The organism is Brevibacillus dissolubilis, from assembly GCF_006170445.1.
In the GTDB taxonomy this organism is placed as follows: Bacteria; Bacillota; Bacilli; order Brevibacillales; family Brevibacillaceae; genus Brevibacillus_B; species Brevibacillus_B dissolubilis.
The window spans coordinates 1-115343 of sequence record NZ_VCNA01000013.1; the positions used below are offsets into that span (position 1 = coordinate 1).

At 50.4% G+C, this 115343-nt stretch carries 106 protein-coding genes and 4 tRNA genes (1 of these 110 running past the window's edge); 29 read left to right on the plus strand and 81 right to left on the minus strand.

The annotated features are described in order from the left end of the window. Positions 1-339: 339 nt before the first annotated feature. From FGI41_RS20195 to FGI41_RS20245, 11 genes are all read right to left on the minus strand, one after another. Positions 340-416, minus strand: a tRNA-Arg gene (locus tag FGI41_RS20195). A 15-nt stretch (positions 417-431) separates the two neighbouring features. After that, positions 432-507, minus strand: a tRNA-Gly gene (locus FGI41_RS20200). Between the two features lie 18 nt (positions 508-525). After that, a tRNA-Ala gene (locus tag FGI41_RS20205) sits at positions 526-601 on the minus strand. 30 nt (positions 602-631) lie between these two features. Next, positions 632-708 (minus strand) — tRNA-Ile (locus tag FGI41_RS20210). A 92-nt stretch (positions 709-800) separates the two neighbouring features. Next, entirely contained in the window at positions 801-1595 is a 795-nt protein-coding gene (gene motB / locus FGI41_RS20215; RefSeq protein ID WP_139492126.1) for a flagellar motor protein MotB, read from the minus strand. Then, positions 1588-2391, minus strand: a complete 804-nt coding sequence (gene motA, locus FGI41_RS20220; protein ID WP_139492127.1) for a flagellar motor stator protein MotA — start codon at positions 2389-2391, stop codon at positions 1588-1590. The genes motB and motA overlap by 8 nt, the downstream gene beginning before the upstream one ends. A 146-nt stretch (positions 2392-2537) precedes the next feature. Beyond that, complete coding sequence (locus FGI41_RS20225) at positions 2538-3269, minus strand: ZIP family metal transporter (RefSeq protein ID WP_139492128.1); 732 nt, start codon at positions 3267-3269, stop codon at positions 2538-2540. Positions 3270-3283: 14 nt separating this feature from the next. Beyond that, positions 3284-3601, minus strand: a complete 318-nt coding sequence (locus tag FGI41_RS20230) for a DUF962 domain-containing protein (RefSeq protein WP_255298560.1) — start codon at positions 3599-3601, stop codon at positions 3284-3286. Positions 3602-3684: 83 nt separating this feature from the next. Further along, a complete protein-coding gene (locus FGI41_RS20235; protein ID WP_368656800.1) occupies positions 3685-5772 on the minus strand; it encodes an exo-beta-N-acetylmuramidase NamZ domain-containing protein in 2088 nt (695 codons plus the stop codon). A 96-nt stretch (positions 5773-5868) separates the two neighbouring features. Continuing rightward, positions 5869-6018 (minus strand): VOC family protein, encoded by a 150-nt coding sequence (locus FGI41_RS20240; protein WP_218015248.1) that lies wholly within the window; start codon positions 6016-6018, stop codon positions 5869-5871. A 701-nt stretch (positions 6019-6719) separates the two neighbouring features. Beyond that, entirely contained in the window at positions 6720-6890 is a 171-nt protein-coding gene (locus tag FGI41_RS20245) for an aspartyl-phosphate phosphatase Spo0E family protein (protein ID WP_139492131.1), read from the minus strand. Between the two features lie 357 nt (positions 6891-7247). Here FGI41_RS20245 and FGI41_RS20250 point away from each other — a divergent pair, with 357 nt between their 5' ends. From FGI41_RS20250 to FGI41_RS20260, 3 genes are read left to right on the plus strand one after another with little or no spacing between them, the layout of a single operon-like run. Then, the gene (locus FGI41_RS20250; protein WP_139492132.1) at positions 7248-7958 is read left to right on the plus strand and encodes an ABC transporter ATP-binding protein; all 711 of its coding nucleotides are present in this window, start codon (positions 7248-7250) and stop codon (positions 7956-7958) included. Between the two features lie 15 nt (positions 7959-7973). Further along, the gene (locus FGI41_RS20255; RefSeq protein ID WP_139492133.1) at positions 7974-9461 is read left to right on the plus strand and encodes an ABC transporter permease; all 1488 of its coding nucleotides are present in this window, start codon (positions 7974-7976) and stop codon (positions 9459-9461) included. A gap of 23 nt (positions 9462-9484) precedes the next feature. After that, a complete protein-coding gene (locus tag FGI41_RS20260; protein ID WP_139492134.1) occupies positions 9485-11035 on the plus strand; it encodes an efflux RND transporter periplasmic adaptor subunit in 1551 nt (516 codons plus the stop codon). 178 nt (positions 11036-11213) lie between these two features. On the opposite strand, the gene FGI41_RS20265 is transcribed toward FGI41_RS20260, so the two are convergent. The 5 genes from FGI41_RS20265 to FGI41_RS20285 form a co-directional block, all read right to left on the minus strand. Beyond that, entirely contained in the window at positions 11214-13205 is a 1992-nt protein-coding gene (locus FGI41_RS20265; protein WP_139492135.1) for a methyl-accepting chemotaxis protein, read from the minus strand. A gap of 172 nt (positions 13206-13377) precedes the next feature. Further along, complete coding sequence (locus FGI41_RS20270; protein WP_176560363.1) at positions 13378-15417, minus strand: methyl-accepting chemotaxis protein; 2040 nt, start codon at positions 15415-15417, stop codon at positions 13378-13380. Between the two features lie 244 nt (positions 15418-15661). After that, complete coding sequence (locus tag FGI41_RS20275; protein ID WP_139492137.1) at positions 15662-16891, minus strand: WD40/YVTN/BNR-like repeat-containing protein; 1230 nt, start codon at positions 16889-16891, stop codon at positions 15662-15664. 111 nt (positions 16892-17002) lie between these two features. Beyond that, complete coding sequence (locus tag FGI41_RS20280; RefSeq protein ID WP_139492138.1) at positions 17003-17980, minus strand: hypothetical protein; 978 nt, start codon at positions 17978-17980, stop codon at positions 17003-17005. Beyond that, positions 17977-18933 (minus strand): FxLYD domain-containing protein, encoded by a 957-nt coding sequence (locus tag FGI41_RS20285; protein WP_139492139.1) that lies wholly within the window; start codon positions 18931-18933, stop codon positions 17977-17979. Before FGI41_RS20285 ends, FGI41_RS20280 begins: the two co-directional genes overlap by 4 nt. Before the next feature lie 470 nt (positions 18934-19403). On the opposite strand from FGI41_RS20285, the gene FGI41_RS20290 reads away from it, so the two are divergent. Then, positions 19404-19859 carry a GNAT family N-acetyltransferase gene (locus FGI41_RS20290; protein ID WP_139492140.1) on the plus strand — a complete coding sequence of 152 codons (456 nt, stop codon included), beginning with the start codon at positions 19404-19406 and terminating at the stop codon, positions 19857-19859. A gap of 12 nt (positions 19860-19871) precedes the next feature. On the opposite strand, the gene FGI41_RS20295 is transcribed toward FGI41_RS20290, so the two are convergent. The 3 genes from FGI41_RS20295 to FGI41_RS20305 all read right to left on the minus strand — a co-directional run bounded on the left by FGI41_RS20295 (position 19872) and on the right by FGI41_RS20305 (position 21802). Next, on the minus strand, positions 19872-20351 hold the full coding sequence (locus tag FGI41_RS20295; protein ID WP_139492141.1) for a hypothetical protein: 480 nt from the start codon (positions 20349-20351) through the stop codon (positions 19872-19874). 39 nt (positions 20352-20390) lie between these two features. Beyond that, a complete protein-coding gene (locus tag FGI41_RS20300) occupies positions 20391-20729 on the minus strand; it encodes a hypothetical protein (RefSeq protein ID WP_139492142.1) in 339 nt (112 codons plus the stop codon). A 335-nt stretch (positions 20730-21064) separates the two neighbouring features. Continuing rightward, positions 21065-21802 (minus strand): YybI family spore inner coat protein, encoded by a 738-nt coding sequence (locus tag FGI41_RS20305; RefSeq protein ID WP_139492143.1) that lies wholly within the window; start codon positions 21800-21802, stop codon positions 21065-21067. A gap of 138 nt (positions 21803-21940) precedes the next feature. Here FGI41_RS20305 and FGI41_RS20310 point away from each other — a divergent pair, with 138 nt between their 5' ends. Together FGI41_RS20310 and FGI41_RS20315 are read left to right on the plus strand one after the other, a co-directional pair. After that, a complete protein-coding gene (locus tag FGI41_RS20310) occupies positions 21941-22354 on the plus strand; it encodes a MerR family transcriptional regulator (protein ID WP_139492144.1) in 414 nt (137 codons plus the stop codon). Further along, positions 22344-23288 carry a DMT family transporter gene (locus FGI41_RS20315; RefSeq protein WP_139492145.1) on the plus strand — a complete coding sequence of 315 codons (945 nt, stop codon included), beginning with the start codon at positions 22344-22346 and terminating at the stop codon, positions 23286-23288. Before FGI41_RS20310 ends, FGI41_RS20315 begins: the two co-directional genes overlap by 11 nt. Before the next feature lie 18 nt (positions 23289-23306). On the opposite strand, the gene FGI41_RS20320 is transcribed toward FGI41_RS20315, so the two are convergent. From FGI41_RS20320 to FGI41_RS20340, 5 genes are all read right to left on the minus strand, one after another. Further along, complete coding sequence (locus FGI41_RS20320) at positions 23307-23807, minus strand: hypothetical protein (RefSeq protein WP_139492146.1); 501 nt, start codon at positions 23805-23807, stop codon at positions 23307-23309. 13 nt (positions 23808-23820) lie between these two features. Beyond that, positions 23821-24765 carry a TIGR02452 family protein gene (locus FGI41_RS20325; RefSeq protein ID WP_139492147.1) on the minus strand — a complete coding sequence of 315 codons (945 nt, stop codon included), beginning with the start codon at positions 24763-24765 and terminating at the stop codon, positions 23821-23823. 160 nt (positions 24766-24925) lie between these two features. Continuing rightward, positions 24926-26368: a hypothetical protein gene (locus tag FGI41_RS20330; protein ID WP_139492148.1), complete on the minus strand. Its 1443-nt coding sequence runs from the start codon at positions 26366-26368 to the stop codon at positions 24926-24928. 16 nt (positions 26369-26384) lie between these two features. After that, entirely contained in the window at positions 26385-27458 is a 1074-nt protein-coding gene (locus FGI41_RS20335) for a hypothetical protein (protein ID WP_139492149.1), read from the minus strand. A 3-nt stretch (positions 27459-27461) separates the two neighbouring features. Continuing rightward, positions 27462-27737, minus strand: a complete 276-nt coding sequence (locus FGI41_RS20340; RefSeq protein WP_139492150.1) for a YkgJ family cysteine cluster protein — start codon at positions 27735-27737, stop codon at positions 27462-27464. 714 nt (positions 27738-28451) lie between these two features. Here FGI41_RS20340 and FGI41_RS20345 point away from each other — a divergent pair. Continuing rightward, positions 28452-30044, plus strand: coding sequence for a methyl-accepting chemotaxis protein (locus FGI41_RS20345; RefSeq protein ID WP_139492151.1), 1593 nt, complete (start codon positions 28452-28454; stop codon positions 30042-30044). A gap of 170 nt (positions 30045-30214) precedes the next feature. Here FGI41_RS20345 and FGI41_RS20350 read toward each other — a convergent pair whose 3' ends face one another. The 4 genes from FGI41_RS20350 to FGI41_RS20365 all read right to left on the minus strand — a co-directional run bounded on the left by FGI41_RS20350 (position 30215) and on the right by FGI41_RS20365 (position 36266). Beyond that, positions 30215-32212: an N-acetylmuramoyl-L-alanine amidase gene (locus tag FGI41_RS20350; RefSeq protein ID WP_255298562.1), complete on the minus strand. Its 1998-nt coding sequence runs from the start codon at positions 32210-32212 to the stop codon at positions 30215-30217. 137 nt (positions 32213-32349) lie between these two features. Next, positions 32350-32619 (minus strand): zinc ribbon domain-containing protein, encoded by a 270-nt coding sequence (locus FGI41_RS20355; protein WP_255298563.1) that lies wholly within the window; start codon positions 32617-32619, stop codon positions 32350-32352. 192 nt (positions 32620-32811) lie between these two features. Then, on the minus strand, positions 32812-35052 hold the full coding sequence (locus FGI41_RS20360) for a tetratricopeptide repeat protein (protein WP_139492152.1): 2241 nt from the start codon (positions 35050-35052) through the stop codon (positions 32812-32814). Between the two features lie 5 nt (positions 35053-35057). Next, complete coding sequence (locus tag FGI41_RS20365) at positions 35058-36266, minus strand: hypothetical protein (protein WP_139492153.1); 1209 nt, start codon at positions 36264-36266, stop codon at positions 35058-35060. 411 nt (positions 36267-36677) lie between these two features. Here FGI41_RS20365 and FGI41_RS20370 point away from each other — a divergent pair, with 411 nt between their 5' ends. Then, the gene (locus FGI41_RS20370; RefSeq protein WP_176560364.1) at positions 36678-37958 is read left to right on the plus strand and encodes a GGDEF domain-containing protein; all 1281 of its coding nucleotides are present in this window, start codon (positions 36678-36680) and stop codon (positions 37956-37958) included. A gap of 104 nt (positions 37959-38062) precedes the next feature. Here FGI41_RS20370 and FGI41_RS20375 read toward each other — a convergent pair whose 3' ends face one another. The 5 genes from FGI41_RS20375 to FGI41_RS20395 all read right to left on the minus strand — a co-directional run bounded on the left by FGI41_RS20375 (position 38063) and on the right by FGI41_RS20395 (position 43079). Further along, entirely contained in the window at positions 38063-39697 is a 1635-nt protein-coding gene (locus tag FGI41_RS20375) for a CotH kinase family protein (protein WP_255298564.1), read from the minus strand. A 41-nt stretch (positions 39698-39738) separates the two neighbouring features. Beyond that, complete coding sequence (locus FGI41_RS20380; RefSeq protein ID WP_139492155.1) at positions 39739-40434, minus strand: DUF4956 domain-containing protein; 696 nt, start codon at positions 40432-40434, stop codon at positions 39739-39741. 26 nt (positions 40435-40460) lie between these two features. Beyond that, entirely contained in the window at positions 40461-41162 is a 702-nt protein-coding gene (locus FGI41_RS20385; RefSeq protein WP_139492156.1) for a polyphosphate polymerase domain-containing protein, read from the minus strand. Positions 41163-41446: 284 nt separating this feature from the next. Next, the gene (locus tag FGI41_RS20390) at positions 41447-42451 is read right to left on the minus strand and encodes an RluA family pseudouridine synthase (protein WP_139492157.1); all 1005 of its coding nucleotides are present in this window, start codon (positions 42449-42451) and stop codon (positions 41447-41449) included. Between the two features lie 139 nt (positions 42452-42590). Then, positions 42591-43079, minus strand: a complete 489-nt coding sequence (locus FGI41_RS20395) for a DinB family protein (protein WP_176560365.1) — start codon at positions 43077-43079, stop codon at positions 42591-42593. 204 nt (positions 43080-43283) lie between these two features. Here FGI41_RS20395 and FGI41_RS20400 point away from each other — a divergent pair, with 204 nt between their 5' ends. Beyond that, a complete protein-coding gene (locus FGI41_RS20400) occupies positions 43284-44549 on the plus strand; it encodes a hypothetical protein (RefSeq protein WP_139492159.1) in 1266 nt (421 codons plus the stop codon). Positions 44550-44616: 67 nt separating this feature from the next. Here FGI41_RS20400 and FGI41_RS20405 read toward each other — a convergent pair whose 3' ends face one another. Further along, the gene (locus tag FGI41_RS20405) at positions 44617-46713 is read right to left on the minus strand and encodes a methyl-accepting chemotaxis protein (protein WP_255298565.1); all 2097 of its coding nucleotides are present in this window, start codon (positions 46711-46713) and stop codon (positions 44617-44619) included. Between the two features lie 171 nt (positions 46714-46884). Between FGI41_RS20405 and FGI41_RS20410 the strand changes: the two genes are divergently transcribed. Next, positions 46885-49887: a hypothetical protein gene (locus FGI41_RS20410; RefSeq protein WP_139492160.1), complete on the plus strand. Its 3003-nt coding sequence runs from the start codon at positions 46885-46887 to the stop codon at positions 49885-49887. Between the two features lie 65 nt (positions 49888-49952). Here the strand turns inward: FGI41_RS20410 and FGI41_RS20415 are convergent, their stop codons facing one another. From FGI41_RS20415 to FGI41_RS20430, 4 genes are all read right to left on the minus strand, one after another. Then, positions 49953-50801: an alpha/beta fold hydrolase gene (locus tag FGI41_RS20415; protein ID WP_139492161.1), complete on the minus strand. Its 849-nt coding sequence runs from the start codon at positions 50799-50801 to the stop codon at positions 49953-49955. A 26-nt stretch (positions 50802-50827) separates the two neighbouring features. Next, positions 50828-51496 carry a hypothetical protein gene (locus FGI41_RS20420; protein ID WP_139492162.1) on the minus strand — a complete coding sequence of 223 codons (669 nt, stop codon included), beginning with the start codon at positions 51494-51496 and terminating at the stop codon, positions 50828-50830. A gap of 189 nt (positions 51497-51685) precedes the next feature. Continuing rightward, positions 51686-52900, minus strand: coding sequence for an alginate O-acetyltransferase AlgX-related protein (locus FGI41_RS20425; RefSeq protein ID WP_139492163.1), 1215 nt, complete (start codon positions 52898-52900; stop codon positions 51686-51688). Between the two features lie 24 nt (positions 52901-52924). Beyond that, positions 52925-54298: an MBOAT family O-acyltransferase gene (locus tag FGI41_RS20430; RefSeq protein WP_139492164.1), complete on the minus strand. Its 1374-nt coding sequence runs from the start codon at positions 54296-54298 to the stop codon at positions 52925-52927. Positions 54299-54457: 159 nt separating this feature from the next. On the opposite strand from FGI41_RS20430, the gene FGI41_RS20435 reads away from it, so the two are divergent. Continuing rightward, the gene (locus tag FGI41_RS20435; protein WP_139492165.1) at positions 54458-54904 is read left to right on the plus strand and encodes a hypothetical protein; all 447 of its coding nucleotides are present in this window, start codon (positions 54458-54460) and stop codon (positions 54902-54904) included. 111 nt (positions 54905-55015) lie between these two features. Here FGI41_RS20435 and FGI41_RS20440 read toward each other — a convergent pair whose 3' ends face one another. From FGI41_RS20440 to FGI41_RS20460, 5 genes are all read right to left on the minus strand, one after another. Next, positions 55016-55396 carry a VOC family protein gene (locus tag FGI41_RS20440; RefSeq protein ID WP_139492166.1) on the minus strand — a complete coding sequence of 127 codons (381 nt, stop codon included), beginning with the start codon at positions 55394-55396 and terminating at the stop codon, positions 55016-55018. 434 nt (positions 55397-55830) lie between these two features. Beyond that, positions 55831-57510, minus strand: coding sequence for a DUF262 domain-containing protein (locus FGI41_RS20445; protein ID WP_139492167.1), 1680 nt, complete (start codon positions 57508-57510; stop codon positions 55831-55833). Between the two features lie 79 nt (positions 57511-57589). Beyond that, positions 57590-58099 carry a hypothetical protein gene (locus FGI41_RS20450; RefSeq protein ID WP_139492168.1) on the minus strand — a complete coding sequence of 170 codons (510 nt, stop codon included), beginning with the start codon at positions 58097-58099 and terminating at the stop codon, positions 57590-57592. A gap of 188 nt (positions 58100-58287) precedes the next feature. After that, the gene (gene rlmD / locus FGI41_RS20455; protein ID WP_139492169.1) at positions 58288-59751 is read right to left on the minus strand and encodes a 23S rRNA (uracil(1939)-C(5))-methyltransferase RlmD; all 1464 of its coding nucleotides are present in this window, start codon (positions 59749-59751) and stop codon (positions 58288-58290) included. 60 nt (positions 59752-59811) lie between these two features. Beyond that, positions 59812-60702: a diacylglycerol kinase gene (locus tag FGI41_RS20460; protein ID WP_139492170.1), complete on the minus strand. Its 891-nt coding sequence runs from the start codon at positions 60700-60702 to the stop codon at positions 59812-59814. Between the two features lie 159 nt (positions 60703-60861). Here FGI41_RS20460 and FGI41_RS20465 point away from each other — a divergent pair, with 159 nt between their 5' ends. Next, the gene (locus FGI41_RS20465) at positions 60862-61827 is read left to right on the plus strand and encodes an ROK family glucokinase (RefSeq protein WP_139492171.1); all 966 of its coding nucleotides are present in this window, start codon (positions 60862-60864) and stop codon (positions 61825-61827) included. A gap of 77 nt (positions 61828-61904) precedes the next feature. Here the strand turns inward: FGI41_RS20465 and FGI41_RS20470 are convergent, their stop codons facing one another. The 4 genes from FGI41_RS20470 to FGI41_RS20485 all read right to left on the minus strand — a co-directional run bounded on the left by FGI41_RS20470 (position 61905) and on the right by FGI41_RS20485 (position 64601). Then, positions 61905-62168, minus strand: a complete 264-nt coding sequence (locus FGI41_RS20470; RefSeq protein ID WP_139492172.1) for a hypothetical protein — start codon at positions 62166-62168, stop codon at positions 61905-61907. Then, positions 62161-62712 carry a hypothetical protein gene (locus tag FGI41_RS20475; RefSeq protein WP_139492173.1) on the minus strand — a complete coding sequence of 184 codons (552 nt, stop codon included), beginning with the start codon at positions 62710-62712 and terminating at the stop codon, positions 62161-62163. Before FGI41_RS20475 ends, FGI41_RS20470 begins: the two co-directional genes overlap by 8 nt. 71 nt (positions 62713-62783) lie before the next feature. Then, complete coding sequence (locus FGI41_RS20480; RefSeq protein WP_255298566.1) at positions 62784-63683, minus strand: DMT family transporter; 900 nt, start codon at positions 63681-63683, stop codon at positions 62784-62786. Positions 63684-63851: 168 nt separating this feature from the next. Beyond that, complete coding sequence (locus tag FGI41_RS20485) at positions 63852-64601, minus strand: stalk domain-containing protein (protein ID WP_139492174.1); 750 nt, start codon at positions 64599-64601, stop codon at positions 63852-63854. A 226-nt stretch (positions 64602-64827) separates the two neighbouring features. Here FGI41_RS20485 and FGI41_RS20490 point away from each other — a divergent pair, with 226 nt between their 5' ends. Beyond that, complete coding sequence (locus FGI41_RS20490; RefSeq protein ID WP_139492175.1) at positions 64828-65502, plus strand: response regulator transcription factor; 675 nt, start codon at positions 64828-64830, stop codon at positions 65500-65502. After that, complete coding sequence (locus FGI41_RS20495; RefSeq protein WP_255298567.1) at positions 65492-66883, plus strand: sensor histidine kinase; 1392 nt, start codon at positions 65492-65494, stop codon at positions 66881-66883. Before FGI41_RS20490 ends, FGI41_RS20495 begins: the two co-directional genes overlap by 11 nt. Positions 66884-66947: 64 nt before the next feature. On the opposite strand, the gene FGI41_RS20500 is transcribed toward FGI41_RS20495, so the two are convergent. After that, the gene (locus FGI41_RS20500; RefSeq protein WP_139492176.1) at positions 66948-68132 is read right to left on the minus strand and encodes an ABC transporter permease; all 1185 of its coding nucleotides are present in this window, start codon (positions 68130-68132) and stop codon (positions 66948-66950) included. Then, the gene (locus FGI41_RS20505; RefSeq protein ID WP_139492177.1) at positions 68129-68860 is read right to left on the minus strand and encodes an ABC transporter ATP-binding protein; all 732 of its coding nucleotides are present in this window, start codon (positions 68858-68860) and stop codon (positions 68129-68131) included. The genes FGI41_RS20500 and FGI41_RS20505 overlap by 4 nt, the downstream gene beginning before the upstream one ends. Before the next feature lie 103 nt (positions 68861-68963). On the opposite strand from FGI41_RS20505, the gene FGI41_RS20510 reads away from it, so the two are divergent. Next, a complete protein-coding gene (locus FGI41_RS20510) occupies positions 68964-69932 on the plus strand; it encodes a DMT family transporter (RefSeq protein ID WP_139492178.1) in 969 nt (322 codons plus the stop codon). Positions 69933-70076: 144 nt separating this feature from the next. Here FGI41_RS20510 and FGI41_RS20515 read toward each other — a convergent pair whose 3' ends face one another. Continuing rightward, positions 70077-70847, minus strand: a complete 771-nt coding sequence (locus tag FGI41_RS20515; RefSeq protein WP_139492179.1) for a sirohydrochlorin chelatase — start codon at positions 70845-70847, stop codon at positions 70077-70079. A gap of 139 nt (positions 70848-70986) precedes the next feature. Between FGI41_RS20515 and FGI41_RS20520 the strand changes: the two genes are divergently transcribed. Further along, positions 70987-71508 (plus strand): GNAT family N-acetyltransferase, encoded by a 522-nt coding sequence (locus FGI41_RS20520; protein WP_139492180.1) that lies wholly within the window; start codon positions 70987-70989, stop codon positions 71506-71508. Between the two features lie 113 nt (positions 71509-71621). Here FGI41_RS20520 and FGI41_RS20525 read toward each other — a convergent pair whose 3' ends face one another. Together FGI41_RS20525 and FGI41_RS20530 are read right to left on the minus strand one after the other, a co-directional pair. Beyond that, on the minus strand, positions 71622-72143 hold the full coding sequence (locus tag FGI41_RS20525; protein ID WP_139492181.1) for a hypothetical protein: 522 nt from the start codon (positions 72141-72143) through the stop codon (positions 71622-71624). 68 nt (positions 72144-72211) lie between these two features. Further along, the gene (locus tag FGI41_RS20530) at positions 72212-72562 is read right to left on the minus strand and encodes a hypothetical protein (protein WP_139492182.1); all 351 of its coding nucleotides are present in this window, start codon (positions 72560-72562) and stop codon (positions 72212-72214) included. 188 nt (positions 72563-72750) lie between these two features. Between FGI41_RS20530 and FGI41_RS20535 the strand changes: the two genes are divergently transcribed. Continuing rightward, positions 72751-73722, plus strand: coding sequence for a phosphotransferase family protein (locus FGI41_RS20535; protein ID WP_139492183.1), 972 nt, complete (start codon positions 72751-72753; stop codon positions 73720-73722). Between the two features lie 156 nt (positions 73723-73878). Here FGI41_RS20535 and FGI41_RS20540 read toward each other — a convergent pair whose 3' ends face one another. The 11 genes from FGI41_RS20540 to FGI41_RS20590 all read right to left on the minus strand — a co-directional run bounded on the left by FGI41_RS20540 (position 73879) and on the right by FGI41_RS20590 (position 84423). Next, complete coding sequence (locus FGI41_RS20540; protein ID WP_139492184.1) at positions 73879-74262, minus strand: hypothetical protein; 384 nt, start codon at positions 74260-74262, stop codon at positions 73879-73881. 141 nt (positions 74263-74403) lie between these two features. Then, positions 74404-75840 (minus strand): Asp-tRNA(Asn)/Glu-tRNA(Gln) amidotransferase subunit GatB, encoded by a 1437-nt coding sequence (gene gatB / locus FGI41_RS20545; protein WP_139492185.1) that lies wholly within the window; start codon positions 75838-75840, stop codon positions 74404-74406. A 6-nt stretch (positions 75841-75846) separates the two neighbouring features. Next, entirely contained in the window at positions 75847-77319 is a 1473-nt protein-coding gene (gene gatA / locus FGI41_RS20550; protein WP_139492186.1) for an Asp-tRNA(Asn)/Glu-tRNA(Gln) amidotransferase subunit GatA, read from the minus strand. Positions 77320-77349: 30 nt separating this feature from the next. After that, positions 77350-77640, minus strand: a complete 291-nt coding sequence (gatC, locus tag FGI41_RS20555; protein WP_139492187.1) for an Asp-tRNA(Asn)/Glu-tRNA(Gln) amidotransferase subunit GatC — start codon at positions 77638-77640, stop codon at positions 77350-77352. 253 nt (positions 77641-77893) lie between these two features. Then, positions 77894-78361, minus strand: coding sequence for an RDD family protein (locus FGI41_RS20560; protein ID WP_139492188.1), 468 nt, complete (start codon positions 78359-78361; stop codon positions 77894-77896). 108 nt (positions 78362-78469) lie between these two features. Beyond that, positions 78470-79318 (minus strand): DegV family protein, encoded by an 849-nt coding sequence (locus FGI41_RS20565; protein WP_139492189.1) that lies wholly within the window; start codon positions 79316-79318, stop codon positions 78470-78472. A gap of 93 nt (positions 79319-79411) precedes the next feature. Continuing rightward, positions 79412-79990, minus strand: coding sequence for an RNA polymerase sigma factor (locus FGI41_RS20570; RefSeq protein WP_139492190.1), 579 nt, complete (start codon positions 79988-79990; stop codon positions 79412-79414). Positions 79991-80196: 206 nt separating this feature from the next. Further along, on the minus strand, positions 80197-80928 hold the full coding sequence (locus FGI41_RS20575; RefSeq protein WP_176560366.1) for a GNAT family N-acetyltransferase: 732 nt from the start codon (positions 80926-80928) through the stop codon (positions 80197-80199). A gap of 46 nt (positions 80929-80974) precedes the next feature. After that, positions 80975-81838 (minus strand): archaetidylserine decarboxylase, encoded by an 864-nt coding sequence (gene asd / locus FGI41_RS20580; RefSeq protein WP_139492192.1) that lies wholly within the window; start codon positions 81836-81838, stop codon positions 80975-80977. A gap of 61 nt (positions 81839-81899) precedes the next feature. Continuing rightward, entirely contained in the window at positions 81900-83369 is a 1470-nt protein-coding gene (locus FGI41_RS20585; RefSeq protein WP_139492193.1) for a methyl-accepting chemotaxis protein, read from the minus strand. Positions 83370-83463: 94 nt separating this feature from the next. Next, the gene (locus FGI41_RS20590) at positions 83464-84423 is read right to left on the minus strand and encodes an MraY family glycosyltransferase (RefSeq protein ID WP_255298568.1); all 960 of its coding nucleotides are present in this window, start codon (positions 84421-84423) and stop codon (positions 83464-83466) included. 238 nt (positions 84424-84661) lie between these two features. Here FGI41_RS20590 and FGI41_RS20595 point away from each other — a divergent pair, with 238 nt between their 5' ends. The 3 genes from FGI41_RS20595 (at position 84662) to FGI41_RS20605 (ending at position 87404) form a co-directional block, all read left to right on the plus strand. Beyond that, positions 84662-86182, plus strand: a complete 1521-nt coding sequence (locus FGI41_RS20595) for a M36 family metallopeptidase (RefSeq protein WP_255298569.1) — start codon at positions 84662-84664, stop codon at positions 86180-86182. Positions 86183-86363: 181 nt separating this feature from the next. After that, positions 86364-86789 carry a MarR family winged helix-turn-helix transcriptional regulator gene (locus FGI41_RS20600; protein WP_139492194.1) on the plus strand — a complete coding sequence of 142 codons (426 nt, stop codon included), beginning with the start codon at positions 86364-86366 and terminating at the stop codon, positions 86787-86789. 66 nt (positions 86790-86855) lie between these two features. Next, the gene (locus FGI41_RS20605) at positions 86856-87404 is read left to right on the plus strand and encodes an NAD(P)H-dependent oxidoreductase (RefSeq protein ID WP_139492195.1); all 549 of its coding nucleotides are present in this window, start codon (positions 86856-86858) and stop codon (positions 87402-87404) included. Between the two features lie 90 nt (positions 87405-87494). Here FGI41_RS20605 and pruA read toward each other — a convergent pair whose 3' ends face one another. From pruA to FGI41_RS20650, 9 genes are all read right to left on the minus strand, one after another. Continuing rightward, entirely contained in the window at positions 87495-89042 is a 1548-nt protein-coding gene (pruA, locus tag FGI41_RS20610; RefSeq protein ID WP_139492196.1) for an L-glutamate gamma-semialdehyde dehydrogenase, read from the minus strand. Between the two features lie 201 nt (positions 89043-89243). Beyond that, the gene (locus FGI41_RS20615) at positions 89244-90320 is read right to left on the minus strand and encodes a CamS family sex pheromone protein (protein ID WP_139492197.1); all 1077 of its coding nucleotides are present in this window, start codon (positions 90318-90320) and stop codon (positions 89244-89246) included. A gap of 30 nt (positions 90321-90350) precedes the next feature. Continuing rightward, positions 90351-91892: a Ppx/GppA phosphatase family protein gene (locus tag FGI41_RS20620; protein ID WP_139492198.1), complete on the minus strand. Its 1542-nt coding sequence runs from the start codon at positions 91890-91892 to the stop codon at positions 90351-90353. A 27-nt stretch (positions 91893-91919) separates the two neighbouring features. Next, positions 91920-92846 (minus strand): WD40/YVTN/BNR-like repeat-containing protein, encoded by a 927-nt coding sequence (locus tag FGI41_RS20625; protein ID WP_139492199.1) that lies wholly within the window; start codon positions 92844-92846, stop codon positions 91920-91922. A gap of 28 nt (positions 92847-92874) precedes the next feature. Further along, positions 92875-94935 carry an NAD-dependent DNA ligase LigA gene (gene ligA / locus FGI41_RS20630; RefSeq protein WP_176560367.1) on the minus strand — a complete coding sequence of 687 codons (2061 nt, stop codon included), beginning with the start codon at positions 94933-94935 and terminating at the stop codon, positions 92875-92877. Between the two features lie 40 nt (positions 94936-94975). Continuing rightward, positions 94976-97396, minus strand: a complete 2421-nt coding sequence (gene pcrA, locus FGI41_RS20635; RefSeq protein ID WP_139492201.1) for a DNA helicase PcrA — start codon at positions 97394-97396, stop codon at positions 94976-94978. Between the two features lie 233 nt (positions 97397-97629). Continuing rightward, positions 97630-98316 (minus strand): heptaprenylglyceryl phosphate synthase, encoded by a 687-nt coding sequence (pcrB, locus tag FGI41_RS20640; protein ID WP_139492202.1) that lies wholly within the window; start codon positions 98314-98316, stop codon positions 97630-97632. Between the two features lie 18 nt (positions 98317-98334). Continuing rightward, entirely contained in the window at positions 98335-98625 is a 291-nt protein-coding gene (locus FGI41_RS20645; RefSeq protein ID WP_139492203.1) for a YerC/YecD family TrpR-related protein, read from the minus strand. Between the two features lie 119 nt (positions 98626-98744). Beyond that, positions 98745-99809 carry a DUF3048 domain-containing protein gene (locus FGI41_RS20650; RefSeq protein WP_139492204.1) on the minus strand — a complete coding sequence of 355 codons (1065 nt, stop codon included), beginning with the start codon at positions 99807-99809 and terminating at the stop codon, positions 98745-98747. Positions 99810-99969: 160 nt separating this feature from the next. Between FGI41_RS20650 and FGI41_RS20655 the strand changes: the two genes are divergently transcribed. The 5 genes from FGI41_RS20655 (at position 99970) to FGI41_RS20675 (ending at position 104344) form a co-directional block, all read left to right on the plus strand. Further along, the gene (locus tag FGI41_RS20655; RefSeq protein WP_139492205.1) at positions 99970-100716 is read left to right on the plus strand and encodes a response regulator transcription factor; all 747 of its coding nucleotides are present in this window, start codon (positions 99970-99972) and stop codon (positions 100714-100716) included. Then, positions 100713-102146 carry a HAMP domain-containing sensor histidine kinase gene (locus FGI41_RS20660; RefSeq protein WP_139492206.1) on the plus strand — a complete coding sequence of 478 codons (1434 nt, stop codon included), beginning with the start codon at positions 100713-100715 and terminating at the stop codon, positions 102144-102146. The genes FGI41_RS20655 and FGI41_RS20660 overlap by 4 nt, the downstream gene beginning before the upstream one ends. A 187-nt stretch (positions 102147-102333) precedes the next feature. Continuing rightward, positions 102334-102699: a helix-turn-helix domain-containing protein gene (locus tag FGI41_RS20665; protein WP_139492207.1), complete on the plus strand. Its 366-nt coding sequence runs from the start codon at positions 102334-102336 to the stop codon at positions 102697-102699. A 12-nt stretch (positions 102700-102711) separates the two neighbouring features. Then, complete coding sequence (locus tag FGI41_RS20670) at positions 102712-103494, plus strand: ImmA/IrrE family metallo-endopeptidase (protein ID WP_139492208.1); 783 nt, start codon at positions 102712-102714, stop codon at positions 103492-103494. Between the two features lie 4 nt (positions 103495-103498). Next, positions 103499-104344: a hypothetical protein gene (locus FGI41_RS20675; protein ID WP_139492209.1), complete on the plus strand. Its 846-nt coding sequence runs from the start codon at positions 103499-103501 to the stop codon at positions 104342-104344. Positions 104345-104383: 39 nt separating this feature from the next. Here FGI41_RS20675 and FGI41_RS20680 read toward each other — a convergent pair whose 3' ends face one another. Both FGI41_RS20680 and FGI41_RS20685 read right to left on the minus strand, forming a co-directional pair. Then, a complete protein-coding gene (locus FGI41_RS20680) occupies positions 104384-104692 on the minus strand; it encodes an AzlD domain-containing protein (RefSeq protein ID WP_139492210.1) in 309 nt (102 codons plus the stop codon). Further along, positions 104682-105362: an AzlC family ABC transporter permease gene (locus tag FGI41_RS20685; protein WP_139492211.1), complete on the minus strand. Its 681-nt coding sequence runs from the start codon at positions 105360-105362 to the stop codon at positions 104682-104684. The genes FGI41_RS20680 and FGI41_RS20685 overlap by 11 nt, the downstream gene beginning before the upstream one ends. A 174-nt stretch (positions 105363-105536) precedes the next feature. Between FGI41_RS20685 and FGI41_RS20690 the strand changes: the two genes are divergently transcribed. Beyond that, a complete protein-coding gene (locus FGI41_RS20690; protein WP_139492212.1) occupies positions 105537-106115 on the plus strand; it encodes a peptidase M56 in 579 nt (192 codons plus the stop codon). Positions 106116-106149: 34 nt separating this feature from the next. Here FGI41_RS20690 and FGI41_RS20695 read toward each other — a convergent pair whose 3' ends face one another. From FGI41_RS20695 to FGI41_RS20720, 6 genes are all read right to left on the minus strand, one after another. Continuing rightward, positions 106150-106857, minus strand: coding sequence for an ABC transporter ATP-binding protein (locus FGI41_RS20695; protein ID WP_139492213.1), 708 nt, complete (start codon positions 106855-106857; stop codon positions 106150-106152). Between the two features lie 15 nt (positions 106858-106872). Then, complete coding sequence (locus tag FGI41_RS20700) at positions 106873-107649, minus strand: ABC transporter ATP-binding protein (protein WP_139492214.1); 777 nt, start codon at positions 107647-107649, stop codon at positions 106873-106875. Between the two features lie 21 nt (positions 107650-107670). Beyond that, entirely contained in the window at positions 107671-108936 is a 1266-nt protein-coding gene (locus FGI41_RS20705; protein WP_139492215.1) for a branched-chain amino acid ABC transporter permease, read from the minus strand. Between the two features lie 22 nt (positions 108937-108958). Next, a complete protein-coding gene (locus tag FGI41_RS20710; RefSeq protein ID WP_139492216.1) occupies positions 108959-109906 on the minus strand; it encodes a branched-chain amino acid ABC transporter permease in 948 nt (315 codons plus the stop codon). Between the two features lie 109 nt (positions 109907-110015). Beyond that, positions 110016-111212, minus strand: coding sequence for a branched-chain amino acid ABC transporter substrate-binding protein (locus tag FGI41_RS20715; RefSeq protein WP_139492217.1), 1197 nt, complete (start codon positions 111210-111212; stop codon positions 110016-110018). 282 nt (positions 111213-111494) lie between these two features. Beyond that, complete coding sequence (locus FGI41_RS20720; RefSeq protein WP_139492218.1) at positions 111495-113258, minus strand: adenine deaminase C-terminal domain-containing protein; 1764 nt, start codon at positions 113256-113258, stop codon at positions 111495-111497. A gap of 153 nt (positions 113259-113411) precedes the next feature. Here FGI41_RS20720 and FGI41_RS20725 point away from each other — a divergent pair, with 153 nt between their 5' ends. Together FGI41_RS20725 and FGI41_RS25555 are read left to right on the plus strand one after the other, a co-directional pair. Next, positions 113412-114002, plus strand: coding sequence for a YgaP family membrane protein (locus tag FGI41_RS20725; RefSeq protein ID WP_139492219.1), 591 nt, complete (start codon positions 113412-113414; stop codon positions 114000-114002). A 13-nt stretch (positions 114003-114015) separates the two neighbouring features. Next, a complete protein-coding gene (locus FGI41_RS25555; protein WP_176560368.1) occupies positions 114016-114150 on the plus strand; it encodes an EYxxD motif small membrane protein in 135 nt (44 codons plus the stop codon). Between the two features lie 68 nt (positions 114151-114218). Here FGI41_RS25555 and FGI41_RS20730 read toward each other — a convergent pair whose 3' ends face one another. Further along, positions 114219-114665, minus strand: a complete 447-nt coding sequence (locus tag FGI41_RS20730; protein ID WP_139492220.1) for a winged helix-turn-helix transcriptional regulator — start codon at positions 114663-114665, stop codon at positions 114219-114221. 141 nt (positions 114666-114806) lie between these two features. Between FGI41_RS20730 and FGI41_RS20735 the strand changes: the two genes are divergently transcribed. After that, on the plus strand, positions 114807-115343 hold the 5' portion of the coding sequence (locus FGI41_RS20735; protein ID WP_139492221.1) for an MBL fold metallo-hydrolase. 201 nt of this gene lie beyond the right edge of the window; the window shows 537 of its 738 coding nt (coding positions 1-537); it begins with the start codon at positions 114807-114809; its stop codon lies beyond the right edge, outside the window.

The window sequence follows — 115343 nt, forward strand, 5'->3', positions numbered from 1 at the left end:
CACGCCGCCAGCGTTCGTCCTGAGCCAGGATCAAACTCTCCAATAAAGTTGAAGTTGATCTAGGTCAAAAACTTGTTGCTTGGCTGAATTATCATTTGCTTTCGCTGTTCAGTTTTCAAAGAACATTCTTCGTTAGCAGTTAATTGCTTTAACAAAATAAACCGAGTTGCTTCGTTGTTCATTTTGTTCTCAACCAACGAGATTCATATTATCATGCCTCTCGTTTCTCGTCAACCTCTTTTTTCGAAGTTTTTTCGAGGTTATCAGTGCGAGAACGAACAACCGAATAACACTCTACCATATTAACACTCCAAAAATCAAGTCAATCAACAAAAAAAATGGCGTGCCCTGAGAGATTCGAACTCCCGACCTTTTGATTCGTAGTCAAACGCTCTATCCGGCTGAGCTAAGGGCACATCCTAATGAAATAATGGAGCGGACGAAGGGTCTCGAACCCTCGACCTTCGCCTTGGCAAGGCGACGCTCTACCAATTGAGCTACGTCCGCATGCAGGTATGAAACAGATGGTGGAGCTGAACGGGATCGAACCGATGACCTCCTGCTTGCAAGGCAGGCGCTCTCCCAACTGAGCTACAGCCCCATCTATTGAGATAACTCATAAATTAAAGAATGGTGGGCCTAGGCTGACTCGAACAGCCGACCTCACGCTTATCAGGCGTGCGCTCTAACCAACTGAGCTATAGGCCCGTGTGTCTTTCACAGTTATCTATCTTAGCAGGGTGCCATACATTATGCAAGCGGAAATAAAAGGAAAAAGAGAGCTGGTCGTCAGCTCTCTTTTATTGTCCGTCTGCTTTCTCGTAGTTACGCAGAATAGCTACCTCAACGCGACGGTTTTTGGCACGTCCTTGTAATGTTGTATTCGGAGCGATCGGCTGGTACTCACCATAGCCTGTCGCACTGAAATTGGATGGATTGAGGCTTTTGTTTTCCAAGAGGATTTTCATGAAGTTGAGTGCTCGTTCTGAGCTGAGATCCCAGTTGGACGGGAACTGGCTGGTACGGATCGGCACATTGTCGGTGTGGCCGGATACGGTAACACGTCGTGCATCCGGTACGAGCAGCTTGGAGATCTCACCTGCAAGCTTACGGGCTTCCGGACGGACTAAGGCACTGCCGGAATCGAATAAAGCGCTATCGGTGATCGTAATCAACAGACCCATGTCGGTAATCTTGGTCTGGAGTTTATCCTTAAGATTGTTGTTGGCAATATACTTATCGAGCTGTTCTTTGAGCTCTCCGAGTTGCTCTGTTTCTTGCTGGAACTTTTCAGCTTGCTCAAATTTCTTTTTGTCCTTTTTCTCTTCCGATTCTTCCGCTTGGTTGCGCTCTAAGGATTGCTGGGCCACTTCCTCTGGGATTGGCAGCGCACTAGGGTTTTGGAAAATACTCGTACCGCCGTTGAGGGCGACATTAAGAGAACGGACAAGCTGGTTGAATTTTTTGGCGTCAACGCTTGAGCTGGCGAACAGTACTATAAAGAGGGCAAGAAGCAGGGTGAGCAGGTCAGCGTAGGGAATGAGCCACGTTTCGTCTATGTGCTCTTCATGGTGATGCTTTTTGTGTTTAGCCATCTACCCCTACTCCTTCCTCCTTAGCCTCTGGTTTTTCCACATTACGTTGAGATACTGGGATATATACGAGGAGTTTTTGTTCAATAGCGGTTGGAGATACGCCGGCTTGAATGGAGAGCAGGCCTTCCACCATGATTTTTTTGATTTCGATTTCTTGCTTGGATTTGCGTTTGAGCTTGTTGGCGAATGGATGCCACAGTACATAACCGGAGAAGATACCCAGCAGAGTTGCGACGAACGCTGCTGCGATGGAGTGACCCAGTTTTTCGATGTCAGACAGGTTACCAAGTGCGGCGATCAGACCTATTACGGCACCAAGTACCCCAAGGGTCGGAGCATACGTACCCGCCTGGGTGAAGATCAGGGCATTCGCCTGGTGACGCTCTTCGATAGCGGCGATCTCTTCTTCCAATACATCGCGGACGAAATCTGGTTCGCCACCGTCAATGATCATCTTCATCCCATTGCGCAGGAAGGTGTCTTGGATCTCGTCTGCCTGATTCTCCAGAGCGAGAAGACCTTCACGGCGGGCAATCCCTGCCCAGTTCATGAACTGTTCGATCAGTTCGCGTTTGTCAGGCAGCTTTGTCTCGTTAAAGATGATTTTGATCAGTTTCGGGAACTTTTTGATTTCATTCATCGGGAATCCGATAAACAGGGTAGCCGCTGTACCTACGAAAATAATCATGAATGCTGCCCCGTTGAGAAGAGCTGCCGGGTTGGCACCCTTAAGAGCCATACCACCAATAACTGCGATAAGAGCGATGACAATACCTATATAAGACGACTTTTCCATCTAGACACTCCCTGTTCCCCGTAGTCTTGGATAACTACTCGTAAATATCTCTACTTAGTATTTCGGTAATTGATTCAAAAAACATAAGAGTAAGTTCATAGGAAATTGACATTTTTCATCAAAACCCGTCAAAAGTCCCTGATCCCCTATCCGAACCATTGTATCAGGCCAACCATGATCAGCAGTCCGACGATAAATGCATAGGTGGCGGCTGTTTCGTGACCGTCCCCATGGCTTTCGGGAATCAGCTCTTTGTACACGATAAACAGCATCGCTCCGGCCGCAAAGGAAAGCCCATATGGCACGAGTCCGCTCACATAGGACGTGAGTGAGTAGCCTAGCATGCCACTGAAAATCTCGACCGCACCCGTCATCGTGGCGAGGATGAATGCTTTGCCTTTGCTGACTTTTTGGTTAATGAGAAACAGTGCGACCAAAAAGCCCTCAGGAGCATTCTGCAGACCGATGGCAAAAGCAATCAGACCGCCGAGACTCTGATCCTCACTGGAATAGCTGACACCGACCGATAAGCCTTCGGGGATGTTGTGCAGGGTAATCGCTGAGAGAATCAGCAGCGATTGTTTATCCATCGAGATATTGGCCCGGCTGTGCTCTAGGTCAATATGCGGAATCGAACGCTCAAGCATCGTCAAAACCCCGGTACCAAGCAACACCCCGATACACAGCACCACAAAACTCGAATGGCTCAATGCCTGCGGAATCAAGCTGAATGTGGATGCTGCCACCATGATCCCTGCGGTCAGGGCGAGCAGAATATCCCGCCAGCGGTGTGTGACTTCTTTAAAAAACAAAATCGGCAAGGCACCCAGACCTGTCGAGAGAGCTGACAAGATGCTTCCTAACAATGCTTCTTGCATACGATGTCCTCCAATTAGGGTAAGAATCGTTTTCCCGTGATCAGTTCCAGCGTACGCAGAAAAAACCAGGAGAAGCCTGCATAAAAGCCTAACAGGGGCCGTCGGAAGGAAGCAGGCTGATTCTTTTCAAATACAAAATGTCCGATCCACGAGAAAACGTAATGCAAAACAGCAAGCACAAGCGTAAGCCGCCAATCCCAGAAGAGTGTTAGCCAAGCCAGCGCGGCAAACAGGAATGCAAAGTAATGCAGGAGTTGGTTGAGTGGATTTCGGTGTGCTTGTTGGTAGTCGGTCAAATCTTGTCTCCATCGTTGGGAAAAGGTTTGTTTCACTAAGCCCTCCGTATACGAATTCGTATGTAAATCATACCACATTCATAACAGAAAAAACTGCTGAAATCACTCAGCAGCTGGGGTTATCGCAAAAATGCGACATTGGTTACAGCAGGGCCAAGCACGTCGAATCGGTAGCCTTGGGCTTGCAGGTATTGGATGATTTGCGGGAGTGCCTTGGCCGTCGTGGCTTTGGTCTCGGCGTCATGCATCAGCACGATGATCTCTTTTTTGGTGCCGATCCCGTTCTTGACATAGGTGACGGCGGATTCCACGGTATAGCCGCCTGAACTGGCGTCACCGATGCTGACATTCCAGTCAAAGTAGAGATAGCCACGCTGTTTGGCAGCTTTTACAATGTCTGGCATGATCCATTTTTCTTTGGTGTATACGTTTGGATTTTGTGCTTTTAGGCTGACGGAGTTGTTGCTGCCGCCGGGAAAACGAAAGAGCGTCGGTTTTTGACCGGTGATCTTCTGGATCGCTTGGTTGCCGCGGTCGAGATCTTGGAAAAAGCCGTCAACACTGTAATAGATCTTGCTGTAGTCGTGCGAGTAGGTGTGTCCGCCGATCACATGTCCCTCGGTGGCCATCCGCTTGATCATCGCCGGGTATTTCTCCGCATTGCGTCCGATGACGAAAAAGGTGGCGCGGACACGGTATTGCTTGAGCACGTCGAGAACTTGCGGTGTCACGTTGGAAGCGCCGTCGTCAAAAGTGAGGTAGGCGACTTTGCCGGTGGGGGCGCTGGGTTTGGCGGGTGGCTTTGGTGTTGGTGTTGCGGGCTTTTCTGGTGTTGCTGGTGGCTTTGGTGTTGGTGTTGCAGGCTTTTCTGGTGTTGCGGGTGGCTTTGGTGTTGGTGTTGCAGGCTTTGCTGGTGTTGCGGGTGGTTTCGGTGTTGGCGTTGCGGGCTTTGCTGGTGTTGCGGGTGGCTTTGGCACTGGAGGCACTGGCGCAGGCTGCGGGATCGTGACCGTTCTGTGGATGACCTCTGTCGCCGTCACCGGTTCGTTGCCATAGATGAGATAGGCTTCGCGTGTAGTCCGGAACTGTTGAAGCGCTGTTGCGTATTGCAGTTCGATCTGTTGCGGTGTGTATTTTTTGCTGAGAGCGTCCCCGATCTGGCCGGTTCCCATAATTTTGTCAAACATCAGCAATGGCTGACCTACTACACTTCTGGGCACAGGAAAACCGCTTAGCATACGGGCATAAGCAAGGGCATACACCCCGGTTTTGGCTGGATTGAAGGTATGGTAATCCGTGATGGTCAAGCGAGCGCCGCCTGCTGTACCTCTCTGTTCAGGGGTAAAAGTGACACCGGGGAGCTGGGCGCTGTTCAGTTGGGCGGCGAATTTGCGGGCATCCAGCCCTTTTCCACCAATCCAGCGGAAGTTGTCTGCCTGAAAAATCCCTGTCCCCTCCCCAAGACCGGTCGCCATGTAGCCAAAGACTGATTCTAGGTCAGGAATGCGCGGCGAACTTGGAATCCATTTGAGACCTGTATCCTGCCAGCGCATTTGGCGGGTGTAGCCATCCATCGGGACAACGGTCAGGTCGGCCCCGATTTTGCGGTTGAAGTAGAGGGCCAGTTCACCGATGGTCATGCCGTGGGCCATCGGAAGAATATCGACACCAACGAAGGTTTGGTAGCCTTCTTGGAGCATGGGGCCGTCGACGATGTCTCCCCCAACCGGATTGGGCCGGTCGAGTACGACAATCTGCTTATTGGCGCGTTTGGCAGCGATCATGGCGTAGTTAAGTGTAGATATGTAGGTGTAGGTACGGGAGCCGATATCCTGAATGTCAAAGAGCAGAAGGTCAACATCTGTCAGCATCTGATCGGTTGGCATCCGGGTCGGGCCGTACAGACTGTAGACGGGAATCTGTAGAGTTGGATGGATCGAAGAAGGAACATAGGTGCCTGCGAGTGCTTTTCCATCGATGCCGTGTTCGGGGCCGTAGAGAGCCGTTAAGCGGGCACCCGGATCGTGTGCAAGTGTGTCTATCATGCTTTGGCCTTGGCTGTTGACGCCTGTCTGGTTGGTGATCAAGCCGATGCGCTTACCATCGATCACTTGGCTGTACTTGCTGAGCAGCACGTCGTCACCAAGCTGAAAAACCGGTTGAGTCGCATAAGAACTGGGAGCAGCGAAGGTTACCAGGAGTGTCATAAGAATAAGAAGAATCACATTTTTTCGCATGCAGTCCGTTCCTTTCATGTCTGTCTGTGCAGTATGTCTTGTCATGCAATAAGACGAATCTGGATATTATTCCGTTTCTGTATACTGGGAAATTTCAAGCAGATTACCGTCCGGATCACGCAGGTAGATGGACAAGATCTCCCCCATCGCTCCTGTGCGGCTGACAGGCTCGTCCACTTCGAGAGCAATATGGCAGGCTTGAATATGGGAGATCACTTCTGTGAGCGGAGTCTCTGTAATGAAGCAGAGGTCTGCTGAGCCTTTGGACGGTTGCAGAGCTTTCGGTTAGAACGAGATGGTCCAGATGAGAAATTTTCATGTATGCCGCGCCCTTTCCCTTCTTGAATGAGATGATTGCAAAATAAAGTATAAATCAAAAGACCAAGTCTAACAGAAGAGCCGTCACCGCATCCATCCTCCCAGGCGAAAAGCGTATGCGGCGACACTCCACTCCAATTACAACATACATGGTCAAATTCCTATCACAATGCCAATAAATATCAGCAATAAAACCAGAAAAAAGCGTTGGTAACGTTCGTTCAGCATAGGTCCATCCCCACCTTCATATAGTTGGCTGCTGTCTATAGACTTTCGGCCCCGCAAAAGTTTTGCACGTAGTAAAATATATGATTCTACGTATCGTTTGGAAGCTTGTCTGAAAGCACAAAAAGCGTGCCGTCGTCCAACAGCACGCTTTTTGTGTGTATAGGGAGTGATGGAGTTGATGTATGCAGCTTTCCCTGTTCTTAGAACGTACGAATCAGGGCAAGAAGCTCCTGTTTGTCCAAGCGTGGGAAGTTAGGACCGCCTGGAATGGTCAGTGCCTCGCAGTCGGCTGGGTCAACCTCCCCCATCTTCCCAAAATAAAGCCCTTCTCTTCATAACCGAGAAGGGGCAATTGATCTATGATGTATGCGTTATCCTTGAGCTGCCAGTTTTCTGCCTTTTGCTGTCTGATACTTGAGGATTAATTCATCCAGTTGCTGACTGAGTTCGAGAACATGTGTATCAACCAAACTACCTTTTTGCATTGCAGTCTGTACCATTTTGACACGTAGCATTTCTATGCGATTGCTCAACTCTTCCATATCCAATCCCATCACCTAAATTAGCCTCAATTTGGATGTATAGTTAGTATAAGAGTATTCAGGATAGAAAGCTATTCCTTTTTCCCGACAATATGAAGGCGAAATATGTAAGAGCGGCTCAGATTTTGTCGGATTATTACCCAAAGACAAAATTGGAGCCGCTCTTTGTGTTTCTGTGTATGGGTGGGTGGGGGGTAGTCATTACTTCTGGCATCATGTATGACGAAGCGGGCTTCTCAAACGTTTCATGATTCAAAATTTTTTTTGATTAGTTTACATATTACTGTTACTTTTTGTAAATATCGTAGTCTTATATAGGTAGGGGGAAATAAGATAAATAGATGAAGGGGGATATGCATGAGCAACGGTCCTGGGGAGTTGACTGTAAAGGATGTGCAGCACAGTTATGGGACAGGCAAAATCAAGGTTCCTGTTCTGTACGATATTAATGTGCACATCGACAATCGTGAATTTGTGGCCTTGTGCGGGACGTCGGGATCAGGGAAATCCACCCTGCTAAGCCTGATGGCCGGTCTGACGCGACCCGATGCCGGACAGATTCATATCAACGGAGAAGAAATCTCCCGTTATAACGAAAATGAGCTGTGCCTGTTTCGCCGCAGATGCATGGGATTCGTGTTCCAGTCGTTTAACCTGCTGCCTAACCTGACGGCATTGGAGAATGTAGAGCTTCCGCTGATTTTTGCCGGGGAGTCGGTCAAGCGGCGGCGTCAAAGGGCAGCGGATATGCTGGCGATGGTCGGATTGGATGGACGGACGGGTCATAAGCCGAATGAATTGAGCGGCGGTCAGCAGCAGCGTGTCAGTATTGCCCGTGCACTGGTGAATAATCCGAGCATTGTGCTGGCAGACGAGCCGACGGGGAATCTGGACAGTGTGACCGAAAAAGAGATCCTGCAGCTGATGCGGCAGATGAATCGGGAGCATGGTACGACATTTGTGATCGTCACGCATGATACCGAGGTAGCCAATCAGTCAGACCGGGTGATTCATCTGCAGGACGGACGGGTCGTGCAAAAGGATACGACCATGATCCATGCAACATAACGGAGGAGAATCAATGTGAAATTACTGGACTCACTGCGGATTGTCTGGCGGAACCTGTGGCGGATGAAGCTTCGCACGATTTTGACCTCGGTCGGTGTCATGATCGGAACGGCTGCGATCGTCGCGATGATATCGCTCAGTCTGGGACTGCGGGAGAATGCCGTCAAAAGCCTGGAGAACTTCGGTAATCTGACGGAGATGGATGTACAGCCGGCCTATATGTCACCGGATGGACAAACGCCAATCCCTCCCGAACAGATGAAGAAGCTCAACTATCAAGCCGTACAGGAACTCAAGCAAATCGAAGGAATTGAATCAGTCATCCCGGTCAAATCGCTGCAAGGCGGTGCCCAGATCAAGCTGGGTCGTCGGGAAGGTGATATACAACTGATGGGGATCGATGTCCATGAATCCCGCTCGTCCAAGTCGGATGAGATTGAAAAAGGAACCTATCTGACCGGCTCTGCCAATGAAATCGTCGTCACCTATGAAATGCCCCGTATGATGCGTGACGTGGAAAAGGAGCGTCGGGAAGCGAGGAAACGCAATGCTTCCGGCGCAGGCTCTGACCCGATGATGCAAGGTGGCTATCCTCCCTATGGGATGGAAGGCGGAGGTTCGGACGCGGCTACCGTCGATATGGTGGGGAAGACGGCGACACTCGTGATCAACCGACAATTCATGGTGGACAACGAGCCGAAGTTTGAGAAAAAAGAGATTCGCGTGCGCGTAGTCGGTCAACTCGCCAAGTCTGACGGAATGAGCCGTTTTGGCGGCAATATGGCATTTGTTCCATTGGAGATGATCAATGAGTTAAACAAATGGCTCAACCCGGAAGGCATGAATCAAGGTTTTGATCCATACGGCGGGATGCAGCCCCAGCAAAAGCGTACCCGCTCCCGTACCGAGCAGGAAGAAGTGATTTTTGATTCAATTACAGTGAAGGTCGGGTCACGTGAACAGGTAGAGCCTACCTTGGAACGCGTACAAAGAATCGGCTTCGAGATCTACTCCCCTGCCCGTGCACTCAAAGAAATCAATCAGTTCTTTTTTGTTGTCCAGCTGATTCTTGGGGGGATCGCTGCGATCTCACTGTTGGTTGCTTCCATTGGTATTATCAATACGATGATCATGTCTATTCTGGAGCGTACGAGAGAGATCGGGATTATGAAGGTGATTGGGGCTACCGTGTACAATATCCGCTGGCTGTTTTTGATCGAATCAGGCTTTATCGGTCTGATCGGGGGTATATCCGGGTTGGGCCTCGCCTGGGGTGCGGTACAGCTGTTAAATTACGTGGCGCGAAGTAATCCGGAGTTTAGTAATGTGCTTGGCGGTGGTGGGCCAGGTGGACCTGAGGGTATCCAGCAATTGGCGGTCGTGCCGCTCTGGCTGGCTGGATTTGCGGTTGGGTTTGCCTTTTTGATCGGGATTCTGGCGGGGATCTTCCCTGCGTTTCGTGCATCCCGTCTCAGTCCATTGCAGGCCATTCGCTCTGAATAATGAGAATGTGAGGAAGAGTATAGATGAAAAAGAAATGGTGGATTCTTGGCGCGATCGGGGTATTACTTGCAGGTGGCGGATATTATGGATATCAGCAGTATTTTTCGGTGCAGGATGCGGCGAATGTAGGTGAAGTCCCGCCTCCGCCCTCTTTTCCAAGTGCTGTGGTAGACCGTGGAGAGGTGAAGAAATCAATCTACGCAACAGGCGTGGTCGAAGCCAAGGCACGGGAGGAAGTCAAAGCAGAAGGCTCGGGCAAAATCCAGCAGCTCCTCGTCAAGGAGGGGCAGCAGGTGAAAAAAGGCGATGTCCTCTTCACCATCGACGGCACGGACGCGACCCTGGAATATCAGAAGCACGAGATCTCGCTGGAGCGGCTGACCTCGGAGCTGGCTGATCTCAAAGACCGCAAGCCCGTGATCACCTCTACTGCACGAGGAAAGGTCAAAGAAGTGTTAATCAAAGAAGGCGAATCGGTCACACCTGAAACCGTGGTCGCCAAGCTGATTGATCCGGATCATCTTAAGATCGTCGGTCAATTCTCCAGTGTTGAGATTGATGAGTTCAAGGTCGGGATGAAGGTACGCATCTTTTTAACCGGATCTCTCACTTACACCAATGGCGTCGTCTCCAAGATTGACCGTGTCGGTGAAAAGAAAGAGGGTGCCCCCGGCTTTCACGGTGTAGAGGTGCTGGTAGATAATCCTGGTTCTCTGTATGTGAATGATTTTGGACAAGTAGAATACCGGAACGCGTCTGGCGAAATCTTCATGAGCCAAGTACCGACCAAGTTCGAAATCCCAGATGAGATCGAACTGACAGCCGGAACCCACGGCAAAGTCGGCAAGGTCTTGATCGATACCAACGATAACATCCAGCCGAAGCAACAGATTGCTACGATGGATCTGAAATCCTCTGAACTGGAAATCCGCGAAAAAGAGATTGCCCTGAAGGAGTCTCAGCTGATTCTTGGTCAGAAAAAACAAGAGCTGTCCAAAAAACAAGTTGTCGCTCCGACTAGCGGTACAGTTACGAAGCTGGATGTGAAAGTGGGAGACACCGTCGATCCGGGTAAGGCCGCAATGGTGATCATGGATGCCTCTACCGTCTATATGAAAGCATATGTGGATGAGATTGATATTCCGTCGATTAAGACGGGACAATCAGTTGATGTGTATGTGACGGCATTTGGCAACAAGGCTTTTCCAGGCACGGTCGTGGAAATCCCGCAGGAAGGCACCCAGCAGGATAAGACGGTCCGCTTCGAAGTCAAGGTAGCGATCAAAGACAGCAGCAGCATGAAGCACGGGATGACTGGTGACTGCGATATCCATATCGTGAAAAAGGATGATGTCCCGCGTCTCCCGCTGAATGCCGTGGAGATCATGGAAGAAGGCAAAGGAACGGTCATGGTGAAAGACCCAAAAACGGGCCAGCCGATGCCAAAAGAGGTGCAGGTCGGTATCGAGGGTGCAGAATTCGTGGAAATTCTCGGCGGCTTGAATGCTGGTGATGAAGTGCTGATCACCAATGGCGGTGGCGGCGGAGGTATGGAGCCGATGCCGGTCGGATAAGGACTGTCTGTACGCCGGTTACGCCTAGAGCAATGCAATGATGTTTTGTCTTAAAGAAAAAACTCCCCGCAGCAGAAGGTTGATTCATTACATCACCTTCTCGGGCGGGGAGTTCTTTGTTTTGGCGGGTCGGGGCAATTGCTCTAAAAATAGTGCAGTTGCCGTGGGCTGGCTCTGATTATGTGCGGAACCGGCTGAGCAGATCGTTTAATTCCATCGACATCTTACTTAATCCGTAGGCAAAGGTGCTGATCTCCTCCATCGAAGCGAGCTGTTGCTCGGAGGCAGCGGCTGTGTATTTAGTGGTATCGGCGGTTTTTTCAGCGATCTGGGCCACATGGTCGACCGTGGCATTGACGCGTTCTGTCTGTTCACTCATATGGCTGGATATTTCTTTGACAGCTTGGATCTGAGCGGTCACCTGTTGGGCTGCGTCGAGGAGGCGCTGGAAGGCTTCGCCAGTATCGCTGATGATCGCAAGCCCGGTACGCACTTCCTCGGTTACTCGGTGCATCGAGGTGATCGACGTGCTGGAATCGCTCTGAATCGAGGCGACCAGATTGGCTACTTGGCTGGTGGAGGCTGCGGTCTGCTCTGCCAGCTTACGCACCTCGTCGGCTACGATGGCGAACCCTCTCCCCTGCTCTCCGGCGCGGGCTGCTTCGATGGCGGCATTGAGTGCGAGGAGGTTGGTCTGAGAAGCAATCCCTTGAATCAGCTCGACGATCTGGTTGATCTCTTGGGAGCGCTGACCCAGATGCTCGATGGTGAAGACCAGCTGGTGTACGGCCTCATTGATGTTGTCCATCTGTGCCACAGCCTGCTGGATTGAACGATTCCCCTGCTCGGCTTGTAAGGTGGCAGCATCAGAAGTTGCTGCTACAACTGTCGACGTCTCTGCAATCGCAATAATCCCTGTCGTCATCTCTTCGATGGCCCCGGCTGATTGAGCCGTACCACTCACCTGCTGGTCAGCGCCCATTTTCACCTGTTGGATCGAGAGGGTGATCTGGTTGGTCGCTTGGGCATTCTGTTCCGCATGGGCGGACAGCTCTTGGGAAGCAGATGAGACCTGATGGGCGGCTTGAGCGATTCGTTCGAGCAGGGTGCGCATGTTGTGCATCATCTGCTGTGTCGATTGACCGAGCAGTCCCACCTCATCCCGGCGGTTGAGATCAGCAGGCGCTACCTGCATGATCAGAGAACCTTTGGCGACGTCATCGAGGATCAGGGACAGCCTTTTGAGCGGGGCAATGATCCGTTTTTGCAGCATCCATGTAATGAGAATCAGGACAAACACCAAAAGCAGGCCCGCAATCAGATTGACCGCTTTGACATCCTGTTTGATTTCGCTGGTGGTCTTCATGTTCTGCGCGAGATAGACGACACCCATCTGTTGGCCTGAGATATCAGTCAGCCAAGAGACTTGCTGGCCCACTTCTTGTCCATCCAGGGTGGTAAACGAAATGCCCCTCTGCTTCTCGTCTTCGGTCAGGGTCTGCTCCAGCCCGGTGATCATCTCTTGGGTTACACTGGTCGCTGTTGATTGGAAAATACCTGTGTCGGTCAGAACGGCGATGTCGACCTGCAGGGTTTGTTTGAATTCACTCAACGCCTTGTCGTCCACCAAACGTCCAAACACGAGAATACCGGCAGGATCGCCTTTGCCGTCATTGTCGGTGATCAGGGAAGCGGTGATGACGGCGAGACCTTGCTTGGTCTGTACAAGTCCGCTGAACTCCGGTTCTTTGGTGAGGCGGTTGAGAATGTCCCTGCCAAGCGCTGTGCTGAATTCCGGCACATCCCCTGTCTGGGTGACAATCTTGCCGTCGAGTCGGCTGGTGGCGATAAAATGCAGACCAGGTGTAGCATCCACTGCCGCATTGACATTTTCTTCGATCCAAGCATGATTGGATTGCATCATGGCCTGTCTGAACTCTTCCCAGTGAGAGTAGCCGATCGTAAGCCCATGGAGATTCTGTGCCATTTGGCTGATCAGGCTGTGGACGGCATTGCTGGCGTTCTGGATGCGTTCTTGTTCAGAGTGGATCAGATTCTGGGTGATGTTGGCATAGAGGTAGTATCCTGTGCATGTAAGTGGAATCAACAAAAGAAAAACGATCATCAAAAGGAGTTGGTAGGTTAGCGAAAGCCGTCTTGTTGATTGCATAGTGTCTCCCTTTCCCGATGGTGTACCATTATGGCCAACAAAAATTGCACCATCTAACTATACACCGTGATCCTGAGACTTTAGAAGCAGGAATCCTTAAAAATAAGAAAAAAAGAAGCCATCTGACTCAATGGCTTCCTGATGCTTCCATCCTTATTTTTACCCAACATATTTATAGTTGGAATTTGCGGATTAATTCTTCCAATTCCAGTGACATACGGTTAAGCGAGACAGCAGATGCTTCGATCTCTTCCATGGAGGCGAGCTGCACCTGCGTGTAGGAGGCCACGGTCTGGGAGCGTTCGGATGATTCTCTCGCGATACCGGACATCTCCTCGATGGAGGCTAATATTTCTTCGGTACCAGCCGACATCTCTTCGGAGGAGGTAGATACGTCGCTGATCTGCCGGGCAATATTGTTCAGCGAGTGGAGAATACGCTGGAAGGCCTCTCTTGCTTCATCGGCAAGTGCTCTGCCTGCGGACACCTCGCGTGTTACCTGCTGCATCGCGTCAGCCGATTGACCTGCGTCTTGTTGGACGGATTGGATCAGGTGAACGATCTGCTGAGCGGAATCGGCTGTCTGTTCGGCCAGCTTGCGCACTTCTTCGGCAACGATGGAAAAGCCTCTGCCATGCTCACCTGCACGGGCTGCTTCAATGCTTGCATTGAGTGCGAGCAGGTTGGTCTGGGATGCGATTCCCGTGATGACCTCGACGATCTGCCCAATCTCGCGTGAACGGCTGTTGAGACGCTCAGCCACCTCTTGGGAGATGTTGACCGACTGTCCGATCAGCTCCATCTGCCGGACGGCTTTTTCCATAGTGGCATTACCGAGCTGGGCCTGTTCAGCTGAGGTGGTGGAGACTTCGGAGACGATCGTCGATGACTCTGCGATACGCTGGATGCCAATCGTCATGTCATGCATGGTTTTGACGCTCTCTTCGGCCGCTGATTCTTGGCGCTCGTTGCCGGAAGCCAGCTCCAGCATGGATGTGGCGATCTCCTGTGATGCTTTGGTCGTCTGCTCGACACTTGCATTTAACTCTTCTGACAGGGACGCTACCCGCTCAGCTGCTGATCTGGATGCCGACAAGGTCTCACGGAATGCCTCTGCCATGATATTGAGCGCAGTACCGACTTCCTGCAGTTCATCCCGGGTATCGACCTCCACCCGAGCAAACAAGTCACCTGCCGCATATTGATTCGTCAAGGCTACCAGATGATTAACCGTGTACCGGATCGAACGGGAGAGCGCGACGAACAGATAGGCTGTCACGAGAATCACCACAAAAGCGACGATGGCGATCACTTGCAGCTTTTGTTCCTCAGAAGCACTCCGCTCTTGCAGGCGCTGCATCAGGTCCTCTTCCATGCGGTCATAGAGCAAGTATTGCGCATCCAGTGCGGTGCTCAACTTGGAGAAGCCTGATGATTGGGGCTTACTCTCTGGATTGGCAGCCTCACCAAAGAGATACGGCTCCATCTCTTCGAGTAAAGCAAGTGTAGCTTGATCAGCCTCCTGATGCACCTTTTCCAGCTCTTCTTGCAGGTCAGGGCGCTTGGAGAAGATCAGCTCTATCCCGTGAGTCTGCTTCTCCAAATCAGCACGGATACCAAAATAGTTAGCGAACACCGAATTCTTTTCATCAGGATTGGAAGCGTGCAGAGCAGCCTGTGAGACGTGACCCGTTAACGTTGGCAAAAGACTGACCACGCCGTCCATCAGGTAATAGGTGTCCAGCTCCGGGTCGAGGATCAGATTCGAGGTCTCTCCGATGTATGTAAGGAATTGCGTCAGTTCGTTGATAAATTCAGTTCGTTGCACGATGCTTTGCTCAGTTGGCAGGCTGCTCAGCTGCTGGCTGGTCTCCTTCCAGTGGGTCTTGATCTCCTCCCATCTCGTGTCGGTCGCAAGCTCGGCCCCATACCGGCTGTTGACCTCATCGACACCACTGATCGCCGCATCGACTTCTGCAGTTGATCCCCCGCGGTGCATCTGAACTGCCTGCAGGACTTCTTTGACCGCCTGCGTGTAGGTGACCCCCATCTGTTCTTTTCGTGTAAACTCGATCGATTCCGAAATATCGGTAAACAAGGTGTATAACATGGTGAAGATCAACACCAGCAACAAGCATCCGATAAAGACAAACTTGTTTCGGAACCGCATGCGGTTCATGAAAAGCATCGCTGGACGCAGCAAGGCATTCACAAGCTCTCTCTCCTTCTCTTTATATCTCTCTGTAAACATACTCATTCTCTATCATATAATGTCAGTTTACCTAGCATTATATTCTTTGAGTGAATGAGAGAGCAATTAAATTTTTTCGATCATTCATAAGAATCTCTATTGAGTGACTCAAATTCGATAAAATGAAAAAAGCCCACTGGCTCCCACACAGCACAGGCTACCGTTACCTGCGTGTTGCGGCCAGAGGGCTTTTTCTTTTGGGGGACTATGTCCGAGTCGGGTCCACCTGTTTCCATGTGCGCCCGCCATCTGTTGTCTTGTAGAGATTCATATGATCAGGAGTGCCTGCGACTACCCAACCCGTCTGGCGATCCACAAAATCCACCTGCATGATGATCGGATTGGCTTCGAGGATCCCTGTAATCTGCTCGGCCGTAGAGAGCTGCTCCCATGTGCGGAAACCATCACCGGAATAGTACAGCCCCGAGCGTGTCGCCATCCATCCTGTCTGTGGATCAACAAAATCATAAGAAGGATTGGCCTCCATATCATGGTGAACCAGCAACGCGCGCGGACTCCAGCTCTCACCACCGTCCGTGGTGGCCCATACGTCAAACGAGACCTGTGTCTCATCGGCCCGATTCACAGCCAACAAACCGTTCTGTGTATCGAAGAACGTAGGCACACCGACGAAATAAACCGCTTCCCCCTGTACCTCATACGGGAGCACTTGCTTTTGCCAGCTGACACCACCATCCTGCGTACGGTACATCCACGGCTGTTGCCCTGTACGGATCGTGTGGGACATCCAGCCCTTTTTCTCGGTCGAAAAGACAACCGCTTCCTTCACACCCGCTATCGGCAACTTCTGATCGGCATCCTGCTCCCCGATGAGCGTCTTCCATGTCTCTCCTCCGTCATTGGTCGCAAGCAGCTCCACTACATTGGAGTTGGCCCCACCCCGGATGAAGGAGGTGAGCCAGCCTTGCTTTTCATTGAGGAAAAACAGCTTGTTGTTGCTGCCTTCGTGCTGGCGTGGCTGCCCTGCTTTCCATGTCTTGCCGCCGTCAGCCGTGTGGTAAGTGGTGAACTCTTTTCCCTTTTCTACCGTGACCCAAGCGTGTGCCCGGTCCAGGAAAAAGGCGTTGGTCAGGCTGAAATCGCTCTCCACTGACCTTACCTCCTGCCAGTGCACGCCGCCTTCGTCAGTACGGATGACAGATGCCAGAAAGGCCGGATTAGCAGCAGACGGGGCAGTCGTTCCTTCCGCCGGACGGCGACCGTAAGCCCAGCCGGTTTTTTCATCCAGCATCGACAGGCGGTAGCTGAAATCACCGATCTTCTTCCCTGGCGCGCCAGTGGCTGGAGACTCTCCTGCTGCACCTGGTTCAGCCGGTTTCACGGTTGGTTCATTCACGCCGCAGCCAGAAGCGAGCAGCAGCATGCCTGCGGTACATGCATAAAAAAGGCGTCTCCACCCAATATGTGTGTTCATGAGGGATCCCTCCTGTTTTTTTCTCAGTTGTGGTATGGGGTATATACAAAAGCAGAGAAACTGTCAGGAACAGCTTCCCTGCTTTTGAGACGCAAGTGTTGGATGTTTCGTTTATTGTACCAAAAGCGTGGAATTCGAATACCAGTTCACACCACTGCGTGGGTTGAGACCGAAGACGCGAGCTCCCCATTTGCTGTTGTCGTACCCGGTCTCTGCTTTGAGCCAGTGACGGTACTCCACGTTTTTCCCGACAGCACTATCGTATTTGTAGTAGGTGTAGAATGGCAGTGGCAATGGTTGCAGGCTGGCAGAACCAGTTGGAGTGTATTGCCAGGAGCCTTTGTGACCCTGTGCCAGGCTTGCATCCCAACGGTAGCAGGTCCAAGTCGCGGTTGGGGCAGATGCGGTGTAGCAGGTCTTGGTCTGCAGACCGCCGCTGCGGGTTACGGTTGTGTCACGGGTGATGTTGAGCGCGTCAGTGGTAGCATTATAGGTGGCGATATAGTTGTTTTCACAGTTGATTTTGTTGGTGCCGCAGCCATACCACGGTTTCCATGCAGCTCTGCGCTTCTCAACAGCCGTACCGGTCGCATTGGTGTAGAGACGGGAGATCTCCGCTGCTACAACGCCGGATGCGGTGTCCGTCATAACCGCTTGGTGTAAGCTGACATTGGCACCCATACCAGCGCCGTCCAGCTGGTAGACGCCGATCCCGGCACTCCAGTGGGCACGCGCATATTTGTAGGTGGAGCTGACTACGCCGTCCGCCCACAGCATCGTCCCGTTGGCTGTGCTTACGTCAGCACGTCCAACTGTCATCGGGGATGGGACATATTCACGGTAGCCTGTCGGTGCACTGTTGTCGATGACTTCCGGCCAGGTTACGGCAACCATCATGGCGGCCAGCTGGTTTTGCTTCAGGCCGGAGGTGCCGAGATTGCTCCCTGCCGCGTTGATCGCATCAGTCAATGGCACATCACCGTATTTTGCCGCTTCAGCAGCTGGAGTATTGCCAAACATACCAAGCAGGCACAGACCTGCCGTCGCCGTCACGAACGCTTTTCTCAATAAGGAGCTGAATTTTTTCATTGTCGTCCCACCACCCACAACAGATATGGTACTTGATTTAATTTCGGCCCAACGGTTGGGTCAGTTACCACGATGTCTTGGAAGTAGGCGGCACTGTACTCCACCATTCCATTTCGAAACATAGGGTCAAGCTTGGCTTGCTCGATCCACAGCACTTTGCCGTTCTCATCGATCCAGGCAGCAGTCAGCTCCGCTTGCTTGATCGCACGGTCGAGTGTGTTGACGGACGCAGACATCACGTATGGATATGGCGCGTCCTCACGTTTTTGGCCTTTGTAGTCTGGTTTGCCGAAGCCCAGCTCATAGTAGACCTTGAGATGAAGGTCGCGTGCTGCCTGTTGCTTCACTTCATCAGTCGTGATATTCCAATCGATGCTGGCTACCTGCTCCACTGGTGTATTCGCTTTCAATTCAAAAGGAGCGGGTTCACCCGGACGGATGGATTCGACTTCGATTTTGTCTTTTACGGTTTCAAGAATGGAGCCATCCGCACCGTGCAGGACCGCTTCTACCTTGATCTGACCGACCACTTCGGTTGTCTCGTTGCGCACGAGGCCAAGTGCTTTCCAGTCACCACTTTCTGCAATATTGAGTGAATTTTCAATCACTTGTACACCTTCGCCGGTTACTTCGGAAGCATAGTAGGCACCTTGGAAGCCGAGGAAGTTCACCATGGTGTTGTCGGTCAGCATATGCCCTGGGCCAGTGTCTTCAGGGATAGAACCGCCCATGAGACCTGAGTTGTCTACGAAGTCAGGCTTGTACATTTCTTTGTCGAGAGTCGGGTAGAGTTCCCACACCTCTGGTTGCTTAGGCAGCTTGACTTTGAGTTTCTGCGCTTTGTCGCCGTTCGCTTCTTGTGTATCTTGCGCAGCATAGGCCAGTACGGACGAGGTGGCCGCCAGCGCAACGATCGAAAGCGCGATCAGCTTGGATTTGGATAGGAATATCATCTGCATCCTCCTGTTTCGTTTCAATTTTTTTTGGTGGGTGTGGAGCTTGTTTGTCCACTAGAGCCTTGCTAGTCAGGGGGTCGGTTGCCGGGTGCGGGGTCGCCTCCTTTTCCGGTTGGAATTGACCTTTTGTCTGGATCCGTAACGTTTTCATAGAAAAGGGGAAGAGTGGAGTATGTATTCGAAGGATAAGGGCTCAAAATCTTTCTTTTCTGCCTACGCACGGAAAAGGTCTGCCCGAGGATTTCTATCATTTCGTTAACACTTATAATATTGTCACATGATTTTGTAAATGTAAATATATTTATACCATTTTTTTCTTGTTCCTGTTTTGATAGGAATAATGAGTATCTGGTAGAAAAGCCATACTTGTACGGTACGAATTCAAACGGACAGTAGTTCTTCGGGGGCTTTCGGAGCATGGACGGTATGTGCAAAAATATGGATATGCAGGTAAATGAGGTGAGACTATGGTTATATGTGAAAAAGCACTACCGCAGGACGCCGAGGAGCTGACCGCTATCTGTGTGCGGGCATTTGCTCAGGATTTGCTTGAATTTGGTCACATTCCACCAGGGAGTGATTCGGCAGAGGAGCATGTACGGTTCATGCAAGGCGGGGAGTATTATAAGATCACGAAAAACGGTGCTTTAGTCGGGGGTTTTTGCCTGATTCCGATGGGAGAGGCACATATGGAGCTGGGGATTATCTATGTGGACCCGGATTATCACGGGCAGGGGATCGGCGGTGCTGCGATGAGCTTTATGGATCAAGCGTTTCCTGATGTGAAGGTCTGGACGCTGGATACAGGGCACGGGAATGTGCGCAACCAGTATTTCTATGAAAAATGGGGCTACCAGCGGGTTGGGGAAAGTGAGCCGCTGGCGGATGGGTATTATAAGGTGCTGTATCGGCGGGAGCGGTAGTCGTCGGTATGATCAGCTGCCGTCTTTGCACGTTGCGTAGTCTTTGAAGCCTGCTAAAAAATCGATAATTGCTTGTGCGGCTCTGTCGATATCGCCGTAGATATCTTCGGCTAGGCCATAACCGTCTGTTAGAGGAATAACCTCAAAGGTCAGCTCGTCATATTGGGTGTTCACGGCGACCAACCGATCCATGAGTGAGATGATCTCTTTTAGCTTGGCTGGCTCTTTGGTTACTTCGTGATAAAAATGGCCCAAGAGGATTTTTCGCGGGAGATTCTCTTCGGTCTCCCCCGGGATATCCTCCAGCCACTCTAGGACCCGCTCGATCTTTTTGTTTTTGGATAAAGAGATGTCGTAGATTTGGCGGGGGATTTCGATGATCGGACAGGTCTCGATGATATGGTCTGCCCAGCGGATCACGTCATCGTGGGTGTAATAGCTGATTTGATAGCCGTAGGATTGGACTTCTGCTTGGGTTTTTAGGGTGTGCATGGGATCAGTCCTTTCTGTTCGGGAGGCAATATGTAATGATTAACCCTTCGGCGGGATGCGCTGTTTTTCCGATGGATAGTGGCATATCTTCTTTACATTCCATAAAAATCGATTACAGATGTCTATGATGGATGGCGGGTCAGAAGAGTAGCTCGCTTGGGTATACATGATTCCGTACAGGAAAATCATGCGTCCGATAAATTCCTTGGATACATATTCTTCCTCCTTGGTCTCGATAGCTAGCTCGTCAAAGAGTGAAAAAAGATGTTCAAAACCATCATGGTCTATCACTTTTTCTGATTTGATGAGAACCGTTAGTTTACCGGACAATCTGCTGATTTCTTGTTGCAGTTTGGCTCTTCTGTCATCATTGTTCAAAATCGTTCATCTCCATCATTCTAGTAAACTTAAAACTTATTCTGCCATCATCGATTATGTAGACCTCAAAAAAGACCATTCCATATGATTTTTATCAACACAACAAAGAAGCGCATTAATTCCGAATATATTAATGAAGGGAAATAATGTCGAATCAGATTATATGGATATTGGTTCATGATCATAAAGAGTTTTATTCCCTCCTGATCCCCTTTTACCTACTCTTCCACGGAGTCACAATTAATTGCATCCTGTTCCTCCACCTCTTCCTCCATGATAAAAAAACGTCCCTGCCCCAACCTACAGCAGAGACGCCCTTCCCCTATCAAAATCACTTACGAAATCGCCACCCACTGCTGGTATGGCACGAACTCTACGCCATTCCACGAGAGTGAATTCATCACATATCCAAGCGCGTCAGCATTGTATCTGCCGGCAATCCGCTGCATCGCCAGAATCTCAAACGTACCGTCCCGCTGGTAGTCGATCGGATAAAAACCGCTAATCGGATTGACCCAGCCTTGGATCGGTGCTTTCAGTCTGCCATCGGGGTTGTATATCTCAGACAGGTACTCCTGCCCTTTGTAGGTGATATCCAAAATGTACGTCTTGGGCGGGTTCTGACTGATCATCTGCACCCTGTAGTTGTCCAGATAGTTCACTTCATACGGGTGCGCTTGATTGAACTGCTCATAGTCAAACAGCAGGCGGGCCTGGCTGTTCACAAACGAATAGATATAGTCATACGTGATCGCACCAGAACCACCGGAATCGATGCGGATGAGGATGTCGTTTATTTTGTCCCCGGTAAAATCCCCAAGAAACAGTGTGGGCGCATATCCCGCATTGGACTTGAGCGGGACGCGGGTAGAACGTCCGGTTCGCCCGTCTTGAATCACCAGCGTAATGTTCTCCACAAACGGGCTGCCTCCAGCAGAACGCGTGCCCGTGAGATAGACCACGTCAGGGATGCGGTCGCCAGTGACATCCCCCACTTGATACGTAATGACCACCGGCAGACTGGTGCTGGGCTGATTTTGCTGAACCAATGTAAACGCGTGCGGGCTGTACATGCCTGTTCTCCTCCACGATAGGTATTCGACCATATCCTATGTCAGATAGAGGGAGAGGGTGTACACAAAACCTCCTTGACTTAGAGTTAACTCTAAGTCTTAGAATTAACCCAACAACCAATCAGGGAGGGCTATTCTATGTATACCATCAGCAAAGCCGCCGAAATCACAGGCGTCAGCGCCCATACATTGCGCTACTATGAAAAAATCGGTCTGCTTCCGGCTCCAGACCGCAATGCCGGGCGTATCCGTGAATACACCGACAAGGATATTCACTTCATCACTTTTTTACATAGCTTAAAAAATACAGGTATGTCACTCGAAGATATATCCGAATTCGTCAAGGACGGCTGTATCCTCACCAAGATCAATGAGGGTGAAAATGTAACCCCCTCCCTCTCGCGCCGTATCGAAATCCTCTCCAAGCACCTGACCAAAATGGAGCAGCAACGGCGTGAGCTTGACCAGATCATCTCGCTCACCCAGGAAAAGCTGTCGTTCTATCAGGCTACCCTGCACGAGAGCAAGGACGGTGACCACGATGAAGCTTAAATGGTATCTCATGCTGCTCGGCTTTACTTTTTTTACGGGAGCCACTTTTCATCTGGCTAAATACGCGGTTGCTTACTTTTCTGCTCCGTCTGCAGCTGCTTGGCGATTTGGTCTTGCCGCAGTGACGATGATCCTGATTCTGACCATGAGGGAAGGGTTCAAGTCGGCTACCATCAGGCAAAACGGCGGAGCCTATCTGCTGCTCGGAATTGTCGGGGTGTTCGGGTTTAACGCGCTCTTTTTCATCGGGATGCAGATGACTTCGGCGATTAATGGCTCCTTGATCATGGCGACGAATCCGCTGGTCACGACGATCTTGGCGGCACTGTTGCTCCATAACCGGATTACGGTACGGCAAGGGATTGGTATCGGGTTCTCGCTGGCCGGTGTAGTGCTGGTGATTACGCAAGGGTCATGGGATGTGATCCGCACGCTCTCTTTTTCCACTGGGGATCTGCTCATTATGCTGGGAAATATATGTTGGGCGCTGTACGGTGTACTCGGCAGACGATGGGTCAAAAACAGCTCGTCGCTTGCGACCACCACCTACACGATGATCATGGGGGCAGTCTGTTTGGTAGTGGCCTCCCTGATCGGCCCGGCTAATCCTGTGTCTGTGACAGATGTGCCTATGCTGGCTTGGGGGGCGATTGGTTTCATGGCGTTCTTCACCACGGTGTTAGGGTATCTGTGGTGGAACCAGGCGATGGCGGAGCTGGGCGCTGCCAGGACGGCGGTATACTTTAACCTGGTGCCTGTGGTGACGATGGTGATCTCGGTCGTGATGGGGTCAGCGGTGACTTGGTTGCAGGTGCTCGGGGCCGGATTGGTCATCGCGGGGGTGCTGATTGCTTCCGGGGTGCTGACTGAGCGGAAACTAGTAACAGGCGGAACTGGTGGACGTGTTGATGCACCTGTTAAGGCAGGAAGTTAGGTTTTCGCCAGCCACTTCTTAGGTTTGGATCACGTTGCTGTAATGATCATGGTTGGGGGATGTGGAATCCTCTCCATCGTTCCCCTCCATAATTGGTATCCCATTAAAGAAAGCATGTTCGGTAAACCATCTAACCATTTCTGGAAGAGTGGTTACGGAACTAGAAGCTTCCTCGCTCTCACTCTCCGCTTCCCCCTCGTGATCGGATGTCATCCATACCGTAAAAGCAGGAATCAGAGCGTCCGCATAGATATGAAAGACGAACTTTTTGTCCCGATAGTGTTTTCGTACATACCGTTCCAGCGACTTCTCTACATACATGAGAATGTGTACGGTCTGGTCATTGGTGATTCTGTTTTTATGGAGCAATCGACTCAACCCGTGAATGTACCGATAGTTATGACAGGCTTCGCTTTTCATCAAGGCCGGATCACTAGAAAAGAGGAAATCGGGTTGTTCTGTTAACGTCTTAATCTCTCGATAGGCTTTCAAACCGTTTTTCTGTAAATAATCAAGCACCGAAATTTCGTCCTTAGCTATGCTTTGCTCCCCCCAACACCCGCTCAAACGCCCGCAAATTCCCCTGATCCCGCGATGTATCGTATACGGCAAATACGATCTTTTCAAACCGCTCCGCATACCCCTCGTCTACCAGTACCTTTTTGAAGTATCCCGCTACATCCTCCGGTCTGTTCTTAAACACCCCACATCCATAAGCCCCCAGTACAAGTCCCTTGTTTCCATGATGAGCTGCCAGCTCCACTATTTTTCTGATCCGGTTGGTCATGGTGCTGTGGATGTTGGATCGGTTGTGCGGTTCGCGTTCCAGCACGACACCAGCGTTCACAGCAGGGGCAGTGATCATCGAGACGGTATACGGCTCGGCTAGCAGGCGGTCCTGATCATCTCGGATGACGGGGACGTGCGGGGAGTAAATCATATAGTCAGAATAAAGGCAGGTTGAACACCTTCTGTTGTAGTCATACATCTCCTGCATCTGCACAATACATGGGTACAGCCCTGATGCCCGTGCCAAGCTTTCTTCTTGCGCTTGGCTGCCGTTCAGAAAGCCGCCACCCGGATTTTTCGCCGAGGCAAAATTGAGGCAGACCGTTTCCGAGATGCCCTGCACGGACAGGAGTCGCTTGACAGCGGCGAGGGTTGTTTCGCCGGTTACTTCGATGTTGGTGGCTTTACCATGGTTGGTGGTGCTGTCTGGGTTGGCTGGTATATCCGTGCTCTCCGCTTGATCGACGTCGGCAGAGCTATTTATGCTGTCCACGTGATCAGGGGCAAGCGCGTCCCCCACCTCTATCCTCTGCTCAGGCCGATACAGAACAGAACCGCTCTTTGCCGACTCTAGAGCTTCCCGTAGATCAATCTGCTTCCCCGCTGGTGACAAATAGCTTCCCTTTTCAAAAATCTGTATGGTTTCTGCCGCGATTTGCGCTCTCCGCACTCTACCGGGTTTGGTCATCTGTCGAACACTCCTTCCAGTGGATAGGTATTTTTAGGTATTATAGTTCGGATTCGCAGAATAGTTGCGCTTCCTGCTTTAATAAAAAAAGGCTTCATCCCGACTTACTTAGGATGAAACCTTTGCACACAGGTTTGCAGCACAACGCCTTCTCTGATGATTACAAAATAAGGGGCTTGCCGCTTTTCATATGTTGGTCAAAATCTTCGAACTTGCCCAGCTTCAGCTTCTTCCCAAACAATGCAGAAAAATCCTCTAACGCCGCTACTGCCTCACCGAAGTGCTCTGACTGTACACTGCGGTCGATTTGTTCAAAGCAACGCTTGAATTCTTTGGCATTGGTCTGGAGCTTTTGCTGGATCAGATATTCGAATTCCTCGCGCTGTCTGATCATCTCCTGTTGGGCCGCTTCACACAGGACGATGATGCGCTGTGCTTCTTCCTCAGCCAGCCGGGCATCCCGGGAGATGGCCAGCGCGGATTGGTAGACCCCGGTTGCCACCATGTAGCCTGCCATACTGCCGATGACCGCTCCCACCGGCCCAAAAACCGCCCCCGCCGCTGCCCCTGCATACATACTGGATGCCGTACTCAGACCCGTCTGCCCGATTTTCTCCATCGCTTCCTGCGAGTCTACTTCGCCTTTGGCATATCGAAAGACGGTGACCCCGATATCTACTACGCCTGCGGCAATCCCGGTCGCTACATTGGATTTGGCGAGAGCAGCGATCCCTGCCTTCTCTGCGGTGACACGGATGCCGGCACTGAGCGCACCCGTTACTCCACCCCTGACCCCTGCTTTTCCAGCGTCGACTGCTACATTTTTGGCAGCTTGTCCTGTGGTGATCTCTCCTCTGGACACGGCGATCCCGTTCTTGACCAGGGACATCGCACCGCCGATGACGGTCGACGCTGCCGCACTCTGCGCGCTCGTTGCTCCGATCTCTTTTTTGATCTGTTGCCACTCAAAAGCAGAACGGTACGCATCCGGGCTGTTCCCCGCCAAGACGGCCTCATCGTAGGTCGTGCCACTGGAGCTGACCTCTCCGTGCTTGAGCTTGCCGGTCAGATTCTTGACGGTATCCCGGTAATCCTCACTGTAGATGGAGCCACTGCCGGCACGCTTTTCTGCCAATTCCCGCACTCGGTCTGCCTTATCGGAGTTGGCAAGCTTCTGCATACCGTTGTACTTTGGATCACTGATCATTCTTGTGAGGCGTGCAGGATCGTTACTGGACTTAGCCTGTACTTCTTCAAGGACTTGGTTGCCTCGGCGGATCAAGATGTCTGCCTTGGCATGGGGGTCGCCTTCGAGTGCGGTCACATAGGCACGGACATCGTCGCCTTTGACGGCGGCGTCCGTATTGAATTTGGTCGCTTCGATCAGTTCGAAGAGATTGCCCTGCTTCTGTCCGATCCCTACGTTTTTGAGCCTTTCCGCCATATCGCCGAGAGCGTTCATTCCTTCGATGGCGATGTTGGTCGCTTCCGCCTGATTACGAGCAGCGTGGGAGCCGAGCTGGCTTCCGAGCGTGGCATCCAGACCATCTGACGCAGCCTCTTTTTGCTTCTTTTTGCTTTTTCCAAATAAGAAGGAAAACATCTCGTTCCACTCCTTTTTACTCCCCGTTGATCAGAAGCATGGCATTATCCAGCATTTCTGCTGCATTCTCATCGAGTGCGCCCTGTTTATCCAGAATCGGCGTCTCCAGCAGGATTTTCGTCACTTGGGCCATCTGGTAAGCCAGTTGGAGGACATGCTTCTGCTGATCGGTCAGATCGTTGTAGCTGAGTGCCACTTTCTTGCCAATCAGTCCGAAGAAGAATTGCTTCACCTTAAAGCCAAATTTTTGGTTGCGGGCTGCTTCCGCTTGTGTCAATTCGTATTCCACCCGGTCCAAAATAGCCGTCATCCGGGGGGCCATCTCTTCGATGGCTTCTATGTATTGCTCCGCAATGTCACAGATCGCTTCGAGCATGCTGGTCGCTGTGCGGAATTCTTCGGCGGCCTGTTTGGCTTTGGCCAGCGTTGCTTTGGCTTCCGCGAGGTTTTTCTTCGATTTGGACTCCATCAAAAAGCCGCCAAGCGCAATCGCCGGACCTGCTACGATCCCGCCAAGAACTGCTGCTCCACCTGCCATGCCCAATCCTCCAGCCGCCAGAGAGCCACCGCCAAACCAAGCTAATGTCGCGTTGGTCGCCGCCACACCAGAAAGCGCTGTAATCGCGGTACCCGTAGAGGCTGAAGCGAACATCAGGGCGCCACCGTAGGAAGCCACACCTGCCAGAGCACCTGCTCCAAGAGACTGAATCCCACCTGCAACCACTTCGCCTGCCTTCAACGACAACTGCCGCATCTCCATGATGTCATTCTCGGTAAGTGCTGCCTGGCGGTTCCCGTCCACTGCTGCCGCCCCTTGCACCTGCACATGCTGAATCTTCCCGACGACCTCTACGAAACGTCCAATCTGCTCGTCCCATGTGCGCAGCTTCAATTCTCCCAATTCGGCCAACGTCTCGGTGGTTTCCTCTTTGGCTTCTTCGAGTTCAAGCCGGGCTTCCTCGTAGATATCTTCCGCCCGTTCATTCAGATCTCTTGCTTCATTGTTATTGGAGACGGATTTGACCCCTTTGGCGATCCCGACCGCTCCTGCAATCGCCGCTCCGACACCCAAAATTAATGGTAATGGCATGATTTAATCCCCCTTTTGTATTGCGTGTTCGGTCTGAAGTGCTTCACATACCTTAAGATTCGCCTGATAGAACTCTTCTTTGGAAAAATGGAGATGGTACACCTTCTCATACATCACATCTACCCGGCAGATATCCGGACGTGTCTCATAGGTCTGGCATCGGTTATCTCTCAGATGGATACACACCCCATCCCCGCGATCCAGCTCAGCCAGTGCCTCCACGCCTGAGATGTTCTGACAGCATAGGCCGCAGGTACTACAAGGAAAAGTCAGATTCATCGGTTACAGTCACCCTTTTGTAACTCTATTAAAAAAATAAATGCAATATATCATATACCCTAATAATAACCCACAATCTGGATCTTAGCACCCCTAATAATAGGAATAAATGCCCGATCGAATTTTTAACCTGTACAAAAAAACTTATCTGAAATAGAAAATTAGTGTAAAAAAATAATTTTTATATATCCTTTTCCCTATTAATAACGTTAATAAAATGATTCGTTTGGCCGATATAAAAAATATCACATATTTTACATAAGGGGCTAATCAGCGATGAGTAGATTTTTCATAGGGACCCTGCCGTCAGCCGAGTGCGAAACGGCCTATCGATTAATTGCTGAGAATATGACAGATTTAACGGGGGGTGAACAGTACCGACGGAACGATTCGGTATGCTGCTCCCTCTTCTAAGAGGGCTTTATGTTTGGAATTTTTCCAGAAAAGCTGCATATGCAATCACGGATGGAAGTAGCCATGAAAGCCAAACAAATAGGGCTGTTGGCTGATTCTCACTTTAACGAATCGACGTATTGATGCAAAAAAACTACGAAACCCCATCTCTCCAAACTGTTCCTATCATCTGTCCAGTCATTCCGTATGAATGGCGTTGCCGAACTTATCCAATTGCCGATTGTCAATGTGTACTACGTCATTCCTCTGTTGAATTTGGAGGATTTATTCGCAATTCATGTAGAAAATGAGGGATAGAAAATGAAATGGTTTTATCATCTTAAGACATCCGTAAAATTAATCTCTGCTTTTACTACTATCGCCATTATCTTAGCTTTTGTTGGATTCTTCGGTTTGAATAGTCTTAAAGAGACGAATGGTCAATTGAAGATTATGTATGATGATAGACTGGTCCGGATTAATGATATTTCTCAGGCGCAGATTTTCTATCAGCGTCTACGGGTCAACATCCGGGATCTCAACTATTTCTCTACGACTCATGAACAAAACCAATTCTATGACAAAGAAATCCAAGAATTAAAAAAGCAGGTTGATGCCAGAATCAATACATACAAAGATACGAACCTGACCCCGGAAGAGGCTGCCCTGCTGGCCAAGTATGATGAGGCTTGGGATGAATACAATGATTGGTTAGAGAAAGCGATTCAAGTTGCCTATACAAATAATGTTAGTGAATTCAACAATAAGATCATGCCGGAATTTAAGAAGATCGGTGATAAATTAGAAGATATCATGAGCGATTTGATCACCCTCAACATTAAGCTTGCTGAGAAATCGAAGGCAGATGCAGATGCCCTGTACGAATCCTCCCGCACTTTTATTATTTCGATTGTCATTGCCTCTCTGCTGATCAGCATCGGATTTGGAGTCGTCATCTCCCGGATCATTTCCCGACCATTGAACCAAGTGGTAGACCTCATCGAGAAAGTAGCTTCCGGTGATTTAACAAAAACAACCGATATCGACACCAGAGACGAAATCGGACAATTAGCCAAATCGATCAATGCAATGGTGCTGAGTCTGCAAACCACGATCAGCAGTATCTTGTCATCCGCCGAAAACGTCTCTGCTGCTGCACAACAAATCTCAGCAAGCACGGAGGAAATCGCAAGCGGAAGTACCAACCAGGCTCATGATTCCCTCAAAATGAGCGAATTGTTCAAGGACCTCTGTGACGCCAGTAACTCGGTGGCACGCAGCGCGGAGCAAGCATCCCAATTGTCTGCCTCCATGCTACACACAGCAAAGGACGGCGGTAAGGTAGTCCGCATCTCTATTGACGGCATGAATCTGGTGAATGAGCAGATGTCTCAGCTCGAAAAAGACTCCTACAAGATCGGGGAAATCATCGAGGTAATCAGCGATATTGCCGACCAAACGAACCTGCTTGCTCTTAACGCGGCGATTGAAGCGGCTCGCGCCGGAGACCAAGGTCGGGGCTTTGCCGTTGTGGCAGATGAAGTCCGTAAATTAGCAGAGCGCAGTACAGAAGCCACCAAGCAGATTACCGTGATTATTAAAGAGATGCAGGAGAACACCAAGCATAGCGTCAAAGCGGTGGGTGATGGTGTTCTCTCCTCCCGACAAACTGGAGAAGCATTCGAGCATATTATCGACATGGTGAATGAATCCGCCACCAAAGTAATGGAAATCGCAGCCGCAAGTGAGGAACAGGCTGCTCAATCCGCCGAGGTACTTGCTTCGATTGAAAATATCTCCGTCGCTGCAGAAGAAGCAGCCGCAAGCAGCGAGGAAGGTGCCGCAACGGCCCAATCCCTTGCCGACTTAGCCGAAGAACTGAATAACTCTGTCAACCATTTTAAAGTGAGCTAGCTGAATCACGGTTACTATTCCGCCAAAAGATGACTTCTGAATTCATCAGGAGTCATCTTTTTTATGACCATTGATAACGAACTGAATGGTAGAAGGTCAAAATACAAATGACCCGTAAGAGATTCACTTTTTTCAAAGTGTCCGTCTTACGGGTCATCGTTCACATCAGATTACGGATTCACGACATCGACGTCAGACGCTTTGACAAAGCCATAGCGGTGGCCGAAGTGTATGCGGTAGTACTCCTCGTTACCAAATACCATCTTATGTGTCGCGGTTGGATTGTGGGAGAATACAGTCGCGTTGTAGAAGTTGCTCTTGATTTTTTCAACTGCGACATACTTCTGTCCTTGTGGGATCGTGTAGAGCGGTGTCAGGGTGCGCGGGCTGATGCCTGCTGGGAAGGCACTTGCTTCTGGATAAGCGCCGCCATACACCTCGATGGATTCCTTGCCTGCCTTCGGAGTGATAAGCGTGCCTTTGCCTGGTACGGTTACTTTGCCTTGTGGGTTGTGGAACCAAGCCTTTTGACCGCCGAACCAAATCGCTTGCCAGTCGCCTTGCTCATCTGCGAGATAGAAGCTTTGACCGGTTGGGGCTTTGCTTCCCTCTTCATACAGGCTGTAGCTGCCCGGCCCCGGATAGAGCACATCATCGAACAGAGGCGCGTCAAAGCTAGGCTCTTGATACAGATAGACGAAGTTAGCCGGCTGGGACTCTACCCCTTCGATATATGGACGGTTGGTTTCAAAATGAGGCTTGAACGTGACGATCTCTTTGGTACCATGGGCTGGCGTGATCGGTGCGCCGAGCAGCTCCATGTAATGCTCCCAATCCCAGAATGCGCCTGGGTCTTCGTGCATCGTTCTTTGGCGGGCCGCGGTCAGTGCAGGGATCTCGTCATGGCCGAAGATGTGGGCGCGGTCGAGTGGGATATCGTATTTGTCTGCGAGGTATTTGACCAGCTTGGCGGAAGCGCGGTACTGGTGTTCATTGAACCATTTGGCGCCTTCGAGCATGTAGCCTTCATGCTCTAGACCGATGGAGTGCATGTTGTAATACCAGTTGCCTGCATGCCAAGCAACATCCTTGTTGTCCACCATCTGCGCGATGTGGCCGTCGGAGGAACGCAGGACATAATGAGCAGATACAGAGGCAATCGGGTTCTGGAACCAGTTGATCGTGCCTTGGTAGCTCACCTCGGTATTATGGATCACGATATAACGGATATCTGGGCCAAAATTCGGACGGTCAGCGGTATCGTAGTTGCCATAGTTGGACGGGCTGGATGAACGCTGCTGGTAGAAAGCCGGGATGAAGTCGCATTTGAGACCTTCTGGACAGTCTGCGAGGCTGTCTGATTTGCTTTCTTTGAGCTTGAGGGACTGGGCGGTGTCGCGGTTCGGCGTGACAGTCTTTGCGGCAAGCACGACAGATTGCCCGCCTGTAGTGGTATGGGAGAGCCCTTCATTGATCGATTGATAGACTTGGTCGGCAAAATCATACGCGACCACTTTTTCCTCAGAACCGATGTACTTGGCTACGGCACCATACCAGTCTTTTTCCTCTGTCGGCACTTGGCCTGTGGTCTCTTGTGCGTATTTGGCGAGGAGGGCTGCGCCGCCACGGATGTTTTGGGCTGGGTCTTTTTTGAGGGTTTCGGCGTCGAGTTGGAGGATGGATGCTGCGGTGTCAAGGGTATGTAAGGTTGGGTCTGTCTCGGATGAGGTGGATGTGGAATCGGCTGCGGCGTTTTCGTCTGGATTCGTTGTGGCTTCGTACTGGGTCAGGTGCATGAGACCGTAGCCTGCCTGTGCGCTCGGTTCGCCGTTGTGGTGCTCCCAGCGGGTCATGTTGTAGGAGACGGACATGAGTACATGGACGGGTACCTTGAATTCTGCGGCAGCATCGTGGAAAGCCTTTTGCAGGGAATCAGCTTGGACTTCCTCAGCGTGTGCGGTGGATACACCCCATGGTGCCACTCCCCACGGTGCAGTTCCCCATGGCGTGCCCCAAGGCGCTACTCCCCACGGTGTTCCCCATGGTGCCTGACTTGCTGGTTCTGTTGCTGCTGGTGTTACTCCCCACGGCGTTACGCCTGATACGGTCATCAGTGCGACGGACAGCGGGATGATTACCTGTTTGATGCCATGTCCACTGTTCTTCAAAGTCAGTTTCCCCCTTGAAATAAAATTTTACAAAAACGGATTGTTTATGAATGATTACAACAAAGGGGCAGGGAAATCCTTCTGATTTTTGAGAAAATAAAGAAAAAAGGGCTTTTCGCCCAGATTGGTGCCGGAAGTTACTTCGACCAGCGTTCTAGCTTATGAATATTCCTCGTAAACAACCCCGTCATAAACCGTGGAAAGCCAAACTCCACCAGCTTCTGCTTCACTCTTTCCTTCATCTGATCGGCTGTGATGTCTGGCAGGGTAAACTCGCCATTCTCGTAGCAATGGCTGCAGTAGGTCGTGCTTTTCTCTCCGTTGCGCTCTGTACCTCCCCCTTTTTCATCGCGGGATAGGGGCATTCCGCAGCTTTGGCAGTTTTTATGTGTTTTGGTTGTTGGCATCTGGTACTTCGCTCCCTTTTTATATGGAATCACTGGGATTCTACGATTCTCTCATCCTCTGCTTTTCTAATCGCTAGACTATTAGTACGATAGGATGGCATGGAAATCCTTTCTATTTCCTCTTTCAGGCAGGAAAAAGACTTTTCTCCCCGATCCTACAGGGCGAAAAGCCTTTTACGTGTTGCGGTATATCTACTTCTGCACAAACAACTCCGGCAGCCGCTCTCTCATCTCTTCCACATAAGCCGACTCCCCGTATGCCAAGTGCTTTTTCCAATCCTCCGCTGCCGCTGCGGTATCGCCCAGCTGCAACAGACAAATCCCACGATGGTAGTAGATCTCCGGCTCATCTGCATCCTCGAACGTCAGCGCATCCGTATAATCCTCCACCGCTAACTGCCATTTTTCCTGTGCTTCATACACCCACGCGCGGTTGAACAGAATCGTTCCGTTCTTCTCCAACCGCAGCACTTCGGTCAGGTCGTCGACGGCGCTGTCATGCTCGCCCATCTCATAGGAAAGAACAGCCCGGTTGGTCCACGCAGCGACCAGCGTTTTGTCCTGATCCAGCGCATTCGTCAGCGCCAGCCATGCATGCTGGTGATTGCCCAGAGCCAGCTCGATCAGGCCAAGCGTGCAGAGGAGCTGAGCGTGTGCAGGGTCGATCGCCAAGCCACGCTCCACATCAAGGCGGGCTTGCTCGAACTGCTCTGCTTCATATAATAAGGTCGCCCGGTTGAGCAGTGCATCCAGATGCTGTGGCTCAATATCCAGCAGATAGTTGAGGTCAGCAAGCGCTTTGTCCACTTCCCCCTGACGGATATAGGCAGCAGCCCGGTTGTAATATACCTCTGGGAACGGCGGGCTCAGCTCAATCGCGCGGTTATAATCGGCGATGGCATCTTCTAGACGGTTCATTTTGCTGTAGAGATTACCACGGTCAAAATGGTACTCGGGATAGTTCGGGTCGATCTCAATCACCCGGCTGAAACACTCTGCCGCTTCGTCATATCGCTTAAACGCGAGGTAAATCTGCCCTCGGTTATGCAATAAAACGGAGCGGTGCAGCAGGTGCTCGTCCGGTGCCAGAACCTGATCCAAAAGCTCCCAGCCTTCTGACACGAGTTGGAGCGCTTCGTTCAGACGGTTCTCGTGCAATTCTACAAGCGCCAGACCGTTGCGGTTGAATACTCCGTGGAAGGCGCGGTCTTTTTCGTCCTCGATGATGTCGGAGTGGGCAATTGCTTTTTCGATCCATTCTCTCGCCTTGAGATGATCTCTTACACGGTGGTGACGAGTGTAATACATGGAATAGCCGTACGCAATCGCCATATGTACCAGATTCTCATCTGTCTGGGTCAGAAGCTCGTCGAACAGCTGTGGAATCCCATCCGTACGGCCCAAGGCAGAGAGCGAGGTGGCGGTTCTCATCGTGAAAAACTTATAATTGTCAAACTCGGACGCTGCATCTGTCATGGACCGGCCCCGAACGCTCATCTCGACCACCACTTCGTAGAAACCGATGTTCATGCAGTAATTGACAGCCTCTTTGAGTGCCTCTACCGCTTGGGTCCGGGAACTGCCCCGCTCGAGATGATACGGGATCGCTCCGAGATGGAGAGACCATTGATCCTGCTCAGTCAAGGCTTGTGCCCGCTCGTCGTGAAGTCTCTGGCGCAGCTCTACAGGTGCTGTCTCATAAGCAGCGCGTTCCCGTGCACAATCTGATGTGCCATCAGAGAAAATGTAGCGCTCGCAAAGCTCCAACCGCTCTGACTCGGACAAGGATGCGAGAGTGGCTGACACATCTGCCGATTCAGATACCGTCGAAGATGCAGACCCATCCGCCACAGTGATTGGCTCTGTATAGGACTGCAACGCCTGCTGTAAGTTCTCATGACCGACCTTTTCAGACGAGCTGATCACGACCTTGATCTGCTCTGGATGAGCACGGCGCAACAGTGTGCTGATGAACTCTGCATCCAGATGATCACAAGCCTGCACATCTTCAAAAATCAGCGTCAACGGCACACTCGGATCTTCCTGTTGCCCCCGCTCCAGATCTGCCAACGCCCGCAACAGATCAATCAACCCATTGGCCATCCGCTGGGTACGCATTTTGGAGTAATACCGCGTCCGCTCTTTCGGAACTGCAAGCGATGTCAGCGTCTCCTGACTCACCTCAATCACAGATTTCAGCTCAGGCGCCATCGACAGGATCGGAATTCCACTGGCTTTTACGAGCTCAGGGTACTTCCTGTAGGCTTTTAGCATCATCTGGCGCAACAGCTCACCTGTACCAGAGTATGGCCCCCGACGATTTTGATGACAGTTGGCGACATACACATGCTCCTGCTGTACGTCTGGGTAGTGCTTCTCCCGTTCTTGACGGGTCGATCCGATCAACCATGTATGCATAACCGTTTGTTTCATATCATTCACCCTTCCTGTGACATCGGTGCATGGCTCACTTTTTTACGTGCTTGGCGTTCTTTCCAATAGAGATAGAGGATGATACTGTAATGGATTACCATAAAGGAAAGGAACACGATCGAATCCCAGAAGCGCATATCGGTTCCCGTGATCAAGGAGTTAAACACATTGCTGAGAAGCTGGAAAACCACAGGGAACATATAGAAAAAGATCCCGACCATCAACAACCAGCCCGCCGCATAGAAATAACGGTAGGTTCTGGCTACCTGCTGGTCACGCTCCGTGTAGATGGACAAGTCGATGAGTTTGTGCGTCTGTTTGGTTGCTTGGTACCACGAGTTTTTGATCATATCGCGGGTGGTTTCTTGCAGATTGACACAGCCCCACACCGTAATCATCAGGTAGTAGATATCTGTCTGCAGTTGAAAATAAAACTGCCAGAACAACCTAAGCAGCGTGGTAAAGGCAAGTCCCATACAATAACCGGCTAACAGCGTAATCTCCCCCGTCGACATCAAAATCGCTCCGGCCGCGATCACCAGCAAGGAGAACCACAGCAAATCTCCCATCATCCCAACGAGGATCGGCAGAAAACGCTTCTCCCTCGGCACACCCCAGATCCCCGGCATCGAAGAGGTAAATACCAAAAAATACATACGCCTACCCAGACCCAGCCTCGAGCGAATCCCCAGTCTGCGTCCAGCCAGCATGTGCATCGCTTCATGAAACAAAAGCCCTGGCAGCTGTCCCAAGATCATGCCCACAAAAACAACCATCGTATATGGTGAAAAAAGAATGCTCTGGCGGCTCGGTCGAAGCTCTGGATACTTGATCATGATCCACGCTGCACAGGCAAAAATCGCCCCGTACAACAGCCATCCCACCGGGGAAAAAGCCAATCTCCCCAGCCATTGCCAAGAGATTTCCTTGTTTTCGGTCTCAATCGGTGCCCCATCATCCTCCACGATGAAGGTAAGCTCACGCAAGGTCAGTAAAAAGTCGTCCATATCCAGCTCTTCCTGGTAGGTCTCCTCATACCAAGCATGGGCTTCTCCAATCGTCACACCCTCTTGGAGCTTCTGTACAAGTGCTGCCCCATCTTCTGGGAAAACAGCAAAGGTATCTGTTCCAAAGCGTCCGATCATCACACCTTCTGGATCGGGCATAAAGGTAAGCGGATGGAGTACAATCCTTAGTTGATCATTATCGTTCATGTCTTCCTCCCAGATCTGATCTGGTATTTGTTTTGGTCATGAAAAAGCGGGGCATTATGCCCCACTTTTTCATGGATTGATGAATGAATTAGCAAGTCCAGTCGTACAGAGCTACACCAGCAGAAGTCAATTTGAGAGTTTCGGTTTTCTTCACAGTGATTTTTTTCATGAATAATTCCTCCAGTAAATTGAAGTATTTGATACCAAATATTGGTGTATCTAGTATCTGATTGTTATTTTACATAGCCCACAGTATAAAGTCAACAAATTTTTAGAAACTTTTGGTAAATTAAACAATTCCATTCAAAAGTTAACGCCGCTAACCAAACCAAGCTTAATGTTTCAATTGTTATTGAACAGGGTATAGGGATGGTAATCGACCTTTTTCAGAAAGGGGGCTCTTTTCGGTACATGCATAAAAAAGGTCCCAAGCTTTTTGGTCTTCTGCTTTATCTCTGTTCGGCGGCTCTGGCTGCATACACGTATGTGGAACAGTATGATCCACTCCTGTTGCCCCATCATCTGTCGATTACCTTGCTGGCTCTTCTGTGCGGATTGATCCTCAAAGAAATCCAGTGGCGGGTCGAAATCTCGGGGCGGACGATCACCTCCATTATTGACTTTAGCGTTGGGTTTGCCCTTTTGACTGATCCCTTTTATTTATTTGTTTATTTTAGTCTGTACTTTCTCATCGTCCATTGGAGAGAGAAGCGCATCCATGGGACGTTTCAGCTATGGGATTATTTTGGGGACACGGGGAATCTGTATGTGAGTCTGCTGACAGGGTATATTCTGTTTCACTCTATCCTGCCAAGCCCTCCACCCTTTACGATTGGATATATCCTGACGACTCTCCTTACCGAGACGACAGCGGTACTTGTCTCAACCGCCATCATCTATGTAATATTCAAGCTGGAGGATGACAAGACCCTGCTTATCCAATTCAGGGAATTCACCAAGTATGAATGCTTGTTTACGATCATCTTCTGTACGCCGGGCAGTGTCTTTTTATACTATTTCTTCTCTCATGGGGAATATGTCGGCGGGTGCTTCTTTATCCTGATCGCGGTGGCTGCCTTGAAGTCATTGGAAAAAGCAAGCCATAGCCATATGGAACGGGCTGAGCTTGAGAGCTACCGAAAAATCGCCTATGCTGATGAGCTGACCGGAGCCTATAATGTCCGTTTTCTCAAGATCGAACTCAATGAGCTGGAAAAACAACGCGAGACGCTTGGTCTGGTGATAGGCGATATCGACCACTTCAAGCAGGTGAACGACCGGTATGGTCACGGGGTTGGGGATCTGGTTCTCACTCACTGTGTCAAAGTCATCCGGCAGGAGCTGTCTGCAGATGACCTGCTGATCCGGTCGGGCGGTGAAGAGTTTACCCTGATCCTGAAATCCAAAACGTATGAGAACTGTCTTGCTCTGTTAGAAAAAATCCGACGAAAAATAGAAAACACCCCGTTCCGATCGCAGGGAAGCGAGTCTGCTGTGATCCCCTGTACGATGAGCTTCGGGATGTATTTTATCGGGAAAGGCGAGCGGCTAACCTACAAGGACGCGATCGAATTCGCTGACCAGCTGTTGTATGCATCCAAGCAAAATGGCAGAAATCGGGTGACCGCGAAAAATGGTCCGGCAGAAAATGAGCTGTTGAGACAAGCCTCGGGAGAGAGTCCGGGGCGCTAGATGCCGGAAGCCGGAAGCGCACATAGCATGTCGAATCCTGCCATTTAAAAAGAGCCACACCCCATGTCAGATGGAGTGTGGCTCTTTCAACATGTCCAGCTATGTTACGATCTTCTGCGCTTGAAGAACCTTGCAAAAATCATTGCAATCACCAGTACTGCCGCAAGACCAGATGAGAGGATGATGTATTCCAGAGAATATCCGCCGGTTGCGGAACCAGGCGGCCCACTCTTGCCATCCATAGGCAGTCGCGGCATGTCACCTGGCGCTCCATTCTCACCCATCGGAGGCGCTTGCCTGTCGCCTGGTGCCCCCCCGCCAAATCCGCCTCGGTCACTGCTCGTAACAGCTGCAACCACCAGCTTGCCGGACAATTGTGCGAGGATGGATTCTGCACGCTTCACGGAGAATTGGACGAGACTTTTCTCACCAGAGATGCTTTCTTTGAACTGTTCGGTTGTGTAGAATTTTGTCGGATCTTTTTCTACGTATGGGGCGATCAGGGAGGCCACCTGTGCCGTCATCGTTCCCATATAATCTTCGGTGAAGTAGGTTGTGGCAATTTCTTTTAGATTCTCGTTGAATTGATCACGGTACTCTGGAACAGCGAGCAAAGCATTGAGCAGCGGTCGGTCTGCCAGTGTCGCTCCCGATACTGGTGTTGTGATGCTGAAATTGATATTGGTTTCATCCATAAAATTAGCCGCCATATCACCACCGCCGGGGCCGCCCATATTTTTTCGGTTTGCGGCATTGGCTTGCTGTTGGTTAGCAGCATCACCTTCCGCATTACCCGGAGGTCGGCCACCACCACCACCGCCCACTCCGAAGCCAGCGAATGCCATGTTGTAATCCCACGGCAGCATGGAGAATACGCCGTTTTCTTCATATAGATAGTAATTGTGTTTCAAATTCCCCTGATAGTGATCCAAGTTCACCAAGGCGGTATTGAGTGCGAAGTAGCGGAGCATCTCATCTACATCAAGAACCTTGGAAATATCACCGCCGTTGTTGATCGCATCCAGCATGTTGATCAGGGCAGATTGGTCGGTGGACTCCAGATTGGTTTTCAGACCGATTCCGGTGTAGTCGTCGATGTCATCACTGATCCATTTGAGATCACTGCCCACTCCATCCGGCTTGTATAAATCACCGGTACCCTCTGCGAAGTTGCGGGCCAAAAAGGTCTCCTCAATCGCCTCAACCCCCAGATAAAGCCCCCATTCCTTGCCGTTGATCGTGATATACATATAGGAGAACGCAGGAGTGGGCAGCCCCATTTTCTCCATCAGGGAATAGGACAGGAATTCGCGCATCTGTGACGGGTCGGTGTAGTTATTATTGAGGTTCAGCTTCTTGAGACCATGCAGATTCTGCTGATCGATATAGTGATCAAAGTCGATTTTAAAGCTGAAGCGGTCGGAATCCTCCATCTGGGCGACAGAGCGGAGTGTCAGATTCCCCTTGGTCCGAAGCCCGACATTCTCGACGGTTTCCCCGTTGATGGTCACATTGGCTGAGACGAATTTTTCTTCCAGTGGAGTTGCCAGCATCGACTCCAGATCAGAATCCTCCAGCGTAATATCTACGGTGGTGACTTTGCTTCGGTCAAAGACGTTGGTGGTATAGGAGTAGTCTGTCTCCTCTGGCTTGACTGTCAATTGCGGGGCCAACGCCATGACCGCGAGCAAGACCGCCATCAGCAACGCAACCGACGCCACGATATATCTATTTTTCACAACGGCTTCTCCTCCTCTCCGGATTTACTCAACTCAATCGGTTACGCTGTGAAGTTACCATCGTAGCTGAGCATCATCGCAGACTGGACACCTTCCATCTCTGAGATTTGATTGACAAAGGCAACATCGTTTTGTTTGATGCGGATTTCATAGATGACTTCCAGACCTTGATTAGGAGAAGATGATTTCGATTTGACGGTATGCTTGATCACTTTGGAGGACACGATGCTCTCCAGTGCTTTTTCCACGCTTGCTTCGTTGTATTTGACGATCAGCAGGTACGGATTCTCTACTGTGAGACGGTTGACGAAGAACAAGAGCACCAACCCAATCAAAATAGCCCCGATAATCACCAATGGAATGAAGCCAGCCCCACACAAGATACCAGACGCCACTGCCCAGAAAATATAGACGATGTCCATCGGGTCTTTAATCGGCGTACGGAAACGGACAATGGAGAGCGCACCGACCATACCGAGGGATAACATCACGTTGGAAGATACCCCCATAAGAATCAAAGCGGTTGCCATCGTCATGATGATCAGAGAGATGCTGAACGAGTGGGAATACATCACACCGGAGAATGTCTTTTTATAGACCAGGTAAATGAAAAGCCCAACAGCAAAAGCGGCGACCAGAGAGATCAGCGAGTCTACGACTGAGAAGCTGACTGTATTTTCCAAAAAGCTGGATTTGAAAATATCATTAAAATTAATCGTATTGGTAGTCTGGTTCATGATCGTTATGCCTCCGTTTTTTAGATTTAGCCGTACATGCGGCTTACTTGGTATTTAGAAAAAGCTCCTTTTCGGCGGTCACTGACCTGCAGGATCTTGCGGATCACATCTGGCAGGTATTCATCGTATTTCACTTCGAGGATCACTTGATTCGGCTCTAAGACGTCTACCATGATGACATCTGGATTCAGCAGATCATTGTTGCGAAAGCTCGTCTTGATGGCACTGTCGAAGGTGACGCGGACATTGCCGTATTCATAGATGAACACCTCCCGCTCATAGTCCACGATGGTGACCGGCTTGAGCTGGTGGACGGTCATCTGCACATACAGTTCACGGATGAGGTCTCGGGAGTCTTGCTGCATCCAAGCAATATCTCCGTGGCGGATACTCTCATACTCCTCTGCGGTGATGCGGCATTTTTTCTTTTGGCATAGGTTATCCACTTTGGATTTCTTCTCCAGATGGATGAAGTCCGTATTGTGGTCATATAGCCTCACCCTGAATTTATCCCGGCGGTAGTACCCTTCTTTCTTTTCCGTCAGAACCTTATCATCGATGTTGTCAAAATAGACGCTGCGGATGAGATACTTGCCGTCCGCTTTTGCATGCGGGTCGGGCTTCATGATGTGTTGCAGGTTTTTTCGGAGCAGAAAACAGTCCATGGTGGTAATCTCATGCTTCAGTTCGACACGGCCTTTATATGTGGGCTTTCCCTTTGCTTGCATCTGGTGGTCACACTCCCTTGTCATCAGCGGGGCTGGTTGGTTGGTATGTCTTTCGCTCTCACAGGTACTTATCTTACGGAGCAATTATTAAATCGAAATTAACAAAAGCTTAAAAAAGCGATTTTCCCGGGAGAATGTTTTTCCATTCTTTTGGGGCAACCGCTTACATCTGTTTGGAGGTTGGGCAGGGCATCGTATGAAGGGGGATTCAAAATAAAAAAGGAACACGGGAAGAGGATAAGAATTCTCTTCTTCGTGCTCCTTCTATAAGGCGTCCATTCTGTTTACTTGGACGCCGTCTCCTGAAACGGTCTCAAAAACACCTTCGGAATCGGTGATTCAAACCGCATTAATTCGCCTGTTGTCGGATGCGTAAACGACAGCACCCGTGCGTGCAGTCCGAGACGACCGATCACCTTCGTTTTGGCTCCGTATTTTTTGTCGCCGACGATGGGGTGTCCGAGGTCTTCCATGTGGACACGGATTTGGTTTTTGCGGCCTGTTTCGAGGTTGACCTCCAGCAGGGAAAAATGACGGTTGGCTTGGATCACCTTGTAGTGGGTGACGGCATGCTGTCCATCATTGGGATAGGGGCTGGAGTACATTTTGAGGGTTTTGCTTTCTTTGAGCCAAGAGGAGATCGTGCCTTCTGGCTTTTTGACCATGCCTTCCACGAGGGCTATATAGGTGCGTTCTTGGACGGTGTCTTTCCAGGTGTTTTGCAGGGCCTGCTGGATCTGTTCGCTCTTGGCAAACATCATCACGCCGGACGTATCGCGGTCAAGCCGATGTACGACGAAGATGCGGTTGGACGGGTCGTCTCGGCGGACATGGGCCATAAGCTGGCGGTAGGCAGTAACCTCGTTCTCCTGCGGGGACGCGATGGAGAGCAAGCCCGCTTCCTTATGTATGATGATGATATCGTCGTCTTCGTGCAGGATCGAGAGGCCGGTCAAGGCAGGGGCTTCGACGATTCGTTCTTTGCTCAGGGTGACAGTCTGGCCGGGGTGGAGCTGGTGGTTATAGGTGGTGACGGTCTGCCCGTTCACCGAGACCTGTCCGCGGGCGAGCATGGATTTGATCGCGTTGCGGCCTTGGTTGGTGATGTGGGCCAGCAGGAAAGTCAGTAGCTCAGCCGGTTCGGTGACCGTGTATTGTTTGATTTTAGGTGCTGGTTGGGGCTTTGGTTGAAGCTTGGTTGGTGGAGTGGCTTTCTTGAGGTGTTGGGGTTGGGATCTATGAGGACCTTTTGGTTTAGGTTTGGATGGGTTGTAGCTTTGCTTCCGCATGATAAGACCTCCTGTTTGATCGCTGTTACGAGCTGGCAGCTGGTGGCAACCGACATTTCACTATAGCAATCATATCACGGGTCTGTACAGGATAAAAATTGTGGGCGTACGCAGAGACTCCCCCCGTCCCTCTCCTGCTTTACTTGCGGAGAGCGCCTTTTAACTCCTCAATCTGGGCCAAGTGCCGCTTTTCATGCAGCCCGATAAAAGAAATCCACTGCTGCAGATCCATCAATCCAAAAATCCGGTGCTGATGCGATCTTTTGGTCAAGACATCGCTGCCCTGGCCTTCTACTGTCTGTAATAACGCTTGGCGGGATTCGTCGAGCTTGCTTTTGATCTCGGCCAAGGTGATGAAATTCTCAGACGGTACGTATTGTTCAGGCGCATCGACCTTCATCTCACGGTTTAAGACGACTTGGTACGGCTTCTGATCGGCGGACTGCTCGACTCCTTCGGCCAATGTAGCCGCGATATTCTGGACAGCGACCCGTTCGTAGAGGTAGAGGTGTTCGAGTACCTGCATGATGGTCCATTTACCCGGTTCTACCCGTTCGTTCAGTTGTTCATCTGTTAGGCCGCTGACGGTTGCCCATATGTCTTCTCTGGTTTTCATCGTTTCTTCCATGTTCATTCTCCTTTGTGCTTTTTATTTTTTGGTGGGGCATCATGATTAGATTATGCGGAGCGGCGGCTGTTCCGTCTTCATCTTTACCAATAAAGTCATGCTCTTGCCCAACGCCGCCCGTAGGAATAAACTGTAAAAACACTAATCTGTTGCTCTTCAAATAGATCATATACGCTAATCAGTATGAAGGAGGGACAACGATCTATGTTCGACAGAAAGCCATTTATTTCCTCTCTACTAACATTGTCCAAAGATGAAGTGCTCTGGGGTGCTGACACCCATCTCTTTTACGTCGTTAACGGTAAGGGTTCTCTAACCAAATCGTATGGAACTGGGCTGGACGGTAATACTCATGCCTTTCTGCTAGCCAATGGCATCCCGTTGACGAAGTGGCACGATGACGGCTACTTCTGCCCGACTTGTGAGAAGCTGCTGTCTGCCGGTTATGGCCGGGATATGCTGGACCGCTCCACCATCGAACGAATTGAAACAGCCGGGAATGTCATGAATCAACCTTTGCGTGAAACCATCGCCCACATAGAACCATTCCTCCATCTGTTGAAAACAGGATTATATGGACTGGCTTACATCAAGCTCTCCCCCACCAATGGAGATCGGGAATTTTTCTGGAATCTGACCAATACCCAAAAGAATTACAGAAGCTCCTGCGATACGTTTTACTATTACAGGCAGATGACTGCGTACCCGGCTTTTCTGGTTCCTACACAGCCAACGACACGTTATGATCAGGAGCGGGTCGATACGTATAGGAAGTTGATGAGGGAGGGTGCATCATTTGGTGGGCTTGCTTACTATCTGGATGGGTACCTATGCGCGTTGTTGGACGGTCACCATCGGGCTACAGCTGCTTTGTTAGAGGAACAAGACTTTTATTGTGTAACCATTTTGCCTGCAACAGACTTTTTTATGAACCAGGAAGGGATTCTCTCTTTTCTCATGGGTGGGGATCGTTTTAGCGGCGAAGAGATTCCAGACGATATCACCGCCAAGATCAATGCAGGAACTGGATCTCACCATCTTTCTACCAATCTGGTCGAAACCTATCTTGCGTTAGAACAAGAGCAAAATATCAGCCTGTTCCCCAACGAAGTGCATGACATCGCCAAAAAATCCCCTGACTGCATCGGACTGGCTGCCGTACACTGGGCAGGGTACTGTTCCGATGATAGAATCGACAAGCTGTTTCAACAAACAGAGGAGGATTGGGAAGAAGATCTTGATCTTGTCTTAAAAGCATTGATTACGATGAAAGACCCCCGTGCCAAAGATGTCGCTCTGCGAATCGGAGGGTCAGAGTCCTATCTTTTTCTGTGGCATGAAGCCTTTCAAGCTCTGGCATCGATCCAGTCAGAAGAGATCGAGGACTTTTTTATCCGGTTCTTGGTTTATGACGAGGGAGTCAGACCTGCGTTAACAAGGATCGCAAATGAATATTTGAAGAACAGGTAGGTACACTACAGGAACCATACTGCCAAAAACCCCATCCACCACGGACGGGGTTTTCATTTTCTAACCGTTATACCTTAAACTTCGAGATCGTTTCCTGCAGCTCCTCGGCCATTCTGGACAGAGCCAAGGAGGACGCGGTGATTTCCTCCATAGAAGCCAATTGTTCTTCTGCCCCAGAGGAGATGGTCAGTGTTCCTGCTGAGATCTCTTCGGTGACTTTCATAATATGCTCGGAGGCTTTCACCACCTGATCCGTACCGGCTGACAGCTGATCGGCCGCAGTGGATACCTCTTGAATCTGGCTGGCCACTTCATGGACGGACAGATGGATCTGTTCAAAGGAACGTCCCGCCTGATTCACCACTTCAATGCCGGCCACGACCTCCTTCGTACCCGTTTCCATAGACTGCACGGCTGTTGTGGTTTCCACCTGAATCGCCTGAATCAGCTCACCGATCTGGCGGGAAGCCAATGAGGATTCTTCCGCCAGTTTTCTGACCTCATCTGCTACCACGGCAAAGCCTTTTCCATGCTCACCAGCTCTTGCCGCTTCGATCGCAGCGTTGAGGGCAAGCAGATTGGTTTGAGAGGCGATGCTGGTGATGGTGTCCACGATTTGTCCGATCTCTTGGGAACGTACTCCCAGCCCTTTGATGACCGTAGATAATTCGTTGATGGTGGCATGTATATGATTCATCTGTTTCACAGCCAAGGAGATCGATGTATGTCCCTCTTCGGCTGCTTCTGAGGCTTGGACAGCTGTATGAGAAACCTTTTGCGCATTCTCGGCAATGTCTTGAACGCCATTGGACATTTCATGGACGGCCCTGTTACTTTCCGAGGAGCTTAGGACTTGCTGATCCGTACCGACAGCTACTTCCTGTACGATTTCTGTGATTTGCTCGGTAGCTTTCCCTGTCTGTTCGGCACTGGCGGTTAACTCTTCCGCAGAGGTGGCCAACTGCTCTGAATTTTTCCCGAGCTGTACGATGAGATCACGGAGTGTGGTGATGATGGTATTGAAGCTCGCAGCAATCCCTGTCATCTCATCTCGGGTATCGAGCGTAATGGAAATCGTGAGGTCACCGTCTGCAACCAATGCAGAGGCTTCCTGAAATTTGCGTACACTATTCGTCACGGAGTAGAAAAAGCTGATAAAGCCATACAACGCAAGGAAAATCGCTCCAAACGAAATGAGGCGAATATTCGTCCGTCCAGCTTCATTCTCCTCAATCTGGCCTGCTACGGCATCCGTAATAAACTTCTGTTCTGCATCAAACAGCACCAATGCCGTATCCATGGTAACCGTAGTCAGATCGAAATACTGCTTCGCGTCCATCTGATAGGTTGAAGTCTGAATCAGTTCTTTGTCGACCACTTCCAGATAGGAATCGATTTGCTTCCTTGCTGTCTGGTAAGCCTCGTCTAATTCTGCTGAATGACCTTGGGATATCGACATTTCATGATCTAATGTCTGAAGCACCATGACCGTGGTCGAATACAGATTGCTTAACGTTCTTTCTTGCTCAGGCGTAGCCGCCTTTCCTTCTAAAACCGTGGATCCGTGGATCCGTAACTGTCCCAAATTTTCTGTAAGATTCGGTAATGTTTCGACTACGCCTGTGATGACATAGTAGTTCTTTAGTTCTTTTGACAAAAACAGCTTGGTGGCATCACCGGTCTTCGTCATCAGTTCGAGGATGGATGCGATATAGGCTGTATGTTCTGCAATAGCTGTTGCTGATGTTTTCTGCTCAATGCCGTTGACGACAGGTTCCCATTCCCTTTTTAATTTGTCCCAGTCAGGCTTGGTACTCCATTCTGCTCCATGTTCCTGATAGTTCTGATCAATCTTCTTGAGATCTTCTTGAATCTTGGCTTGTATCTCAGTCATCTTACTCGCATAGCTCTTATCCCCATTTAAGTAGGAGCTAGATGCCGCTCTATGCTGCTGAACATCCTTCAGCAAGCCCTTCATCATACTTACATTCTGAAAACCAATCTGCCTCGCACTCAACGCATCAATCTCTTCATTGATCTGCGATATGATTAAAAAGGTTAAAAGAAGAATCGGCAAAAACAAAATCCCACCCATAAGCGAGAATTTTTGCGCAAATCTAAGTTTATTTAAAACAAAAATCCCTGGCTTGAACAAACGCTTCATGTGGCCCTCCTTATGTCTGTTGAGTATAAATGGAAGATGATAGATGATATATTCCCTTACATTATTAAAAATAAACTATAAAACTTCCTATTGTAAGTAAGAAACATGTATTTTTTTACATCATAGTAAAACAATATGTCCAAGAAATACTTTCCGTAAAGGAGCAGGCCAATGGGAAGCTTGATTCAGTTAGAGAATTCGGCGCTAAATACTGTACTTCGGTTCCGCGAAGAGATCAAACGTCAACAAATCTGTATCACCGATGAACTCAACACACCGCTGGGCGCTCTTCTCGTCTCCAAGCTGGAGTGGCCGGTTGGATGGATCCGCTCAGAAGCATCTCACACCAAGAATATCCTGTACCGTGACGTCTTCGACTATTTCAATCCTGGTGGGTACGAAGCCCGCCTTACCGTTAAAAAGGTGCAATTTGTCCAGCCCATAAAGGTATCGCTCTCCACTCCCGATCAGCTGCTCGCTGCTGGCGAGGGGGAACCCGCAGCAACTCTGACGCATGACATTTTTCTGGTTTTTGATCTGGACGTCACGACGAGTACCAATGAAGTGTTTTTCGTGAACCGATTTGCAGGGATTGAGGGTCTGCCCGATCTTCCCGGTCTGCAGCAAACCATTCAGGAACGGGTGGTCTCGCAGTTCAAGCCTTATATCAAAACACCGCTTAATGTGGGAAAAATCAGCGGTCTGGGCGGACAGCCCGGTGTCGCCAATGCCGGGATCGCAGCGGTGGTGAAGAAGAGTGAGGACGGGACTGCCTATTTGCCAGGTGAGTCTACCATTGCCATCCGTATTGAGCTTGGCCCCTATCCGACCAGTACAGATGCTTGGGAAGCCTTCTTCTCCAAGCCACAGGAGAATCTGTTTAAAGCGCAGGGGAAAAATGGCTTTACCCCTGGTGATCGGGGCTGGGTGGTGTTTCTGGCGAAATATTTTATGACACAGAGGGTTGTAAATGAAGTCGAACAAGGCTTGCAGAAGGCAAAGGAGTTCAGACTGCGGGGTGGAATTGCCTCTACTTGGGGCGCGCCGGGCGGACGTTCGATTGTCAATCTGTCCTTCTACGCGACAGCGGTCGATGTCTGCGCGATTTCCTCCCTCGACTTGCGCCTGCAAATCCCTGTTGAATTCTTGATTAAGCCCGATACGTTCCAACAGCATATCAAGGTGAATTACTGGAAATCAGACAGTGATACCGCTGTATGCGCAGCAATCGCGTCGTTAGTCTGGCCCTATGTAGGCGTGAAGCTGGTCGAGTTTGAACAAATGGATTGGCTGGGGTATATCGCCTCTCTTCCATTCAGCACCTTCGTTTTTCTCTCTGTGCTTAACAATATCAATCCCCAAATCCCCTCGACCTCCAAGTGCCAACAGACCTCTAAAGACGAGTTTCTCTGTACAGCCGATTTTGACATGAACGATATACCCACAGAGGGACGTCCACATGTGATGGACTCTCTGGGCAGGGATGACGGTTTTGTGATCCTTGGCGATGTATCTTGGACCGAACAGCTTGGCCGTCAATTCAAGCTGGCATCCATAGGCAAGCTACAGTTTAAGCTCGAAACTCCTTCTTTTGGCACCTGCAATGGGTCAAGCTCCACCACCCTTGCACTGATTAATGAGCATCCTGAGAACTTCCTTACCTATACCGCTACCGTCACCCTGACTTTTAAGGAGGAGGATCTCCCGCCGGACAACCCGACCAAACCAGTCAGTATCAGCAAAACCAACCTCATCCCGCCCTATGTCTGCTCTGTCCGGGTTCGTGATGAAGATGATCCGCTGCATGTGTTCCGGGATCATGTCGCTGTCGTAGACTCTACTTCCTACTATGCCACCATCAAGGTAAGCTTGCCGGTCACTAGTGTTCCACCGGAGTATTTCACGACGGCCCATCGTTATCCATGCCGTCTGCTGATCCATACCTCTGCTGGCACGCGCATGATCACGCTCCCACCGATCGAGCAGGCGAATCAAGGTCAGATGAAAAGCGCCGCGACAGCTGCTTGGGCACAGCGCGTGAGCAATTGCTATGCCAAATCCCAAAGGTACAACCCGAAGTGGATTATCGACCCCAACCCGCTTTTCCGCATACGTCATCTGTGGGAGATCATCGCTACACGCCTTGAACCGGGGGAAAAAGTGATTCTTAGGACCAACCGGGATCTTATCGTCTCTTCCGCTGTTGCCGATCGCCAAGGAAGAGCATTCTTACGGACGATGTTATCACCTCAGGCTTATGACAACCGGCTTCAGTTCGTCCGAGACTCTGGTTCATCTGGCCCCTCTGGTCCCATCGTCCGCCACCATGATCTCAACTCTGATACCGACTCGAAGGATCACCCACCAAAGGGTGATGATTTTGCCTTAATCGATGCGAAACAGACGCAGTTCCTGCTGCGATCCGATCTGAGAACAGGTAAACCGATTCTCGGATATGCACCGTTCATGCTCGAGGACCACCCTGGACTTGTCCTCCTCGATTCTTCGGGTGTCATAGCCTTTGATCTTTCCCAGCCGCAACAGCCGACTGTTTTGGCACAGATGGCGCTCTCTTGCTTTAGCGGTCGCTTTTCCGGGATCACTTCCATGGGCAATCAGATTTTTGTCTGGGGTGAGGCTGGTATCTTGTACCTGGAGCTTGACCCTGAAGCGGGAGCCTTCTCAGTGGAACAACTGTTCCAAGAGCCTGTGACCTCTATGGCCAGCAATGGTCTACAACTGTTCTTCCTCCATCAGGATTATCTGGAGATATGGAATCGTAACCGCCAACACGTGATGACCGTAGCCGCACCACAGGCATTCACTCTTGCTGCGACAACCAGACATCTGCTCATCGGCACACCGAATCAAATAAAAGTCTACGATCTGGGGGAAGCGGATTGTCTGAAAGCTGTCGGTGAACTTCGAGTTGACGGACTAAGCCGCATTCTGGCCCCTACAGTGCTCACGGGCGATGATCATTTTCTCGTAGAAGGAGCGGCACGACGCGGGGTGATTGATGCGACCAATCCAAAGAGCGTCCTGCCAGTAGACAATGCGTGTGATACCGAAGAGTCGTATGACATCCTGCGTTATCACGATCTACTCATCCACGCCGCTGTGGATGGAATGTCCCTCCATGTTTATTCAATAGGAGAGAAAGCATTCGCATAGAATGAAAAAAGAGACACCGACGGCCTGCCCTGCCTGCTTTAGCTGGGTCGTCTGTGTCTTCTTTATTAACCAATCCATTCGACTAACGTGGAATCAAATAAATCCGCTTCCTCCATCATCGGATTATGCCCGCTCTGTTCAAAAATCACCTTCGTCACATGCGGACAGGTACCATCGGCATCAATGGAATTCCACAATGACACTGGGGCAACCAAATAATCATATGCCCCCAACCCGATGAACACCTGCTTGCCAACATCAGGCAAAGACTCTGCCATATTCAACCGCGCAAAAGCCTCTCCCCACAGATGGTCAATAATCGGCATGTTCGTATAGACATCCTGCCACATCGCAGATGCATCAAACGTGTAGTCATAAAAACTATGCGCCCCCATCCGAATGCACATATGAGCAAAGCGCCGCTCTGGATCTGCTTCGATATCAGATGCCAAAAGCGCGATGTCTTTTTCAAACTGGCTTTTTCTTTCGGCACTTGCGGTCTCATCAAAATAGGCGAAGCTTTGCTGCTGACGTTCTTGGCTGTTCGTCGGTGCTGTGTTGAGTAGGACTACCTTTTGTACATAGGCCGGATATTTCTTCGCATATTCCAACGCCATAAAAGCGTGTCCAGAATGACCCAGGATGACGAAGTCCTCAAGCTGAAGCATCTTGCGGATGATCTCGATATCATTCAGAATCCGATCCAATGAATAATCTTCAGGTGTCAACGCACGCGGAGATGGGACAAAGCCTCTGTGATCGATGAAGATGAGCTTTAGCTTTTTCCTCAGCTCTTGCGAGAAAAGCCTCGGATAGTAGACTTCACTGCCGACAACCAGCACAGGGGTGCCTTCCCCTTCGATGCGGTAGGCGAGTGAAAAGCCGTCGATATCGATGATTCCGTTGTTTTTCATCTGATCGGTTCTCCTTTCTTCCTATACTAGGAGCGGGTAGACGACATGGCGTCCAGATAAGCTTTCAATGTTTTCAACGGGTTCCCGATGTTCACTCCCATTACACGCTCTACTTGTTCAGCGGCTTCCACCATCGATAGCTGAGCCACGGAGACCCTCTTCTGTTGATCAGCGACCAGCAACTCTTTTAGGTAGGTGGATACTTCGTCGATATATCTTTGTTTCTTACCCTGCATGATCAGATCAAACGTATTTTCTATCACATGGATTTCAAGCTCACCCATTGTTTTTTGATGCTGGTCAGCATATTCGTGGAGTCTTTTCATCGTGCCTGCGACCGTTGCTGGATTCGTGAACAGAATTGCTTGCGGCTCACTCTGATTGCATATGTCGGCAAAGAATGGCTCATCGATTTTGATAATCGGAATGGTTGTCGACAGCTGTCCTTCCTCCAGCAGCGCAATGTAATTGGTGCACGTGATCAGTATGACATCGACACCTGCCTGAGCGATCCACTCGATCTGCTCGATCACCTTCTGTTGTGCTTTTGTTCGGTTAAACTCTGGATCAGATGCAATCCTGCTCATTAATCCAGGGTCTACAAAATGCACCAATTCCACTTCAGAAGAGCCAATTGCCGTTTGGATATAGTCAATGTTGGAATAGTGGGCATGGAGACAGCCGATTCTCGTCATCTTTGAATGTTCCCCCTGTCTCATTTTTCATTATTTTACCATAACGTCGAATATTGAGGGCTAATTGTGGTTGGCTGTCGTACGAAAAAGTCAGTCAGATCGGCGTAACAAGATAGAAGGCAGACCATACGAAAAGGCTCTATCCCCTTTTGCAGAGAATAGAACCTACTATTATCATACAAGCCGTCCCTATGGCTGTGTCGGAACACGATTAAAGATATACAGCGGCCCGAAAAACAACTCATCATTATACAGCGTAATGACCACATCAAACTCATTCTCCGCGATGAACTCATACACCGAGCGATCCGGATTATGGCGGATATCATAAAACGTCGTCTGCTCAAAATGGTGCCCCAAGTAGAACAAGATCGGATTCGTAAACGAGTCCTTGAGAATCAACGCCCGCAGCTTGTTCGGGCTTTTCTTGTTGACCAACGTAATCTCCCGCTGGTCATACATATATCCTGTCGCATAGTCGATTGGCACGGTTTGTTGATTCAAGCCCGTCGCGTAAAACGCATCTTTGGCAATCAGATTCTTAGAGTCAATCGGTCCTTTATAGATGAGGAAATCCTGATACGAATATGTCGTCGGATCATAATAGCACGGCTGATCTCCATGGTTGGTCACCTGCCCGGCCAATTGCTTGTTCCACGAGCCCATGAACACCCGGTTCACACACCGCAGTGTATAGCGCCCCACATCCGCATCCGCCGCAGCCATATCAGGGAAGTCCTGCGCCAGTGAATCGATCACCGTCCGGTAGCCAAACATCGCCCCTTCTATATTCCAGTGATGATCCGTCTTAAAATAAAGCTCCGGAATCTGCTCACGCGAATAGGCCGTACGCCAGATCGTCTCTCCATCGACGACCTTCACCATGTTCGGGTCAATCTGCGATAAGACATTTGCCTTGTTCTCTTTTCCATACCCACGCGAAACATCTGGTGGTAGGTAATCGGCCAGCATGTTTACCTTCGCGGGCATCACCATAAAGTAATACGGGATCTCGCGCTTGGCAAGCTCCGCACCCAGCTCATTCAAGGCCGTAGCCGTAGCCGTCAATTGTTCGGCAGGCGTCTCCCCCATCGGCCGCTTTATCATCAGACCATCTGGGGTCACATGCGTATTGTTCACAAAAGTCTTCCCCTGTGCCAACTGGAACTTCGTATAGGCTGCCATCCAGTCATCACGGCCGGGGAACTGGTCGGTTACGTATTTTTCATATTCCTTAAACACCTTGCCGGTTGTCAGCCCTTCCACGGTCACGGTCGGTGCCTGTGCCAGTGTACGGTTTTCCCACCATGACGAGGCACGGTCAGGAGTGACCAGCGAAGTGATGCCAAGCCCAAAAATAATCGCGAAAAAACCAACAATCAAAACCGTCTGCGCGTATTTCATCTCATGTCTCACCTCTCGTCTGCCTTAGAATCGGAAGTAGATGAACGGGTTGTACGTCGAATTGACCAGATACATCGTACAGATCAACAGGTAGGTCAGAAGCATCGGCGTCTTCACCCACAGCGACAGACGAAGCCTGTCATACACGGGCGCACACAAGACCACCCCGATGAGCAGAATCCACAGGTTATCACTCAACAGCACCCGCGCCTGACCATCCACCCACGCACTGGCCCCGCCAAACATCGCGCCCAGATACGCCATCGAGTGCCCAAAATCATCCGCACGGAAAAACACCCACCCAATCATCACAGCCAACAGCACGTACACATGCTGAAGCGGCCGCCACCAGCCAGCCAACCGTTTTTCCAGCCCAGCCTTTTCTAAGGAAATCAAAATCCCATAGTAAAAGCCCCAAGCCATAAACGTCCAGCTCGCCCCGTGCCAAAAGCCTGTCAATGTCCAGACGACCAGCAGGTTCCGGTATGCTTTCCACGGAACAACGCGGTTGCCGCCCAGCGGAATATAGACATAATCGCGGAACCAGCTTCCGAGCGAAATATGCCAACGACGCCAGAATTCACTGACCGACCGTGAGATATAGGGAAAGCGGAAATTCTCCTGAAATTCAAAGCCAAACATCTTCGCAAGCCCAATCGCCATGTCACTGTACCCCGAGAAATCGAAGTAGATCTGCATGGTATACGCCGCGATCCCAATCCAAGCGGTCGCCGACGACAGATCCCCTGCCGAAAGCGCAAAAATCTCATCCGCAATCGCCCCCAGCGGGTTTGCCAGCAAGACTTTTTTGGAGAGTCCAAGTAAAAAGCGTTCGATACCACTTACAAATTTTTCGCGTGTATGTGTCCGATGCTGAAACTGCTCTGCCACCTCATGATAGCGGATGATCGGCCCCGCCACTAACTGCGGGAAGAAGGAAAAGTACAAGGTGAGATCAAACACATTCCGCTGCGGCGGCACATGCCTGCGGTATACGTCGATGATGTAGCTCATCGCATGAAACGTGAAAAAGGAAATCCCAATCGGCAGCGCGATGGCCGGAACGGGGATATGCGTGTTCAGAAGGTTGTTGATATTCGTTGCAAAAAAAGCTGCGTATTTGTAAAAGCCGAGGATGCCTAGGTTGGCTAGTATGGCGATGGTGAGTACGCCTTTTCGCCCCTTTTCCGAGGGGGAGCTGTGCAGCCATAGTCCGCATGCGTAGTTGACGACGATGGTGCCGAGCATGAGGAAGACGTAGATCGGCTCGCCCCAGGCGTAGAAGAGCAGACTTGCTAGGAGGAGCATGGTGTTTTTGAGAGATTTGGGGACGATATAGTAGAGTGCAATAATTGCGGGGAGGAAGAGGTAGAGAAAGACGAGATTGCTGAAGACCATAGTGCTTGTTTCTCCTATCTTTGTGTTGGTTCTATGCTAACTGATTCGATGGGAGTTAACAAGTGGGGGAAACCATTGCTATATCTAAGTTATACAGCGAAAAACTCACGCAATAATTCCTACGTATTTTTGCTATACTTCCTTTGAGGAGTGATCTTTTTGCTGGAATCACACGAAACCGTAAATCAAAAGGTATTATTCGCACTTAAGAAGTTACTCTCAAGAGACATCTATCTATTAATAAACGATTCAAGCGAGCGGTCAATAGCGCACCGTCTTGCCGTCTATTTAGAAGAACAATTCCCGGATTGGTGTGTTGATTGCGAGTACAATAGGAATGGTTTGGACAAGAAAATTTTAGATGAATTAAAAACACACACCGGCAGGAAAGGTAGAACGGTATTACCCGATATCGTTATCCATCATCGAGGCACAAAAAATAACTTGCTGGTTATCGAGATTAAAAAGAAGACGTCCCCTAATGATTTTGATCTAAAAAAGCTTCACTTTTATAAAATGCAACAAAACCTTCAATATCAACATGCCCTATATATTGGAATCGGTGTCGGTAACAAATCGGGACAGTTCCTTTTAAAATGGATATAAAATATATAATAGACCAAGCTTCTCAAACACGAAGAAATTCCATCAAGAGTCATCTGTCTTGATGGAATCAACGGCAAGGCTATTTCATGTATAGTTTCGAGTTGAGGGTGTTTATTTCTTTTCCATAACAGCGAAGTAATTTTCTTCATCATCTGCAAAGTTAAATACTCTGCCAGATGGCATTTCTACAATTTCGCCGACTTTGACATTTTTATTGGATAAGTCGCTGTATAATTGATCGAGATTTTCCGTAAAGAACATTAAAGAAGGTGTGCCCAGATTCATATCTGGTGACATCTTAGCAACGAATTCCTTATTGTGCAGAATGATGCTTGTGTCTGCTCCCTTGGTTGGTGCAATTTCAATCCATCTAAATCCTTGACCGTTGTTTTCTTCAGAAATGACAGTGAATCCTACTTTTTCTGTCCAAAAGTTCACTGCCTCGTCTTGGTTATTGACGTACAACATGATTTGACCGAGTTTGCTGATCATAGGCTTTTACGCTCCCTTATATTTAAGTAGATATCAAAACCATTGCTCCTAATCTAGTGCAAAAGACGTTATGATAATTCCTTGATAATTTGCACCTTTCACCCTTTGCATTTCTGCTTGGTGGATCTTGTTTATTGTTTCATCAGCGTTGTTCTCGAAAAGCACGTTTCTCTATAATCTAGAGGAAACCATTACTAATACTACCATAAAAGAGTGAATAGAACCATCCAGTGAACATGTGTATATGTACTACTTGAAATTAGCCAGGCCCATAATAAAAACTCCCAACCTTTCCTTACAGAACATAATGTACAGGTAAGTTTGAGAGTTTACACAGAATATTTTACAGAATCGAACGCAAGTTTGTCTGAGTTTTTTCAAAAGACTCTCTTACTTCACGCACACTTTGAGAAGTCTCGGAAAACTCTGGTGTATTAATCCACTTTCAACTTCCACTCGTTAACTAGCAGTTGTATAAGTTGCTTCTGTCTCACATCTACAATATCAGGTGTCCACTCCCTTTCCTGAATAACTTGAGTTGTTAAAGCAAAATTGGATACACCACTTTTTGTTTGAAAATAAGAGGTTTTTTTCTTTTCAAAGTCATAATTCCGGGCTTGGGAATTTTTCGCCCGTGTTAGTAGTACTAGATTCCCTAATTTATGAACATATTCAGATGGGTTATCGAAGTTTTTCAACCACTCACTATCTTGCTTCGGTGTTTGAGGCAGCACATGTTCAACGGTAATGACTGTATGGTCATAATATGGCTGACCGTTTGTAAGCATTGAATCTAAACGAAGAAGCACATATCTTCTGGCCGTATCTTTTAATTCTGTATACACATCACCCTTTAGCTTTTTTAAAACTTCTTGCTTATCTTCATTTGTTATTTCTAACGTCGAATCTGCCGAGAAAATATTCACTCCTCGATCCATTTCCTTAAGGATTGAAGAATATTTAGACTGTCTCCAGTTGAAATTTTTTCTTAAAATCATACTGATACCCGCAAACGTTTCTAAACGGTGTAGAAAAGATTCCAAATTAGTGTTGTTTTTATGCATGTATAACATAGCAATTGGAATCCAGTCACTATTATCTATTCGGTTTAACAAGCTTAGCATCTTTACTAATCTTGGCTGAGTACTGTAATAAGAACGATAATCTACTAATTTTAAATAAATTTCACTATACGGGATCAATACTTCATCAATGAAACGTTTTCCACTAATTCCTGAAAAAATCTCATTATATTCTTCCTTAGAATTAGCACTTCCCTTGCGCTTCTGAATAACCATCCGTATATGGTCAAATAATTTATTAAATCGATCTCTTCCTAATGAAACCTCAACATTTTCCCATCTATTTGTATAGTCATCTTGCTCGCTCTCAGGTACATCCCCAATCACGCGTGCTTTAAATATATCACTGGTCATCAAATCTAATCCTCGATCATTCAATACAGTAAAAATACGGAATGCCGAGTCAAAATTAGGAGTAGACACTATTACAATATAACAAAGCGTAGCTATAACACCAGGGAGTGTCTTTATGGTCTGCTCATCTAACTCATTAAGCCGATCCATAAAATAAAGCGCATTATCCCGGATCGCCTTTTGACTATCTGTCTTAACCGGTGTATTTTCTTTGATCTTTTGAATCGCACCTTTATCTTGAATATATTGCCTAAAGAAATCATTATCTCGATTTCGCAACCGAAGACGGTATGTATCAGCTATATTCCTGATTTTGCTACCTTTCTGAATAATCATACTCTCAATTTCAACAGCGTATTCCCCGCTTAAATAATCTCGAAGTACAGCCAATAATATTGTTAACGTGGTCAAACGTTGCTGACCATCCAACACCTCTGACATCGGTGTATCTTGTTTCACTAAAACAATGCTCCCCAGAAAATATGGTTCGTCTATATCACTTACATTTTTTTCAGTAATCCCATAATGTTCAATGAATTCTAATACATCATCCAAAAGCTCTCCTGCTTCATCGGTCGTCCAAGAATAAGGTCTCTGAACTGAAGGAATTGTAAATAAGTAATCATCCGAAAATACTTTATGTAATGGTGTTTCTTGAGCAGTTAATGTTGTCTTCATTGCAAGAAGCCCTCCACATTATACATTCAATTAAGAATAAAGTACTAAGAACTCATCTTTGTTACTTAGTCTAATCATTTTACAGTGAGCTTAATCTATTTCTTTCGATTTTTATTGTATTATCTTGGTTCCCTAGCATATCTGCCCTCCCGCTACCATAAATACGTAAATAATGAGAGCCTTTCATAAGTCTAACTGAAAGACGGGGACTTCCTTTATATTCCTGTTTATTTATTTGAACACATTGAATGAACTCATCCCAACTCACAATTGCGATTTCTTGATTATAGTCATTTAATTGTTTTTGACTACAAATTAAAGCGAAAACAACTTTTCCGCTATGTTTCTTTAATTCTTTAATTTCCTCTATTTCAGCTTCCGTAAACGTAAATGCCCATGAAAAGTTCTTCGTTCCAGTCGGTGAAGTATGGTATTTTGAATAGATAATATAATTGTCTTTATTGGTTGTGATTTTGTAAATTTGCCGCTTCTCATTGTCTTTTTCGAATAGTGCGGGTACTAAACCACTATTAATTAATACAGAAAGTAGCGCTCCATAATAGTAATCTGCCTTTCGAAGTGCTCCCATGAATATCACCCCTGATTTATCTAGAGACTAGTTATTTACATTCCGTCTCTTAATAATCAGTATAGCTCATTTTGTTATAATTTGTCGGATAATTGGCAAAATCTTTAAATTGGTACAGCATAATAAAAAAGCATCTGTCTATTGTACAAGCAGATGCTTTTCGTTCCATGTTTAATTTCTTAATTAATTCATTTGATCTTAAAATCCAGCCTCGCCACACTCTCCACATGTCCGGTATTCGGAAACATATCCACCGGCTGCACCTCAACCACCTCATACGCCTCCGCCAACACTTTCAAATCCCTTGCCAGCGTACTCGGATTACAGCTCACATACACAACCTTCTCCGGCTTCATCTGAAGTATCGTGGTCAACAGCGCCTCATCGCACCCTTTCCTCGGCGGGTCCACCACAATCACATCCGCACGTACTCCTTCAAACTTCCAACGCGGCATCACACTCTCCGCCGCACCTACTTCAAAAATCACATTCTCAAACCCGTTGAGCTCCGCATTCCGCTTCGCATCCTCAATCGCTTCCGGCACGATCTCTACGCCGTACACATACTTCGCCTTCTGCGCGAGGAACAGCGAAATCGTTCCGATGCCACAGTACGCGTCGATCACCGACTCATTACCAGTCAGTCCTGCATACTCCAGCGTCTTGCCATACAGCACTTCCGTCTGCTCCGGATTCACCTGATAGAACGAACGCGCCGAGATCGCGAACTTGATCGGCCCGATATAATCGTAGATCACATCGTTGCCCCAGAGTGTTACGGTCTTGTCGCCGAAAATCACGTTGGTCTTGCGGTCGTTGATATTCTGCACGATGCTCTTCACGCCTGGCACCTGTTGGACGATCATCTCGACCAACAGATCTCGTTGCGGGATGAAATCTTCCGTGGTGATGAGCACTACCATGCGCTCGCCTGTTTTGGCACCGACGCGGGAGACGACATGGCGAAGCAGACCTGTGTGCGCCTCCTCGTTGTACGGCTGGATGCCGAGCTTGGACGCGATGCGCTTGACCGCGTTGACGACTTCATCGTTGGCCTCGTGTTGGATTAAGCATTCATCTATATCAATAATGTCGTGCGATTTTTCCGCGTAGAAGCCGCCGACAAGTCCGCCTTCTTCTTCGCCGATCGGGACTTGGGCTTTGTTTCGGTAGCGCCAAGGGTTGTCCATGCCGAGCGTCGGATGCACAGTGATACCGCCCTCGCCTATCTCGAAGCCACCGATGCGGCGGAGGTTGTCGATGACGATCTGTTGTTTATGTACGAGTTGTTCACTGTATGCGAGATGCTGGAGCGAACAGCCACCGCAGCGGTCGTATACCGGACAGGGTGGGGCGACGCGCTGGGCACCTGCTTGGACGATCTCTACCAGGTCAGCGAAGCCGAAGTTTCTTTTGGCGTGCACGACCTTGGCCTTGACCACTTCGGTCGGCAGGGCTTGCGGGACAAACAGGGTGTAGCCATTGTAGCGGCCCACCCCGGCGCCTTCGTGGCTGAGTCCGGTGATCTCCAGCTCAACGATCTGTCCGAGCTGGACCGGGTAGTTTTTCTCTGCTGCAGCTGCTTTGCTTTGTTGTGGTTTTCTATTGGTATTCTTATTTGCATTTCGTTTTTTCGGTTGGGTTTTTGCCACTATATGTTGACTCCTTTTTGGCTTGCTTTGCTTTTTATGATGACAGACGAATTGGTATTATTATGGCACAAAAACTTCGATATGACCCGGCAGGGCGTGGCAGACGCATGGGAGCTGACCGCCGAGCTCACCGTCTAAGTTCAGCTGGACTGTGGCCGCACCTTCTGTGGTCGCTTTGATGTAGTCCGATTGGAAATAGATGATGTTCGGGTCTTTGACATGGTCGCCCTTGAGTGCCATGGTGGCAAGGCGGATGAACTCGGGGAGTGAGGTTTTTTTCAGGACGAGGCAGTCGAACTTGCCGTCGGAGAGGCTGGCTTTGGGTGCAAGCTTGTCGAAGCCGCCGACGGAATGGCTGTTGGCGATGAGGAACAGCATGATCTCGTCGTCGAGCACCACTCCGTCCCGTGTCTCCAGCTTGATGTGGGTCGGGCGGATGAACGGGAGCTTTTCCATGCCTTTGACGTAGTAAGCAAGCTGGCCGATCATGGTTTTGAGCTTGCTTGGGACCTCGTAGGTGAGTTCGGTCATCGAGCCGCCACCCGCGATGTTGATAAAATAACGGTCATTGATCCGGCCCAGATCCACTTTACGGGTATGGCCCTGTGCGATGATCTCGGTGGCGTGTGCAATCGAGCGCGGCAAACCGATGGCACGGGCAAAGTCGTTCGTGGTGCCGGTCGGGATGATGCCGAGCTTGGGGCGGTGTTTCTTTTCGGCCATGCCGTTGACGACCTCGTAGATCGTGCCGTCTCCCCCGGCCGCGATGATTAAGTCGAAGCCGCGGGCCACAGCGCGCTCTGCCTCACGGGTGGCATCGTATTCGCCTTTGGTGGCGTGGCAGGAGGTCTCGTATCCGGCTGCCTCCAAAATATCCAATATATCCGGTAAACGGCGGCGGACTGCTTCTCTCCCCGACGTCGGATTGTAGATCAGGCGTGCTCTTTTCACTCTCTTCCCTTCTTCCGTTCTGTTCGATTTCATCTCTCTACACATGATATCCTGTATCGCCATTTTTGGGAATCAATATGCGAAGGTAATACGATTATGATAAGATAAAGAAATGGAAAATGCACGTGTCAGAAGATCGTGCCAAAGGGGGAGTTTATCGTGACTAAAGATCTGATCGTCGGGGTAGACATCGGGGGAACCGGGATTAAGGTAGCCTTACTGAATACCAACGGAGATATTTTACATAAATCATCGGAGCCGACACCGGTTGCTGCTGGTGAAGATAGCGTGATCAGCAAGATCGTCGAGATGACCAACGGACTTTTGCAAAAAGAAAACGCCTCCATGGAGCGCGTAGTTGGGATCGGAATCGGCGTGCCAGGGCCGGTCGAAGCTGATACTGGAGTTGTTTTGGAAGCGGTTAATCTTCATTGGAAAAACACGCCGCTCAAAGCTAAGGTTGAAGGGCTCACAGGCGTGCCAGCCTACGTCGACAACGATGCCAATGCGGCAGCACTGGGCGAGATGTGGCGCGGAGCCGGTCAAGGTGCAAAAGACCTCGTGGCGGTTACCATCGGGACGGGTGTCGGTGGCGGTGTCATCATTGGCGGTGAAATCGTGCACGGTGTATCTGGAGTCGGCGGCGAGATCGGTCACATGACGATTGTGCCAGAGGGCGGTCCGCAATGTAACTGCGGCAAAACCGGATGCCTCGAAACCCTCTCTTCTGCCACCGCGATCATCCGTGAAGGCGAGCAGGCGGCCCGTTCTGGTGAAAGCACGGCATTAGCGGCGGCACTTGAAGCAAAAGGCAAGCTGACTGCCAAGGATGTATTTGATGCAGCGCTTGCGGGCGACACAGGAGCAGTGGGCGTGGTTGATCGTGCGGCATTCTATCTCGGCTTTGGGATGTCCCATCTGGGCAATGTTCTCAACCCTGCGAAAATCGTCATCGGTGGCGGTGTGTCTGCCGCAGGTGAGTTTTTGTTCAGCCGAATTCGTGAGTCTTTTGATAAGTACACGTGGGCGTATGCGGCTGAGAACTGCGAGATTCTCCCGGCGACGCTTGGGAATGATGCCGGAGTAATCGGTGCGGGCTGGCTGGTTCGCGCGAAAATGGCTTAGAAAAACAAATAAATCCATAGCAAATGAGAAAGTGGCCTCCCTTGTCAGAAAAGGAGAGCCACTTTTTTGTATGTTCGTTAGGTTGGATTTTGTGGAGACGTATGTTTTTGCTTTTCCCAAGGGTGCTTTTTGGCGTAGTAGAGGGGTTTGCCCTCAAACCAGATGGCGGTTATGCGTTTGGGACGGAGGCCTTGGCGGATACGGGCTTTGATGGGTTTGGGGAGGTAGGGCTCACTTGGTCCAAAGATCATACCTGCTCTTTTAGAGTCTTCAATAAGCTGCTCAACCGTTACATTATCGAAGTATTCCTTCATTAACCCCCACTTCACGTGCTTATCCATAATCACTCACCTGCCATTCACTAATATCCTTGATCCAGCTGTCTTCCTTTAAACAATATTGTTTCTCAGTCCGAAAATGTCTCGTTATATTACGGTTTGTCTGCTTTTGATTCGTGTGGAGCACAGGTAACTGCTGCTCTTTCTTATGGACGTATACGAATGTTTTTGCAAGCATGTTAACAGACAGCACTTCTGATATAAAGTCGCAAAAATGGCTGTCTGTATAGTATGGATGCTGTGCCCCAGGCAAACCTAGTTTTTTCAAGTATTGTTGTCTCCAATAAAAAAACTCATCTTGGTTCGCTCTCAAATCCAAATCCAAATACTCCAACCCCGGCACACAAACCCCAACCCGCAGTACCACCGGCTCAGACATCCGGGACTTCGCCTTCATCTCCGCCCAGACCCTGGCCTGCAGCTGTTCCTTATACAGATACACACCATTCCCCAAAAAGTGCTGCTCCCCGCCGGAATACCCGAGCCGCTGTGTCCGCACGATCTCATCCGCAAAGGAACGCACCGTCCCATGATAAAAAACCTCCATGCCCGATACCCCTTCTCCCTCTCACCCTTTCCTTTCATTCTGGCAAAAGACAACGGGGCCTTCAAATAAATTTACCCTCCGACGCTCTCCTGACTTTTCTGTCCCTGCAACCCCACCACGATCATCGCCCCGGCCAGCACGGCGGCTACCCCTAGCCCTTGGATCATGGTCAGCCTCTCTCCGAACAGCATCGCGGAGAATCCAATCGTCAGCAACGGCTCGATCATGCTGATGACCGATGCCCTTGTGCTGCCGACTAGCTTCATCCCTTGAAACAGAGTGAGCATAGACATCATCGTCGAGATCAGGACGATTCCGATCAGTGCCGCCCATGCCTTCCATTCAAATCCCAGTTGCAGACTGTCCGTACTCATCCCCATCATCACCAGCGTAAGTGCCGCGAATGCGGATATATACAGACTCGCTACCATCGGCTGTACCTGCTGCAGCACCCGATTGCTGAAAAACACATAGCCCGCATACACGACAGCAGCGGCACAGGCGTAGAGAATCCCGATCATATTCAGCTCACCAAAATTCGTCCCCATCACCAGCATCAGGCCCAAGATAGATAGAAAAATAGCACCGATTACTTTTTTCGTCAGCTTTTCCCGATCCAGCAGGAAAGCCAAGATTGTCACAAAAATCGGGAACGTATACAACAGCAACGCCACCAGCGAAGCCGGGATGAATTTAACCGCAGTAAAATAACTGATCGATTGCAGCGTATATCCCACCCCGCCAAGCAGGAACAGGGCGAGCAGATGCTTTCGGCTCACGTGAAGATTGGCCCGCTTGCTTTTGAGATAGATAAAAAACAACAGCCCTGCCAAAGCAAACCGCAGACACAACAAAGTCGTTACATCAGCGCCCCCTTGGTAGGCGAACTTGGCGAAAATCGGCATGATCCCAAAGCCAGTCGCCGAAAGCGCCACTAAGAGCACACCAAAATAGTAGGGATTCACGTTCATCACTCCGTCTCTTCCATATGTCCTAGATGGATTGGATTTGGTTGTAGTATACACCCGATCAACCGTTTTTCTCATTATATTTTGAAAAAAATAAAAACAAGCAGCCCTGTCGCGTGCAGGGTGCTTGTTTCATAGTCTTACGCTTAGCTTTTCGGCTCGATTTATCGATTAAATCTCGTCATCGTCCAATTCAATTGTACCGTCGTCAGCATAACCTTCGAACTCGTGCAGTTCATCGTCTTCAGCGCTGTCGATGATGACACCGTGAACATCCGCATCCTCGAATACGTCCCATACATCCTCTGTGACGCTTTCTACGAGCTCTTCGATGTCACTGGTATCCAAATCTTCGAAATCATCTTCGTATTCATCCAGATCGATCTCGATCTCTACATCGATATCGTCCTCATCGCCGCTTACATAAATGCTCCATTCCAGATCGGCGTAATCGGAATAGCTGTCATTGAGATCATCTTCCAGATCGTCGATGTCATCTTCGTAATCATTGTCATCTTCGTCTTCTTCATAATCGGCAATCTCGTCTTCTAAGCTGCGAATCTTAGAATCCTTGTTCGCAATCTCCGCTTTCAACGCAGCAATCTGTGACTCAAGGTTAGCGATACGTGTATCAACCTTATCATTTACCTTAACGGTCGAGGTAGTGCCGTCCCATGCAACGTCCTTGTTAAATACACCTGCCATCATGCGGACAGGAATATAGGTCGTGCCGTTAATCAGGAACGGTTCAATATCTGTCGATACGAGACCACCGTTATACATAACCTTCACGTTATTATATTTTACCTGAACGTTCTTCGTCGCAACTGCCGCATCGGTGCTGGCAGGAGTCATCCCAACCCCGATCAGCGGCAACGTAGCCAACGCGAGTACAGAGAGTATTTTTTTCTTCCCGATCATATGATCATGCCTCCATTTCGATTTGTTCAAGCATTTCCTATCCGTAGAGGATTTCGAATATCGGAAATCCATTTCTTCACCACACCCAATTTTAGTAAAAGAAAGTGAAAAGTTGATGAAAAACGAACCGAAACATGGAACTTCATTTATTTTTCATGAAAATCAGGTAGGATAGGAGAAGACAAGGAGACGGGGAATCAATCGCAGAGGAAGGAGTGTTTCTGTTATGAATATCTTGCTGGCTGAAGACGACCTTCGTTTGGGAGAGTTGATCGCTCACATGCTGAAAAAGAAGGGAGGCTATCAGGTCGAATGGGTGACGGAAGGCGGCGATGTGTACGATTATGCTACACATTCGCACTATGATGTGCTGATTCTGGACTGGATGCTTCCCGGTGAAGAAGGCATACACATTTCCCGGCGTCTGCGTAAGCAAGGATATACGGGAGCGATCATAATGCTGACAGCAAGGGATTCCCTGCAAGACCGGATTTTCGGTCTGGATGCTGGTGCTGATGATTATTTGGTGAAGCCTTTTGAGATCGATGAGCTCCTCGCCCGGTTACGTGCGTTATCCCGCCGGAATTTTGCCCCCTTCCAAGAGCAGATCATCGAAATCCAAAATATCAAAGTCAACCTGACCAACCGTACCGTGTTTCACGGTCAGGAAGAAATCCAGCTAACCCCACGGGAATATCAATTATTAGATCTATTAATCCGAAATAAAGGACAAGTCCTCTCCCGCGAAGTCATCTACGACCGCATCTGGGGATTGGATGCAGAGGTGTCGATTAAGACGATCGATGCGACGATCAAGCTGTTGCGCAAGAAGCTGAAGGGAGACAGTGAAAACGATATTATTCAAAGCATTCGCGGGGTGGGATACAAACTTGATTCGTAATCGCCTGTCATGGCTTCGCAACTGGAGAAAAGATTTATTTGTCCAGACGCAGCATCGGTTGACCTTGCAATACTGTGTGCTGTTGATGATTTTTCTGGCCTTGTTTATTTTCATCGTGTACTTTTTGGTTGATTTCGCGATTTCTTTTGAACAGGAAAGACAGCTGCGGTCCATTACCGATCAGGAAGCCATCCTGATGAGAGACTCGCTTGATGACGGTTTTCTGAGTCCGGAAGAGTTTGATAATCTCAATACGATCCGGCAGAGCGGCAATCAATTCTTTTACTATGTGGTAAGCCCAAGCGGCAAGCTGCTGTTCGGTGATGAATTCATCCATCCGGTCCGGCCAAAGGTGCTGAAGCTCGTCCGTGGCTGGGTCCCTGACAAATCTGAGATTCGCTATGGTACGATCACACCTCCGCTCCCTCCCACCCGGCCTGGAAAACCGGCTCCACAGGTTGCCCGTGACATCCAATTAATGATGGCCGGCCGTGCCATCTATGTGGATAATCAGCTGGTCGGGATCTTTTATACCGGTAAAGAAATTTCCTTTACCACCCAATTGATCCAACGCCTGCTGATCATTCTCGGTTCACTTGGGGTGCTCTTTTTGGGAATTGCCCTGTTGCTCGGCTTTTGGATGTCCAAACGGGCGATGATCCCCATCCGTCAATCCTTCCAGCGCCAGCGGGAGTTTGTCGCGGATGCTTCCCATGAATTACGGACACCGCTCAGTATTTTGCACTCGTCTCTGGATGTGATCGAGATGGAGGAAGGCGATCTCTCCGACTTTTCGCGGAATGTCTTGCTCACGATGAAAGATGAAGTGAGACGGATGACCAAGCTGGTAAGTGACTTACTGACACTGGCCCGTTCTGACTCTGGTCTCCCTGATCTTCAGTATGAGACCTTTGATTTCATCCCGCCTCTCGAACAGCTGCTGCGTTCCACTCAGACTCTAGCTCACTCCAAAACAATCGGGCTGTACCTGAACGCTCCTGTCACGCTCCCGGTATATGGCGACTATGAGAGATTGACGCAGCTGGTCTATATCTTACTGGACAATGCGATCAAATACACGCCAACAGGGGGAGACGTGAATCTGTCCATGTCCATCGAATCCCCTGACAAACACCCCCATCTGTTCATAACCGTCCAAGATACAGGGGTTGGAATCCCCATCGAGGATCAAGAGCGGATCTTTGACCGGTTTTACCGCGTCGATAAAAACAGGTCCAAGCAGATGGGCGGAACCGGTCTGGGTCTGGCCATCGCCAAATGGATTGTGGAGGCCCATCACGGCACCATTAAAGTAACCAGCACTTCAGGCAAAGGAAGTACCTTTACGGTCAAAATTCCAATGACTCCGCAAAAGGGGTAAGAGCAAAAAGCACTCAGGATGTCTAACGAGTCATAGTTGATCCCCATCTCCTGAGTGCTTTTTTCTACTTCACCAACAGATCTTCCCTGCTGAAAAACTTAGCGGCAAGCGTAATCGCAATCAATACATAGATCATCGAGGAGCCAATGGCCATCAGTGCGTGGGCCAGCTGGAGTTCGCCGAAAAAGATCTCTTTGAACACCGCCACCCCGTTAAAAATCGGCAATACATAATACAGCAACGGAATATCGACAGGATTGAGCGGCATCAGCATGTAGGACGGCACCATCGCGACGAAGACGATCGGCGTCAGGTACGTCTGTGATTCTTTAAATGATTTCGCTAACGTACTGATCGCCAGTTCAACCCCAGCGAACATAGCGGACAACAGGATAATCATCAAGAGTAGCGTGATGACAGACGGAACCGTCAAAAAACTGAGGGTAAACGGAGCACTCTGCCCCTCCAGTGTCGTCAGACTAAAAATAATCGATACACTGGTAATCGAAGCCAAGGCGGAGATGCCGCTCATCAGCATGACGGCCATCAGCTTGGCAGTGAGAATGCTGTTGGCAGATACAGGTGCGCTGATCAGGGTCTCAAGCGTCCCCCGCTCCCGTTCCCCGGCGATCAGGTCGGTGGCACAGGCAATTCCCCCTGAGGCAAGCGACAAGATCAGGACAATGGTAAACATGCCGGATAGCAGGCTGCCGGAGATCTTTTCATCACTCGCTACGCTTTCAAACTGAGTCGAGATCGGCTTGATCGTGCTATAGGAAAGTCCCACATGGCGCAGCCGCTGCTGGACAATCGTTTTCTCATATTCTGTAAACGCTTCCTGAATGATCGTCTTGGCAATCTCTGATTTTTGGTTGGACGGGTCATACCAGATGCGGATGTTGGCTGAGTTGCCTTGCAGCAGTGTCTTTTGCAGGTCGCGCGGGATCTCGATGACGGCGCGCACCCCTCCGTCCCGCAGTGATTGGAGCGGGTCTGGGCTCTCCAGCAAGGTAACGCCTCGGGTCTTGCGGATCTGTTGGACAAGCTCATGCTGTGTGTTGCCGATGATGATGAGCGGTATGTATTCATTGGCTTCTTTGCGGATCGCATCCATCGAAGAGCCAAGCAGAGAGACCACAAATGGAATGACGATGATTGGGATGACAAAAGCACCGATCCAGGTTTTCCGGTCGCGGATCAGATCAATAAATTCTTTATGAAAGATCAGCCAGACATGATGAACATTCAATTTCTTTTGCCACCTCCCACCGCTTGGATGAAGATCTCGTCCAGATCATTCGTGCCGTATTGCTCGCGCAGGGCTGGAATCGTCCCTTCAAAAATCATCCCGCCCCGGTGAATGATCACCAGACGGGTACACAGCTTCTCGACCTCGCCCATGTTGTGGCTGGAGAACAGGATCGTCTTGCCTTGGGTGCGCAAATCGAGGATCAGTCGGCGGAATACGCTGGCCGAGCTGATGTCCAAGCCCGTGGTCGGTTCATCAAACAGGATCACGTCAGGGTTGTGGACGAGCGCGCGGGCGATCGCCACCTTTTGTTTCATTCCACGCGAAAAAGCCCCGACGCGGCGGTTCAGATAGTCACCCATCTCAAGCATCCCGCTCAGCTCATCAATGCGGTTTTGCAGGGTCTCTTCTTCAATTCCATACAATCTGCCGAAATAGGCGATATTTTCACGCGCCGTCAGACGTCCGTACAGCTCCACATCGCCGCCGAACAATAGGCCGATGCGCTTGCGTACCTCCATCGGATGCGTGCGGACAGAAAAACCGTCGATACGGATATCCCCCTCGGTCGGTGTCAAGATCGTGGCCATCATCCGCATGGTGGTGGTTTTGCCTGCGCCATTCTCACCCAACAGACCCAGCACCTCGCCGGGATGCACCGTAAAGGAGATGCCTTCGACAGCCGTCACGTCCCTGAAACTTTTTTTGACCGATTCAAGCTCAATCATTCACCACACACTCCTTTCCACTTGCCCAATCAGGGGACAGATGATACGATGTAACGCGTATTTATAACGTGATTAAAAATGAAATCAGTAAGAGGTGACCAACGTGTCAAACAAGCAATCTGGTTTTCAGATGGTGGACCTGTATCTCATTCTGGTCGCCGTCACATGGGGTGTGAATGCAACCATCGTCAAGGTTGGGTTGAATGCTGGCTTTTCCACCTTAACCTTTAATAGTATACGCTTCGTCATCGCCAGCTTGACGAGTATCTTGATTTTAATTGCAGCTCAGCGTGCAAAGAAGTTCAGCTGGAGTGACATTCCCGCCCTGTTCGTGATGGGGCTATTGGGGCACACGCTGTATCAGTACCTGTTTATCGAGGGAACCAATCTGACCACAGCAGGGAATACCGCGATCCTGCTTGCGACCATCCCGATTCACGTGGCATGGGTCAGTATCCTGCTGCGGATCGAACAAGCCCGCTGGTACATCTGGATGGGGCTGGTGCTTTCGTTCTCCGGGATTCTGCTCGTCTTCGGGTCACAGGCTGGTCTATCCTTCCTCTCCTCGGAGCACCTGATCGGTGATTTGCTGGTGGTCGGCGGCGGTCTGTGCATGGGCTTGTATACCGCCCTCTCGAAAAAGTGGCTGTCCAAATACACGCCGCTTGAGTTCTCCACCTATACGATGGTGCTGGGAACGATCCCGATGCTTCTCCTCGCTACCCCGCAGCTCGCTGCACAAGACTACTCTGCGATCACGACGACCGGCTGGCTCTGCCTGATCTTCTCAGCGGTCTTCGCACTTGCGGTCAGCTACTTTATCTGGAACTGGGGTCTGCAAAAGATCGGCAGTACCCGCACCGCAATGTACGGTAACCTCCCGCCTGCTTTTGCCATGATCTCTGGCGTCATCTATCTGCAAGAGAGCATCACGATGTATCAGGTGATCGGTGCGTTACTTATCATCGGCGGGGTCTTGGTGGCCCGCTTCGGCAACCGGATCGGCTCCAAGGATTCTGATCCCGCCATCTCCACACCGGATTCTGCCCCTATCAAAAAAGACGCATCCTAACCAGTATAACAAATTTGTCCATATAAGTCGGCTTATTGACATACAAAAAGGATCTCTCCTGTACAGCACGGGAAGAGATCCTTTTTTGGTTGAACTGATAAACGGATAAACTCAATGGGTTGAGCGCTATGTGATGGCCTTCTGTTAGGAAACGGTCTGAGCCAGCTCGTGGTCGATGACTTCCTGCAGCCATTTGGTGACGTTGGGATGGGGCAGATAGGTTTTGCCGTTGTACACGTAATCGAGCCCTTCCAGACGGCCTGGAATCACGCGCTTGGTGAAATAGCCTTCACTCAGGAACAGCGGCACAACAATCGTGCGGTTCTTGCGGGTGACGGCCTTGGCTCTACAGGACAGGTTGTCCGGATGCATAGTTCCGTAGGTGGCGCCTTTGAAGCCAAATGTTTGGCGCAGGGTCAACGCCATCTTTTGCAGGACTTCTTCCCACTCGCGGTGGTATTTGCCCTCGTCTGCACCGTGTCCGACCAAGAGCAGGACCTCTTCGGCTGGATTCGTGGACAGCTCACGGATGCGCTCCACCAGGATGTCGACGATCAGCGGGTGGTTGTTCATCGGCGGGCAGTAGTGAATCTCCGCACTGGTCTCGATGCGGGTGAACTCTTCATCATCGTGCGGCTCCATCTCGATCTCTTCATAGACACCGAGCAGATAGCCGATCTCATCAATATGTGTACTGCCGGATGACACGAACAGCGGGAGCGCGATGATCTTCTCCACGCCTTGTGCCTCCAGCTCACGAATGCCGTCCTCGATCAGACGACCCTCTACCATCTCTAGAAAACTCATCACAACCGGCACGGATACATGCAGCTTGCTTACCGCATCGTCCACCAACTGAACCCATGAGGCATTGCTGGAACCGTGTCCGATGATCAGGATACCTGTCTTTTTCATCGTATTCCTCACTTCCTACTATTCATATGTAGGTGCTTACTTTATAATAATTATAATTAGCGAAAAAGTCTAGTTTAACATGTGTCTATTTTGTATAACTTTTGTAGATGTTTTAGGTACATAAAAAGGAGGCTTCCCTATGCCCATCACCATTCGTCCTTTCCATTATGAGCAAGACCGTGCCAATGTGCAACGTTGCAACCTCGCATTGGAGCTGTATCATTCCCGTCTATGGATGGAAATCACGGGAGAGCCGCATGATGCCGGGTATTGGGAGAAGCTCCTTGCCACCCCGGAAGCAGCGAATGACTATGACCAAGAACTGCAGACAGCCCACACCGATGAGAACAAGCAGATTCTGATCGCCGAGACAGCTGCAGGCGAGTTTGCCGGCTTCCTCTACATCGAGGTACGCAATACTCCCCGTCACGGCGTGCTAGAAGGCGGATGCATCAACGAGATCTTCGTCGAGCCTGCCTTTCGCGGTCAGCGTGTGGCCCATCTGTTGATGCAGGCGGGCGAAGACTGGTTTGCCTCCAAAGGCTTGTCGCGTGGCCAAGTCTTCGTGACAGCGAACAATCCGGCGGCGGTCAAGCTGTACGAGTCGTTCGGCTATGTGATCGCGGATTATCGGATGCTGAAGAAACATCGAGACGCATAACGCATAAAAAAAGCGGAGATCGGAGCGTGTTTCTTGTGCTCGTTCTCCGCTTTTCGTTTATTACCTTGTCCATCGTCCGGTTCATTTCCCCTACATTATGTGTGTAGCTTCAACTAAAACTTCACCTTCAACTGAAAGGCAGCCCGTTCCTGCTCCTTGCCCCGAAACGATACCTGAACAATCCCCTCACGCCCACGCAGCTGCGCCGGAACAATCGCCCCGACCGAAAAAGTGGTACGCTTTTGATCGACACTTGCCACTGCAGACTGCCCTTTTTTCATGAGATAGCCGTTGCCCTCCATGTCATAGAAGGTGATCGAGACCTGTCCCTCGTGCCCGAACGTTTTGCCAGTGAACAAGATCGCTCCCGCCGAAATCCCACCTTCACTGACCGAGTCGAGCGTAAATAGGCTATGCTTGAGATCAAGCTTCTGCCCTTTTTTCCAATCGGTCAGGATCAGGTCATATTCCTCTGTGAGCAGGCGGGCGCTTGTCATCATCGCCTGCCATGGACTGCTTGTGGCATACTCCACCACCTGATTGTGTCCGATCTCTCCCTGTATCGTCGCATGCGCATGATCCGCCTGATTCCACGCCAACAACAGCATCAAGCCGAGCCAAAGTCCTTCTGCCATCCGTTCTCACCCCAGTCATGTTTACCCATAGCATTCCCGATTGGGGCATCAAAAAACCCCTGCGCAAGTTACGCAGAGGCGAGAGAACCGTATTTGCTTTTGAAATCAGCGAAGCTGAAGCCTTCGAACAGAGTCAGGAACTGTTCTGTATCATTGTAATAGGTGCGGGATTCACGCACGTTTGGATGCTTTTCTACGTATAGAATGGCGACGATCCGGCTGACTGGTACGCCTTCCTTCTCCTGATCATAGATACCGCGCTCCGCCAGTACTTTATCAAAATAACGCGGATACGTAACCGTAAAAGACTTCGTGGCATTGTCGGACTCGTATGTAACCATCGAACGGTCAAACGTATCAGACGGTGAGCCGCCTTTGCCTGCTGGAACAGCTTCCCCTGTGATGGACAGGACTTTCATCGGGTTTCCTCCTCTTGTGCAACTATCTTCCTTTTTATTATAGGATAGCGGGCGTTTTTCTACAAACTTGACATGTCCTTCCATGCAGACTTATCGTAATGGTACGCATTCCATCCGCATGTGGCACCCCTTAGCTCAACCGATCCGTACCACATACCTAAAGGATAAAGGAGGACAATCAACCAACTATGACATCCCCAAACCCCAGCCCCTCCCCAACCGACCCATCCCTCATCCACGAAGCCTTTTATCACCTGATGGGCCATGATTCACCGATCCTCGGGGTCAGCCGCTTGACCAACAGCTTCGGCCACGAATGTTGGAAAATTACGACCACGGATCGCACCTGTCTGTTAAAAATCGCGGGACGCAAAGGCTCGCTCTATCATTTTCAAAGCGAAATGCGTGCCTGTGAGCTTGCCCAAGATGGTGGCATTCCTGCCCCCACTATTCTCGCAAAGTGCCCCGCTCCTAATGTTCTCGGACGTAATTACTACATCCAAGAATGGCTGGACGGCGAAGACGCAGAGACCGCTCTACCGAACATGACACCAGAGCAACGTGTAGCCTTCGCCTATGACTTAGGCCGTGCGGTCGGTCAGCTGCATACGATTGAAGGAGACTGCTTCAGCGAAGATGCGCATGGGGAAATCCGCTTCCCCTCCTGGCAGACATTTTGCCAAGATCGGCTGAATCGGCTGGGAGTTGACATTCGGGAGAGCCACTCTTTGCCCGAAGAAAAGCTGGGGGCTGCAGAGAAAAAGTGCCGGAGCCTCATCGAAGCACTCCCCACCGACATCCGTCCCGCTCTCACCCACCGCGACCTATATTTCCCTAATTTCCTCGTAACAGACGGTCAATTCCGTGCGTTGCTTGACTTTGAGATCGCCAAATTCTACGACCCGCTCTATGACCTGCCCAAGCTCAACGATACCGAATTCCGTACCAAGCCTGACATGTACGAGCCGTTCTATCGCGGGTATCATGAGGTGATTCCGTGGCAGGAGGACTTTCCCCTGCGGATTTCCTTGTCAGAGGGATTGCTTTATCTGTCGGCGGTTCATTATTTCCATGCGAGATATTTGACTCCTGATATGTTGGAGCTGTATCTGGTACTGCTGGATGAGTGGCTGGAAAAGGATGCTCGGGGCAAGACCTAGAATGACATGACATGATCTGATCTACTCAATAACAAAAGCTATCCAGTGCAGGTTGATTGCGCCGGATAGCTTCTTTTTTCGCGAGTTTTGACAGGTTTCCACGGATTTTTACGGATTGAGAGACCCAGCCCGCTCCTTTTCCAGAAACGCAATCAATCAGGCGACATCTGACGTACGCAGGGCAACCCCCTTGTTGTCTAGAGCGATGATGGTCGGATACTCCTGAATGTTCAATTGCTGATAATAATCCAATTGGGTGTTCTCAAACCATCCCAGTTCATCCACCCGGCCCGTATCTAGGATGTGGTTCATCTCGGTACGGTACTTTTCGGTGGCGGGTTTATTGAGGAAGACGTACACATGGTAACGACCCGGCGCTTGGGATAGCAGGCGCTCCGGTACTTGGACCGAATCCGCTTGCTCCAGCGTCTGCGGGCCTGGCTCGGGTTCGCGGTGAGTGTTTATGCTGGCGCATCCCGTCAAGGTCAGCACCAAAAAAGTCAGATAGGCAGCAGTCAGAGTGATCAAGCGTTTATGCAACGTTATCATCCTCTCTGGAGTGTCTGCTTGTCTAGACGAATTTGCCTCCCAAAAAGTTGCATAGATGCCAAATGTAAAAAAGAAGACGGCCATCTCTTTTGGAGGGCACGTCTTCTCTCTTTTTATGCTTCAAGCGGGTGATTATAGGCTTCCCAGCACTTCAACCAACAACTCATTCACCATACCAGGGTTCGCTTTCCCTTTGGTCTGCTTCATGACTTGTCCGACGAGGTAGCCGATCGCACGCTCTTTACCAGCCTTATAGTCTTCCACAGATTGCGGGTTAGCGGCAACCACTTCTTCGACGATGCGCTTGATCTCGCCTACGTCGCTGATCTGCACCAAGCCTTTTTCTTCGACGATCTTGGCAGGTGCATCACCGGTGTCGAGCATTTCTTTGAAGACCGTTTTGGCGATCTTGGTAGAAATCGTGCCTTTTTCGATCAGCTTGACCATCTCACCGAGACCTTCTGGCGTGAGTTTGACTTCATGCAGTTCGAGGTTGTTGGCGTTGAGATAGCCGAACAGGTCGGAGGTCAGCCAGTTGGCGACCGTCTTGGCATCTGCTCCGGTGTTGACTGCTGCATCGAAGAAGTCTGCGGTCTCCTTCGCCATCGTGATGACGCCTGCGTCGTAAACGGACAAGCCATACTCATTGACATAGCGGGCTTGACGGGCTTCTGGCAGCTCAGGAATAGAAGCTTTGACTGCTTCGAGCCATTCGTCAGAGATTTGCAGACGCACCAGGTCAGGGTCTGGGAAATACCGATAGTCGTGCGCTTCTTCTTTGGTACGCATGACCACGGTTTTGCGGTTGGCTTCATCCCAGCGCATGGTGGCTTGGATGATCGTGCCGCCGCCCGTGATGACTTCCTCTTGGCGCTTCACTTCATATTCGATAGCTGTCTGTACACCACGGAACGAGTTCATGTTTTTCAGCTCGGTTTTGGTCCCGAATTCTTCTTGACCATATGGACGGATGGAGACGTTGGCGTCACAGCGCAGGGAGCCCTGCTCCATTTTTACGTCGGAGACACCGGTGTATTGGATGATGCTCTTCAGCTTCTCCAGATACGCCTTCGCTTCTTCTGCGGAGCGGATATCTGCCTCAGAGACGATCTCGACGAGCGGTACACCTACACGGTTGTAGTCGATGAGGGTGCCGCCGCCAAACTCGGAGTGGGTCAGCTTGCCCGCGTCTTCCTCCAGGTGCAGACGGTTGATGCGGATGCGCTTGGTCTCACCATTGACCTCGATGTCGATCCAGCCGTTTTTACCGATAGGCTGGTCGAACTGAGAGATCTGATAAGCCTTCGGCAGATCCGGGTAAAAGTAGTTTTTGCGGTCGAACTTGGTCTCCTGAGAGATCTCGCAGTTGAGCGCAAGCGCTGCTTTCATCGCGTATTCGATCGCTTGTCTGTTCGGCACAGGGAGGACTCCCGGATGACCGAGACAGATTGGGCAGGTATGGGTATTAGGCGGTGCGCCGAATTCAGTCGGGCAGCCGCAGAAAATTTTACTGTTGGTGGAAAGCTCGGCGTGAACCTCCAGACCGATGACGGTTTCAAACTTGCTCATCTCTCTCTACCCCCTTACCAGTTCCGGCTTGCGCAGATGATGCTGGGTTGCTTGCTCGTAAGCATGTGCAGCGCGCAAGATAGTGGCTTCGTCAAATGCTTTCCCGATCAGCTGCATGCCGATTGGCAGACCTTTGTTGCTCACGCCGCACGGGATGCTGATCGCAGGCAATCCAGCCAGGTTAGCCGGTACGGTACAGATATCTTCTAAGTACATTTTCACCGGATCGTCGACGTTCTCCCCGATCTTGAACGCAGTGGTTGGCGTCGTCGGATGCAGGATGACATCATAGTCAGCGAAAATCGCTTGATAGTCTTGGATGATCAGGGTACGCACCTGCAGTGCTTTTTTATAGAACGCATCATAGTAGCCAGAGGAGAGCGCATAAGTGCCGAGCATGATACGGCGCTTCACTTCATCCCCGAAACCTTGGGTGCGTGATTCCATGTAGACGTCGAGCAGGTTTTGTGCATTTTCAGCACGCACACCATAGCGGACACCGTCGAAGCGGGCGAGGTTGGAAGAAGCCTCAGAGGATGCGAGCAGGTAGTAAGCCGGAACCGCGTATTCGGTATGTGGCAGGGATACCTCGCCCCATGTAGCGCCCAGTGACTCAAGCTGCTTGAGTGCGGTCATGACTGCTTCGCGCACCTCTGGGTCGATGCCTTCGCCGATCAGCTCTTTTGGCACACCGATACGCAGGCCGCTGATATCACCGGTGAGTGCGGACAGGTAATCCGGTACTTCTACGTCTGCAGAGGTAGAGTCGAATTCATCGAAGCCCGCGATGGCTTGCAGCACGTAGGCCGCATCCTCGACGTTTTTGGTGATTGGACCGATCTGGTCGAGGGAAGACGCATACGCTACAAGACCATAGCGCGATACTCGGCCATAGGTTGGCTTGAGTCCTACGACACCGCAGAATGCGGCCGGTTGACGGATGGAGCCGCCTGTATCAGAACCCAGTGTGAAAAAGAATTCACGCGCTGCCATCGCCGCAGCAGAACCACCGCTGGAGCCGCCTGGCACGTAGTCGTAGTTCCATGGGTTGCGGGTCGGGTAGAAGCTGGAGTTTTCGTTGGAGCCGCCCATCGCGAACTCGTCCATGTTGAGCTTGGAATAGATCAGTGCATCTTGTGCCTTCAACCGTTTGCTGACGGTCGCATCATAGATCGGGTCGTAGTTGGACAGGATTTGGCTCGCGCAGGTAGTACGGATGCCTTGGGTCACAATATTATCCTTGATTCCCGCCGGCAGACCAAACAAAAGGCCGAACTCGCCGTCGCCCTTCGCCAGACGCTCGTCCAATGCTTTGGCTTGCTTGCGTGCGACCTCTTCATCAACAGTCAGAGTGGCTTTGATCTCGCCATCCACCTCGCTGATGCGGGAGAGGGACGCTTCGACCAGATCAGTGACTGACAGCTCTTTTTTGCGTAAGTCACTATGTATTTCAGATAAACGTTTATCAAACAGGGACACGTTGGTCACCCCTTCTCTTCTCATCTCGTTCTATTCAAAAACAGCTGGTACCTTCAACTGGCCTTCTTCATGTTCCGGTGAATTGCGCAGGGCTTCTTCACGCGGAAGGGACGCTCGGTTGACGTCTTCACGCATGACGTTTTTCACGTCGGTTGCGTGGCTGGTCGGCTCTACGTTGGATGTATCCAGTTCGTCCAATTTTTTGGCAAACTCCAGAATCGCATTCAAATCTTTGGTATAGCGTTCTGCCTCTTCCTCAGTCAGCTTCAGACGGGCAAGCTTGGCTACATGTTCCACTTCAGTACGAGTAATGGCGCTCAAAAGATTCCACCTCCAAGATTTCTTTCTATACGAGAGCATATAACCTTAAGGATACTGGAACAATTGCGTTCACGTCAATTTTTACCCGTAATCATTCGTCATAAAAAGAAATACATCTGATTAAGGTGTTTTTCTCAAAAAAATAGTTTTGGTCAATCTTTGATGACATAGGTATCGCAGATAAGACCAAGCTTTCCCCGATCACGAAAAATAAGCGCCCAAAATCTTTAGGCGCTTTCCATCCATTTCACCATTATTTTTTCACGACAACCGTGGAGCAGATCTTATCATGCAGCCCCTGTTTCTTCTCGGTAAACCCTACCATGAGATAGCCGATCATCAGGATCAGCCCGGAGAGAATCTTCGAAAAATAACGTCCAACCGCCTGCCCTGTACTGATCTGGTTGCCATTGAGATCGGTTACCTTGATCCCCAGTGCCTGCTTGCCCAAGGTTCCCTGCTTCTCGGACGCCTCAAAAGCGGCAAAATAGACGGCAGACACAACCGCACTGATCAGGTTAGACAGCATAGCAGCAAACTCTGGCGGCAAACCTCCGACTGCCGCGACAATCCCGACCAGTAACCCTACAATAAAACCGACAATGAACAAAATGATGCCATCCACGACATAAGCGCCTACCCGTCGCCAAAAACCAGCGTATTGAACCGTGGCCTGTGGATATGAGTAGCTTGAGTTGGAGTTGACTTGATGCTGATTCATACGTGATCACTCCTTTCCCTTCATATGTATGCCTGCTGCGTGACCTTCATGATCAAATGAAAAAGACCGCCCACCCCATTTTGGGCAGACGGTCGCGCGTCATCAAAATTATAAATAATACCAGGTAAGTCCCATCGCCCCGTTGCCTACATGTGTGGCAATCACCGGACCAAAGTGGGAAACAGATACATCTACATGCGGATATTTCTCTTCAATATATTTTTTCCATTCTTCTGCCTCTTCGCGAACATCAGCCTGTACGATGGAACAGCGCATCGGCTTGCCTTTTTGGGCTTCGGCCTCAAACAGCTCCATAATCCCGCTTTTGGCTTTGCCGCGGGTGCGGACTTTTTGGTACGGTACGATTTTACCGTTTTCAAAGGTGAGGATCGGCTTGATCTTGAGCATCGTCCCCAGCATCATCGCAGCAGCAGAGAGTCGTCCGCCACGGTAGAGAAAATCGAGGTCATCCACCAGGAAATAGGTGGTGCTGTTTTCTTTGATGTAGTTGATACGGGCCAGGATCTCCTCGTGGCTCTTGCCTTCTTTGGCCATCTTGGCTGCCTCGACGACCATGAAGCCCATCGCGTAGACCGTGATCTGGGAATCGATGACATCTACAGGGAAATCCTCCACCATGCGGGATGCCGTCATCGCGCCTTGGCAGGTTCCACTGATGCCGCTCGACAGGTGGATCGCAATCGCACGGTCATACTGCTCAGACAGACGCTCGAACAGCTCCACGAACTCACCAACCGGCGGCTGTGAGGTAGTCGGCAGGCTGTCCGTCTTGCGCAGCTTCTCATAAAAATCGGCTTCGGAGAAATTATCCCCTTCCCGATATGCTTCGGAACCATAGATGACCTGCAGCGGCACGATAAAAACAGAATCTAGTTGCTGTAATTCTTCTTCGGGTATGTAGCTCGTACTGTCTGTCACAATTGCAATTGAAGTCAACGTAGCTTCCTCCACTTCTTCACATCTCTAAAATAGGGTACTACTCATCTATATGAAAAGCACGAAAAAGGAATGACTTTTAGCATCATTCCCTTATCTTGCCTGCTCGCTTTCGCGCATATACAAGCGTTTCAACTCACGTAAGGCTCTGTATGTGATGGTTTTGACACTGGATTCGGTCTTGCCGAGCAGCTCTGCCACCTGTGCCACCTTGAGGTCACCGAAATAGCGCAGGGTCAGGACATCGCGCTGGTCACGGGTCAGTCGCTCCATTTTGCCGCGCAGCACTTGGCCTTCTTCACTGGTCAAAGCCTGCTGCTCCGGTTGCCAGGTATCATCAGTCTCGCTCGTGAAGAGATCTGTGTTATCAGACGGCATTTCGCGTTGTTTGCGGACAAAATCGATAAAGGTGTTATGCGCGATACAGAAGATCCAGGCAGCGAACGGGCTGGTTCTGCTGTACTGTCCGAATTTTTCCAGTGCTTTGAGGAAGACCGTCGTAGTCAGGTCATCGGCATCCCACGGATTGTGGACACGGCTGCGCAAGTAACGGTTCACTCGGTCGAAGTACTCATCATACAACTCATCAAAACTGCGTGATTCAAAATAACCGGTCTGTGGCTGATCAGGAGTTCTACCCTCCTGTCCCCAACGAAGTTTCGGAATAGCCATGGTGGACAACACTCACTTTTCTATAGGTTAGGAAAAAGATTCCAAGTCAGTCGTTTCATGAGTATCATCTTACCGTCCGAAACTTTAGGAAACCTTACCGAAATCTTAAGATTACCTTAAGAAAACATTTTGTAGCTCACATAAAATCTAACAAAAATATCAATAAAAAACAGCCTGAAACCGTTCGTTCCAGACTGAATTTCCCTTTATTTTTTAGTGATTGAGCGATGTCCAACGATCTCTTCAAGCTGAATGCTTCGTAAGCCGATGTTAATTTTTCCATCAAGTTCCTGTAGCATTTCACGGGGCAGTCCGTTGATCTTATGGTACTTCTCTATGTACATAGCACGGACGATCCCATGAAGCTCTACTGCGGTAAATACTGCCGGATTCCGCTTCGTACGGATTAACAGATGGAGCGGAACGGCTGGTGTGTCGGAATGAAGCGGTGGTTGATGATACCCCGTCTCTGGAACCATCCGAAAGCCCTGCCGATGGAAAAAACGGAGTCTGCGCTGGCACATCACCTGCTCCTCTTGGTCATGGGCATCTGCTTCCCGCTCTGTCTCCAAGATGACATGCGGATCGATCTTGCCTTGTGCCTTGGCGTCTTGGACGAACAGCCGCTCCATCTGGCTGATCAGCTCGCCTCCGATCCCATTGCTCTGCTGAGTGGGATCAACTGCCAGATAGACGATGAAGCCACAGTTGGCTTCTGCTAGATAGTAGCCGGTCGACAGAGCGATGACCTGTCCCGCTTCATTCAGACCCACGAGAAAATGATACACGGTCGGTAAAAGCCTGCTGCTCTCCCGAATACCCCGGATCAATACCTCATTCGGTTCACGAATTTCCTCGGCAAAAGAACGCTGATACAGCTCAAGCGCCGGTGTGAGCAGTGGTGAGTCGGTTGTGGTGATCTCTTGCCAGTTCATCATCTGAGATAATGCCCCTTTCCCGAAAAAAAAGCATGCCGCCTTGGCATCAAGGCTGTGCATGCTCTTCTTCTGCCGTCTCGGCAATTTTTTGTCCCATTACGACCGTGCTGCCTACTTCGAGTCCCGGTGCCCAGTTCATCTTGCCTTTTTCGAACAGGAGGATGACCGTGGAACCGAATTCGAACCAGCCGACTTCCCGGCCTTTTTCAAACATCGGGGTACCGCCGATCGCTTCACTTACTTGACGCCCGCCCTTGATGTTGGTCGTGGCGGTGTTGTTGTAGGTGACCTTGACGCTGCCGACGAACAGAGCACCTACCTTGACGATGGCGACACAGCCTGCCGTCTTGCTCTGGACGTAGGTGATGAGCCGCTCATTGCGGGCAAACAGCTTATCTACATGCTCGACACCCATCTCATTGACCGGATAGAGGCGGCCTGGCAGGTAGGTATACTTGAACAGCTTCCCCTCCACCGGCATATGGATTCGATGATAGTCGCGCGGACTCAGGTAGATGGTGATGAAGCTGCCGCCCTTGAAGCGCTCAGCCATCTGCTTGTCACCACCCAGCAGGTCAAGTACGCTGTAGTCCCGTTTTTTGGCTTGGATCAGTGTCCCTTCGACGATATCACCGAGCTGGGAAACCTTGCCGTCCACCGGGCTTACAATCACCTGATGGGCCGGATCAATCGGACGGGCCTCCGGCTTCAGACGACGTGTGAAAAATTCTTTGAGCGTGCGATATTCACCGACTGGTTTTTCGATCATAGTTGTATCAATATGATAATGCTTAATATAGCGATTAATAGCAAAGCGACTCAGACGTGAGGCCATAATCTTCCCCATTTGCCGCGACATCGCATTTTGCGGTAACTGCTTAATCAGCCCGCGTAGCATACGTTTCCTCATAGGACAACTCCTTGTGGTGTTCTTCACCTACTCTACCACGAGTTTTCCATACGAGCAAATATTACTGCAAGGATCTCTGTAAGGTTTTTGACAAATCATGCAGATGATGGATTTCCTCTGCAATCTCACTTACCTTTTCACGTTGAATTTCAGCCGTAGCGAACACTTCTTCCAGACTCGCTACAGACTCCTCGGTGATCGCTGTGATGTTGGACATCTCGCCGGTCACTTCGGAAGAGCGCTGTTTGACGAGGTTCATGCTGCTGCGTACCTTTTCCACGGCACCCATGAACTTGGCCATGTCATTGCGTACCTTTTCCATCGACTGGACGGTGAAATAAGTCAGCTCTTGTCCTTTGGAAACAGAGGTTTCACCCAATTTCATATGGTTCACAGCATTCTGACTCTCATGGTGGAGAGATTGCAGGATCGTCGTGATCTCCTGCGTAGCGACTGCTGACTGCTCGGCCAGCTTGCGTACCTCGTCTGCGACTACGGAGAAGCCGCGTCCATGCTCACCGGCACGGGCAGATTCAATCGCGGCATTGAGCGCTAGCAGGTTGGTCTGTGTGGCGATCTGGTTGATGGTGCCGACGATCTCCTCGACACGGTTGGCTTGCCTGTTCAATTCATTGATGGTGGTAGACGCCACTTGAACGGTCTGGACGATGTGTTCCATCTGATTGGAGAGGTCGTTCATCATTTCGATTCCTTTGGCGAGCAGCTGGTTGTTCTTCTCTGCTTCATCCTTCATCATGATGGCCTGATGATTGACTTCGGCAATCTCGGAGTCGATGGATTGTACCTCCTCCTCAATCCGCACGGTGGATTGGGCTTGGGACTCCATGCCTGTCGCCACTTCGCGGAACGCGGTCATCATGTCATCATTGCTGCGTCTGGTGATATCGGCATGCTCGTTGACCTGCTCAGAGGTCGTATCGAGCGCCTGTGTGACGGTAGCCACATCGCTGAGAATCGTTTTGAGACGCTTTTCCTTCTCTTCCGCCTCACAGCGGGCATCGTGTGCGGCCTTGAGCGTATGCTGACCTGCCAGACAGAGATAGGTAAGACCGCTGACCATCAGGAAGATTGCCACCAGCTTCAGCACCAAATCAACCTCGGTGGAACCGCCTTCAAAAATATCAAACCATCCAGTGGTAAAACCAGTAATAATAGAAACAAAATAAAGTGCCCCCGTACTGACAACGACCCGCCAATCCAGATAGGCCGCCAAGAAGCCCAGCACGATGAACGGCAGATACGCGACTTCTGCATAAGGAATAAAATGAGCCAACGATAGCGAATAAAACACAAATCCAACGGCAACGAGATAACGGATAACCTTACTCTCTTTTTTCCAGAAATAAAGCGGTGAAACAATCAAGGTGACGAACAGCCCCAGTGAAACCATCTGGAAAAACGGTATCCCAAGCGTCAGCCACAGGGCAATCGACAGCCACAGATGATTCCACAGGATAAAAATCATGAACCCTTCTTTATTGGTCAACGTATTGCGAATCAGGTTCAACATCCACGTGGCCCCCTTTTTTAACATTCTTTACCTACATCTCATTTTAACCCAAGCCCCCCTGTCATGGCTGTGAGATAAATCACACTTTTGTATTTTATACATAGAGAAATAATAGAAGAGAAACCGCTGAGAACAAGAAGCTGACTACATACAGCACGATAACGGTCTGCTTCGGTGACAGTCCGCGCGACATCAGGCGGTGGTGCATATGACGCCGGTCCGCTTGATACAGGGCCGTTCCAGCAAGCATTCGGCTGACAAATACCTGCACCGTATCCATCACAGGTAGTCCGAGCGCAAGGACGGTGACGACCAACGAGATCAAGGTCGCTCCCTTCATCGCTCCCTCCAGCGAAATAATCGCCAAGGCAAAACCCAGAAACGTCGCTCCCGCATCCCCCATGAACATCTGGGCCGGAAAAAAGTTAAACCGCAAAAACGCAAGCGTCGCCCCAACCAATACAATCGCAATCATCGCTGTCGTCTCCTGCCCTTTGACGAGCGCAATAAAGAACAGCGTGGTCGCACTAAACACCGTCACCCCGCCTGCCAGCCCGTCCGCCCCATCCAGAAAATTAACCATGTTGATCAAGCCGACGATCCAGACCACCGTAGCGATGAACGACAGCCACTGCGGAAATACGTACATCTCCCCCGAATCCCAGCCAAACCACGACAGACTGATCGCCCCAAACCGAATCTGTAGGGCATACGCAATGACGGCCACCAGCAGCTGGACGATGAGCTTGGGCGACACCGGAAACTCTCTGCGCTGTGCCTTAAACCAATCATCGAACGAGCCTACTCCGACCAAGAGCATCCCCCCGACGACCAGAGCTGTCACCAGAGGCTGTCCATCTGCAAAAGCCAGCGTAACCAGCACCACCCCGATGAACATCGCAAGCCCTCCGGAGAGCGGCATCGGCTTCTGGTGTGCTTTACGCCCGACTGGCATATCGATCAATCGAATCTTCCAGGCAACCCGCATCGCCACGGGAATCAAGAGAGAGACCAAGAAAAAGGTCGCCAAAAACGGAACAAGATAGGAAGCCACTTTTTTCACCCACTTCTTATTCGTTGTTCCTATTAGTTTGGACTTGCTTCCCCCAAATCAGCGCCGGTAAGTCAAAATCGTACATTTTGCTATGTTCAGACACGTTCCATTTGTTATCTGAATCCCGAAAGCAATCAACGAAATTTTGTCGGAAAAAAATATAAAAAAACTGATTACTTTCATATTTCAATATATTGTGAGAGGTGCTATAATTATTTTAACAGAAAGGGGTGTCCTTATGAAAAATCACAAAAAAGTTATTGCTTCTTTAACGGCTGTAATGGCTCTGACTATGGTGGTTCCATCCGTCATGGCTAATTCTGCAGAAACGGCGGCTCCAACCGCACAAGCTTCTTTGGACTCCAAAGCGGCTGCTGATCAATACCTGAAGGACAACGCAGGCAAGTTCAACCTGAAAGCTGATCTGTCCGACCTCGCGTACGTTACTTCTATTACATCGGATGCAGGTACCTATGTCCGCTACCAACAAACCGTTGAGGGCGCACCTGTATTCACCCAACAAGTAACCGTCACTCTCGACCGTTCCAACAATGCCGTACTGGTTGTATCTGACTACACTCCAGTAAGCGAAGTGGAAGTCGCGAAAACCAAAATCTCCAAAAAAGATGCTGAAGATTTCACCATCAAGCACAATAAAGTAAAAGACAAAAACAACAAGTGGGCCGATACCATCACTGAATACGGTTATACCGTTGTAGACGGCAAAGCAGTACCTGCTTACCGCGTTGTCTTCCACGATGCTGATTCCAATGCTGCATGGGAAGCTTATGTACATGCAGGCAACGGTAAAGTACTCAAAAACAAAAACCTGAACGTGCGTGCTACCGGTACAGGTAAAGTGTTCAATCCAAACCCAATCTCCTCTGCGGGTACCAAAACTGGTTTCTTGGACAACAACGACGCTGATTCCACAGCGCTTACCGGCCAGCTCAAATCCGTAAGCATCTTGGGTCTGGATGGCTCTGGTTACCTGAAAGGTCAATACGTAACCATCAGCTCCAAAATCAACACATACAATGCAACCAATACCTTCAACTATACCCGCAACAGCGACAGCTTCGAGGATGTCATGGCGTACTACCACATCGACACCCTCCAACGCTATATCCAAACCCTCGGCTTCACCAACATCAACAACCGTTCGATCGTTGTTAACAACGGTAAATACACAGCGGACAACTCCTACTATTCCCCATCCACCAAAGCTCTTACCTTTGGTTCCGGTGGCGTAGATGACGCGGAAGACGCTGGTATCATCGCTCACGAGTATGGTCACTCCATCCAAGACAACCAAGTGCCAGGCTTCGGTAACACACTTGAGGGCGGCGCTATGGGTGAAGGCTTCGGTGACTACCTCGGTGCTACTTATGAAGATGCTACTTCCGGCAACACTTACGGCAAAGGCTGCATCGGTGAGTGGGACGCTGTTTCCTACTCTTCCAGCAATCCACCTTGCCTCCGTCGCCTCGATACCAACAAGGTATATCCACGCGACTGGGCTGGCGAAGTGCATGATGACGGTGAAATCTGGTCCCAACCACTCTACGATATGGCTAACACCTTTGGCCGTGACGTAGCGACCAAGATCATTCTCCAATCCCACTTCTCCCTCACTCCTAACTCTGGCTTCGTAGATGGTGCAAAAGCGATCCGTAACGCTGACGGCCTGCTCTATGGCGGTACTCACCAAGCTCAGATCGACTCCATCTTCGGCGCTCGCGGTATCGCAACGAAGTAAGCTTTGACTGTCTGACTGAACAAGCTGGTCTGAATAAAGAGAAAGTCCTGAGTCTTCTGTAGGCTCAGGACTTTTTCCTACCCATCTGGTACAACCCGTTACCCATTCGGATTTGACAGTCAGCCAAAACAATGGTAAGTTGTATGTACAAACAAGATTTGATTGCAAGCGAGGAACGCCTATGAACGAATGCTTTAACACCTGCCTGTTCTTCACAGCCAACCGGCTCTCGCGCATCATCACCAAGATCGGTGAAGAGGAGTTCCAGAAAATCGGACTCTCCCCCACCTATGCTTACCTCATGATGACGGTTAAGGATCAGCCAGGCATCACCCAGAAAGACCTGAGCGAGATCCTGCATATCGCTCCATCCACCAGCACCCGCCTGATCGACAAGCTGGTCGTCAAGAATCTGATCGAACGCAAAACAGAAGGCAAGCTCTCCATGCTCTACCTCACCGATAAGGGCTTGGGAGTGATGGATGAAATCAACCACTGCTGGAAAAGCCTGTACGCCCGTTACTCTGCCATCCTTGGTGAGCAAGAGGCCAGAGCACTGACCGAAATGATTCACCATGCAAGTGAGACGTTGGATAAGCAGTCTTAAATTTTTTTCAGGTTTAAGTTGCTTGTACATACAAATTAAAAAGATTTAGGGAGATGGAAAAAAACTATGAAAACACTGGTTATCGTTGTTCATCCACATTTGGAGCAATCCCGCATTAATAAAGCTTGGGCAGAGCGTATCGCCAAAGAAGAAAACGTCACTGTTCACAACCTCTATGGAGCTTATCCTGATGGGAAAATCGACGTAGCCCGTGAGCAAAAGCTGGCAGAAGCGCATGATCGTATCGTATTCCAGTTCCCACTCTACTGGTACAGCACCCCTGCTCTTCTGAAAGAATGGCAGGATGTCGTCTTGACCTACGGCTGGGCATATGGCTCTGAAGGGAACGCTCTGCACGGTAAGGAACTTGTCTTAGCCGTATCTGCAGGTGGGGCGAAAGATGTATACCAAGCAGGTGCACGTAACCAATTTACGCTGAGTGAATTGCTCCGTCCGCTGCAGGCGATGGCGAACCTGACCGGGCTTGAATTCCTGCCGACCCATGCCTACCACGGAGTTTATGGTGTGTCAGATGAGGCGCTGGCAGAAAGTGCGGAGGCGTATGTGGCACATGTCTTGAATCCTGAGTTGAGTCTGAAGAATGTGGCGCTGTAAGTTGTTCTCCCCTGCGCTTTCGTCATGAAAGTGAGCTGGGTAGTAAGAAAAAGGCTAAGTCTGTGAGATCCAGACTTAGCCTTTTTGTCATTAGAGCAACTCAGATACGAGTTTCGCTTGGGTGAAGAGGAGCAGGTAGTCAGGGCCGCCCGCTTTGGAGTCGGTACCGGACATGTTGAAGCCGCCGAATGGGTGTACGCCTACGAGCGCACCGGTACATTTGCGGTTGAAGTAGAGGTTACCTGCATGGAACTCGGTGCGTGCTTTTTCGAGGTGTGCACGGTTGCGGGAGATGACTGCACCAGTAAGACCATACTCGGTGTTGTTGGCGATTTCGAGCGCGTGGTCGAAGTCGTTAGCTTTGCAGAAAGCCACAACTGGTCCGAAGATCTCTTCTTGCATGATGCGTGCATCTGGAGCCACGTCAGCAAATACGGTTGGCAAGATGTAGTAGCCGTTATCTGGGCCTTTTTCGCCGCCTGCCACGAGTTTACCCTCGGATTTACCGATTTCGATGTATTCGAGGATTTTATTGTATGCTTTGTCGTCAACTACTGGACCGGTGTAGAACTCTGGGTTCACAACGTCACCTACAGTGAGTTGTTTGGTCAGTTCAACTACGCGGTTGAGTACTTGATCGTATACGTCTTGGTGAACGATCGCACGGGAGCATGCAGAGCATTTTTGGCCGGAGAAGCCGAATGCAGATGCTACGATGGATTGAGCAGCCAGTTCGAGGTCAGCATCGTTGTCTACGACGATGGAGTCTTTACCGCCCATTTCAGCAACGAGGCGCTTGATCCATTTTTGGCCTGGACGGTGCTTCGCAGCCAATTCGTTGATGCGCAGACCTACGTCACGGGAACCAGTGAAGGAGATGAAGCGGGTCAGTGGGTGCTCAACGAGGTAGTCACCGATTTCGCCGCCGCTGCCTGGTACGAAGTTAACCACGCCTGCTGGTACGCCTGCGTCTTCGAGGATTTCCATGAATTTCGCTGCGATGATTGGTGTGGTGGATGCTGGCTTGAGCACTACGGTGTTACCCGCTACGAGTGCTGCAGTCGTCATACCAACCATGATCGCGAGTGGGAAGTTCCAAGGTGGGATTACGATCCCCACGCCCAATGGAACATAGTAGAGTTCGTTGTCTTCGCCTGGGATGCGGGTCAATGGATGGCGCTCAGCCAATTTGTCCATTTGACGTGCATAGTATTCCATGAAGTCGATTGCTTCTGCGGTGTCCGCATCTGCTTCCGGCCAGCTTTTGCCCGCTTCTTTGGTGAGCCAAGCGGAGAATTCATGTTTGCGGCGGCGCAGGATTGCTGCTGCTTTGAACAGGTAGCGGGAACGTGCAGTCGCAGGTACAGCTTTCCAGGTTTCGAAGGTTTGAGCAGCGGTTTGGATTGCTTTTTCAGCAAGCTCCTTGTCTGCTTGGGAAACCACACCGATGACTTGCTGTGTATTGGATGGGTTGATCGATTTGCTTTTCTTTTCGGTTTTGATTCTTTCGCCGCCGATGATGATGTCATACTCACGGCCGAGTTCGCTTTCTACTTGAGCGAGCGCTGTTTCGAACGCTTGCTTATTTTCAGGGAGCTTAAAATTGGTAAATGGTTCGTTTTTGTAATCCACTTGCACGATGTAACGCCTCCTTGGTTAATAAGCCTAGTAACGTGAAAGTAACAGGAATTTCTATATGCAAAAACCATACCAACTTTTCCGGATTTACGGCAACGCTAGTAGTGTTTGCATGCAAGGGGTCTTCCAATCGCATAGGTGAAATGAATCTATGTACACAAGTGTGCAAAATAATGTTCAATTCTGCACACTTGTGTTTGATTATTTACGATAGATATGCATATACGGTTCGCCTTCTGACGGGCGGACATAGATCGCCAATGGCGCGGTGATGGACTGGACGTAGAGGTTGACATGCACTTTTTTATCGAAGTATTGGTTGATCAGTCCGGCAGCATATTGGGTGAACTGCAAGACCTCTGTGCGGGAATCGTACTCAGCTGAAGCAGTGATCGTCAGCTCTACGAGTTCACCGTCCATGAAGCGGCCAAGACCGGTCAAGCCGATATATTCACCGAAGAAGCCCTGAACATTTTTCTTCAGCTTATCATATTGCATCGAGATCTGCGGGTATTCGGACTCGGCATCACTTCCGGGGAAGAGGAAGAATTCTTCCTGAATCGGTTGCCACTTCGATACAGAGCTGTCTGTGGCATTGACCGTCCCTGTCATGATGAAGCGGCCAGGTACGAGGGTGGATGAGCGCCCAGGCACTTGATAAAGCGCGATGACCATCGGGACTTGCTGGTTCTCGGCGCGGATCTTCTGCACGATACGAGCTGAGAGCTGCTGTCCTTTGGCACGCAGCTCATCAACGGTGAATTCCTTTTCTTGACCGGATGGATCGGTATATACCGGGTTGAGTGCGAGGCTGATCACCATACCGAACGGGCCGTTTTGCTGCTTGCTCACATAATCGTGCTCAAGCACTTGGATCAGCAGGTTTTTGCCTTTTGGCGGGTTGAGACCTTCTTGGTTTTTGCTGGAGCGGGAGACCCAGGCTTCGACCTGTTCCTTGGAGATACGCTGTCCTTCCTGGAACAGATACTCTTCGGTAGAAAACGTCTCTTGGGCGATCTCCATCATGCCCAGCTCCAGATGGCTGAAGTCGATCCGGTAATCCCGCTCAGCCAGCATGCCGCGTGTCTGGTTGGGACGATAGGGAACGACACCCCCGTAATGTTTATCGCTGATTTGGAACACCGAGGAGATGGTCGGGGTGGCCGGCTCCGGTGCCTCCTCTGACGGTCTGCTGCCAAAGAACGAGCAGGCCGTCAAAGCCAGACAGCAGGTGACGAGCAGTGAGTAGCGGGTTAGCCTGTTCCATGTTTTTTTCATTGGTAAAAACTCCTTTAGATACAAACAGCGCTATGGCTTGTCCATCACTTTTTCCACGACTTTGGCGGAAATTTCGAAGCGTCCGCCGAAGCTTTTATCGAACTTTTCCAGTAGCTCGCGGGCTTCCTTGAGCTCCAGCTCGATATCAGGGGTGACGGTGTGCATGATAATCTTGGTCTCTTTTCCGGACAGCTTGCAGGTGACATCCTGTACATCCATGGAGAGCGAACGGTCGAGAGCGCGAGCCATCAGCAGGATGATCGTCAGTCTCAGCACCAGCTCTTCGTCCTCCGGCTTGAGAAGCATCTGATAAGGGGCGGACCACTCGCGGATTTTTTTCTTATTTTTACTGGCGGCAATCAGAGCGACCAGCAGACGCTCGCGGTGTGTCAGCCCTGGGATTTTGGAGTGGAGCAGGACATAGTAGGTGTGCTTCTGCCACTCATAAAAGCTGACCGTGACACCCACATCATGCAGCAGGGAGGCAAAATGGAGCAATCGGCGCTCGCTCTCCCCCATCTTATGACGCGGGGACAAATCATCAAACAACCGCAGGGACAGGTGTGCGACGTGATGGGCGTGTGAGTGGTCGACTTTGTAATAATGCATCAGGTTCTCCACTTCACTCATCGTCACATCTGCTGCGAGCTTTTGCGGGTATCGCTGTTGGTAGTACTCATAGAAAAGACCCTCGCGGATACCGTTGCCGCTGATCAGAAGCTGCGGTGCTTTGCAGGCTTCCATCAGGGATTGGATGATCAAGCCACCCGCGAGAATGATGTCGGCACGCTCCTTGGAGAGGCCGGGGAGCTGCTGCAGCTCTTTATAGGAGAGAGAGGCGATGTAGTTGATCGTCTCATCTACCTGTGTCTTGCTCATCTCGTAGTTGTGGGCGATCTCGATCGGATAACCGATGAGATTGCGGTGGATGCGGGCGATATTGCGTACCGTGCCGCCCAGTCCGATCAGGGGCAGGCCGTGATTGGCACTGATCCATGGCTGGTTAAGAAAAGCGCTGCGCAAATACTGCCGCACATCGTAAATCGACACCCTGCCATCCTGCTCTGGGTCGCGGTATGACTCGGTCAAGGTCAACGCCCCAAACGGCATACTCACACTGTCTGACAGCTTGCGGCTACGGAACAGGGTCACCTCAGAGCTTCCCCCGCCGATATCGAGCGTGAAGCCGTCTTGCAGAGAAAATCCGTTGAGTACCCCGACCAATCCGTAATAGCCTTCCTCATGCCCGCTCAGGACACGAAAACGCAGACCGGTCTCGGCTTCGACGGTGTTGAGGAAATCCTGCTGGTTCTCTGCAATCCGTACAGCCGCCGTCGTGACAGGGACGATCGTCGTCACCTGGCGCGAGCGGCACAGCTTCATGAAGCGCTTGAGCGTAGACAGGGCGCGTTTGACGGAGGCAGGCTTGAGGATGCGCTCCGGCCCCATCGATTCACTGAGCCGTACCGTCTCCTTGGTGTCGTCGACCAGATGATACGAATCTTGATTGATTTCAAAAATGACCATCCGGATGGTGTTGGAACCCATGTCAATAATGGCGATCTTCTCCATCTGATCACCTCTTTTCTATTGGCAGGCTTACTGCCATTTTTTCCATTCGCCGTTCTCATAAAAATAGATGATGGCAGAGTCACCGATCCCGATTAACGTATCTTCGCTGTGTCCCGGTGAAATCGCACTGAGCCGTTCAGGAACGTCTTGGGACAACATCTCCCAATCGCTGTCTTCTTCCTTCACCATGATGCCCTGGTCGGTGGAGAGGTACATCTTATTGTGCTGATTGTCGATGGCAAGCGAAAAGACGCGCTCCACGCCCTCGATTACCTCAGACTCCCACTTGCCTTCCTGCGCGGATAACAGACCGTTCTGTGTCAGCACATACAGGCGCTCCTCATAGGCATTGTAGTCGATCGCATAGACCTCCTGATTGAGCTGCTGCAGCTCTTCCATCAGCTCCCAGCGGTCACCGCCGTCGCGGGATTGATAGATCCCCATCCCCGACACATAGACATAGAGGTTCACCTGATCTTTCTGCCGTACACCCGTCAATCCGAGGATGTCAGGCTGGTCAGGTAACCCCGTTATCATCGGCTCCCATGTTTCGCCGCCGTCACGGCTGCGCTTGGCTACACCTTGACCCGTCACATAGACGTGCTCCGTCTCCTCGGGGTCGAAAAAAGCACCCCGGATATCGTCGAGCGCAAGATCCTCCGGCGTCTCCGCCCAGAGCTTCTGACTTGCTGTCCCATAGAGACCCACATGTGTGCCAAGCCAGAGTCTTGATCCATCTGGAGATGGCTTGACGAAGTGGATGTGCTCCCCTTTTTGCAGGACGTCCTGATAGGTGAGCTCCCCTTGAATATCAGAAGCGGCACGGACCGGCACATTGGGCGTATCAAAAGACCCCTGTGCAGGCTCAGTGTCATTGGTCGTACATCCGGTTAACAGGCTGGTCATGGCGAACCCGACTGCCCATTGTTTCAGCGTGATTCGTTTCACTTTCACTCACACCTTCACCAAAGAGAATGGGATGTTACATTTCACCTGTTTCCAACAGCTTGAGAAACGCTTCTTCATCCATGATTTTTATGCCCAACTTCTCGGCTTTTTCCAATTTTGATCCAGCTTTTTCACCGGCGACCAATAGATCGGTCTTTTTGGAGACACTGCCTGTCACTTTGGCTCCGAGCAGGGTCAGCTTCTCCTCTGCTTCGCCGCGTGACATGCTGGCAAGCGTACCGGTGACGACTGCTACTTTACCGGAGAGCGGGAGGTCGGCTCCTGCTTCTACGCGCAGACCTTTGTATTCAAAATTGACGCCTGCCTGGCGGAAATGCTCGATCAGGTCTTTTACCTGTTCCAATTGGAAGTAGGCGACGATGCTGTCTGCCATTTTCGGGCCGATCTCATCGATCTGAATCAGTTGTTCTTCGGTGGCTTCCATGATCTTATCGAGGTGTCCGAATTCTTCTGCGAGCACCTTGGCTGCTTTGGCCCCGACGAGACGGATACCGAGGCCGAAGATCAGGCGCTCGACCGAGTTATCTTTGCTGGCCTCGATGGAAGCGAGCATGTTGTCAACCGACTTCTCGCCCATGCGCTCCAGCTTGAGCAGGTCTTCGCGGCGGTCGTGCAGATAGTAGAGATCGGCGACGGATTTGATGAAGCCCTCAGCAAAAAGCTGTGCCACTACCTTCTCACCCAGACCTTCGATATTCATCGCGGTACGGGAGACGAAGTGGGCCAAGCCTTCGCGGATGATCGCCGGGCAGTCAGTGTTGAGGCAGCGCAGGGCGACCTCGTCTTCGAGACGGACCAGCTCACTGCCGCAGTCTGGACACTCGGTCGGCATTTCAAAAGGACGCTCCTCGCCTGTACGGCGCTCTGGCAGTACGTTGACGATCTCTGGGATGATATCGCCTGCTTTTTTCACGACGACGTGGTCGCCGATCATTAAGCCTTTTTCACGGATGATATCTTCGTTGTGCAGGGATGCGCGCTTGACGGTGGTGCCTGCGAGGCTGACGGGGTTGAGGATCGCGGTTGGTGTGACTACGCCTGTGCGGCCTACGGACAGCTCGATGTCGATCAGCTGTGTAACCGCCTCTTCTGCCGGAAACTTGTAGGCGGTGGCCCAGCGTGGGCTTTTTGCGGTAAAGCCAAGCTCCTGCTGCTGTGCGTAGCTGTCTACCTTGATCACCATGCCGTCAATCTCGTATGGCAGGGTTGGGCGCTTCTCGGTCCATGTCTCGACGAACGAGATCAATTCCTCGATATCATCGAACACACGACGCTCTTTATTCACGGCAAAACCAAGCTCCTCCAGCGTATTCAAGCCCTCGCTATGGGACTCGATGCGTTCGCCTTCGACCTCACCGATGCCATAGACGAAGATGTCCAGCTGGCGGGATGCGGCGATTTTTGGGTCGAGCTGGCGCAGGGAGCCTGCGGCTGAGTTGCGTGGGTTGGCGAATAAGGCTTCGCCTTTTTCCGCACGTTCTTTGTTTAATTTTTCAAAAGCCTGCTTGGACATGTACGCTTCTCCACGCACCTCGATCGTGACTGGACGGGCGAGGCGCAGCGGGATCGTGCGGATCGTCTTGAGGTTCTGGGTGATATCCTCGCCGACGCTTCCGTCCCCACGGGTGGCACCGCGCACGAACAGGCCGTTTTCATAGCGGAGTGAGACGGCAAGGCCGTCGATCTTAAGTTCGCATACATAGCGGACGGTCTGGTTGCCTAAGCCTTGGCGGACACGGCGGTCGAAGTCGCGCAGATCGTCAGCGCCGAATGCGTTGCCCAGACTCAACATCGGGGTCTTGTGCTCCACCTTCACAAAAAACGGCAGAGGTTCCCCGCCCACACGCTGGGTCGGGGAGTCTGGCGTAATCAGCTCCGGGAACCGTTCTTCTAAGCTTTTCAGATCGCGTACCAGCTGGTCATACTCTTGGTCAGTGATCTGCGGATTATCTTCTACATGGTAGAGACGGTTGTGTTTCTCGATAGTTTCACGCAATTCTTTGATCTTGGCTTCCGCTTGCAGAATGTCCAAATCAGGTTCATTCCTTTCTATCTGAAAACAGGCGCTTCCCATGTTCCCAACATCATATGGAACGGGAAAGCAAAACAGTCTTTTATGCTTTTTCAATCGGAGCGAACTTAGCCAGCAGTTTTTTGAGGCCGACTGGACTTGGGAAGGCGATATCCAGCTCAGTGTTGTCACCGCTGCCTTTGATGCTGACCACGGTGCCGGTTCCCCAACTGCCATGCTTCACTTTTTCGCCCACTTTCCAGTCAATTCCTGCTGCTGCACCATGCTGCGGCAATTTGCCTGGCTGCTGGTGCAGCTGACGGAATACGCCAGAGCCACCAGCCGGGGTCGTGGTCGTCGTGCGGGCTGCCGGGGAGGTACGGGTCGTCGGTGCGGTACGGGAAGCACCTGCACCTGCAGCCGCTGTACGGCCAAAGACAGACTGGCCCGGTGCACCGAGCGTGCGGCCTTGTCCAAAACGGCTTTCGCCACGGTTGCCAAAGCCACCGCCATTGCCTCCACCAAATCCTGTACCTCCGCCGCCATACGGTCCGGCAGAGTATGCCCCAGGATCGAAGCCCTCGATGCATTCAGCCGGAATCTCGCTTAAGAAGCGGGACGGCAGGTTCGCCGCCGTACGGCCATACAGGGTACGCATCCGTGCACAGGTCATATAGAGCCTCTGCTCGGCGCGGGTAATCCCTACATATGCGAGGCGCCGCTCCTCCTCCATCTCGGTCGGGTCCTCCAACGAGCGGCTGTGCGGGAAGACGCCCTCTTCCATCCCCATCAAGAAGACGACAGGGAACTCCAAGCCCTTGGCACTGTGCAGGGTCATCAGAGTGACTTCACCGTCTGTGTTCGCGTCCACTTCCACGCCGTCTTTGCCGAGTGAATCAATATCGGCTACCAGTGCGAGGTCGGTCAGGAACGCCACGAGACTTTTATCTTCACTTTTGCTCTCAAACTCTTGGGTTACAGACAGGAACTCGTCGATGTTCTCCAGACGTGCTTCGGATTCGAGGGATTTGTCCTCTTTGAGCGATTCACGGTAGGCGGAGAGCTTGAGTACCTCTTCCACTAATTCGGTCACACTTAGATAGTCTACCATCTGCATGAGATTTTTCATCATATCACGGAACGAAATAATGGCATTGGTCGTACGGGAGGTAAGCCCCATGTACTCCACTTCTTCAATCGCTCTAAACAAGGTCATGCCTTGGCGGTTGGCGAACTGCTGGATTTTCTCCACGGTCGAGTCACCGATGTTGCGCTTCGGCACGTTGATGATGCGGGTCAAGCTGATGTCATCGTCCGGATTGGAGATAAGGCGCAGGTAGGCGAGGATGTCCTTGATCTCTTTTCTGTCATAGAACTTCGTGCCGCCGACGATGGTGTACGGAATGCTGGACTTCACCAGCACATCCTCCATCACACGGGACTGCGCGTTGGTCCGGTACAGGATGGCGAACTTGTCGTAGAGACGGAATTCCTTGATCAGCTCACGGATTTTGTCCACGATGAAATATGCCTCATCATGCTCGGAATCCGCTTGGTAGACATATACTCTGTCCCCGGTCGGATTGGATGTCCAGAGGTCTTTTGGCTTGCGGTTGATGTTGTTCTTAATCACTTCATTGGCCGCAAGCAGGATATTCTTGGTGGAGCGGTAGTTCTGCTCCAGCTTGATCAGTGTCGCATTGTTATAATCTTTTTCGAAGTTGAGGATGATCGAGATATCGGCGCCGCGCCACTTGTAGATGGACTGGTCGGCGTCACCTACACAGCAGATATTTTTCCATTCGTCTGCAAGCATCGAGATCAGGAGATACTGCGCACGGTTGGTATCCTGATACTCATCGACGTGGATGTAACGGAATTTCTTCTGATAGTATGCCAAAACCTCCGGCATTTCTTGGAACAATTTGATTGTCGTCATGATCAGATCGTCGAAGTCGAGGGATTGATTGCTGCGCAGCTTCTTTTGGTACAGCTCATAGACCTGAGCGACGACGAGGGAGAACTGGTCGCCCGCGTTTTTCTTGTAGCGCTCTGGGTCCATCAGCTCGTTCTTCGCTCCGCTGATGGCAGCGAGGATCGTGCGTGGCTCGTTTTTCTTCGGGTCCATGTTGAGTTCCTTGAGACAGTTCTTCACCACGGAGAGCTGGTCGGACGCGTCAAGGATCGTGAAATTACGGCTCATCCCGATGCGGTCGATATCACGGCGCAGGATGCGGACACAGAGCGAGTGGAATGTGGAAATCCAGATTTCTTGTGCGTCCTTGCCGACGAGGTTGGCGACACGGTTCTGCATCTCACGGGACGCTTTGTTGGTAAAGGTGATCGCGAGGATGTTCCACGGCGCGACCTTTTTGAAGCCGATCAGGTACGCGATGCGCTGGGTCAGCACGCGTGTCTTACCGGAACCGGCACCCGCGAGGATCAGCACCGGGCCTTCTGTGGTTTCCACCGCGACGCGCTGCTGCGGGTTGAGGCCCACGAAGTATTTATCTAGAGTAGTCATAATGAATATGGCCACCTTTCGTTAGGAAACTGGTAGAAAAAAAGAAAGCATATGTTCTGGATCATAGCCTTTCTATTTTGTCATAGATTGAGCGAGAATGCCACGGTATGTGTACCTGTTTTGGGCGATTTGTCAATGAAAAAACCACCAAATCAGACTGGTGGCTTGGTGAAAAAACAAAACTCCCAGACCAATTTCGCCTGAGAGCCCTCTTGTAACCGAATCATTCAATTCTATCCCTTCACCGCGCCAACCGTCGCCAGCGCAGCGTCCAAATCCTCATAAATCACATTCCCGACAACCACCGTATCGGCAATCGCCGCCATCTCCTTGGCCTGCTCCACGGTCTTCACTCCGCCGCCGTAGAACACATGAGCTCCTTCGGCACCTTTGCGAATAGCACGCACCACCTCAGGATCACCATACGTCCCGCTGTATTCTACATACACCATCGACAGATTCAACAGCTTTGTCGCGGTCTGCCCGTAAGCTTTGGCCTCATCAGGGCCGGCCACAGGACGGGCCTTGGTCAACTTCGCTACAGAGGATTCTGGATTAAGCACCAAGTAGCCTTCCGTGAAGATCTCTTCCCAGTGAATATAGCTGCCATACGCGGTCAGTCCGGCGACATGCGGGGCAAAAATCCAATCAGGATCACCCGCATTGAGCACCAACGGGATCAAATACGAATCAAACCCCGGCACAACCGCCTGCAGGTTGGATACCTCCAGCACAGTCGGAACGGCATAACGGCGAATCCGTGCCATCAGGTCCAGAGTGTTGTCAAAAGTAATGCCGAGCGTACCGCCGACAATAATCGCATCCGTGCCGGACTCACAGATGGCTTCGAGTGCGTCATCGTCGATCGTTTTGTCCGGGTCTAGTTTGAAGGCGTGCCGCCAACTGCGATAATCGATCACTGCTTTTGCCTCCCTCGGTTACTTGCCAATACGGTCCAAGGCGAGCGTATAGCCGTCATTACCGTAATTGAGACAACGCTTCACACGGGAAATCGTAGCGGTGGAAGCACCCGTCTCCGCTTCGATCTGGTTGTAGGTGAAGCCTTTGCGAAGCATACGCGCCACTTCCAGACGCTGAGCGAGCGACTGCATCTCATTCACCGTGCACAGATCGTCAAAAAAACGATAGCACTCCTCAATATTCTCAAGCGACAAGATCGCTTCAAAAAGCTGCTCGATACCTTTCCCCTTCAGTTTCTCCAATTGCATGCTGATCACCCCATAAGTATCTATAAGAACAATAGGACTCGTTGTTACACGTTAAAATTTTTAAGCGTTAAAGCACCTATTCCTAATCTTAGGGGAAAACAGTACGAAATTCAAGCGATTTATTGATAAGTGACAGCGCTTGCAAGTCCAGGGTGGTCAGGCACTATGTTAACCCAGGTATTGCCCGGAAGCAAGGGGAGTTCTTTGGTCAGCGCCTCATCTTCATAAGCGCGGATGACACCGCCGCTTCGTTTCCATTTGACCGGACGTACCTTTCCCTGCTGGAACAGATAGCCGTCGCCAGGGCCTACTACATCGACATGGCGGCGGCCTTCATTGTCCAGTACCTGATGCTCTGCCGAGATGATCAATAGATTCTTGACCGATAGCTGTTCATTGGTATTGAGGTCGTTGTGCGGCTGGCCTTGGGTGAAGCGCAGATAGCGGCCTTTCTCAGCGCTATAGGTATAACTGGCCTTGTAGGACGGGTGGAACGTGATATTGATCTTCGAGGCTGGGCTGCCCTCGGTGATTTGGCTGTCTTGGGCTACGAATGGGAAATACGGGATTTCCCCAGTCGGACGGAAACCCTTGGCGTTGATCGCTTTGGTGATCCGATCCAGATTGGTATAGAGATTGTGCGGCGCACGGCGGAACGACTCCCGCCAGAAGTACGGCGCATTATTGATTTCATTAATATAGGAAAAATCGGACTGGGCCAGCGTCTCCAGCGCCTCTGGACTTCCTCCGGCGTGTACCAGTACGGCATCAAAGCCTGTACCTACTTGGATAAAATACGGACGGATACTGCGCACCGGGCCGATCACTTTTGGCTTTTGACTTTGGAAAATCGCCAAGAAGCGGGTAACCTCGCCTTCTGCCAACACCTCATACACCATGTCAGCCTGACTCAGACCTGACTGCGGGCGGGCTTTCGGGTGATTATTGATCATCACCATGACGGGGCGGCTGTCGGTCGGATGATCGGTACCAAGACCAGTCAATGGAGCTGTATACGCATAGGTCGGTGCAGTCGGCTGAGTTGGGTCTGCTGTGGTGACTGGTGACGGTGTTGTCACAGGCTGCTGCTCTCCACCGGTCTGGGATGTTGCTTCCAGGCTGCAAGCGGTAAGTGCCGTACATACGATCAGGGAAGACAAGAGGGTTTGAACACGTTTGTCCATAGGTCCGCTCCTTTCTCTTTTTCCAATTACTAGTAAGGTTCTCGTTCGGTCGATTGAATCCTGCCTGCTGTCCCACAAGATTCCCACATTCCTTATACGTGGTTGCCATACGTTTCATTTCACCCTGTGATAAAATAATAAGGAAAGGGAGGGGCGTCTAATGACCACAACCACACCATATTCCGTCTATCTGGTAGATGACGAAGCCAACTTACTTCAACTGCTCAAATCCTACCTGCAAAATGCGGGTTTTGACGTAAAAGCTTTCGAGAATGGAGAGCAGGTCGTGCAGGCGCTCGACCAAGACCCGCCTCCTCATCTCTGGATTCTTGATATTATGCTCCCTGATATTGACGGGTACGAGTTGCTCCGGTTGATCCGTAATAAGTATGATGTGCCAATTATCTTCATTTCAGCACGTGACCAAGATATGGATAAAATCATCGGGCTGGAACTGGGCAGCGATGATTACCTCGCTAAGCCGTTTTTGCCGCGCGAGCTGGTGATCCGTGCCCAGAAGCTGCTCCAACGCACCTATGAAAAAGCGACCACCGCATCTGCTGCGACAGTGAATGGCCACGGCATGGCTGCCGGTTCGGGTACACCGCAATTCCAAGACTGGGTAACCATCGGGCCGTACATGATCTCCGAAAAAGGCCGTCTGGTCAAAGAAACGGCCTCCGACCAGCCGATTGAACTGACGACCAAAGAGTTCGACCTGATCATGTATCTGATCAACAACCAAGGTCAGGCACTTCACCGCGAACAGATCCTCGCCGCTGTCTGGGGCGACGATTATATCGGCTCTGACCGTGCCGTCGATGACCTCGTCAAGCGAATCCGCAAAAAGATGCCGGGCTTCCCGCTAGAGACCGTCTACGGCTTTGGCTACCGGATGTCGCCATGAAGTGGAAGCTGAAAAACTGGCCACTCTCCAGACAGATCTTGATCCTATTCCTGTTGTTGACCACGATTCTCGGGACGAGCGTCGGCATCACCTACCCGCTGGCCCTGCAAAAATATCTGGTCAACAATACGTACTCCCTGCTCGAAGAAGAGTTTAACAACCTCGCGCAAAACATCGCCTTCGATCAGGAGCACCGCCTGTTGCCTGTACCCGTGCCAGCCCCTTATTTTTTGCAGGTGATGCTACAGAATTACGAGTATTCCTTTGAGATGCTGGTCTTTGATAGGCAGGGCACGATCCTCGGTTACCATGCCATCGAGCCGATTCCGAAGCAAGTAGCCGCCGAATTATTCCGAGCCGCCCGCAGTGAGGCAGACGAGGGGATGCACCGTGGCACACTCCCTCACCGGGGTGAGGATTACCTGTATGTCAGCCAAGAGATGCATCTGCGCGACTATCCCTACTATCTCGTCCTCTTCTCCAAAGAGCGCGAGCTGAATCAGATCAACAGCCTGCTGACCCGCCAATTCTTCGTCGTCTTTGCCATCATCGTCGGAGTCAGTCTGCTCGTCGCAGCTTGGTTCAGCCGTTACCTGACCAATCCACTGCGCCGCCTCGAAGAATCCTGCCAAAAAATCGCCCGGCGTCAGTTCGATATCCCGCTCCGCGTCGACCGCGAAGACGAGATCGGTCAGCTCGCCCGTTCGTTTGACACGATGAAAAACCAGCTGAAGGAATATGACGAATCCCAGCGCTATTTTGTCCAGAACATCTCCCACGAGCTGAAAACCCCGATCATGGCGATCCAAGGCTATACCCAAGGCTTGCTCGAAGGCGTCTTCCAAGGCGAGCAGGCAGAAAAAGGCTTGGAGATCATCATGCAGGAAAGCAAGCGGCTGGAAAAGGTCGTCGAGCAGCTGCTCTATCTGACCAAGATCGAATCCGTCGCCCAGATGATCCAGTTCACCCCGCTCAACCTGTCTGAACTGTTCGTTTTCTTACATCAGCGCTTCAGTATGCTCAATCCTCAGATCGAGTGGCAGATGAATGTTCCCGATACCTTGCCAGTCGAGGGGGATGGGGAACAGCTCAATACCGCGTTCGTCAACATCTTAGAGAACCAGCTCCGCTATGCGAAAAGCAAGCTGGTGATCGACGCCCGCCAGATGGGCAACACAGTGGAAATCCACTTGGCGAATGACGGCCCGCCGATTGAAGAGTCCCTGCTACCCAACCTTTTTCAACGGTTCCGTAAAGGCAAGACGGGTAAGCATGGACTGGGTCTTGCGATTGCACGGGCTGTATTTGAAGTGCATGGCGGGACGATTGAGGCACGGAATGAGCCGGGTGGTGTACGGTTTGTTGTGAGGCTGCCTGTTACTCAGCAAAAAAGGGAACGAGTTCTGATGACGAACCCCAGCTCTTCATAATCAATCAGTTGTTTCAAAACGCTCCTTTATATTTACAGGAGTGTTTTTTCTTTTTCCGGAATTTCCGTAGATAACAAACAACAAAATCGATCAATTCATACATACGCAAATCACTTGAGCTTATTTTTCCGGAAATTCCACACTTTTTTAATGAGATTTGGCTATAATGATAGGGAGGTGATTCATTATGTCAATCCCTGGTGACTTTGCAAGCCGTGTGCTTGACAATATCAATTCCTTTTTGGAAGCAGAGGGTTACCGTAAAGAACGATTAGCCAAGAAAATGGGAAAATCCCCGTCCACCTTCTATGCCCACTTGAAAGGACAACATCCTAAGTCTATTGTTTCTTTTGCCGTTGAATTGGCTCAAGTCCTTGGCTATAAGGATACATTCTTTCTAGATGAGAACTTCACTCCCCCCATCTTGCCCACACCCAGCGTAGGTCTGCACAAGCCGATTCATTTCTCCAAGGGAAATAAGCCCTCCCTAGATGAGGAAAAAGGGCTGGAACAACTAGCGAAAATTTGTGATTTGATCGAGATTTATTACTAAGGAGAATCCTATATGCCAGAAGTAACCTATGAGCAGCTTACTGAGCTTTTTACAAAAAATGAAGAGGTGAGCGAACGCGTTCATTCTTTTGTAAATCAGTATTTTCGCGATTACCATTACCCTGGATGGAATATCATTGATGGGGCAAAGCGTTGGCTAGAAGATTATTTTTTTCTGTTGCAAGCACCCATTCGAGCCGCATCGCTTGGTGGGTTTATCTTACACAAGAATGATAAAAAAATTTGTTATATAAATACATGGCATCCGCGGATTTATCAATATTTTGTATTGTTCCACGAGGTCTATCACATTCTGTCTTCCAGCAGTCACGATGACAATAGGCGACAGCCCCTACATTTGATTGAATCGACTATAGATGACGACTTGGAAGAAAGAGCCGCTGACTATTTTGCTTCTATCGTTCTGATGGATGCTCGGGAAGTCCGATCATTTTATCAAACCTTACATGAAGAGGATTGCTTTGAAAAAAAGATCTTTTTAACGATGAACAGATTTACCTCCCCTTATAAAGCTGTGCTAATTCGTTTATTTGAATTAAATCTCATCGATGATCAACAGATATCGAGTCACTTCGACAAAATATTTGACTGGGAAGCAACAGCCAAAGAATATGGAATCGACCCTTATAATTTTCAAAGAAGCGGTCATATTTCGTTTGGACGCTTGCTCGATAAAATGAAGCAGTCAGATATGCCTGATATCGTGAATGAAAGTAACTATGATGTATACATTCAAGTCAAAAATTACTTCGAGAAAATTGCAAAGGACGGTTGAAAGCTTGTCAGCACAGTGGATGGTTTCAGATATCGCAAAAATTGTAGCTTTGCTTGATCAAGCTGGCTGCTTTTATTTATGCGACACAGTCGCGGTCTCCCAGTTTGAGTTGGCTTATCACCGTCATCAAAAAAATTTATTGGGGATGTTTGTAAGGCCGGATGACCTGATTATCCTCACTGATACAATCACAGCAGAAACACGAATGGCTGAGGATAAGGATGACCGTTATATGACCTATCTCCGTCAATTTCCCAATGTCATCTGTATTAAGGAATCAGACTTTCTTGCATTATTACAGTCTGAGTATCATCCCCAAGCCGCTAAAAAGAAGTTCAAAGCACTTGCCTCTAGAGTCTTTCAATACATCCAGCCACTACGTGAACAGATCCAACGCATCGATGAACCCACGACGATCTCATTGTGTATAAACAATCTATTTGCTTCACGCGGTGATAAAAACAAAGGGGAATTCATGTTGGTCTGGCTTTCCGCCTTGTTGCGGGAACTCTATCCTCCAAAAGCTATTTCCTTCGTCGGTTATGACCGCGACCTGTATCAACTGGTACATGATTTTCATTTCAGAAATCGGCATCTGAATGAAGAACTTCGTATGCGGGGGGATATCCAGATTGTCAGTACGGATACCTTGTTACAGGGGTTGCTTAAAACTCATCACCCTCGAGACGAGATCATAGAGCTTTGCGGCATATACCGTAATGAAAGCCGTAAAGTACTATTCCACCATATCCAAAACGGTTTAAGGCAAAAGGCATTAACAGAAGGCGTATTGCCAAATCCCGTTTTTGTAGAACGGATTATCCAATCCACCGTTGATATTGTCTATTAGTCCTGCTCTTGTAAACCATAGCAAGAGCAGGACTTTTTCCTATAGTCTCCACAGCACCACTGCCCCAACACCCGCCACCAACGCCAGCGCAATATGCTTTTTCCATACGCCCACTGCCAACGCTACAATCCCCGCTACCAGATACTCGGGGTCAAACACTCCATCAGGCCGATGAAACACTATCGGTGGAATCGTCAGCGAGCTGAATACGCCGACCGGAACCATTTTCAATCCTCTTCTCACCCAGTCCGGCAGCTCCAGACGCGAACTGATCAACAGCATCGGGAAACGGGTCAGGTACGTGATGACCGCCATCCCGACAATAATCCACAGCACATCATTGCTCATCGGCGAACACCCCCATCACGACCGCTGCCATCGTACCTAAGATGACAGCCAGCGTCGCACCTTGCAGATAGTAACCGAGACATGCGACTCCTGCCGCGAGCACGGCTGCTTTTATATAAAAACGCGAGGTCAGATATAAGGCCAGAAAGCCGAGAAATGTCGCAAGAAACGCAAAATCAAGCCCGTATGCTTCCGGCTCGGTGATTAGCGTGCCAAATACCGCTCCCGCCAGTGTCGCAAGGCCCCAGATCAGGTAATCCACCAGTCCGGCTCCAGTAAAATAGGACAGGCTGAATTTTTCCTCTTTGTCTAAGTAGGCAGACTTGAGGGCAAAGGTCTCATCGTTGAGCCAATGCGACAACAACGCCATCCTCCACGTAGACACGCCACGAAAGGCCGGGCCGAGTGATAATCCATACAAAAGATGACGTGCGTTCAAAAGCGCCGTCGAGATCAAAACCGGCCAGGCTCCCACTCCTTGTGTGAGCAACCCCAATGCCGCGAATTGTGACGATCCGGCATTGACCAGCAGGGAAAACATCATCGCTTCCGGTATTCCCAGACCCGCCTGCCTTACCAGAATCCCAAATACCATGCCATCTATGATACCAGCCCCTGCGACAGGCAGGATTTCTTTCATGCCCCGCACGGCTTGTTTTTGGTCATTCATCTGCTCCCCACCCTTCTTTTTCTAACTTTTCACTTTATAGCTGAGAGCCCACGGCGTCAACCCCCATGCCATACTCGTGCCATAAAGAGGAAGCACAAATCCGCCAGTCTCCCGGTAGATTCCGCCCACACCAATCCATACTAAGGAGAAGGAATGACATAAGGGGGCAGCCGAGTGATGGTAACCAGACGCTATGTGTTTCTCCTTCTCCTGACAGGTATGTTTTGTTTACTGACTCTTTTTCCGACTTCGACGTATATAGAAGCATCTAAGACACACCAGCAGATCCCTGAGAGTCAGAAGCTGTATATCAATCCGGAGTACCACTTCCAATTGGCCTATCCCGCTCATTGGACTAAGATCAAAGGCATCTACGAAGAGCGCTACGGGGCCAATGACGGCTTTTTTCAATTTACCGCTGCCGGGACAGGTCTGACCAAGATCGACGGAATCTCCAAGCAGTTGATGCTGCATAAGCTACAGCCCTACGGTTCTAAGCCACGCAGCTGTGCGATGATGATCGCAGGTCAGCCCGCACGCCTGATTTTACCGTCTCAGGATCAAGCGCCGTTTCTGAATAGACAAGCTGCTTTATTAGTGCATTATCCAAAACCCGTCAAGATCGGCGGCACTTCCTATGCGTATCTGCTTCTGTGGGCAGATGAGGAGCATATCTATGATCTGGCCCAGAACATCCGCTTTATGCCACAAGTGGAAAAAGGAAATCACAGCAAAAAGACCGACGGAAGGTAACTCCCTCCATCGGTCTTTTCACAGGTATCGTATCTTACGCCAAGTACGCCTCGCGCACCTGCGGGTTGGACAAAAGCTCTCTCGCATCATCTTGCAGGATGATCTCACCTGTCTGGATGACATATCCACGGCTGGCTACCGAGAGCGCTTGGTTCGCGTTCTGCTCGACCAAGAGGATGGTCATGCCTTCGCGGTTCAGCTCGGTGACGATCTCGAAGATCTGCTCCACCAGAATCGGAGCAAGACCCATGGATGGTTCGTCGAGCATCAGGATTTTGGGCTTCATCATCAGGCCGCGCGCGATCGCCAGCATCTGCTGTTCGCCCCCTGACATCGTACCGCCCTTTTGGTTGATCCGCTCTTTGAGACGCGGGAAGAAACGGAAGGCACGCTCGATACCCTCATCAATCACGCTTTTGTCGGTGACAGAGAACGCGCCCATCTCCAGATTCTCACGTACGGTCAGCTTCGGAAAAATCCGGCGGCCTTCCGGTACGTGCGCGATCCCAGCCAGTGCGATATCGTGCGTCTTCATCGCGGTGATATCCTGACCATCGAAGAGCACCTTGCCTTGACGGGCACGGGTCTGGCCGCAGATGGTTTTGAGCGTGGTCGATTTGCCGGCACCGTTTGAGCCGATCAGTGTCACGACTTCGCCTGCCTCGACTTGAATGCTCAACCCTTTGAGGGCGTGAATCCCACCGTAATAGGTATGAATGTTCTGAAGTTCCAACAGTGGCATGCTTGCTCCCCCTTCCTACGACGCTTCCGTGGCGCTCTTGCCTAGGTACGCCTCGATAACCTTTGGATTGTTGCGGATTTGCTCTGGAGTGCCTTCCGCGATTTTTTTGCCATAGTCCAATACGTGAATATACTCAGAGAGACCCATGACCAGCTTCATATCATGCTCGATCAGGATGATGGTCAGATTCAGCTCTTGCTTGAGCTTGCGGATAAAATCGGTCATCTCCACCGTCTCGCGCGGGTTCATCCCGGCCGCCGGCTCATCAAGCAAAATAATTTTCGGATTGGTCGCAAGCGCACGGGCAATCTCCAGTCTGCGCTGCAAACCGTATGGCAGACTGCCTGCCGCTTCATTGGCGATATGCTCAATACCGACATATTCCATGAGTTTGTATGCTTCTACACGCGCCTTCTCTTCTTCTTGGCGCACTTTTTTGGTATTGAACAGAATTCCCAACAGACCCGCGCTCAGACGGCTGTGTGTGCCGACCATGACATTTTCGAGTGCGGTCATTTCTTTGAACAGGCGGATGTTTTGGAATGTGCGGGTGATACCGCGCTCAGCGATCTGGTCTGGACGCAAGCCCTTGATGCTTTTACCGTCCAAGATCACGTCACCGCCATCCGGCTCATAAAAGCCTGTCACCATGTTAAAAAAGGTGGTTTTGCCTGCACCGTTCGGGCCGATAACAGCGGTGATCGAGCCTTCTTCGATTTTGACCGTCACGTCCTCGTTGGCTAACAGACCACCGAAACGCTTGGTTAAGCCATTCGCTTCTAAAATAGCCATCTTCTGCTCCCTCCCCGACTGTTATTTGCGCCCTGCCACTTTGGCGAGAATCCCTTGCTGTTCGCCGAAGTGCTTGCTTTGTTTGATCGAATCGATATCATCTTTTTTGCGCTTGGCCGGAATCAGCCCGTTCGGACGGTACAGCGCCACGAGAACGAGGATAACCCCGAACACCAGACGCTGGAACTTAGACGGGTCAAGCTGGCTCGGCAGGTTGATCAGACCGGATTGCTGCAAGCCGTGCAGGAAGTTGGAGAACTCCTTGAGCAATTGCACCTGGAGCACCGTGACGAACGCCGCTCCGAGCACCACGCCCGGGATACTGCCGCTACCGCCCAAAATAACCATGACGAGAATCGCAATCGACTCATTCATCGTAAAGGATGTCGGGTCGACAAACGTCTGTTTTGCCGCAAAGATAACCCCGACGATGCCCGCAAACGAAGCACCTGTGGCAAACGCCGCCAGCTTCGTATTCAACAGCGAAATCCCCATCGACTGCGCCGCCAGCTCATCCTCACGCACCGCGATCCAAGCGCGGCCCAAGCGGGAATGCTCAAAACGGACGTTAGCCAGTACGATAAACGCGATGACGAACAAGACAATAAAGTAGAAGTAAAACGGTGTCCCCATCTTAATCCCCAACAGCTCTGGAGCCGGAATCGGCGTGATCCCCTGTGGACCGTTTGTGATGTTGATCGGTTTATCCAAGTTGTTGAATACGATACGGATGATTTCACCAAAACCAAGCGTAACAATTGCAAGATAGTCACCTTTTACGCGCAAGACCGGCAAACCAAGCAAGATCCCGAAGATCGCAGCGACGATCAGACCGATGATCAGGAACGGCCAGAACCATTCACCGCTCAGCGGGAAAAAGTCACCTGGGATGAACTCATTGGCTTGGGAGGTCGTGAAGATCGCATACGCATAAGCACCAGCCGCGAAGAACGCGACATAACCCAAGTCAAGAAGTCCGGCAAAGCCTACTACGATATTCAGACCCAGTGCCATCGCGACATAGATGCCGACCTGTGTCGCTACCTCCATATAGTAGCGGTTGTCCCCGGCTACCAGCGGAATGATCAGAAGCAGCACGGCTGCACCAAGCGCGAAGCGGATCAGGTTACTTCCTTTTGTGTAATACACCAAGATGATCGAGAAAAGAACTCCCATAAATGCAATAACGGATTTGTCCAAGCTGTACAGTGCGCCGGAGAATACGGCAATCCACAAAACGGTAAAGAGCAGCGGTACCTCTTTATTTTTCAGCAGATTCATTTCCATGAGTTTAGCCACTTGTCTTCACCTACACTTTCTCTTTCACGGCTTCTCCGAAGAGACCCTCTGGTTTGAAAAGAAGCACGAGAATCAGAATGGAAAAGGCAAATACGTCTTTATACTCGGCACCAAAAGCACCGTTGGTCAGAGGCCCCATATAAGCACCGGAGAGCGACTCCAACAGACCAATGATCACACCGCCAACCATCGCGCCACGCAGGTTCCCGATCCCGCCGAGTACAGCTGCGGTGAACGCTTTTAAACCAAGGATAAAACCGATATACGGGTCAATCGTTCCGTAGTTCTGGGCAAACAGCACACCTGTCGCGCCACCCAGACTGGAGCCGATCAAGAAGGTCAGCATAATGACTTTGTCTACATTGATCGTCATCAGAGACGCAGTGGATTGGTCTTGGGCGACGGCACGCATCGCGATCCCCCACTTGGTTTTGTTGACGAAGAGTGTCAGGACGATCATCAGGACAATTGCGATCACCATAACCATGATTGCTTTTTGCGGTACGGTAGCGAATCCAAGCTCCAGGCTACCTGTAAACAGCTGCGGAGAGTTGAGGTAAAACTCATTGCGGTAGATGGCTTCACTGAAACGAACCAAGTCTTGTAGCAAGAAGGATACACCAATAGCGGAGATCAGCGGAACCAATCGCGGTGCCCCCCGAAGCGGACGGTACGCGACCCGTTCGATCCCGACACCCAGTGCCCCTGTGATCGCCATCGCCACAATCAGCGTGATGAAAAAGGCCACAAACGGGTTCATTCCTTCCAGCGTCCCCAACGCTTCAAACGTCAGCAACACTTCTGTTCCAACAAACGCCCCCACCATGAAGAGGTCACCGTGCGCGAAGTTAATAAATTCGAGGATACCGTATACCATGGTATACCCCAATGCCACGACGGCGTACATGAAGCCAAGAGTCAGCCCGTCAACCAGGACCTGAGGTAACATGCTCAACATCGTCTTTCCCCCCTGTATCAGTCACACTTTTTTCAATCAATTTCTCCCAATAAAAAGATAAGGGGGCGTGCACCTGTCACGGGACGCCCCTATCATCCATGCTTGAGGCTTACTCTACTTTTCCGACGAATTCAGATTTGTCTTTGCCGAATTTGTAGATGAACACGTCAGCGAATTGGTTATCACCTTTTTCATCGAAGGTGACTTTGGTGAACTGACCTTGGTAATCTTTAGTTTTGTGGACAGCCTCCAGGACTTGTTCACGGGAAGGCTTTTTGCCGCCGTTCGCTTTGATGGCTTCCTTGATCCCTTCGAGCAGGACGCCTGCTGCGTCGTAGCCGTATACAGAGAAGGTTTCTGGTTTTTTGCCCATGCTCTTCTCGTAAGCATCAGCCCACTTCTTACCTTCAGCGGTCTGGGTTACGTCACCGGCGATGGAGGTGAATACGACGCCTTCTACCGCATCGCCTGCGATTTTAGCAAGCTCGGAGGAGTCGATCCCGTCGCCGCCCATGAATACGCCTTTGAAGCCTTTTTCGCGGGCTTGTTTGACCAGAATGCCTGCTTCGGAGTAGATCCCACCGAAGTAGAGCATATCCGGGCTCTTGGAGATCACTTGGTTTAATACCGCGCTGTAGTCTTTTTCGCCTTGGGTGATCCCTTCATAACCGACGATTTCTACCCCGTCTTTTTCGAATTGGGCTTTCACCTGGTCGGTGATCCCTTGACCGTAGGCGGTTTTGTCATGGACGATGAAGACTTTTTTCACGCCCAGCTTTTCTTTTGCATAGATCGCGGCTTTCGGACCTTGGGAGTCGTCACGCGCGCAGATGCGGTGTACAACCTTTTTACCTTCTTCGGTCAGCTTGACACCGGTGTTGGCTGGAGAGACCATGACCAGCTTGCCTTCTTCATATTTCACAGAGGATGGGATCGCAACGCCGGTATTGTAGTGACCGACAACGCCCAGCACGTCTGGGTTGGACAATAACATCTCGGCATTGGCTACGCCTTGTTTCGGGTCAGCTTGGTCATCTTGCGGGCTCAGCTGAAGATCGAAGCCGAGTTTTTTGAATTCTTCTTTTTGCAGATTGACAGCGTATTCTGCCCCTGTCTTAATCGCGTCCCCGACAACCGATTGAGAACCGGAAAGCGGGCTTTGGGTAGCAATCACGATCTTGGTGCTGCCTGATGCATCACTTGCCCCCTCGGTACCACCTGTGGTCTGACTTCCCCCACAACCTGTCACTGCCATACCCGCTGCTACCACTGCCGAAATAAATCCGATTTGTGAGCGTTTTCTCATCATTGAATCCCCCTTTGATCTACCTATATGTTTTTCCATAAATAAACAATACTTCTATTACATGTCGCTTCCGGCAAGAGTGAGAGTTCCGGCCCTAGCGATAGATGCTTTATTTATCTTAATTCTTCTTTATTGTAAAATAAATTAGAAAATTTACAAGAGAAAAAATATTTTTTATTGTTATACATTGAACTTAGTTTCATATACAATCACATATCAATAAGTATATCAATCCTTTATCCAGATAAAGGATTGATATCAGATCATAAATGGTTAGCAAACCTATTTTATTTGTCGGGATTGACTGAGATAGACTGCTTTTTTGACGTCGTACAGGCCGTCTATGGTAATCCGCAGGAATGGCAGGTGTGTCGCTGTGAAAAAGAGCAGGGAATAGATCGGGTCGAGATGGCTGTACCCCTTGTCACGCATGATCGCCTCGAAGCGCTCCGCCTGTGAAATCACTTCCTCCATCGGGGCATCTGTTACTTTTCCGATGATCGGGAGCGGCATCTCGAAAACGCTTTGACCCTGCTCAAGCATCACGACTCCACCTCCGATCGTGATGACGCGCTGCAAGGCTTGGGCCATCGATTCTGGGTTGCGTCCGATCATGAGGTATTCATCTGATGCGTGATAGGTGGTAGCGATTGCTTCGATCTCGTTGCCGAAGCCTCTGACAATCCCGTGGGTAAGCTTGGTTCCTTGCCGGTCGATTAGGGCGATGAGCGCTAGTTCAGGATGTTCCGTCAGCGAAATAAACCCTTCTGCATCGGCAGGCAGAGGGAGCCGTACTTCTTTGGTTATGACAGCGTTGAGCATATCCATCACCGGGTATTCTGTGTCGGTTGCCGGGATGCGGAACCAGTCTGCTTGGATCTGTTCACGGATGTCAGGCAGCGGTACGGCAGGATAGACTTCCCGGCCAAGCTTTGGCGGCTGTGTGATAAGCTGTCCATTTTCTGCCCAGAGCTGACCATTGGCGATCACGCGTACCGGTGTCGGATTGTCCGGCTGACTGAGAAAGAGGATGTCAGCGATTCGGCCTGGTGCGATGCCTCCCAATTCTTGATCCAGATGATAATACACAGCTGGATTGAGCGTGGCCATCACATACGCTTCAATCGGCGGCATACCTGCTTCGATGGCGACGCGAATGGTGTAGTCCATGAAGCCGTGGCGCATCATCGGCGGAGTCGAGCCATCTGAGGTGAGCATCATGCGGGAGGACCATGGGACCCCAAGCTCCATCAGCCCTTTGACGAGGGTCGGCAGGTCTGGGCGGATCGATGAATGGCGCAAGGTGGCATACATCCCAAGGCTCAGCCGGTGCAGGACCTCTTCTGCCTTGATGCTCTCGTGGCATGCTCCCACCCCAATCGCTGCAGCCATATTCAGCGTGTCAGGAGAAGCGCCTGGGTGGTGACCCTCGATGCGTTTGCCTAATTCGAGCGAGCGTCTGAGCCCGTACATCATCTCGTCCCGTTCCGCGAGAATCCCGCTCCAGTCGGTTAACTCGCCGCTCTGGATTACCAGCGGATGGTTGAGCAAGGTCTCAAACCGCTCTTTGGTGTAGCCTGATCTCATCTGCTCGCTGACCGTCTGCGGGTCGAGTCTGGCCCAGAACAGGTTTTTGACTGGATGTATCATATGACGTTCCATCCACTCGATAAAATCCTTCTGCTCCAGCATATCCACGATCTGCATCGTATCGGTGACCATCATCGTCGTCCCGCACTGCAGCGCGTAATCACTGAGCGTACCTAAGCTATACCATTGCATCGGGTGGGCATGCGGCTCGATATAGCCCGGTACGAGATACTGACCGCTGGCATCGATAATCTGTGTCGACTCATCTGTGAGCGGTTCGGTCTCTCCTACATAAGCGATCCGCTCACCGGAGATCACGACATTCGCCTGTTTCCATGACTTGGTATATACATCAAGCACCGTACCACCTTTGATCCAGACCGTAGCCGGGTGTTGCCGTCTTGATGTACGAAACATCTGGTAAAACGCTTCTTCTGGTAATGGTCGTAATCGCACCTGTTTCCCCTCCAATTGTTTTTACTCTAAAACTTATTCACATCATAATAGACATTTCCTTTTCTTGTAAAGAAATCTTGAACAACAGAAATTACCTCGTCTGATTCTCCCTCCACAGAACAAACTACAACTATCTAAAAAGGGGGGTCACACATGAAGGAGAAACAAAATGTCGGAACATATGACGCGCAGCTGCGCATTACATTAGGTCTCTTAGGTCTGGCAGCCGGTGCGGCCAAGATGGCACGCAATCCCCGCCGCGCTCCATGGTTTCTGATGGGCGTATCTGCTTATGCCGTCGCAGAAGGGATCACCCGTTACTGCCCGATCATGGCTGCCGGAGGAATCAGCACCCGTAAGGAAGATATCATCAGCAAAGCCCTCTCTACTGTCATGCCAGGCCGCACAATGGGTGCCAAAAATGAACACGGTCCAGAAAAACGCAGCGCACGCGCCCAAGCGACCGAAGCCATCGTACCGAATATCGGTCTGAAAACTCCAGCATCCTTTACACCAGATGATCCCGAAAACAAGCGCACAGACTTGGCTAAACCTGAGCTCAGCGACATGAAGCTGGAATCCGAGATCGCCCGCGCCATCATGGGCACGATTCAAGATCCTAAACTTAAAGAACAGATCGGCACCCTCACCGGCTCCCGTGGTCAAGAACGCGGACAGCATGAGGACAAGCAGCAAGAACGGCACAGCGAGACCCGTCCTTCCAAACAAGAACTGCCGATCTAGGGGGTGAACAACGATGTTTTGGCTCTCAGGAAGCAGCTTTTACGAATGGTTCTCACACAACCTGTTTGTGCTCGCTCTGGTGATTGGCTCGGTCTGGGCGATGGTCTACTTCGTCATCAAATCCCGTAAAAAGGGCCGTTATCACTAATCGTAAGCACTGGTCATAGGTAGCCAGCCGCATTCGGCCCCTCAACAAAAAACAGCCCTTCCTTATTCTCAAGGTTGGGCTGTATTTGTATGCGGACGTGTTATGACATCTGTTACATGTTCCTGACAGTGCGGGCAGAAGTATGCCATCTCCACTTCATGTCCACATGCTTCGTGAACCAGTTCTGTATAGGTCTCATCCAGATGCCGATTGCCCCAGATCGCGATGGCACTGATAACGGTGCTAAGCTGCTTTCCTTTTTCGGTGAGATGATACTCTAAGCGTGGCGGATGTGCGGAGTACTGCTTCGATCTAACAATCCCACGCTCCTCAAAATACTGCAACCGCTCTGACAGCACATTCGAAGAAATCCCTTCGAGCGAATGCTTCAGCTCACTGAATTTGTGAATGCCCATCAGCATATCCCGGATGATCAGGATAGACCAGCGATCCCCGATGATATCCAGCGTTTTGGCGATGTTGCAGGATAGATTGTACGACTTGCTTTTGCTCATCCCACGAGTACCTCCGATCTTCTTTCTCCTTCATCCATTATAGCATGGTGTATTTTTTTGTAATAGTTAATTGTTTTTTTATACTTAGTATCGTAAAGTTACTTAGTATAAAAAACATTTTTTGTCAGGAGGTTGTATGTGATGAGGATCAAGCGGTTAACATGGGCAGGCTTGTATGTACAATCCGGGAACACAGCTGTATTGATCGATCCGCTGGCCAGTCCCACTTCTTTTTTTGTTCCAACAGAAGAAGCTTTCCTACCGCTTCAGCCATTGGGACAGGTGGATGCTGTATTGTTGACGCATACGCATCTCGATCATTTCGATGCCGAGTCGTTGCGGAATGCCTATGGGACAGAGATCCCAATCTATGTGCCGGAAGATTCGGTCAGGGAAGTGCTTCAGGCTGGATTTACGAAGGTAATCGGGGTCAGGGTTGGTGAATCCTATCCGTTGGGGGATCTGTCTGCTATTGTGGCCGATTCTGTCGATGGCTTCGGTTTCCCGCAAGTGGCTTGGATCGTCTCAGATGGTACGCACAAGCTGATTCATACAGGCGACACGCTCTGGCACGGTTATTGGTGGAAAATCAAGCGGCTTTATGGTCCCATCCACTATGCCTTCCTCCCCGTGAACGGCCCCATGCTGGAGGTGAACGGGGTGACACCGAGTCACCAG

Bases quoted from the DNA above. Each gene is read 5' to 3' on its own strand.
- FGI41_RS20530 (WP_139492182.1), bottom strand. From the start codon at position 72,562: ATGAAAGTCCTGTCCATCACAGGGGAAGCTGTTCCAGCAGGCAAAGGC.
- FGI41_RS20380 (WP_139492155.1), bottom strand. From the start codon at position 40,434: ATGAACCAGACTACCAATACGATTAATTTTAATGATATTTTCAAATCC.
- FGI41_RS20250 (WP_139492132.1), top strand. From the start codon at position 7,248: ATGAGCAACGGTCCTGGGGAGTTGACTGTAAAGGATGTGCAGCACAGT.
- FGI41_RS20685 (WP_139492211.1), bottom strand. From the start codon at position 105,362: ATGAATGACCAAAAACAAGCCGTGCGGGGCATGAAAGAAATCCTGCCT.
- FGI41_RS20695 (WP_139492213.1), bottom strand. From the start codon at position 106,857: ATGCCACTGTTGGAACTTCAGAACATTCATACCTATTACGGTGGGATT.
- motB (WP_139492126.1), bottom strand. From the start codon at position 1,595: ATGGCTAAACACAAAAAGCATCACCATGAAGAGCACATAGACGAAACG.
- FGI41_RS20575 (WP_176560366.1), bottom strand. From the start codon at position 80,928: ATGATGAACTGGCAAGAGATCACCACAACCGACTCACCACTGCTCACA.
- FGI41_RS20505 (WP_139492177.1), bottom strand. From the start codon at position 68,860: ATGATTGAGCTTGAATCGGTCAAAAAAAGTTTCAGGGACGTGACGGCT.
- FGI41_RS20325 (WP_139492147.1), bottom strand. From the start codon at position 24,765: ATGACCAAACCCGGTAGAGTGCGGAGAGCGCAAATCGCGGCAGAAACC.
- FGI41_RS20390 (WP_139492157.1), bottom strand. From the start codon at position 42,451: ATGCGGAAGCAAAGCTACAACCCATCCAAACCTAAACCAAAAGGTCCT.
- FGI41_RS20655 (WP_139492205.1), top strand. From the start codon at position 99,970: ATGACCACAACCACACCATATTCCGTCTATCTGGTAGATGACGAAGCC.
- FGI41_RS20275 (WP_139492137.1), bottom strand. From the start codon at position 16,891: ATGAACACACATATTGGGTGGAGACGCCTTTTTTATGCATGTACCGCA.
- FGI41_RS20730 (WP_139492220.1), bottom strand. From the start codon at position 114,665: ATGAGCAAAAGCAAGTCGTACAATCTATCCTGCAACATCGCCAAAACG.
- FGI41_RS20705 (WP_139492215.1), bottom strand. From the start codon at position 108,936: ATGGAAATGAATCTGCTGAAAAATAAAGAGGTACCGCTGCTCTTTACC.
- FGI41_RS20430 (WP_139492164.1), bottom strand. From the start codon at position 54,298: ATGGTCTTCAGCAATCTCGTCTTTCTCTACCTCTTCCTCCCCGCAATT.
- FGI41_RS20480 (WP_255298566.1), bottom strand. From the start codon at position 63,683: ATGAACGTGAATCCCTACTATTTTGGTGTGCTCTTAGTGGCGCTTTCG.
- FGI41_RS20600 (WP_139492194.1), top strand. From the start codon at position 86,364: ATGAACGAATGCTTTAACACCTGCCTGTTCTTCACAGCCAACCGGCTC.
- FGI41_RS20670 (WP_139492208.1), top strand. From the start codon at position 102,712: ATGCCAGAAGTAACCTATGAGCAGCTTACTGAGCTTTTTACAAAAAAT.
- FGI41_RS20280 (WP_139492138.1), bottom strand. From the start codon at position 17,980: ATGAAAAAATTCAGCTCCTTATTGAGAAAAGCGTTCGTGACGGCGACG.
- FGI41_RS20560 (WP_139492188.1), bottom strand. From the start codon at position 78,361: ATGAATCAGCATCAAGTCAACTCCAACTCAAGCTACTCATATCCACAG.
- FGI41_RS20235 (WP_368656800.1), bottom strand. From the start codon at position 5,772: ATGACACTCCTGGTAACCTTCGCTGCTCCCAGTTCTTATGCGACTCAA.
- FGI41_RS20385 (WP_139492156.1), bottom strand. From the start codon at position 41,162: ATGCAAGCAAAGGGAAAGCCCACATATAAAGGCCGTGTCGAACTGAAG.
- FGI41_RS20335 (WP_139492149.1), bottom strand. From the start codon at position 27,458: ATGCCATTACCATTAATTTTGGGTGTCGGAGCGGCGATTGCAGGAGCG.
- FGI41_RS20225 (WP_139492128.1), bottom strand. From the start codon at position 3,269: ATGCAAGAAGCATTGTTAGGAAGCATCTTGTCAGCTCTCTCGACAGGT.
- FGI41_RS20525 (WP_139492181.1), bottom strand. From the start codon at position 72,143: ATGGCAGAAGGACTTTGGCTCGGCTTGATGCTGTTGTTGGCGTGGAAT.
- FGI41_RS20725 (WP_139492219.1), top strand. From the start codon at position 113,412: ATGAAGGAGAAACAAAATGTCGGAACATATGACGCGCAGCTGCGCATT.
- FGI41_RS20315 (WP_139492145.1), top strand. From the start codon at position 22,344: ATGAAGCTTAAATGGTATCTCATGCTGCTCGGCTTTACTTTTTTTACG.
- pcrA (WP_139492201.1), bottom strand. From the start codon at position 97,396: ATGACTACTCTAGATAAATACTTCGTGGGCCTCAACCCGCAGCAGCGC.
- FGI41_RS20425 (WP_139492163.1), bottom strand. From the start codon at position 52,900: ATGAAATACGCGCAGACGGTTTTGATTGTTGGTTTTTTCGCGATTATT.
- FGI41_RS20570 (WP_139492190.1), bottom strand. From the start codon at position 79,990: ATGGCTATTCCGAAACTTCGTTGGGGACAGGAGGGTAGAACTCCTGAT.
- FGI41_RS20710 (WP_139492216.1), bottom strand. From the start codon at position 109,906: ATGTTGAGCATGTTACCTCAGGTCCTGGTTGACGGGCTGACTCTTGGC.
- FGI41_RS20410 (WP_139492160.1), top strand. From the start codon at position 46,885: ATGGGAAGCTTGATTCAGTTAGAGAATTCGGCGCTAAATACTGTACTT.
- FGI41_RS20445 (WP_139492167.1), bottom strand. From the start codon at position 57,510: ATGAAGACAACATTAACTGCTCAAGAAACACCATTACATAAAGTATTT.
- FGI41_RS20295 (WP_139492141.1), bottom strand. From the start codon at position 20,351: ATGCACACCCTAAAAACCCAAGCAGAAGTCCAATCCTACGGCTATCAA.
- gatB (WP_139492185.1), bottom strand. From the start codon at position 75,840: ATGAGCAAGTTTGAAACCGTCATCGGTCTGGAGGTTCACGCCGAGCTT.
- asd (WP_139492192.1), bottom strand. From the start codon at position 81,838: ATGAGGAAACGTATGCTACGCGGGCTGATTAAGCAGTTACCGCAAAAT.
- FGI41_RS20450 (WP_139492168.1), bottom strand. From the start codon at position 58,099: ATGGGAGCACTTCGAAAGGCAGATTACTATTATGGAGCGCTACTTTCT.
- FGI41_RS20470 (WP_139492172.1), bottom strand. From the start codon at position 62,168: ATGGATAAGCACGTGAAGTGGGGGTTAATGAAGGAATACTTCGATAAT.
- FGI41_RS20305 (WP_139492143.1), bottom strand. From the start codon at position 21,802: ATGTACAGCCCGCACGCGTTTACATTGGTTCAGCAAAATCAGCCCAGC.
- FGI41_RS20245 (WP_139492131.1), bottom strand. From the start codon at position 6,890: ATGGAAGAGTTGAGCAATCGCATAGAAATGCTACGTGTCAAAATGGTA.
- FGI41_RS20400 (WP_139492159.1), top strand. From the start codon at position 43,284: ATGTTCGACAGAAAGCCATTTATTTCCTCTCTACTAACATTGTCCAAA.
- FGI41_RS20660 (WP_139492206.1), top strand. From the start codon at position 100,713: ATGAAGTGGAAGCTGAAAAACTGGCCACTCTCCAGACAGATCTTGATC.
- FGI41_RS20330 (WP_139492148.1), bottom strand. From the start codon at position 26,368: ATGTTTTCCTTCTTATTTGGAAAAAGCAAAAAGAAGCAAAAAGAGGCT.
- FGI41_RS20340 (WP_139492150.1), bottom strand. From the start codon at position 27,737: ATGAATCTGACTTTTCCTTGTAGTACCTGCGGCCTATGCTGTCAGAAC.
- FGI41_RS20715 (WP_139492217.1), bottom strand. From the start codon at position 111,212: ATGAGAAAACGCTCACAAATCGGATTTATTTCGGCAGTGGTAGCAGCG.
- FGI41_RS20355 (WP_255298563.1), bottom strand. From the start codon at position 32,619: ATGCCAACAACCAAAACACATAAAAACTGCCAAAGCTGCGGAATGCCC.
- FGI41_RS20265 (WP_139492135.1), bottom strand. From the start codon at position 13,205: ATGCAATCAACAAGACGGCTTTCGCTAACCTACCAACTCCTTTTGATG.
- FGI41_RS20700 (WP_139492214.1), bottom strand. From the start codon at position 107,649: ATGGCTATTTTAGAAGCGAATGGCTTAACCAAGCGTTTCGGTGGTCTG.
- FGI41_RS20620 (WP_139492198.1), bottom strand. From the start codon at position 91,892: ATGGAGAAGATCGCCATTATTGACATGGGTTCCAACACCATCCGGATG.
- FGI41_RS20310 (WP_139492144.1), top strand. From the start codon at position 21,941: ATGTATACCATCAGCAAAGCCGCCGAAATCACAGGCGTCAGCGCCCAT.
- ligA (WP_176560367.1), bottom strand. From the start codon at position 94,935: ATGGGAAGCGCCTGTTTTCAGATAGAAAGGAATGAACCTGATTTGGAC.
- FGI41_RS20605 (WP_139492195.1), top strand. From the start codon at position 86,856: ATGAAAACACTGGTTATCGTTGTTCATCCACATTTGGAGCAATCCCGC.
- FGI41_RS20360 (WP_139492152.1), bottom strand. From the start codon at position 35,052: ATGAAACAAACGGTTATGCATACATGGTTGATCGGATCGACCCGTCAA.
- FGI41_RS20475 (WP_139492173.1), bottom strand. From the start codon at position 62,712: ATGGAGGTTTTTTATCATGGGACGGTGCGTTCCTTTGCGGATGAGATC.
- FGI41_RS20645 (WP_139492203.1), bottom strand. From the start codon at position 98,625: ATGCAATTGGAGAAACTGAAGGGGAAAGGTATCGAGCAGCTTTTTGAA.
- FGI41_RS20405 (WP_255298565.1), bottom strand. From the start codon at position 46,713: ATGAAGCGTTTGTTCAAGCCAGGGATTTTTGTTTTAAATAAACTTAGA.
- FGI41_RS20365 (WP_139492153.1), bottom strand. From the start codon at position 36,266: ATGAACGATAATGATCAACTAAGGATTGTACTCCATCCGCTTACCTTT.
- FGI41_RS20285 (WP_139492139.1), bottom strand. From the start codon at position 18,933: ATGATATTCCTATCCAAATCCAAGCTGATCGCGCTTTCGATCGTTGCG.
- FGI41_RS20485 (WP_139492174.1), bottom strand. From the start codon at position 64,601: ATGATCGGGAAGAAAAAAATACTCTCTGTACTCGCGTTGGCTACGTTG.
- FGI41_RS20515 (WP_139492179.1), bottom strand. From the start codon at position 70,847: ATGAAAAAGACAGGTATCCTGATCATCGGACACGGTTCCAGCAATGCC.
- FGI41_RS20585 (WP_139492193.1), bottom strand. From the start codon at position 83,369: ATGTTGAACCTGATTCGCAATACGTTGACCAATAAAGAAGGGTTCATG.
- motA (WP_139492127.1), bottom strand. From the start codon at position 2,391: ATGGAAAAGTCGTCTTATATAGGTATTGTCATCGCTCTTATCGCAGTT.
- FGI41_RS20615 (WP_139492197.1), bottom strand. From the start codon at position 90,320: ATGAAAAAAACATGGAACAGGCTAACCCGCTACTCACTGCTCGTCACC.
- FGI41_RS20535 (WP_139492183.1), top strand. From the start codon at position 72,751: ATGACATCCCCAAACCCCAGCCCCTCCCCAACCGACCCATCCCTCATC.
- FGI41_RS20665 (WP_139492207.1), top strand. From the start codon at position 102,334: ATGTCAATCCCTGGTGACTTTGCAAGCCGTGTGCTTGACAATATCAAT.
- FGI41_RS20680 (WP_139492210.1), bottom strand. From the start codon at position 104,692: ATGAGCAATGATGTGCTGTGGATTATTGTCGGGATGGCGGTCATCACG.
- FGI41_RS20420 (WP_139492162.1), bottom strand. From the start codon at position 51,496: ATGACGAGAATCGGCTGTCTCCATGCCCACTATTCCAACATTGACTAT.
- FGI41_RS20370 (WP_176560364.1), top strand. From the start codon at position 36,678: ATGCATAAAAAAGGTCCCAAGCTTTTTGGTCTTCTGCTTTATCTCTGT.
- FGI41_RS20395 (WP_176560365.1), bottom strand. From the start codon at position 43,079: ATGGAAGAAACGATGAAAACCAGAGAAGACATATGGGCAACCGTCAGC.
- FGI41_RS20415 (WP_139492161.1), bottom strand. From the start codon at position 50,801: ATGAAAAACAACGGAATCATCGATATCGACGGCTTTTCACTCGCCTAC.
- FGI41_RS20595 (WP_255298569.1), top strand. From the start codon at position 84,662: ATGAAAAATCACAAAAAAGTTATTGCTTCTTTAACGGCTGTAATGGCT.
- FGI41_RS20290 (WP_139492140.1), top strand. From the start codon at position 19,404: ATGGTTATATGTGAAAAAGCACTACCGCAGGACGCCGAGGAGCTGACC.
- FGI41_RS20345 (WP_139492151.1), top strand. From the start codon at position 28,452: ATGAAATGGTTTTATCATCTTAAGACATCCGTAAAATTAATCTCTGCT.
- FGI41_RS20440 (WP_139492166.1), bottom strand. From the start codon at position 55,396: ATGATCAGCAAACTCGGTCAAATCATGTTGTACGTCAATAACCAAGAC.
- FGI41_RS20260 (WP_139492134.1), top strand. From the start codon at position 9,485: ATGAAAAAGAAATGGTGGATTCTTGGCGCGATCGGGGTATTACTTGCA.
- FGI41_RS20520 (WP_139492180.1), top strand. From the start codon at position 70,987: ATGCCCATCACCATTCGTCCTTTCCATTATGAGCAAGACCGTGCCAAT.
- FGI41_RS20490 (WP_139492175.1), top strand. From the start codon at position 64,828: ATGAATATCTTGCTGGCTGAAGACGACCTTCGTTTGGGAGAGTTGATC.
- FGI41_RS25555 (WP_176560368.1), top strand. From the start codon at position 114,016: ATGTTTTGGCTCTCAGGAAGCAGCTTTTACGAATGGTTCTCACACAAC.
- FGI41_RS20650 (WP_139492204.1), bottom strand. From the start codon at position 99,809: ATGGACAAACGTGTTCAAACCCTCTTGTCTTCCCTGATCGTATGTACG.